This is a genomic window from Paenibacillus sp. J22P277 (assembly GCF_059383675.1).
Genome location: NZ_JBXENS010000008.1, coordinates 228563 through 343035 on the forward strand (window position 1 = coordinate 228563; position 114473 = coordinate 343035).

Consider the following 114473-nt stretch of genomic DNA (forward strand, 5'->3'; position numbering starts at 1 on the left):
GACGCTGCTGCTGCAGAACATCGGCGGCATCGGGAACATCACCGTGCTGCCTGCCGGCAGCGGCGCCGAAGGCGTATTCGCCTTCGACACGGGACCCGGCAATATGCTGATCGACGGCGTCGTGTCGCTGCTGACCGGCGGTGAGCTGAAGATGGACGCCGGCGGCGCCATCGCCGCATCCGGCCGCGTGAACGAAGCGCTGCTGAACCGGCTGAAGCAGGAGCCGTATTACGCGCAGCCGCTGCCGAAGTCGACCGGCCGGGAGCGCTTCGGCGCCGCGTACGCGGAGGAGCTGCTCGCGTATAAACAGAAGCACGGCTTGTCCGCGAAGGATCTGATCGCGACCGTCACGATGCTGACGGCCTGGTCCATCGGGGATGCGTACCGGCGATTCGCGGCGCCGCTGCATGCCGCGGACGTCATGCTGGTCGGCGGCGGCGGAAGCTATAACCCGACGCTGATCGGATGGCTGAAGCGGGAGATGGAACCGATGGGCGTGCAGGTGCTGATCCAGGAGGACATCGGGCAGAGCAGCGACGCCAAGGAAGCCGTGGCGTTCGCGCTGTTGGCGGACTATGCGATCGCGCGCAGGCCGAACAACCTGCCGAGCGTCACGGGCGCGAAGCGGCCCGTCGTGCTGGGGAAAATCTCGTACTAGCGCGCATGAAACAGCTTTATACCAGATCGCGAGCGAGGTGACGCCGAATGAGGATCGCCTCTTTCGAGCATCGTTACGTGGACGGCATCCTAGCCTTATGGAACAAGGAAGCCGTGCAGGAAGATTATAAGGAATTGGATACGGCGAGCTTCGATCGGATATTCGCGGGCAATCCGCATTTCGATGCGGATTGCGCGTTCGTGCTGCTGGATGCTGACGGCGAGGCAGCGGGCTTCGCGTGCGGCTGTACGGGCGACGATCTCCCGCTCGGCGACGTCGCGGGCTACGTGACGTGCATCGTCCTCTCGGCCGCATGCCGGAATGATGACGCTTACGGGAAGCTGCTGGGCGCGCTGGAAGCGCGGTTTCGGCAGCTCGGCAAGAAACAGTCCGACGTGCTGTTCTTCAATCCGATGATGCTCCCGTGGTACGTTCCGGGCACGCCGAAGCACGAGCATAACAACGCGCCGGGCGTTCCGGCCGGCAGCCCGTTGCATCGCTATCTGCTGACATGCGGTTATGCCGAACGGACGCAGGAATGCGCGATGTACCTGGCATTGTCCGGGTTCGCCTGGACGGACGAGATGCGGGCGAAGGAAGCGAAGGCCGGCGAAAGCGGGTACGCGGTCGAGCTGTTCGATCCTCGGCGGCATACGGGCATCGAAGCGATGCTGGACGGGTTCGACAATCCGCTCTGGCGGCGCGAGATCGCGCGGTGCGCGGCGGACGGCATGCCCGTCGTCATCGCGGCGCGCGCGGGCAGGGCCGTCGGATTCGCCGGTCCCGTGATCCGCGAGGACAGCGGCCGGGGCTATTTTGCCGGGATCGGGGTGCATCCCGAGCATGAAGGGCACGGGCTCGGGAGCCTGTTGTTCTTCCGGCTCTGCGAGGCGTTCAAGGCGGTCGGCGCGGACTATATGTCGTTGTATACGGGAATCAAGAATCCGGCCATTCGGATCTACGAGAAAGCCGGGTTCCGGCCGGTCAAATATTTTGCGATCATGCGGAAGGAGTTTTAACGAATGGGCGAGCAGCGGTTGACGATATTGGCGATCGGCGGACATGTAGGGGATGCGGAATTGACGGCGGGCGGCGTGCTGGCGAGCCATGCCCTGAAGGGAGACAGGATCGTCACCTTGGCGCTGACGGCCGGGGAACGCGGCGTTCCGGCGGACCGGGACATGGCGGATTACCGGGCGCAGAAGGTGCGGGAAGCGGAGCAATTCGCGGCGATGCTGGGCGGGGAGGCGATCGTGTTCGAGATTCCGGACGGGGAGCTCGAGGACAGCGACGAGATGCGGTACCGGGTGTGCGACGTCATCCGCCGCGTGAAACCGAACGTGATCATCACGCATTTCAAGAACAGCATGCACAAGGACCATATGACGACGCATCGGATCGTGAACGACGCGCGCTTCTTCGCGGGCCTCGCGTCCTTCGAGCGGGAGCTGCCGGCGCACTTCGCGGCCAAGCTCTATTACGCGGAGAATTGGGAGGACGCGGTCGATTACAAGCCGTACGTCTATGTCGATTTCAACCACGAGGCGTACGAGCTGTGGGTCAAAGCGGTATCGACGCATTGGTTCGTGACGGGCAGCAAGTCGTTCCCGTACCTGGAATATTATAAGCACCTCGCGCGCGTGCGCGGCATCGAGGCGCGCAAGCCGTACGCGGAAACCTTCATGGTGCCGGAGGAAACGATGCGCCTGCGCCAGGATTCCCTCGCATGATGCTGAACGGCATCGATCGGATCGGCCGGTACGCGGAGCTGTTCCAAGGGAAGCGGCTCGGCTTGATCACGTCGCCTACCGGCCTCGACCAGGCATTCGCGTCGACCATCGGCATCCTGCACGAACGCTTCAAGCTGGCGGCGCTGTTCTCGCCCGAGCACGGCGTGCGCGGCGATCAGGACGCGGGCGGCCTCGTGGAGACATACGTCGATCCGCAGACCGGCGTTCCCGTGCACAGCCTGTATCGTCAAGATTCCAAGCGGCTCACGCCGGCCATGCTGGACGAAGTCGACGCGGTCGTCTACGACATTCAGGACGTCGGCGTTCGCTATTATACGTTTATCTATACGATGCTCTACGCGCTCGAGGATTGCGCCAAGGCGGGCAAGGAATTCATCGTGCTCGACCGGTTCAATCCGCTGGGCGGCGCGGCGGTGGAAGGCAACGTCCTGAAGCCGGGCTACCGGTCGTTCGTCGGCAATTATCCGCTCGCGGTCCGCTACGGGCTGACCGTCGGCGAACTGGCGCTGATGGCGAACGACGAGATGGGCTGGCAGTGCAAGCTGCATGTCGTTCCATGCGAAGGCTGGGAGCGGGAGATGCAGTTCCCGGCGCTGAACCGGACGTGGGTGCAGCCGTCGATGGGCATTCCGCGGTACGAGACCGCGCTGTTGTACGGAGGCACCTGCCTGTTCGAAGGAACGAACTTGTCCGAGGGCAGGGGAACGACGTTTCCGTTCGAGATCATCGGCGCGCCGTTCATCGAGCCGCAGCGACTGGCGGACGAGATGAACGGCAAGGGGCTGCCCGGCGTGCATTTCCGTCCCGTCCATTACAAGCCGACCGCCTCGAAGCATCAGGGCGAACGCTGCGGCGGCGTGCAGCTGCACGTGACGGACGCGCTCGCGGTGCGGCCCGTGGATACGGGCGTTACGCTGCTGTTCGCGATCAAGGACAACTACGAGGCATTCGCTTGGCTGCCGCCGTTCAAGGAAGGCGCCCGGCCGTTCATCGATTTGCTCGGCGGGGACCATCTATACCGCGCCGAATCCGTGGACGTTCCGGGAATGCTGGCGCAATTCCGCGAGGAGAGCCGGGATTTCGCGGAGCGGAAGCGGCAGTATCATCTGTATTAAGGGGAGTGCGAGCATGAAAGCTTTAACGCTAAGGGAGAAAATCGGCCAGCTGATCGTGACCGGGTTTCCGGCGACGGGCATGACCGGCGAGCTGCGGCATCTGATCGCGGAATACAAGATCGGAAACATCATTCTGTTCTCGCATAACGTCGAGGGCAAAGCGCAGCTGCGCGAGCTGTGCGCCGAGCTGCAGCATACGATCACGGCGCATACCGGGTTCCCGGCGCTGATCTCCGTCGACCAGGAAGGCGGCCGGGTGACGCGCCTGCCTTCCGACGCGACGAGCGTGCCCGGCGCGATGGCGATCGCCTCGACGGGTCGGCCGGAGAACGCCTACGCCGCGGGCCGGATGACTGCGCGCGAGCTGCGCGCGCTCGGCATCAATTTCAATCTTGCGCCGGTACTCGACGTCAACAACAATAAACAGAACCCGGTCATCAACGTCCGCTCTTACGGGGATACGCCGGACGCCGTTATCGCATACGGCTTGCCGATGATGCGGGGCTTGACGGAAGGCGGCGTGCTGGCATCCGTCAAGCATTTTCCGGGCCACGGCGATACGGCGGTCGACTCGCATCTGGGATTGCCCGCGATCGAGAAATCGATCGAGCAGCTGCTGGAGCTGGAGCTGAAGCCGTTCCAAGCGGCGATCGCGGCCGGGGCGGAAGCCCTCATGAGCTCGCATATCCTGTTCCCGCTCATCGAGGCGGAGCGGGTGCCGGCGACGATGTCGCGGGCGATCATCACCGATCTGCTGAAGCAGCGGCTGGGCTACGAAGGGTTGGTCGTCTCGGATTGCCTGGAGATGGACGCGATCAAGGAATACTACGGCACGGCACGCGGCGCGCTCGGCGCGCTGAAGGCCGGCGTGCATCTGCTCTTCGTCAGCCATACGCCCGCGCTCGTGATGGAGGCGGTGGCGACGATCGAGCAAGCGGTGGCATCCGGCGAGCTGGCGGAGTCCGTCCTGGACGAGGCGCTGGAGAAGGTACTCTATTATAAGAAGAAATACGGCGACGCGGGCCAAGCGGACCTCGGCGTCGTCGGCTGCGAGACGCATCGCCGCGCGGCAGCGGCCATAAGCGAGGAAAGCGTCTGCCTCGCGAAGGGCGAACTCGCGACCGTGCGCAAGGGCGGCGGCGAAACGATCTTCGTCGGCAGCTATCCCTACCGGACGGATCAAGCTTCGAGCCAAGCGAAGACGGGGTTGTCTTTCCCGTCGGCGATGGCCGCGGCGTTCGATGCGCCGCATGTCATGACCGGATTCGATCCGGACGAAGCGGAGATCGAGCGGACGCTGGCGCGCGCCGCCGGTTACAAGCAAGTCGTGGTCGGCTTGTACAACGGCCGCGAGAATGCCGGTCAGCTGGCGCTCGTGAACCGGTTGGCCGCGAACGGGCATGCGGTGACGGCCGTCGCGCTCGGCAAGCCTTACGATCTCGAGCACGTGGCGGAAGGCGTCTGCGGCCTCGCCGCGTTCGAGTACACGCCGCTCGCGATCGATGCCTTGATCCGCGTCCTGGGCGGCGAGATTCGGCCGACCGGCCGGTTAAGCATCGCCATATCGGGCACCTACTAACAGGCTTCTGGCAAGGATGTGAATAGTAGATGAGGTACGTAGCGGGCTTGGACGGCGGCGGAACGAAGACGGCCGTCACCGTGGCCGATGAATTCGGGCGGACGGTGCATGCGTTTGCGTCCGGAGCCATCAATTACAACGGGCAGGACGAAGCGAGCATCGCGCTCAGCTTCCGGACGATCATGGCCGAGATCGGGCGGGCCGCCGGCGGCCTCTCGAACGTCGCGCAGCTATGCATCGGCGCGGCCGGCGTCAGCAATCCCGTCGTCCGGGAAAGGCTGGCCGCGAACGTCCGGGAATGCGGATATACGGGCGGTCTGCTCATTACCGGCGATCACGAGACGGCGCTGATCGGCGCGCTCGGCAGCCCGGTAGGGATGATCCTGATCGCCGGCACGGGATCGATCTGCTACGGCGCGAACGACGCCGGCCTGTCGCACCGCGCGGGCGGCTGCGGCTATCTGATCGACGACGAGGGAAGCGGCTACAGCATCGGCCGCGACCTTCTGACGGCGGTCGCGAAATCGAACGACGGCCGGATTCCGCCGACGGTCATTACCGGTCTCGTCTATGAGCGGCTGGGAATGACGACCGTGAGGGAGCTGATCGGGTTCGCGCACGACAAGCGGACGAACAAGAAGGACATCGCGGCGCTCGCTCCCCTGCTGACCGCGGCTTGCGAAGCCGGCGACGCCGTGGCGATGGCCATCGTCAAGCGCAGCGCCGCCTCGCTGCTGGAGCTGGTCGTTCCCGTGGCGGAGAAGCTGGCGCTGCAGGACGGCAGGCTCGTGCTGGCGGGCAGCGTGCTGTTGAAGAATGCCTACGTGCGCGATGCCTTCGGGGCGCTGTTGAAGCAGGCGTACCCGGGAATGACCTGCGTGGACGCGCCGGCCGATGCGTCCGGCGGGGCGGTTCGCATGGCGCTGTCGGCGCTTGCGTAGTGTTCGCTCGCGCAGCGGGCGAAGGAACGACAAGAAGCTGTCGGCAAATGCCGGCAGCTTCTTGTCGTTGTTCGGCGGGGACTGGAAGTCGCGACCGGAGGGCCGTCTCGCAAGCCCCTCTTGCAAGCCCGTCTCGGAAGTCCCGTCTCGCAAGCCAAGCTTCGCATCCGTCAGTCCGGTTGGCCGACGAGCTCGACGTTGCGCGCCGTCGCCCGAGCCGGCATCGAATCTTCGATTTTTCCCGTTGACCGTAGGCGCCAGCCTGCCTTATTCGTTATTCGATCCGCCGGGAAACGGTGAATAGGATAGGGGCAAGCAGCCGCGCTGTCCGGAGCTGACGAAATGTCCCCTGCGTGCAACGTTTCTTTTGCAATCCGCGTACTATATAAATCCGCATCGATCAAGCAATCGCATGCGCGGCACGAGGCGAAGACAGAAGCGAAAATAAGGAAGGCTAAGGAGGCGTTAAGGTTGCTGCTCAGCGCCATTCGCAAATTGCCGGGGTTTCCGCTGCTCGTCGGGCTTCCGGTCGCCGTGGACGGGCTGTCCGTGCTGGCCGGGATCCTGATGAACGGCTTCCAGGGAAGCCCGCACGTGACGTTCAAGCTCGCCCTGCAAATGGGCATGCCGTCGATCAGCGCCGTGACCGAACAGCGGTTCATGGCCGGCACCGTCCAATTGAACGAAGGCGGGGGAATACCTGCCGGCAGCGCGGCAACCGCACTGATTGCGCTGCTGATTTTCCTGCTCGCGCAAGCCTTCTTCCAGGGCGGCTATATCGGTCTGCTGCGGGAAGCGGCCGGCGAAAGGCCGTTGTCGATGGGGACGTTCGCGGCCTGCGGCGCGCGGTTCTTCGGCCGATTCCTGCTGCTTAATCTGCTCGTGCTTGGCCTGATGCTGGTCGGAGGCGGCTTGGCCGTGCTGCTGCTGCACGGCGTCGGCGCCGTCGTCAGCCTGCTGGCCTTCCTCATCCTCCGGGTATGGTTCGTCTACCTGGAATTTACGCTCGTCGCGCGAAATTGCTCGATACCTGAGGCGTTTCGCCGCTCGCTCCGGGCGTTCCGCAACCGCACGGGAGCGACGTCGAGCCTGATCGTCACGGCTGTGATCCTGAACGTAATCTTCGGCCTGTTGGTCAACGCGATATGGGTCTCGTTTTTCTTTTTCCTGCTTCTGTTTCTGTACGATTATATTTGCGCCGGGATGCAGCTGGCGTTCATGGAAGAATACGAACGCATCGAGGGCTGACGGACTGCGGTAAGCCGGCATTCGGGCGGCAAAAGAAAAAAGGACGCGAACACGTTCATGTGTTTGCGTCCTTTTTTGCATGCTTGCGTTTGCAAAACGCGTCTGAATAGGGCAATGCTCCAATTTACAGGGGGAATCCGCTGGGTTCGGTCCAAGCCTGCCGCGATCCGGTCAAACGCCGCCTGCGGCATGGAACACCTGACGCTGCTTGCCGGCATGCAGGACGGCCGACTGTGCCGGGATGACGTCGTCGCCCGCTTTGTAATCGCGGTCCGAGAAATTGACGGTCACCGACAGGTCGGTTCCGTACTGCGCGCTCTGCACGAGCCGGTCGCCGGTAAGGATCGAGAACCCGCTCATTTCCTTGGTAACGGCTTGTTCGTGGAAAGGAGACCACACATTCAGAAACGGCACGATGCTCGACTTCTCCTGTTCCCACGTCGCGCGGTCCAGGTGATACAGCGGCGGCACGTTATAGAGCAGCTCGTACAGCATGCGTTCGGGCTCGTCGCCCTTGATCTTGTCGCTGCCCCACTCCCAGTGGTTGGTCGTGATGACCGCGTCGTTGTAGACCAGCTTATAGAGCGGCAGGGAATAGGCGGGGTCGGCGTATACCCGTTCGTAAAGCGGCTTGATCGGTACCGGTTTGCCGTAACGGTCGGGAATGCCGCTCGCGGCGTAGTACCCGCCGACGTAATATGGGCTGTCCTTCTCGTCGCGCATGTCGGGATCGCCCCAGGCGATGATCGGGCTTTCGATGCCTTGCGCGAAAGCGATGACGCCGCTGGCGTAGTCGTTTCCGCCCTCGGAGCCGACGACCATGCCTTTGTCGTTCGCCACGTAGCCGAGCCGGGCGAGCCGGGCATTCAAGTCCTGCTGCTGCGTCGTGATATGCGCCGGACTGTAATCGTCGTAGATCTCGCCCGTCGCGTCGCAGTCGATGAACCAGGAGTTGTAGTCGACGCCGTCCTGCAGGATGCCCGCCACGCGCTGCTCGACGAGCGGCAGCGACAGCGTCGGGTTCAGCTTGCGGCCCTGGCCGAGGAATCCCGCGACCTTGGTGCCGTCCTTGCGCGCGATGGTCGCGTCCTCGTACAGCGCCGGATCCGGGAAGGAAGCGGTATTCCACGCCTGATCCTGGGTATCGTGGATGGAGTGGTAGGAATCGTAGGGGGCGATCAGGTAGCCGCTCTGATCGGCCGTCTCGACCAGCTTCGGGTTCATCAAGCCGTCGGACCAGTTGGGCAGCCCGATCCAGGCATGGGCGATGCCGGCGCCGCGCATGTCTTTGACCAGGTCCGTCGAATCCGCCTGGCCCCACGAGGACGGAGCGCTCGCGGCATCCGCCAGCAATTGCGCGAGCAGCAGCTTGTTCAGGTCGTACAGCTTCTCCTCGCTCAGCTTGTCCGTGCCTTGCCCGATCAGCTGCCGCGCCGCGTCCCCGGGATTCGGGAACCGGTCGGCCGCGTACAGGGTCCGCATCTTGAGCGCTTGATTCAGCGCGCCGAGGACGATGCCCTTCTGATACTTGTCCATGTAATCCTGGGCGGAAGATTGCTTCAACACGTCGGCCAGCTCGGCGCTCCCGTCGGCCGTGCCGGACATCAGCCGGACGAGCAGCGTGCCGAGCTGGCCTTTGAGCAGTTCCCTGAGCTTGGGCCACCGCACGTCGGTTTCGGTCAGAATCGATTCGCTCCATAAGTAGATTTGCGGCGCCCCGTACAGCTTGGCGACGTTCGGATTGCTTTTGGCCTTCTCCGCCAGCGTGACGACATTGCCCTTCGCCTCGACATAGGTTTTGTAGGGGTTGACGATGTCCGCGGGATCGTTCCCGGTGACGTAGAGACGGAAGCCGTAGCTCTTGTCCGGATTGATGCTCGGAAATGCATGCGTGAATTGGAACTCGACGTTCGGATCCGCGTCGAAATGCACGTCGTTGTTGAATTTGTTCGTCACGACGTAGACGAGAGAGAACGGATCGCCGTCCGCTTGGAGCGCGAAAAAGTCCATCGAGAACGATTCGCTCCACGTCATCGTCTGGTCCTTCAGAAATTGGCGCCAATTCGCGTCGGCGGCGGGGATATGCTTGCCCTCGCCGATGGGCAGCGTATAGAGGTCGGCCTGCACGGACGGCCATTGAAACGTTTCCGCGCCGTCCGAATCGATCGCGATGTCGAGGTAATCGTCCTTCTTGGCGATCCGGACGTTGACCTTGCCCGGATATGTCCATTGAATCGCGTCCTTCGTCTTGACGACATTGGCGACCGCCGCCTTGGGCAGCGGTTTCGAAGCGGGCATGCTGACGCCGTCCTTGACGATCGTGATGGCGAACGTCTCCGGATCGACGTCAAAATCGAATGCTTCCGCGGTGGATGCGGTTACCGCTTTGGCAGCCGGCTTTCCTTGGACCGGCGCCGCTCCTTGTGCCGGCGCCGTGGTTTCGTTCGCGGCGCCGGGCTGATCGGCCGCTCCGCCGTCCGAGCAGCCGGTCAATGCGGCGCTGAGCAGGCCAGCGGCGCAAAGGCCGGCAATCATTTTCTTCATCGTTGTTTCCTCCAATCGAGTATGGCGATCAGCGTCATTGTAACCGGGTTGTGTTACGCGAATATGCCAAACCGCGCCGTGGTGCGCGAGGACGCGAACGAGGCGCCGGCGCCGCCCGGCTTGTGTCCCGGCCAGCGAATTTGTCATACTGGTGTAACAAACCGCGCCTATAGTAGAAGCGACGCCGGAAGGAAGGAGGCAGGCCATGAATCTGCTGCTCGCGGACGATGAGCCGCTGATGCTTCAAGTCTTGGACGCGTATTTCACGAAAGCAGGATTCCATACGCTGCTCGCGGAGGACGGGGAAGAAGCGCTCGACCTGTTCTATGCCCATAAAATCGACCTGGCCATTCTGGACTGGATGATGCCCAAACGGAGCGGCATCGAGGCATGCCGGGAAATCAAGCGCGGCGGCGGAACGAAGGTGCTGCTGCTGACGGCCAGAGGGGGCGCGGACGACGAGATCGCGGCCTTGCAATCGGGCGCGGACGATTATTTGCGCAAGCCGTTCGATCCGCGAATCCTGCTGTTGCGGGCGCAAAAGCTGCTCCGGCTGGACGCGAAGCTCGCGGTCGGGGAGCTGACGGTCGATCTCGACGCCCGGAAAGTATACCGCGGCGGCAAGGACGTGCTTGCCACGCACAAGGAATTCGAATTGATGAAATACCTCGTCGTCAACAAAGGACGGATCGTGACCCGCAAGATGCTGCTCGATCATGTATGGGGCTTCGATTATTTCGGCGAGGAACGGACGGTCGACACGCATATCCGCAGGCTGCGGGAGAAGATCGGCGAGGGATGGATCCGGACGTACCGGGGCATGGGCTACTGCCTGGAGGATCCGGAATGAGCAGACTGACCCGGAAGCTGATGACGCGGATCACGATCGCGCTTTGCGCCGTATTCGTCCTGTCGTTTTCGGTCAACACGTATTTCCTTCCGAAATACTTTCTATACCAGAACAAAAACAAGCTGGCGCGCCTCGTGGACGAGCTGGCGCCATTGCCGTACGGCACGCTGATCGACCGCATCCAATCCGTGGAGGAGCAGGAGGGAGTCACGATCGCTTACGCGGATCTGACGAAGTCGGTCGACGACGTGAACAACGACCTGCTCATGCAGCTCGGCCGCAAGGGCATCGCGCTTGGCAAGTTTTGGCTGACCGAGGAGAGCATCGCGAAGCTGGCCCAGGGCGGGAGAGTCAACAAAATCTACGACCAAAGTAAGCTCAAATCCAGCTTTCTCGTCAATTTCCTGCCCGTAGGCGGCTCCGTCTTCGCGGTCGGCGAATCGATCTCCCATTCGGCGGACACGATCCGGATCGTCAACCGGTTCAACGCGTACATCTGGATCGGGATGCTGCTGCTGCTCGTCCTGCTGTCCGCGCTCTATACCGCACGGATCGTCAAGCCGCTCGGCAAGCTGAACAAAACGGCCGAGGCGATATCCAACCTGTCGTTCACGAAGGCCGACATCCGCACGGGCGACGAGATCGAATCGCTCGCCCGCAGCATCAACCGGATGAGCGACAAGCTGGAGGAAGCCCACCAATCGCTGGAGATGAAGAACGCGAACCTGCGCGCCTTCATCTCGGACGTCTCGCATGAGCTGAAAACGCCGCTTTCCTTGATCCGGGTCTATGCTTCGGGCATGCAGGACGGGCTGGACGACGGAACGTACGCCGACGTCATCCGCCAGCAAAGCGACGCGATGGCGGGCTTGATCGACCGCTTGCTGGAGCTCTCCCGGCTGCAGGAAGACACGTACCGCTTCGAGCCCGTCGAATTCAAATCGCTGCTGGCCGAGACGCTGGACGAATACGAGATCGCTTACCGCGAGCAGGAGCTCGAGCTGGAGGTGGACGACCGGCTGCCCGCCGAAGCCTGGGTGACGGCGGACCGGAGCAAGCTGGCTTCGGTCCTGCACAACTGGCTGACGAACGCGCTCAAGTACGCGAGCGGCAGGCGCGTGAAGGTCGCGGCCGGCATTACGGACGGGAAGGCCGTTTATTTCCGCATCGCCAATGCCACCGACGCCAAGGAAGACGCCCAGTGGGAGCGGATCTGGGAACCGTTCTTCGTCATGGAGAGCTCGCGCAGCAAGAAGCTGAGCGGCACCGGTCTCGGCTTGTCCATCGCCAAGTCCGTACTGGAACGGCACGGCGCGGCGTACGGGTTGGCGGTCCGGGACGGCATCGTCACGTTCTCGTTCTCGCTGCCGCCGTCAGAGCGCCGAGGAGAGGCGGGGCGAAGCTGCCCTGAAGCGCCCTAAGCCCGGTGAACCCTGCCGGAATTCCGCGTTCGCGGCAAACCGCGATTTTGCTGGCAGAAGCGGAAGATCGGGGTTTTTGACTTAGCTGGCCCGGACAGCGTTCTTCGTGTACTGGCCGGGGAGAACCTCCGGCTTGTCCTTCTTGTGTCGACGACTGCGCCGACGACGCCGGTCGAATAGGAGCGGCAAGCCGCCAGCGTACGGACGATCCCGCCGGGGCTTGTTCTAAATCGCGGAGAATATGATATACTTGGTAAAAAATGACGATGGGGTGTTCAGGCATGCTAGGCAGAAGCGGCAATCCAACCTTGAACGACAAAACGTTCGACCGGACGGGGCACGGCTCGTATTCCGGTACCGACAGAATGACGATCAACGGCACGGTCAACAAGACCTTCATCACGCTGGCGGTGCTGCTCGGCGCGGCTTTCGCGACGTGGAACCTGTATTTCAAAGGCAACGACGTGATGCCGTACGTCATCGGCGGGGCGATCGGCGGATTGATCTGCGCGCTGATCATCAGCTTCGTGCCGCGCACGGCGCCGTTCCTCGTGCCGGTCTACGCGGCGCTCGAAGGCGCGTTCCTCGGCGCGCTGAGCGCGAATTACGAATCGGCGTACGGCGGCATCACGATGCAGGCGGCGCTGATCACGATGTGCGTGTTCTTCGCGCTGCTCGTGGCGTACAAGACGCGGATCATCCGGGCGACCGAGAATTTCAAGCTTGGCGTATTCGCGGCCACGGCCGGCATCGCGCTCGTTTACCTGGCCAGCATGGTGCTGAACATGTTCGGCGTGACCGTGCCGTATCTGCATGACAGCAGCTTGATCGGCATCGGCATCTCGCTCGTGATCGTCGTCGTGGCCGCGCTCAATCTCGTGCTGGACTTCGATTTCATCGAGCAAGGCGCCGACCGCGGCGCGCCGAAATACATGGAATGGTACGGCGCGTTCGGGCTGATCGTCACGCTGGTCTGGCTGTACATCGAGATTCTCCGCCTGCTCTCGAAGCTGCGGAGCAGATAACATTACGCGCTTCAAGGCGCCGTTCTCCGGAACGGCGCCTTATTTGCGTGCATAACCGGCCAAGCCGCGGGGAAACCTCCTTACGATACCATGCCAGCCTTGATTTGACTGAATAAGAGGAGGTTATTCAAGCTTATGAGCAGAGTTTCGAAATTCGCCGCCGGCTTGGCGCTGGCCATGCTGTTCGCGCTCGTCCTGCCGCACGGCGCGAACGCCGAGACGATTCCGATGCTGAAGGACCTGCAGCAGCTGTCGGGGAACCAGCTGAAAGTGACGTACGACCAGCCGGTCGACGGAGCGAAGGGCATCAAGCCGGGCAACTACTGGATTCAAAGCCTGTCCGAGACGATGCCGACCGGCATCGCGACGCTCGGCATGAACGACCAGGTCAATCCGGGCAATGCGCTTACGCCGGACAAGGTGACGATTACATCGGCGGACACGACGAACACGAGTTTCATCCTGACATTCAAGGACATGATTCCGACGGGCAAATCGTACAAGCTGATCATCTGCTACGTCACGGCGCCGAATGCCCCGCCGTACAGCGGGGACAACGGCTCGCGGACGTTCATCGGCAAATAGCGCCGGAGACAAAGCGGGAACCGAATCCATGTACCAAGCGTCGCTCGGCTGCCGGCGCAAGGCAAGACGTGACGCGGCGAAGCGCGGACACCGTCAATCCGGCATGGGTAGCGTCCGGCGAATGACATTCAAATAAGCGAGCTCCGTCCCCGAATGGGCCGGAGCTCGCTGCCGTTCCGGCGCTTGTCAGCCACGGTAGGCGGAAGGGCTGACGCCGGCCGTTTTCTTGAAGACGTTGCAGAAATAGTTCTGGTCCTCGTAGCCGACCAATTGCGCGATGCGCGCGATCTTCAAGGTCGTCGCGCGGAGCAGCTCCCGGGCGCGGTTCATGCGGATCCCGGTGACGTAATCGCTGTAGCAGACGCCGACGACGAGCTTGAACCGTTTGGAGAAATAATTCGGGTGGATGAAATACGTCTCCGCCACCCATTGCAGCGACAGCTCATCCGCGTAATGCTTCTCGATATGCCGCTTCACGCGTTCGATGATGTCGTCGCACGAACGGTCGGTTCCGCGGCCGGCGGCGCTCTCGAGGCATTGCACCTGCCGGTCGACCGCCGCAACGATGTCGCGCCAGCCGGCGAGCTGCTCGAGCGAGGCCGCCGGCGATCCGGCCGATGCATCCGGAAGCGCCGTTCCCAGCTTCGCCGCATGCTTGCGCAGCATGCGCATAACCTCCGCATAGACGAATTCCACCTGCTCGTAACGGGCGCCCGGCGACTCCGCTAGACGGCGGAACAATCCGCCGGCATACGCGCGAAAATCCCGGAACGCCCCCTCGTCCAGCATGGCAGGCATGACGCGCTCCGCCTCGTCCATCAATCGCGGAGCGGGATCCGCGGCTTGCCGGTCCGCGCCCGGCTCGGTGCCAATGCCGCCGCTGCCCAGCAGCAGCCGGCGCTGAAGCGCCTTGCGGGCTTCGCCGTACGCGAAGCGGAGCTGCATCAGCGCGTCCTTCGGCCCGCTGATGCCGATGGACACGGTCAAACCGAGACGGCGCGCGATCCATGTCGAGGCCTCGGTCAGCGCGTCCGCGAGGGGCTCGAACGCGATCGCGGACCGCGCTCCGACGAGGACGACGAGCTCATCCGTATGATACGCATGCTTGAACACGGCGGACGCCGTGCCTTCGAGCGTCGGCAGCGTGTCCGCCAGCACGTTTTGCGCCGCGAAGCGGGCCAGCGCGCCTTCGTCCGGGCCGAACCGGCTCGCATCGCCGCGATCGATCCGCGCGACCGCCGCCGCGAAGCGTCGGCAGGCCAGCACGGCGGGCGGAATGCCGTCCCAACGCGCATCGGGCTCCGAGATCAGATGCGTCAGCTGGAAGTCCCGCGGCTGCAATCGGCTTTGCCGCATCCACGCCCCCAGCTCGTGCAGCCGGGACATATCCTCCGCGTCCCGGCGTTCTTCGCGCAGCTCTTTGCACAAGTCCGTCAGCAAGACGTGCAGCTTCTCCTTGTCGATCGGCTTCAGCAGGTAGTCCTTGACGTTGTATTGGAGCGCCGTGCGCACGTATTCGAATTCATTGAAGCCGCTAATGATGACGAATTTCGCCAGCGGGCTGTGCGACCGCGCCTGCCGGATGAACTGCAGGCCGTCCATGCCCGGCATCCGGACGTCCGTCAGCACGATATCCGGCTGGCAGCCCGCCAGCTTGGACAGCGCCTCGAAGCCGTCGCCGGCTTCGCCCGCGAGCTGCAGGCCGAGCGCCTGCCAGTCGATTTTGCGGATCAAGCCCTGCCGCAGCAGGGGTTCGTCTTCAACGATCATGACCTTCATCGGGATGTCCTCCTCGCATTCGCTTGGGCAGCCGGAACGAGATGCGCGTCCCCGCCCCCGGCCTGCTGTCGATGATCACCTGCGGATCGCGCTCGTAATGGATCTGCACGCGCTTGAACACGTTGGCCAGGCCGATCATCGTCCGCGCGGAGGACTGCCGCGATACGATGTCCGCGGGATCGGTCAGCTTGCGGCGCAGGAGCTCGACCATCGCCGGGTCCATGCCGACGCCGTTGTCCTCGACATGGATCTGCAGCGTGGTTTCGTCGAGACTGGTCAGCGATACGCGGACGAATTTGGGCCCGATCTTCTGCTCCAGCCCGTGAATGACGGCATTCTCCACGAGCGGCTGCACGAGGAACTTCGGCACGATCAGCTCCTCGATGCCCGGCTCGACGTCGATCTCGTAGACGAACTGCCCGCCGAACCGGATGTGGTAGATGGACAGGTATTGGTTCAAGTGCGCGACTTCCTCCCTTACCGCCGCGAGGCCGCCGCCGTTCAGATTGTAGCGGAGCATGCCCCCGAGCGCGAGACAAATGTAAGAGACGCGTTCGTCGCCGTCGATCGAGGAGATGCTGTCGATCGTGCTGAGCGTATTGAACAGGAAATGCGGGTTGATCTGCGATTGCAGCGCCTTGATCTCCGCTTCCTTCTTCAGCAGCTCCGTCTCGTACACTTTATGGATGAGCGAACGGATCTCGTACGTCATCTTGTTGAAGCTGTGCTGGATCGTGGAGAGCTCATCCGTGCCCCGTACGTCGATGAACGCTTGAAAATCGCCCATCTCCACCTGCTTCATCCGTTTGTTGAGCTCCTTCAGCGGTTTCGTGAAGCCCGCGGCGATCGCGGAGCCGATCAGCATCGCCGCGAGAAAGCTGGCGAGCGCGATGAGAACGAGCAGATTGCGGAAAGCGGTCACCTTGTGCAGGATGCGGTCGAGCGGCACGCTGCCGACGACGAGCCAATCGCCGTAGCCGAGCGCGCGGTAAAAGCCGATGTTCGTTTGGCCGCCGCTCTCGTACCGGTAATCGACGTACCGGTCCGCGGCCGGATGGGCAAGGTAGCCGGCGAATAGCGGGGAGCCGGCGACGGTGGTATTGATCAGCGCGTGATCTTTGGCGAAGATGACCCGTCCTTCGCGGTCTACGATGTAGTAGGCGCTGCCGTCGTCGTTGCGCAGACCGATGAAAGCCTTTTCAATAATAGCGGGATCCATGTCGATTTTGATGAAGCCTATCGGCGTTTGCGAGTTGGAGGTGATCCGTTTGAGTTCTTGGACGTAGCTGATCGTTTGCACGGGGGTCCGCGAAGAGTTGATCTTCGTGATGGAAGCCGTCCACAGCGGATAGCCGTCCAGCCGTTCGGCTTGGTCGAAGAGCCTGTTTTGGTCTTCCTCGAACAGCTCCCTGACCCCGGCATTGTAGTAATAGTAGCTGGAGTATTCGTCGCCGCGCAGGCTGGCGATCTTGATGAAGGTAATGAGCGGATTTTGCAGCTTCTGGCCTTCCAGCTTGTTGCGGTAGTAATGCTGGTCGTCGAAGTCCGGCACCCCGCCGCTGAGGAATTTCTGCAGGGAGGTGTCGCTGAAATAACTGTAGCCGATATTGCCGATGGTCTTGAGATGCAGATTCAAGGTGTCGGCCGTCTGTTCCGTCATCTTCTCCAGCCCTTGCAGGGTGGAGGCCTGCAGCTCGCCGCGCATGATCCGGTAGTAGGAGTAGCCCATGATCAGCGCGGTCAAGCCGATGACGACGAAGAACGAGAGAATCAGTTTGCTGCGGAATTGAACGGTGCGCGGCCTTCCCAAGTTTGGCCATCGATAGACCAGTCGCGATCCCTCCTCGATGAAGCGCGGTGCGGTAGCGATTGTATTCGACGGGCGGCAGGCGTTTCCTGTCGGCCGATGGGGGGCGGGCGGGACAGCTTAGAATATTGCTAACGAGAGGTTACGATATTATATAGAAAGCGCTGTCATCAAATTATACACTTGATTTGTGAATGATTACCATGAGGGAGGCAGCCAACAGTGAAGAACGCTAATCGGTCTGGAAGATGGGCATCCGCGGCAATCATCCTGTCATTATCGTTAATGGTTTCGGCATGCGGAGGCAATAACGGCGGCTCGAACGCGAATACGGGCGGCACGAACGGCAACAACGGCGCGGCGGCCGCGAACGCGGACGCGGATACCGGCACGAACGCGCCGGCGAACGAAGGTGCTGCGAACGCTGGTGCCGGCGACGCCGGCGGCACGGTGGAGATCAAGGTATGGGACCAGCCGCAGCCCGAGGATCCGAACAAACCGGTATGGGAAGAAATCCAGGCCGGCTTCGAAGCCGCGAACCCGACGATCAAGGTGACGCACGAAACGATGCCGCAAGGCACCAACGACCGCGAGGTGTTCGTCACGGCGATGGCGGGCGGCAACGGTCCGGACGCGTACCAATCGGCGCATTTCCCGATCATCGGCGACTGGGTCGGCCAAGGCTTGGCGCTCGATCTGACGCCTTATTGGGACGGATATGCGGATAAGGACCAATTCATTCCTTCTTCGATGACGGCCGGCACGATCGACGGCAAAGTGTACGGGATCCCCCATGACATGTATGCGACGGGCCTGTTCTACAACAAGAAGATGTTCACGGCCGCGGGGCTCGATCCCAACAAGCCGCCGGCGAACTGGGACGAATTGGTCGCCGACGGCATCAAGCTTACGGACACCGCCAAGAAGCAGTATGGCATTACGCTGCTCGGCATGGAATGGGCGGACTGGTGGTTCGAGTATTACGTCTGGCAAGCGGGCGGCGACCTGACGCATCTGAACGACGACGGCACGGTCACGCTGGCCTTCACCGAAGAGCCCTCCGTCACGGCGCTGCAATTCTACAAGGACCTCAAGTGGAAGCACAAGATCGTCCAGAACAACGTGCTCCAGAGCTACCAGGACAACTTGAACGATATCTTCCAGGGCCGCGCGGCGATGTCGAACGGCACGTCCAGCGGTTTCGGGGATTACGCGGCGAACGGGATGGATCTCGCGGACGTCGGTTTCGCCCCGTACCCGGTCGGCCCGTCCGGTCAAGGACCGAGCCAGATCGGCGGCGCGTACTGGATCATCAATCCCAAAACGTCCAAGGAGAAGCAGGACGCGGCTTGGAAATACATCACGTACATCAACTCCAAGGAAGTGCTGGAGAAATCCCTGCAATTCCAGTCGGACAACGGCATATTCCCGAACCTGCTGTCGGTCCGCGGCGACGTGAACCCGGCGGATTTCGCGAAGAACGTCTCGCAGGAGCTGATCGAAAACGTCAATAAAGCAGCGGCGAACACGCATCTGGAGTACTTCCTGAAGGAGCGCCTGACGCCGTACGTGGTCAAAGCGGTCCAGAAGGCGCTGACCGACGAGAAATCGGATCCGAAGGCCTTGCTCGCGGATGCGCAGGCGGCCGCGCAGAAGGAAGTCGTCGATGCGTACAACGCATCCGTGAAGAAATAAATACCGGAGCGGAGACTTGAAGCGGGCCATTCGGCCGCGGATGGCTCCGCTCTCCAATTTCGCGCGAAAGGATGCGGACGTGAATGAAAACTGCCCTGCAGCAGCCGGGAATGCCATTGCAGCCGAAGACCGGCTTCCGTCTCAGGATCGCCTGGACGCCGATACTCTTCCTGACGCCGGCCGTGCTCGCCTTTCTGATCTTCAAATACTATCCGTTGCTTCAAGCCATCTACATGAGCTTCTTCGACTACAAGGTCATCAATCCGCCGGGGCGCTTCGTCTCGCTCGACAACTATGCGTATCTGATCCATTCGACCGAATTCTGGAACGCGCTCAAGAACACGTTCGCCTTCTTCGGCATCTATTTCATTCTGACGTTCTGGATTCCGATCATGCAGGCGGTCCTGCTGAACGAGGTCACGACGGCGAACAAGACGATCCGCGTCCTGTACCTGCTGCCGACGGCGGTTCCCGCCGTAGCCGGCTTTCTGCTGTGGAAGTGGCTGTACAACCCGGATTACGGACTGCTCAACTACCTGCTTCATTTCGTCGGGCTGGGTCCGTACGGCTGGCTGAACGACCCGGACATGGCCAAATGGGCGATCGTCTTCCCGGGGGTCTTCGGCACCGGGCTTGGCATGCTGATCTATTATTCCGCGCTCAAGGGGATTCCGGCGGAGAACGTCGAGGCGGCCAAGATCGACGGCGCCGGGCCTTGGAAGCGGATGTCCGCCATCGTCTTCCCGAGCTTGAGATTCGTCATCGGGATTCAGTTCGTGGCGTTCATCTCCGGGGTGTTCCTGACGTTCGACCCGATGTACATCATGACCGGCGGCGGGCCGGCGAGCAGCACGCGAACGCTGTCCATGCTCGTCTTCGACAGCTCCTTCAAAGAGTTCCGCTTCGGGGTGGCGGGCGCCATCTCCTTCGTGATGTTCTTCATCATCGCCATCATTACGTACGCGCAAATCAAAATGTCGGGCAGGGAATGATTCGCCGCCTGCCGGGAAGGAGCTCTCCATGGCTGCACGGGAAAACCGCATCAGGGAACGCGGCGCCTTGTCCGTCAAGATCGTTTCGTATTCGGTCGCCGCGTTCTTCATTATCGTCTCGATCGTTCCGCTCTTGTGGATGATCAGCTCGTCGATGAAGGACAACATTTCCATTTACGAATTTCCGCCGACCTGGGTGCCGACCGTTCCGAAATCGGTCAACATCACCTTGAATTACGACGGCACAAAGCTGCAGAAGCCGGAGGAATTCGAGCTGGACGCCATGGAGGCGATCTGGTTCACGTGGAAAAAAATGCAAAACGACGCGATCGGCGCCATGCGCGTGACAGGAATCAAGGACGGCCGCGTCGTATATAAAGCTTACATGCCCGCGTACAACTTCACGATCGGACGGCCGCAGATCGTGCCGACCCAGCTCGCCACGGACGCGACGATGCGGATCAAGCTTCCGCAAATCCGCGAACGGGGCTTGACCGAATTCCGCATGCTCGGCTCCGGCGGCGCCAAGTACGACGGCCCGGCGACGGTCCCGGCCGAGCTGCCGGAGACCGCGAGCACGGCGCAGCGGCTGATCACGGAATCCAAGGTCGTCAAGGGAGAATTGCAAACGATTTCAGAGTCGGGGGACTGGAAGCGCCTGTTCGATAATTACATCGTGCTCTGGCAGAAGGCCAGCGGCGACAAGAACGCGTACGGCTTCCCGCACTTCCTGATCAACAGCGTGATCGTGACGGGAGCGACGATCCTGTTCCAGCTGCTGGTCGGCGGCATGGCGGGCTACGCGCTGGCCCATCTGGTCCGCCGGCGCATCGGCGGCTGGCTCACGCTCTTCTTCGTCGCGACGATCATGATTCCGGAGCTGGCGATCCTCGTGCCGCTCTATTTGACGATGGATAAGCTGCACCTGGTCAACACGCTGTGGGGCATTATTCTGCCGCATACCGCGTGGGGAATCGTCATCTTCCTGTTCAAGGGCTTCTTCGAGCAGCTGCCCGGCGAGCTCATTCAGGCGGGCAGGATCGACGGCGCTTCCGAGGTGCATATCTTCTGGCGGATCATCATTCCGATGTCGACGCCGATCTTCACGGTCGTCTCGGTCATGACGTTCATCGCGGTATGGAACGAATTCCTGTGGCCGCTCGTCGTGGCGAAGTCGCCCCAGGTATGGACGTTCACGGTCGCGCTGAACGATTTTCAGAACCGGCAGAGCATGGGGGCGAACGTCATCATGTCCAGTCTCGTCATTGCCACCATTCCGCTCATGATCATCATTATTTCCTGCCAGAAGCTGATCGAGAAAGGCGTGTCGTTTACGGGGCTGAAAGGATAGCGGCGGCGGTCGCGGCCGAAGGCGCAAGGAAGAGAGGGAATGCAGGTGGAACGCAAAGTAGCATTGGTTACGGGCTCCGGCCGGGGCATCGGCAGAGGCATCGCGCTGGCGTTCGCGAGAGCGGGCTACGATGTCTGCGTGAACTACAACCGCAGCGCGGAGAAGGCGGAGGCCGTCGTGCGGGAGATTCGGGCACTTGGCGTGCGGGCCGAATCGGTGCAGGCGGATATCTCGACGATCGAAGGCGTCGACGCGCTGTACGACGGGGCGCGCGCGGCGTTCGGCCGGCTCGACGTCAGCGTGGCGAATTCCGGCATTACGCGGATGCGGCCGTTTCTCGAGACGACGCCGGAGCTGTACGACGAAGTGATGAACACGGATTTGAAAGGGCTTTATTTCTGCTCGCAGCGGGCCGCGCGCCTCATGGCGGAGCAGGGCACGAAGGGCGCGCTGATCCATATCAGCTCCAACCATGCGGAGGGCACGTGGTCGAACGCGACGGTGTACGCCGCGGCGAAGGCGGCGGTCAACAAGCTGACGAAGAACATGGCGCTCGACCTGGCCGGCTACGGCATTCGCGTCGTCGGCATCGCGCCGGGCTACACCTTGCTCGGCGAGCCGAAGGATGAGCAGGTGCGCGAACGCATTGCCGGCGTGGCCTCGCGCATCCCGCTAGGCCGCTTCGCCACGACGGACGAGGTCGGCGAAGCGGCCGTATACCTCTCCTCCGACAAGGCGGGCTATATGACGGGGACGACGGTGTACATGGACGGCGGAGCGCTGCTGCCGGTATGGGCGGATAAAGGCTAGCCGAAGCGAAAGTAAATCCAAAGCGAAACGCAAGAGGAGACGAATCGTTATGAAGATCACCGATATGAAGCTGTACCATGTGAAACCGCGCTGGTTGTTTCTCAAGATCGAGACCGACGAGGGAATCAGCGGCTGGGGAGAGCCGATCGTGGAAGGGCGCGCGCTTACCGTCGCGACCGCGGTGGAGGAGCTGAAGCGTTACCTGATCGGGGAGGATCCGCTGCGTATCGAGCATCATTGGCAGGTCATGTACCGCGGCACGTTCTACCGCGGCGGCCCGGTGCTGGTCAGCGCGATCAGCGGCATCGAGCAGGCGCTGTGGGACATCAAGGGCAAGTTCTACAACATGCCCGTCTACGAGATGCTCGGCGGCAAAGTGCGCGAGACCATCCGCATGTACAGCCACTGCGGCGGCGCGACGCCGGACGAGATCGCGGCGAACGCGAAGAAGCGCATGGAAGCGGGCTTCACCGCGATCAAGATCGGCGTGGACGCGCCGGTGCGGCAGGTCGACACGCTGGCGTTCGTGGAGAACGTGACGAATAAGTTCGCGGCGATCCGCGAAGCGGCGGGCAGCGGGCTCGACATCGCGATCGACTTCCACGGGCGGGTCAGCCCGGCGATGTCGATCCGGCTCGCGGCCGCGCTGGAGCCGTATTATCCGATGTTCATCGAAGAACCCGTGCTGCCGGAGAACGTGGACGCGCTGCTGCGCGTGGCGCAGTCGACGAGCATTCCGATCGCCACCGGCGAACGGCTGTTCACCCGCTGGGGCTTCCGCGAGGCGCTCGAGAAGGGCGCCGTCGCCATCGTCCAGCCGGATCTGTGCCATGCCGGAGGCATCTTCGAAGGCCGCAAGATCGCGGCGATGGCCGAGGTGCACTACGCCTCCGTCGCGCCGCATAACCCGCTCGGGCCGATCTCGCTGGCTTCCTGCCTGCAGCTCGATGCCTGCACGCCGAACTTCCTCATCCAGGAGCATCCGTCCATGGCGGAGAAATGGGACCTCGGCGAAGGCTACCTGAAGCGGCCGTTCGTAGTCGAAGGCGGCCACATCGCCGTGCCGCAAGGACCGGGCCTCGGCATCGAGATCAACGAGGAAGCGCTGATCGAACGCGGCTACGGCGGCGATTGGGATACGCCGAGACTGGCGTACGACGACGGCTCGTTCGCGGAATGGTAAGCGCATAGCAAGGCATATCGCCGGGTAAATGTAAAGAATTAGGAGCTGTTTCTTGCGTGCCATGGCCGCAGGGGCAGCTCTTCTTTTGTCGTATTCGGGAGCATGCATGAATTGCGTATCTCTTATTTCTAGCGGTTTTTTAAGCGGCTGGCAAAAAAATATATCTATATTTTTCCATTCGTACTATGATCAAGCATAAGCACGTACAAAGGGAGGAATTGTGATGTATTTTTGCATTAGATGCAACATAACACATGTACATTCCACAACCGAAACGATTTTCTTGGGCGGATTTACCAAAAAAGAAGGTCAGGTCATAAGCGTAGGTTACTGCAAAGCTTCCGAATCCATTAAAACCATTTCAGATAGCCTTGAAGAGCGATTAGCCTACCTAAAAAGACATGCTTGCTGATCGCGACTTGCGGCCGATCGCGCTTCCGCCGTTTCTTTCCGAGTCGGCTCCGCTTCCGCCGGGAATAGGATAACCGCATGGAATTTTCCATTGACGTTCGCACCGAACTGATTTAAACTCGTAAAAGTGAATTTCATGTCAGGTTTCGTTTTGCTGATCCTTTTACGAAAGAAAGGTTGCTGCGCGATGTTGATTCGATCCGTCGGCCTCGGCTTGTTCATTATGTTCGTCTATTGGCTGTCCTCCCGCGGGCCCGGCATGCATATGCTGTTCTTCCCGACGCTGGGGGCTTTCGGCTTCCTCTTCATTACCCGTTCCCCGCGGCTGCCGGAGCTGCTCGGCATCGCCTGCTGCGCGGTGCTCTCCTCCATCGTCGGCACGCTCGCTTACGCCGTGGACAGCGGCATGGTATCCTTGTTCGTCAGCACGTTGATCGTGATCTGGCTCGTCCGTACGCTCAAGCTGAACGCGCCGCCGATCATCGCCGTTTCGCTCATTCCGTTCTTCGCGCATCCCGCGGATCTATGGATGGCTCCGCTGTCCGTCGCCGTTTCGCTCGGCGGCTTGCTGGCCGTGCTTGGCCTTGTCTATGCCGTCGAACGCCTCGTGGCCAGAACAAGAACCGCGATCCCGCTCGGACAGGGCGTGCGGATGGACGTCGATCAGTAGGTTAGGCGGGCGGTACGAATGACTCATTAAGGCGGCTTTGGTCCTGATTTTCCGGGACTAAGGCCGTTTTGTTTTATCCGCAGCATTCATAAGACGGTTTGTTTCCGAGTGGCATCACGTGCCGGACAATGGCCGGCGACGGGGTTTGCTGCGCGTGGTGCTGCAGCCCGCTGGCGACGGCGGCTTGATTTTAAAGATTGCTAATCGATGCAAGTTATGCTAATTTTATTTATGATAATGATAATCAATATCAATTAGGAGGAATCGGTTTTGCGCAGATTTAAGTTCATGCCGGTTGTGCTTGTGCTTTCAGTGGGAATGGCGCTGCTTTTTGGGGCTTGCGGGAACACGCAGGAGAATGCGGGCCAGAATGGCGGGAAGGCAGGAAATGCCGCCTCGTCCGTGACTGAGCCTGCCGGAGATGCCGCGTCCGGAGACGCTGAAACGGTCACCTTCCAAGCGGGCAACGGCGATATACAAGTGCCTAAGAATCCGAAGCGGATCGTAGACTTGACCGACTTCTATACCGGCTATTTCCTGGCGCTCGGCGCGAAGCCGGTCGGAGTCGGGGAGGGAGCCATGGGCAACCCCTACTTCAAGGGGATGCTGGACGGCGCAGTCAGTATTGGCGGCGACGCATCGCCGGAGAAGATTCTCGAGCTGAAGCCCGATCTTATCGTGACGTACACCGGTACGGAAGGCATTGATCAGTTGGAGCAAATCGCGCCCGTCGTGGCGATCGAATACGGCAAGAAAAACTACAAGGATCAAATGCTGGATTTCGGCAAGCTGACCGGGAAAGAAAACGAGGCGAAGCAGTGGGTCGACCAGTGGGAGAAAAAAATCGGCGAGCTGAAGCCGCAGGTTCAGGAAGCCGTCGGCAATAAAACCGTGTCGATCATTAACCCGTACGCGAAGGGGCTGTACGTATTCGGTCACAACTTCGGCCGAGGCGGCGAAATCATCTACGGCGAATTCGGCTTGAAGGCGCCGCCGGAAGCGCAAAAAGCCGCCATCGACAGCGGAACGGGCTGGGCCTCGATCTCGCTCGAGAAACTTCCGGAATTCTCCGGCGACATCATCTTCACTTGCGCGTGGTCCGGCGATACCAGCGATCCGAAGATCGTCTACGACAGCCCGATATGGCAGGGACAGCCGGCCGTCAAAGCGGGACATGTGTTCCAGCTGAACCCGAAGGCCGACACGTATAACGATCCGATCTCGCTGGACGCGCAGTTGAAGTTCATCTCGGAAAGCTTGCTGTCCGTGACTTCGTAAGCCCGATCATCCGTATTCGTCAGGGAAGCGGTGCATCCTTCACGCGAAAGGGACTTGGCCTCGGGGCCGGGTCTCTCTTCGTTTTGGTGCGCGTACCGTTTCCGATCGCATCCGTTGGACGGAAGACCGTAGTTTTCGCTGCCTACTATGATTGCCGGCCATGCGTTAACGTCCAAGGTTGAGCCGCCGTTTTGACAATCGCTCTTCGGAGGGCTACCATATGTGCAATCGATGCAGATGCCGGCGCAAGCGCGATGTCGGCGATGATGCGAAGGAGCGTGGAGAGCATGGGGGGCGTCAGCCTGGAAATCGTCGTCAGGTCGACGGAGATCGATGTCAACGGACATGTGAATAACGCCAAGTATCTGGAGTACTTGGAGTGGGGCAGGGAGGAATGGTACGAGCGGTCCGGCCTCTCGTACCAGACGTTTCTGGCGCTGGGCGTCCAGACGGTGACGGTCAACATCAACATCAATTACCGCAGGGAATGCAGGCAGGGGGACCGGTTGACGATCGTGACGGAAGCGGAGCGGGCCGGCCGCACGAGCTACGTGCTGAAGCAGGAGATCTTCAACCAGGCCGGGGAACGATGCGCGGACGCGCTCGTGACGAGCGTGGCGATGGACGCGCGGACCCGCGCGAGCCGGGCGATCCCGGAGGAGCTGCGGGCGCGTTTTCCGACCCGGCCCTAAGCAGGGCCGTATCGCATACCCTGAATTAGGCAATCATGGATAGAGGCGGCGCATGATGATTCATGCATCGCCTATTTACTTGAATATAGAGGTAAGCGCATGTCTTCGACATATGCCGCAAGCGGCGGAGAATCAAGCATAGGAAGGGGCAAGCATGATGGACTATCGGATCGAGAAGGACTCCATGGGCGAAATCAAGGTGGACGCCGACCGGCTTTGGGGGGCGCAGACCGAGCGCAGTCTCCATAATTTCAAGATCGGCACGGAGAAAATGCCGCGCGAGCTCATTCAGGCGTTCGCGTACCTGAAGAAAGCGGCCGCCGTCGTGAACGGGGGACTCGGCAAGCTGGACGAGGCGAAGGCGGGCGCGATCGCCGAGGCGGCCGACGAGATCGTCGCCGGGCGATGGGACGGCGAGTTTCCGCTTGCCGTCTGGCAGACCGGGAGCGGCACGCAGTCGAACATGAACGTCAACGAAGTGATCGCGCGCCGCGCCGGGCAGCTGCTGGCGGAGCGCGGCGGCGATGCCTCCGCCAAGGTGCATCCCAACGACGACGTGAACCGCTCGCAGAGCTCCAACGACACGTTTCCGACCGCGATGCACGTCGCGGCGCTGATCGCCGTCGAAGATGACGTGCTGCCCGCCATCGCGCAGCTGAAGGCCACCCTCGCGGAGAAAAGCGCGGCATTCGCGGACATCATCAAGATCGGCCGGACGCATCTGCAGGACGCGACCCCGCTTACGCTGGGCCAGGAGATCAGCGGCTGGGTCCGCATGCTGGAGAAAGCCGAGCGGAACGTCGGCACGGCGCGCGAGGAGCTGCGCGAGCTGGCGATCGGCGGCACGGCCGTCGGCACGGGGCTGAACGCGCCGCCGGGCTTCAGCGACAAGGTCGCCGATGCGCTAGGCGGCTTGACGGGCAAACGGTTCATCGGCGCGCCGAACAAGTTTCATGCGCTCACGAGCCACGACGAGCTTGTCTTCGTGCACGGCGCGTTCAAGGCGCTGGCGGCGGATCTCATGAAGATCGCCAACGACGTCCGCTGGCTGGCGAGCGGGCCGCGCTGCGGCATCGGCGAGCTCCGCATTCCCGAGAACGAGCCGGGCAGCTCGATCATGCCCGGCAAGGTGAACCCGACCCAATGCGAGGCCATGACGATGGTCGTCTGCCAGGTCATGGGCAACGACGCGGCGATCGGCTTCGCGGCTAGCCAGGGCAACTTCGAGCTCAATGTGTTCAAGCCGGTCATCATCCACAACTTCCTGCAATCGGCGCGGCTGCTGAGCGATGCCATGCGCTCGTTCGACGAGCACTGCGCCGTCGGCATCGAGCCGAACCGCGAGGCGATTCAGAAGCATTTGAACGAATCGCTGATGCTCGTGACGGCGCTGAATCCGCATATCGGCTACGAGAATGCCGCGTCGATCGCCAAATCGGCGCACAAGGAAGGGCTGACCCTGCGCGAGGCCGCCATCCGCAGCGGGCTGATTTCCGCCGAGAAATTCGACGAGGTCGTGCGAGCGGACGCGATGATTTGAGATGATTTCAGACCGCTGATTCGCTTTAAAGCGACAAAATTTTTTTTGCGTTCATGGCAGATTTCAAGTATGATTATTAAAAAAAGCATGGATCAAAGGAGTACACGCACATGACCGCAAAGAACAATAATTGCAAAATCGTCGACTGCACAATCCGCGACGGCGGGCTCGTCAACAATTGGGATTTCAGCGTCGAATTCGTTCAGCACCTGTACCGCACCTTGAACGATGCAGGCGTGGACTATATGGAGATCGGGTACAAGAACTCTCCGAAGCTGCTGAAAGGCGCCGAATCCGCAGGACCGTGGCGCTTCCTGGACGATGATTTCCTGCGCAAGGTCATTCCGCATAAGCTGAACACGAAGCTGTCGGCCCTCGTGGACATCGGCCGCGTCGACGAGAACGATATTCTTCCGCGCGAAGAAAGCCTGCTCGACCTGATCCGCGTCGCCTGCTACATCCAGGACGTGGAGAAGGCGCTCGAGCTCGTGAAAGTGTTCCATGACCGCGGGTACGAAACGACGATCAACATCATGGCGTTGTCCAACGTCATGGAAAATCAGCTGCTGGAAGCGTTCGAGCTGATCGAAGCAAGCGTCGTCGACGTCGTGTACGTGGTGGACTCCTACGGCAGTCTGGATCCGAAGGATTTCGACTACCTGATCAGCAAGTTCAAGAAACATCTCCCGAGCAAGCGTCTCGGCGTGCATACGCACAACAACATGCAGCTGGCGTTCGCGAACACGCTCGCCGCCGTCGACAAAGGCGTGGAGCTGCTGGACGCATCCGTTTACGGCATGGGCCGCGCGGCAGGCAATTGCCCGACGGAATTGCTCGTCGCCCATCTGAAGAACACGAAATACAACGTGCGCCCGGTACTCGACATGATCGAGAAGTACATGATTCCGCTTCGCGAGAAGGAAGAATGGGGCTACATCATTCCTTACATGATCACGGGCATGCTGGACGAACATCCGCGTTCGGCCATGGCGCTTCGCGAGTCCGAGGACAAGGACAAAGCGGTCGATTTCTACGACAAGCTGACGACGCCGGAAGTGCTGCACAGCAAATAACCGAAGCATCGACAAGCTTCCGAACCGACCCGGTTCGGAAGCTTTTTGCGTATTCGAAGGCCTGCATCGCCTTTTTGGCATCTATCGCACGGTATGGACCGCGCATGTTTTTATTGTGTTTCGGCCTATTTCGCGCTATGCTCTTAACAAAATTTTGTACCGGCCGCATATAAAGAAGAGTGGCGCGGAGGAGCGCTGCCGCGGCGCCGATCGCTTGCAGGCGCGGCTTTTCCGGGCGGTTCCGCGCTCGCGGGCCGGATCAAGCGACGGCCAAACGCATTCCCAAGCCCGTGCGGGCTCGTCCCGGTCCTCTTGTTCATGCCGCGGGCGATATTGAATTGGCGGGATGCATCCATTACAATAGAGTCCATTCTACTTTTTTACGGCTTCGGCCGTCACTCACGGCGTTCATGTTCCGCCGCTCGCCAAATCTTTCGTTCGCAACAACCGGATTGGCATTATAACGCTGGAGGAGTGTTTGCCGCATGTACAAAGCCTTGACGTCGATCGCGGAACGATTGGAATCCCGCCAACCCCTGCAGGCATTGATGCCGAAGCGCGCATGGGACGCTGCGTTGGAACAACAAATCGAAGATCTGCCGCTCATTACCGCGGCTACCCCGCGCGCCGACTTGCCTGCGTTGATCGCGCTGAAAGCGGGCCTGCATCTCCTCAACGAAAGCTTGGCTGCCTCGCATGCGCATGCGCAGGAGATCGAGGACGACGCGACCGGCTGTTACTGGCACGGCATCATGCATCGCATGGAAGGCGATTTCTCGAATGCGAACTATTGGTTTCATATGGCCGGTGCTCATCCCGCGATGCAGCGGCTGCAGGAACGGTCCGCGGACTGGGTGCGGAACAGCACGATCCTGAACGATTTGCCGGACGGGGCCATCCGGGACGGACTGGCTGCCATCGCCCGGCAATCGCGTTGGAACGCAAGCGCGTTTACCGGCATGATCTCGCTCCAGGAGAGCGGCAGCGTCTCCGAGGAATCCAGGGGCGCTTTGGAATATTTGCAGCATTTGGAATTGGCGGAGCTGTTCGCGCATACGCAGCAGGCCGCGCGGCACGCGATCGCATAATTCCGCAAAAGGCCGTATTCGCCCGTAATGGAGCGAATACGGCCTTTTTATTTTGCGTTTGCCATAACGGTTGCGGACTGGAGTGCGACCGCATAGGCGCCAGTTCGCTTCGCAGAACTTCTATTCTTTCCTTCGCTTGAAGAAAAACCAGTTCGCCTCGCCGAATTTTTATTCTTTGCTGCGCCTAAAGAAGTACCAATTCGCCTCGCCGAACAAATTTCTGTGCTATTAAGAAATCAGTCCTCTACAACGTCTTTTCTTGGCACAAAGCCTACGATTGCAACCTTTATCTTCCGTGCTCGCTTCTTCTCTTTCTCCGCGCTAATGGTGATCGATTCGAAAATTGCCCGCAAGAACATCCGCTTTGCCTCGACGTCTTCAATATCCGGCCACGTCGCCCGGACGTCGCGCATAACGCTATTCAGTTCCTCCGCCGTCCATCGAGCCGGTTTCCGTTCCTGTTCTTTTTCGATTTCAGATACTTCTTCCCTCAAAGCAGTCTCAAGTGCGTTGTCCTCTTTGTTCAGTTCCTGAAGCTCTTCCAGCGTGATCGCCTTCTTGCCGTATGCGTGAATCCATTGTTTCTTTCGCTCTTTGATTTCCGCCAACTCGTTCGCAATGTCCTTCAGTCGGTCCGCAGCCGTGTCTTCGTTATCTTCCTCAGGTTGTTGCAAATTACCGATCTGCGTGGACCAATCGTCGAGAAAGGCTTTCGTAACGTCTTCTTCCCGGATGTTCGGCAAGTCACACGTCCCCAGAGCGCGAGCGCTATTGCAGCGATAGTATCTCCTGCGCGGCTCGCCCGGCAATCCTTCTTGTGATGATCCTGACAAGCTCGCCCCGCAGCGGGAGCAATAGAGCACGCCGGAGAACACGTAATTCGTGTGCAGCTTGAGAGAACCATTCCCGCGACTCGCCCGCAACTCTTGAAGTTCCACGTGTTCACGAATGGTTAAATACGGTTCGTGGGTTCCTTTTACCAGGGACGTTTCAATCGTGTCGCTTTGGTTGCCCCATCGAATCATGCCGTAATACACAGGGTTCATGAGCATGTAATACAAGACACTGTATCCCCATTTGCCTTTCCGTCGGACCCCGTTGACTTTCTTCGTCCTCGGATCGCGGGCCGGAATGCGTTCCTTAGTGAATACCTTCGCAATGGCGGCAAAGCCCATTCCACTCCGGTACATGTCTATGAAGCGCATGTATACCGCGCCTTCGGTAGGATTCTTGACGAGTTCGCCATCTTCCCCTATATCGTACCCGTAAGGGGCCATGCCGCCATTCCGCTCGCCTTTCTTTGCCTTCGTCTCCATCCCGACCAAAACGCGCTCACCCAGATTCTCGCGTTCCCATTGCGCCATTGCGCCGACGAGAGTGATGAAGAATCGGCCCATCGCGGAAGTGGTATCAAACATCTCGGTTGCCGACCTGAATTTGACGTTGTACTTATCGAATAGCAGCAGGAGCTCGTGGAGGTTAAGCACCGATCGAACCAGCCGGTCCAGCTTATAGACGAGCACGACGTCGATCTTCCCCTTCTTAATGTCTCGGATCATACGTTTCATTTCCGGGCGCTCCAGGTTCTTGGCGCTGTATCCGTCATCGACGTACAGGTCAGTAACGGTCCAACCTTGCGAGTTGGCAAATTCCCTCAGTCGGCTTTCCTGCGCTTCGATGCTGTAACCTTCTTTGGCCTGTTCTTCTGTGGAAACCCTTGTGTAAACGGCCGTCCTCATCTGCTTGTCCTCCATTCTTGGATAAAAAAAAGGCCCCGGAGCTGGGGGATTACTTTCTATCCGAGATGATCATTTTTCGCATTCTCGCGGTGAATTTAATCAATTCGTCGTACTCTTCATTAGTCAGTTCTTCTTTGGCAATCATCATCTCTTGAATACCCTTGTCCAATCCAACGGAAGGTTGATCATTTTCGCCTTCCTGAAGGTGGCCGGCTGCTTGCATAAGTTGTTCATATGTAACGCCATTAATGGCATGGTCTGCGAATTTCTTGATAGTTTGAGGATTTGGTGGGGTTTCAAGCATGCCGCGCAACAATCTTGAAATATGAGAAACTGTAACCCCGCAACGTTGAGCGTACTGGTTCATAGAACGCTTTTCGCCTTTCGCCAATGTAAGAAGATCGGCAAAAGCTTTCCGGTCGAAATTGCCCGTCATAACTGGGTCCTCCTAATATTGTCCTAATCTTGTCCGAATATTGTCCAGCATTTGTCCTTTTCTCTGTTGTTTACATTATCACGATTCATTGCTTATAGTCAATAAAATAAATAGCAAAATTATTCCAAGATATTTATTGACTACAGACAACAACACATGATATATTTTGATCCCAAGGAATTATTGCCCACAGACAAAGGAGGTGAACACAGCAAATGGTGGTTAACAAAAAAGCTCTTCGACAACTAATGGTTACCAAAGCTCCAAGCAAGAACGGCGAAGGCAATTACAATAAATTTGCACGCGACCTGCTCGTAAGCCCGCCGCAGTTATACCGTATTTTGAATGGGGAAAGCCTTGCGGGCCCGAAGTTCCTTGGAAAGCTGATCACTTACTGCAACGCTCAAGGTTTGGACTATCAAGAGTATATTTTTTTGAATGGTCCTTTGCCTGTAGACAAAGGATAGCCAAACTCGAAAGGATTCATACGTCGAAAGTGGGTGAAAAAGTTGGAACATGAAGCAACAACAATTGCCAGAATGATCGAGAGCATCATGGACCGTGTTGATTCAAACGAATTCCCGCCCGAAGCCAAAGAAGCAATAACGGTTCACTTGCACGAGGCTTGCGTCGAACTCGACTCCATCGTGAAGGAGAAAACAACATGAAAATCAACCTCGATCCCGTCAAGGTGACGGCAGCATGGCAGAAGTACATTGTCCCGGCGATTCTCAAACAATCGCCGGAGGACTTCAAACCGAAACCGGAAGTGAAAAAGGAGGCTGGGTGAATGTTGGACATTGCTCTTATCTTCTTCGCTTTGATGGCAATCGGACTTGTAACCATGTTTTTCAATCCCAAGGAGGAAACAGCGAAATGAAACAAACCGAAATCAAACGGCTCGAGATGTGGGCCTTCAAGTCTCACAAGCATCTTCTAGTAGAGTTCGGCCCCGTTACTCGCATCAACGGCGAGAACGGGGAAGGCAAGTCTTCAATCGGCGACGCCATCACCTGGGACCTTTTCGGCTGCGACACACTCGGCAATCAGATGACCAAGAACCTGTCGCCGGAGCCGACCAACTACGAATACGACATCGTGCACGTCCAACTCCTTCTCCAGGTCGACGACAAGCAAGTGCTGATCGGCCGGATGATCGAGAAGGGCGCCATGAAGTATTACATCAACGACGTTCCGAAGACGGCGGCCGAGTTCAAAGCCATCGTTGAAAGCTTGTTCGATAAGAATCTGTTTTTGTCGCTGTTCAACCCGGCGTATTTTTTTTCGCAAAAACCGGAAGATCAGCGGGCTCAACTGGTGAAAAGCGTGCTTCCGCCGGCAAATTCCGTGGTGCTTGCAGAGCTGCCGAAGCCGCAGGCGGACAAGCTCGGACCGCTGCTTAAAAAGAATTCACTCGCCGAACTGGAGGCTCAGCACCGGGACAAGAAGAACCGTCTCGACAAGGCGCTTATCGCTGCGAAGGAACGGGTCCGGACGCTCCGGGAGCAGCAACGTGGGCTAATCGATTTAACCGACGACGAGAAGCAAGAGCTCGCCGATACGCTGAAATCGATTAACGAGAAGATCGTGGCGACAGAAGCGAAGCAACGCGAGGCGATGCAAATCAGGTCGAAGATAGACCGGTTGACGGCAGAGCGCGGCGGGATCAAGGACCAAGCGGAAGCGGTAAAACGGAAACACGCTGACGTTAAGGCGACTCCGATCGCTGAGCATTGCGACAAATGCGGTCAGTCATTGGACGAGCACTCGCTTCATAAAGTCGCGGAGCATCATCAAAACGAGCTGAAGACGATCGCCTCGCATTATAACGAGCTCGCCGCCAAGCACAAAGAACTCACGACAGAATTGAACAGTCTGGACGCCGTCGATTTTGATCCCGACGATTTACGGCTCATGTATGAAAGCCGCCAGGAAGTCACTGATGAACTTCGATCTGCAGGATCGAGAGATGAACTGCTGCAGCAAATCACCGGTGCCGAACTGAATGAGCAAGAGACGCATGACAACTTCACGGAATCGGTCTTCATTCTCGACGCGGTCAAGGCGTTCAAAGCAAAAGAAGCGGAGCTTATGGCCGGGAAGATTGGCGAACTGTTCACGACTCTTACGCTGCAGCTATTCCAGACCAACAAAGGCGACGGCGAGCAGAAGCCTCACTTCGAGGTTGAGATGGACGGCAAGCCATATCGGAAGCTTTCTGTAGGCGAGAAGGTCCGCGCCGGGCTGGAGTTGATTGACGTCATGTCGAAGCAAAACGAAATCATTATTCCGTGCATGATCGACAACGCCGAGAGCTACACCGGAAAAATCAGCTTACTCGGACAAGCCATCATCTGCCGGGCGATCCCGGACAAAAAACTTGAAATCAAAATGGAGGAATAGAACCCATGAACAAAAACACGCAGTTGCAAGCAATCGGAGCGATCGGCGAATTCACTGAGGCGGACATCGAAACGATGCGCCACACGTTGGCGAAGGACGCCAACCAAGAGCAGTTCGCTTTGTTCGTCCGCACGGCGTCGGCGGCCGGCCTGAATCCGTTCCTCAATCATATCTATTGCATCGTGTACAGCGGCAAGATGAGCATTCAGATCAGCGTGGAGGGCATCGTGTTCCTTGCCAAGCGCGTCGAAGGATACCAAGGTATTGACACGCAGCTCGTGCACGACAACGACGAGTTCGAGGCCAGCATCGACAAGGACGGCCGTTGGGTCATCGATAGCCATAAAATCAAGTTCCCGCGCGGCAAGGTTATCGGCTGCTACTCCATCGCCTACCGCGAAGCTTTCCGGCCGGTCACAGAGTTCATGGAAGTCGACGAGGTCCAGCATCACCTTTCCGGGAACAACGCGGCTAACTGGAAGAAGTACTTCAACGACTTCTTCAAGAAGACGGTCACGAAGCGATCGGCAAAGCGTCAATTCGGCATCGAGGTCAGCGAGGACGAAGCGCCGGCCAGCGGGGGCGGCGAGGTTCCTGCTTATGAACCAGTACGCCGCGACATAACGCCTGAGGTCGTAGAGACGCCGCAACAACCGCAGGAACAGCAAGAGAGCAATGAAGGAGATAAAGTCGCTGAGAAGTGGCAGCAAGTCGGCGAACGGTTTAAGAAGCTCGGCATCACAGAGAAGAAGAAGCAGGCGGCATATCTGACGCAGAACCTTCGGATCAAAGGTGATTCGGCGACGGTCCAAGAACTCATCGGCCTGATTAAAGTCATGGATCTCGAAATCGAAGAACAATCGTCGGGCGACGGACTCGACCCATTGGAGGGATAAACGAATGGACATCTATGCAAAGAAAGGCACAAAGGTTGTTTTCCTCAACCGTAACGGGCATAATCACGAACCGGCAGAAGCAAGAGCAATTGGGCTTGTTGAATACGGGGTGTACACGGTCGAGTTTACCGACGTTGGCGGCTGGCACACTGACGTTTATCTCGCGGAATTCCCTGGGTATGGTTTCAATTCTGTAATGTTCGGGGCATCTGAATGATGGACGTCAAAATCCTAGCTTCCGGCAGCTCCGGCAACTGCGTATGGATCGGCAACGGCGAGACGTCGGTCGTCATCGACATGGGCCTCCCGAAGACCAAGATCGAAAAGATCATGCTCGAGCGGGATATCGATCCTACCAAGATCGACGCCATCTTCCTGACCCACGAGCATAAGGATCACGTCATGGGCGCGAGCATGGCGGAGAAGTACAAGATCCCGCTGTACGCCAGTGAGGGCACGCTGAAGGGCGCTGGGCTGCTGGATACCGGTAAGGTGCTAAAGAAGGGGATCACACTGAATGCGATTAGCCCGGCCTGCCTGGCGGTCACTCCCTTCAACGTCTCGCACGATGCCTTCGAGCCTTTCGGCTACACGATCCGGGGGATGGCCGGTAAGGTAACGGTTCTCATGGACACCGGCATCGTAACGCCGGACATGCTCCGCGCGATGGCACACAGCGACATCTATGTGTTCGAGTGCAATCATGACGAGGACATGGTCGAGAACGGTCCGTATGATCCGAAGACGAAAAGCCGGGTACTCTCCGACGTCGGACATCTTTCGAACCGGGCGGCAGCCGAATCCCTTGCTGAGCTGATCAGGGGGCGCGGGGAACAGATTTACTTGACGCACATGTCGAGCAACAACAATATGCCGGCGCTCGCTCTTGGGACGGTCCGGCGCGCTCTGGCGGCCAAAGGATTCAAAGCAGGCAATCATTATACGATCGAGGCGGTGTGACATGTTTAAGCTTTCCGAGGAAGAGCTGACGGGCGTCCGGCTGCAACTCGCAATGCAATCCGTCCAGCATTACGACCGCAGAACGGTATGGCTCCTGATGCGGCATATCGAAGCGCAGGAGGTTGAAATCGAAGCTACGAACCGGGCGGCCGATCGGCTGCAGGACAAAGTGATCTCCTTGGTCCGCAAAAAATCTTTATGGCGGCGCATATTCCGCAAAGGGTGAGGTGAATGCACGGATACATCAAGGACCACAGGCGGGAGCTTGCGAGTGACATCTGGGTGATGCCGCCGCTGTACCACAGGGTGTGGCAATGGCTCAAATACCGGGCCAATCATGACGACGCGGAGGTCCCATTGGGCGACGGTTCGACGCTGCTGATCAAGCGCGGCCAGCATCTAACGTCGGTTCGGAAGATCGCTGTCGGCATCGCGTGGTACGAGCGCGGATTATGGAAAGAGCCGAACCCGAAAACGGTCAATGAAATCCTGAAATGGCTGGTCGATAAGGGCATGATCAACGTGGACAATGGTAACAGGAAATACACGCTCATAACCCTTATAAACTGGGACACTTACCAGCTTTCGTCCGATGAAAGTAACGCCAAAGAAACAGGCAAGAGGCCGAAAAAACCGAAGCAAATCGAAGAGCGTTACATCGGAATGGCCGAGTACTTCCACGGTAAAATCATGGCTCACGCCGAGATCAACAAAGTCGCGCATCTCGTGGAAAAGGCGGACTTCGAAAAATGGGCGGAAGAGTTCAAGAAAATCATCGAGCTCGACAAGCGGGACAGAAAAGAACTTCAGCGGGTTATCGATTGGGCAACGGCCGATAGCTTTTGGCAGAAGAACATCTTGAGCCCGAGCAAGCTCCGCAAACAGTATCCGCAGCTTGTCATGAAGATGAGCGCACCGGCAGCGCGGCAGCCGAGCCGGGCGCAGAACAACCAATCATTCCTGCAACAGAAATTGAAGGAGGTTCAAAATGAATCAGGAGCAAACGGTCAAGCTTCTGGCGGTAATCTCTACGGCTTACCCGAACATGCCCGAGATGAATGACGCGCAATTCGGACTATGGGCGAACATGCTGCATGGCGTGCCGTTTGATAAGGCGCAAGCGAATCTCCGGGAGCACATCCTTTCCAACCGGTTCCCGCCGACGATCGCGGACATCGCCCGGCACGATCCAGCCGTGAACGTCGACTATGCCCGACTGCGGGAAGAGACGGCCGAACGCTTTGCCGAGATGGATGCATGGGAGCAGAAGGCGTTGCCGGAATGCCCTGAAGAATATCGGCCGAAGTTGCTAAATGGAGGGAAGGACAATGAGTAGCGCATGTGTCTGCCATTTAAACGAATGGTGCTTTTATTGCGAAATGTACTCGCCATTGGAAAGAAGGTTTGAGCTTAAAGAAGCCGAAAACGCCGCATTAAAGCAGGAGAACGAAAAGTTAAAGCGGGAGATCGAGCAGCTTAAAGCTGAGAAGTTCGCACCTCGTCCGATGGGGTGGTGGTAACGTGCAGCATGAAGCTGAAACGGCGGTGCTCGGCTCCATCCTCAAAAAGCCCGAACTCATTGACGATTGTTTCCTGCAGCCGGAGGAAATGGAAGACGGCCAGCATAAGCTGATTCTGAAATACTTCTTCTTCCTCTCAGAAAACGACAAGCCAATCGACTTTGTGACGATGGCCGAGACATCCGGCAAGAACCTTGAGAAGATTGGCGGCTTCGCTTACTTGGTGAAGCTCAGCGATTCGGTACCGTCAACGGCAAACTTCGATTATTATCAGGGCATCATCCGGAAGAATTACATCACGAGGGAAACAATGGGCGCCTTGGACGAGTTGAAGACGGCCGGCGAGGGCGGGCTGCAGGCGGGCGAACTGATCGCGGCGGCGCAGGAACGGCTTGAAAAGCTGGCAGACAAGGCGGGGCCGGGGCGCGGAGCCGTTACGAAAATGTCTGAAGTGGTCAAGGATCACGAGAAGGAGATCATCTCGCGGCGGAACCGCAAGGGCATGACGGGCGCGAAGACGGCGAGCAAGGACCTCGACCGGCTGACCGGCGGGCACCAGGACACGGACCTTGAAATCGTCGCGGCGCGGCCATCGATCGGAAAAACGGCCTTCATCGTAAACGACATGCTCGAGACGGCTCGCACCGGGCGGCCGGCGGCACTCTTCTCCTTGGAGATGGCGGCACCTAAGATCGTCGAACGGTTCCTCTGCTGCATGGGCAACATCGACTCGACCAAGATGCGAACCGGGCAGTTCGATGACCGGGATTGGGAGCACTGGAGCTACGCGAAGGACGAGCTCGACATGCTGCCGCTCTACATCGACGACACGCCGGGCATGACCATCCAGGACATCAAGCAGAAGGCGAAGCAGCTCAAGAAGGACAATCCCGGCATTGTGATTTACGTCGACTACCTGCAGCTTGTCCATCCCGGCCGGAACATGCCGGTTCGCGAGGCCGTGACATACGTCGCCCGGCAGCTCAAGCAGATCGCGCGCGTCAACATGTGCCCGGTGATTGCAATCAGCTCTGTCAGCCGATCGTGCGAGCAGCGGCCAGACAAGCGGCCGATGATGTCCGACCTGAAGGAATCCGGGGACATTGAGTTCGAAGCCGACATTATCGAGTTCCTTTACCGGGACGACTATTACAACCCGCAGACGGAGAAGAAGAACATCATCGAAATTATCGTCGCGAAAGGCCGGAACGTCGGCACCGGTACCGTCGAGATGATGTTTAATCGAAAGACTGGGCGCTTTCTCAATCTCGATCGGGAGGCGAAGACATCATGAAGCAGGAGATCACCAATGACGAGCAGCACGAAAAGGCACTCGCATGGCTCGTGGAGAAGGCAACGATTCTATCAGACCCACTGTTCTCTGGACCGGAACGGGACAAGCTTGACCGCACCTATGATTATGTAACCGAGCAGATCCTTGATTATCAACGAAGGGAGCGCGAAGCGTATGAAGCCAAGCGAGCTGACATTCGCAAGACTGGTATCACTGGCGGCCGAGTTGGTTCTGGACAAAGCCCTCCGCGACTTCAAGATTGAAACCCTCCGGCGCGATATTGACGCAGCATTGAAAGCCGGCGACCGCATGGAATTTGATTGGCTTGTCAAAGACTTGAAGGAGGTTTTGGCGGAATGCGATTCATCGGAATCGACCCAGCAACCTGCACAGGATTCGTAGCTCTTAATGAAGCCGGCGAAGTCATTAAAGAAATCGAGCTCGGCAAGTCCGTAAAAGGCGGTCTAACCATCCCGCAGCTTGTGGCGCTTGAGAACACCCTGTACAAGCTGCTCGAAGCGGAAGACGTGATAATGTTCGAATCGCCCGGCATGGCGACTCAGAAGGCCATCACGACCGGCATGATCCACGGCGGCCTGCGCTCCATCGTTCATCGCAAGGGAATGAGCTTCGGCGAGGTTGCACCGGGCCAGGTGAAGAAGTACGTCGGCGTCACTGGCTGGAAAGGTGAGGAAGGAATCAAGGTGCGTCTTGAAGGCCCGGAGAAGAAGGCGGCAATCAAAGCGGCGGTGCTTGAGCATTACGGGTACACCCACAATAGTGACAACGTAATCGACGCGTACATCATCGCACAGATTGCGAGAGACTTATGGAGTTTTCGGTCAAATGACGGCATCATGCCTTTTTATTCCGTGGCGCCCCATCAATTCGAAGTCATTGAAAATCTTTTGGCCTGATGCTTATTTTTATGCACGTTCCTTTGTCTGTAGTACAAGTTTATAGGGAGGTATAGACATGAAACAATACGACGTAACACCGCAACAACCGAACAACGGCCTGACGGTCGCGGAATTCTTCGCTGGCGGCGGACTAATGGCGGTAGGGTTGAAGACCGCAGGATATGACATCATCTGGGCCAATGATTACGACCCTGAAAAAAACGCAAAAAAAGAGCAACCACAAGTAAGGAGTTATCGGCATAACATCGGTGACCATATCGTGCAAAAGAACGTGCTGGAGCTAGAAATGCACGAGATACCGGACGCCGACGTTATCGCGGGCGGTCCTCCATGTCAAGACTTCAGCATTGCAGGGCTGGGAGCAGGTGAGAACGGAGATAAGGGAAAGTTGGTTTGGGACTATCTAGACAAGATAAAAAGCAAGCAGCCGAAGGCTTTTATCTTCGAAAACGTAAAGGGATTGATCCATAAGCACCGAAGAACGTTTGACGCGCTCCTTCTTGAGTTCGAACGAATCGGTTATGCAGTCTCATGGCGGCTGATAAATTCTTGGGATTACGGTGTTGCACAGAAACGAGAGAGGGTTTTTGTTGTCGGCATAAGAAAGGACTTGAAGTTTTCATTCAAGTTTCCACAGCCTGTAGCTAGCGACATTCGATCACAAGTCTTGCAAGATATAATCGGGGATATACAGCAGTTTTATCCGAATCATGAAAAGGACGATAAACTACCGAATTACGTGCAAAACATCGTCGATGGGAAAAGCAAAAGCAACTTTGGAAAAATGCCTTTTGCGGAAATGGACAAACCAGCTCATACGATGCTCGCATCTTATGGGGCTAAAAAACCGCAGCAGATATTTGACAAGTCTCGCCGCTTCACTGTACGCGAATGTCTCCGAATTCAATCAGTGCCTGATTGGTATGTGTTGCCGGAAGAGCTTTCTCTCTCAGCTCAGTACAAAATCATCGGTAACGGCGTTGCTTCCCGCGTGGCATGGTATCTCGGACGGGCTTTAGCCGAACAACTTCGGGCGGCTTTCGAAGCACAGGCAGGCGCACAAGAGGCTGCAGCAGGCAACCAGTATAGCTTTTAGTCTGCCCATATCGTTCTCTAGAAACAACAAAATCACGAGGTGTTGCCTTTATGAAATGGGAGACTGCAAAGCGGCATGAGCTGTACGTCATCGCCTTCGACGATCTGTTTGCAACGACCGCCGATAAGCTCGCGGCGGCTGCCGAGATCCAGCGCCGCGACAGCCTGAAGCATCCGCACCAAACTCGCAATCAAATCAAAGTGAAGGGGATGTATTCGAAATGAAATTGCTTCGTGAAGTAGAGTCGCCGGCGAAGGTTGTCGGCGTAATCTCAAATAAGCACCGGGTTGTATGGACCGTTAGCTCTTACCGAAAGGACCGCCGCACCGGAGCAACAACGAAAACGCCGTTGTCCGATTATTGGGCAGCATTGGGCCGTAGACAATGGCGGGCATGAAGGACAAACGGATTACGAGCCGGCAGGCACTTGAGATCCTGCACGACTATTATGACAGCCTGGAACTAGCGAGCCTATCCGCAATCGAGAAAACATTACGTGAGCAATTCGGCATTGGGCCGCAGCGCTTCGAGCGCTTCAAGGCCGCATATCTGGACAAGCTTGGCGCCGAGGCGGAGAAGATGGCCGAAGAGATGCAGAAGAAGATCCGACGGCGGATCAAATAGGAAAGGAATGGCGGTATGGATAGAACGGCACTAATTACAGACAATCTGAAGCTTGTGCATGACCTTGCCAATAAGTACAAACCGAAAGTCAATGATCGCATGGTTGATTATGACGATATCTTTAGCGAGGGGTGTATAGGGCTTATCAAGGCTGCGAAAACGTTCGACCCGGACCTAGGGTTTAAGTTCTCGACCTATGCAACCAAGACAATTTGGGGCTACATGCTCCGGGCGTTCGGCCGCAAAGGGGGCTTCAATGTCCCGCAGCACATCGTTGAGTTAACTCGCGTAATCTTCCGTGAGGGGATTGCGGAGAACACGGCGCAAGAGATTTCCGAACGCCTTGGTTGCCCGCTGAATTGGTCAAAATGGGCGCTACATTATATCGGTATCCAATCCTTATCGATGGAATTCCGACAATCCGATGGCGAAGGCGATGCTTTCGATAACATCGTTCCGCATTACGATGATTTATCTTCGGCCTTTGTTGAGGAATTTATAGGATCGTTGAGGCCGACACAACGTGAAGTAGTTGAGATGGCTTTGGAAAGCAAGACTTACCGTGTGATGGGTGAAGAGCTTGGCATTTCCTTTCAGGCCGTCAGCAATCGCATGAACCGTGTCAAACGTCACCTTGAAGAGTACAACCAGTTAGCGGCAGCGGAATAACGGGATACGTATGCCCGTGCCTTTCTCCACAAACAACAAAATCCAAAAACGAAGAGGAGCAATTATCCATGAAAATCACGATCAAAGCGCACTTCAACAAGCAAACGAAGGACAGCAAAAAGGAGCTCGTTCAATTCTATGTGAAAGGCACCGACGAAACCAAGCCGGAGCTCAACGTGCTCTGCCGCGAAATCGTCGAGCTGCAGATCGGCCTGATCGACCCGCTGCCGGCTGAGTTTGTGAAGAAGACGCAGGATTCGAAAAAGACGGTCCTGGAGTTTGTGGTCAAAGGTGGCATATCCTCGGCGCATTCCTACGAGTTCTACCGGCTGGCCGGGCAAGATGTCGAACTGTCGATCACGGAATCGCAAATGAGCATCGACGAGTTCCACGACGAGCCACGCGAGGGCTTGAGAGGCACCATCAACGGCGACGGCACAATCAACCTGGACGAAGATCAAATGTCCTTGGATGATGTCGCCCAAGAGCCCGATCCGGACACGGATGACCTGCCGTTCAACGTCACCGACAACGAGCTTGAAGAGTTGGAGTAGCAAATGAGGAGTGATCGCGTTGCAGCAAATGAAATTCGGCTTTGAGCTGCCGGAGCTGGACCGGAAGAAGACGCAGCAGGCTGTCGAGGCTGCGCTTGAGAAGTACCGGATCTTCAAGACGGTAACGTTCGAAGAGCGCGAGGCTAGCACGACGGCAGGATACTCCGACATGCCGCGCAGCAACACCGGCGTAACAACCGATCAGACCGCTCAGATTGCCATTCATAACGTAGACGTCCCGGCCATGCGCCGGGCGTACTGCGAGCGGATGGAGCGCATTGTGAAGCGTCTGCACCCTAAAGAGCGGCTGCTGATCGAAGAACGGTACATGAAAGAGGCGTATGTGTTCGACTACGCCGTGCATAATCACATATTCAATCCGCCAATCAGCCGGGGAACATACGACAAGCTCCGGCGGAACGCCTTTTATCAGATTGCACTTGCGATGGATATAGCGGTCGAGAAAGAGAAGGGGGAGAGCGAATGCGCCGATTGAATTGGGGTTTAATTGCTGGGTTACTGTTCTGTGTTGCGAGTTGGGGAATGTTCGTGATGGCGGTTTTGTGGTTGAAAAAATAAATTCACGAAGAAGTGTGCGAGATCAAAAACCCCAACGAATAGGTAAGTGAAAAGCAAATGTCCCAACTTACAGATATCGTGTACTTACTATAGTGTGCGAAACAGCGGCGGCCAGCGACTATGTAAGTGAAAGACAAATTAGAGGAGGAATTGAACATGGGGTTTTTACAGCCAATTAGCAAAACGGACGGACGTATCGGGTTTAGCATTACGGCGGACAAGATGAAACGGATCTGCCTGAACGCAGCATTGATGTCGGAGCTTGGCGTGCAGGACAAAACGGAATTATACCTTTACTGGGACGCCGAGTATAAGCGTATCGGGGTTTCGAAGAGATGCACCGATTCGAAAGTGCTCCCGTTCAACTTCGACAACCGGGGATACACATCGGCCAAGGACTTCATTCAATATTGCCAGATCGACACGAGCGTCAAAGGCATTAAGTTCTTGTACGAAGGCATGGAAGGCGATGTGTACGTATTCGGTCAATCAGGCCGGCGTGTCAGTTCGTTCAGGCAACAGAGGAACGGGGATCTTGAGAGATTATAGATGCTTGGGGATGAGAAAGCCGCTTACCGGACATAGAACCGGCAGGCGGCTTTCTTGTAGTGCATCCCATTGATCTTGACGGCATCGTTGCTCAACTGCTCGATCGGGCCGCCGTATTCGGCAATCTCTCCTGTGTCAGCCCACCTAACCATAACTGGTAGTTGCGCGAGCTTCGCCTTTTTGAGATCAATTTCCAAATAGAGCTCTTGGCCTACAGAAAACATTGAATCGCCTCCTGATGACAATATTCGTCACAATAAAAGGATTTTCCTTCCAAACGTCGAATATGAGTTGGATTTTACTATTTTAAGGAGGGTTTATATGGAGAAGAGAAGTCTTGAACAACGTATTTTTGATGTTTTATCTGAAGGGAACTCGATGTCAGTTGTCTCCATCGCAAGAAAAATGGGCGAACATGAAGGTTGGGTTGTAATCGAAATCCTAAGAATCATTAATTCAAACAGTAGAGCAGGCAAGCTATCGTTTTCGTATGGAATGCAAAATCTCTATAAGATCGCCTAAGTAATTCCATGAAACAATCTCGGAATAAACTTGTCCGATAAATAGAATTTACCTATAAGTCACTGGACTTTATACGTGGTATTCTTATAACGTGGGAAGTCGAGAAGAGGACAACACAGCACGCCGCTCTGCACTGATCCGATGGCGACGGATAGAACCAAATGACCTTTGCAGGGTAAAACACAGCATTGAGGGCCGATTCGAAACCGGTCCTTTTTGCTGTTTAAGAGCACAGATCGAAGCCGTCCAACTGGGCCAACCGGGAGGCAGTCACGCCAAGAAGGGGGCCTGAGAAGCACCCTTATCTGAGCGTCTTTTGGCGGTTTCGATGTGCGTTTTTGGCCCTCAAAACGTTACATCATCATGTCAGATTAGACCCTCACGAAAGTAACGGCAAAGTAACACCCGCAAACACAGTGATACCAAGGGTTTCAGCGTTTTTGAAAACAGCGAGAGTATACAGCCACTGGATATAAACAAGAATGATTAAGAAATAAAGAATAATATATAATACTCTATGTCGGTAATACCACGACATAAGGGAGAGTGGAAATTATAAGTGACGTATGGGTTGTTGAGAAAGACGGAGAATGGATGGAAGCTGACCATTATCGTCAAGACTTCGAAATCATCGGTTACTATGATTCAAAAGAAAAGGCTCAAATCAAAGTCAACTCATTGAATAAAGAGAATGGCTACAAAATGAATTGTCATAACCGACTGGTTTACAGCTACAAGAAAATTAATATCAAATAACGGAGTCGCTCAAATGAGCGGCTTTTTTTATTGCCAAGAAAGGGTGTTTATGATGATCCGATGGTTCATGAAGTGGACGAGAATCTATCATGCGCTGCAGGCTGATCCTCCAGTAAATCGAGCAGAAAGAAGGTCGAAGAAAAATGAAGCTCTATAAAGCAAAGGTCGGCAATGCCTATGTGAAGAGCGTTTATAGGTCCTTTCAAGAAGTGTCGTTTACGGATGACAAAAGACGGGCGCAGCATTTCGAGGGTCACGAGAAAGATTATCTTCTCTCGTTGTTCCCGAATGCTGAAGTCAAAGAATTTGAAGTTGTCGAGAGCGATGGCTAAGGACTTCGCCAAGAAGCTGTACAACAGCAAAGCCTGGAAGGTATGCAGAGCAGCATACATTGCATCGGTACATGGTCTATGTGAACGATGCAGCGGTGCAGGGTACATTGTCCATCACAAGGTTTACCTCACAGCGAAGAATATCAACGATCCTTGGATCGCGCTTAATCCTGCATTGCTGGAGTACGTATGCTTGGACTGCCACAACCAGGAGCACATGGGGAGCAGCGAGCCTATCAGTGCACAGGGTACAGCGTTTGATGAGCATGGGAATCTGATTCAGATTGGGGAGGGATTTAAACGATGCTGAAACAGAAGTTTGCTTTAGAGTTTGAGGAAGCTCCTGCATTGGTGTTCGTACAACGTGGTATGCATCCTCACACGATCGAGATATATCAAGACGGAGTTCGGTTGGTTGGGGTTCTCTCTTTCACAATCAGAGCTTCGTGTGGTGATGTAACTACTCATGAAATCGAATACCTAACTGGTGGAACCAAGCCATGGATTGAAGAAAAGTGTTGACATCTGAGAAAATTCGGAAAACGGCACCCCCCCCTTTCGAAAAGGGCATAGGGGGCCGGTGAAGACCGGTGTGGCCCATTCAAAAAATACACGGGTCATTTCGCATGACCCCCACCCCGATTTGGAGGTGATTTCATGGCTACTCAGAAAAAATCGAAGGTCGACGGCCGCACGGTTTCAGCGAAGAAAAGACGGATTTCCGTAGAAAAGACGCGGCTTAGCAAAATATACGCGAACTTGAACAAAGATACGCGGGCGACGGCCGAAGGGTTGATCGAGCGGGCTGCCTTCATGCGAGTATCGCTTGAGGATTACGAAAAGGACCTCGACGAGAACGGCGCGGTGGAATTGTTCAGTCAATCGGACAAGTCCGCGCCCTACGAGCGAGAACGGCCGGTTGCCCGGCTGTACAACACGATGAACAAGAACTATCAGAGCATTATCAAGATGCTCTCCGACCTGCTGCCGAAGGGCTTGGTCGACCCTCTCATTAATCCGGACGCGGACGACGGGTTCGATACATTCACGAATAAGAGAGGCTGAACAAAGGGGATGGGTGCAGATGGGCCTGAGAAAAGAATATCCGCTCACTCATAACCCGATCGTCGATTACTGGAAACAGATCGAGGGCGGCCTTGTGGTGAGTGACAAGGTTCGGCGCATATATCGGCAGCTCGCGGCCGACGTTTACGACGAAGATTCCATTTACGAATACAGCGCCAGCCACGCGAACCATGCAATCGAGTTCATCGAGAACTTCTGCAAGCACTCGAAAGGTAAATGGGGCGGCCAGCCGATCGACCTGGAGCTTTGGCAGCAGGCTTTCATCGCGGCGACGTTCGGCTTCATCCATAGAATCGACGGGACCCGCAAATATCGCGAGGTCTTTTTAATTGTCGCCCGGAAAAACGGAAAATCGACCATCGCCTCCGGGATCGGGCTATATCTGCAGATCGCCGACGGCGAGGCCGGCGCCGAGGTTTACGCCTGCGCGACCAAAAAGGACCAAGCCAAACTCGTTTGGTTGGAATCGAAACGGATGGTCAATAAATCGCCAGTGCTTAGGAAGCGCATAAAGCCACTTGTGAGCGAGTTGGTCGGCGAGACGAATGATTCCACCTTCAAGCCGCTAGGAGCCGACAGCGAGACGCTGGATGGCCTCAACGTGCACGGCGCGATGATGGATGAGATACACGCATGGAAAGACAAGAACCTATACGACGTTATCGTCGATGGTACGAGCTCCCGCGAGCAGCCGTTGATCGTCATGATTTCGACGGCCGGCACCGTCCGGGAAGCGATCTATGACCAGAAATACAACGAAGCCGAGGACAAGATAAACAACCTGGGCAAAGAGCGCGAGGGCGACGACCCGCACGCGCAATTCCTGCCCATCATCTACGAGCTCGACGACCGCAAGGAATGGATTGACCCGGAATGCTGGCCGAAGGCGAACCCGGCGCTAGGGACGGTCAAGAAGACGGACCAGCTCGCGACGAAGGTTGCAAAGGCCAAGGCAAACCCGATGTTGGTCAAGAACCTTCTGACGAAGGACTTCAACATCCGGGAAACGAGCGCCGAGGCATGGCTGACGTTCGACGAAGCCCACAACACGGCGACGTTCGATATAGAGGATCTGCGCGGCACATATGCGATCGGTGGTTCTGACTTGTCGAGTACGACGGACTTAACGTGCGCGACGCTGCTCGTAATGAAGCCGGACGATCCGACAATATACGCGATTCAGCAATATTTCTTGCCGGAGGAACTGCTTGAGAAGAAAGTCACCGAGGACAAGATTCCGTATGACATCTACCATGAACGCGGCTGGCTGACACTTTGCGCCGGCAACAAGGTCAATTTCCACGATGTGACGGCGTGGTTCAACCGAATGCATACGGAATACGACATCACGCCTATGATCATCGGTTACGATCCATGGGACTCGAAATACTGGACTGATGAAATGATGAACGAAGGCTTCCGGATGGAAGTTGTTCGCCAGGGCGCACAGACGTTGAGCCAACCAATGAAAGAGCTCGCTGCAGACTTCGGGGCCAAGCGGATCAACTACAACAACAATGCGCTGACCCTTTGGAATGTCACGAACTGCGTGGTCAAGTACGACGACAACGACAATATCCGCCCGATTAAGGGCAAGAATCAGCGGGCTCGGATTGACGGGGCCGTTTCTTTGTTGATCGCGTACACGGTTCTTTACAACAACATGGCGGATTTCAAAGCGATGATCTGAGGAAGGGGGTGACAATTTGGCAGAAAAACGGTCATTCTTTCAGATGATCTTCGGCACCAACAAGCAGCAGCCGCCGCAGAATCAAACGTATCTGCAGATGTTGAATAGCACGCCCAGCTTCTACGACTTCAAGGGCGAGGCTTACGACAGCGATACCGTCCGGGGCGTTGTGGATGCATTTGCCCGGAACGTCGGCAAGCTGAAGGCGAAGCATGTGCGGCGCGTGAACGGGAAGATCGGCCCGCCGGCGAACTCCGACATCGAATGGATGTTGCAGACGCGGCCCAATCGGTTCATGAACGCCTATATCTTCTATTACCGCCTGGCGACGCAGTTCCTCATGTCGAACAACGTGTTCATTTGGATACGGCGCGACGGGTCGAACAGGATCGAGGGATTTTACCCATTGGTGTCTTCGGGCGTCGAGCTGCTGGAGGTAAACGGCGACATGGTCGTTCGCTTTCGGTTCTACGACGGCAAGGAGTATATCGCGCCTTACTTCGACATCATCCATTTGCGACGGTTCTATTTCAACAACGACATGTTCGGGGAGAGCAATAAGACGGCGTTAACTCCGATCCTGAATTTGATCACAGTGACAAGCCAGGGAATCGCCAACGCGGTTAAGTTTTCCGCTATTCTGCGGGGGATATTGAAGTTCACCGGCATGATCAAACGGGAAGACATGATACAGCAAACAAAGGATTTCAATGATAGCTTCCTTACTGCTGCTAATAGCGGCGGCGTAGCTGGGACGGACTCTAAAACTGAGTTCGTGGAGCTGAAAAACGATCCGAAAATGATTGACGACAAGCTAATGAACGCGATGTCGGATAAAATTTTCGATTACTTCGGCAGCAATAAGAAGATCGTTCAGTCCAATTACAGCGAAGCAGAGTGGGGCGCCTATTACGAATCCATGATTGAGCCCTTCGCCCTGCAAATGGGCTTGGAGTTCACAGCGAAGATATTCACCGACCGGGCCCAGGGCCACGGCAACGAGATCCTGTTCGAAGCGAACCGGCTGCAGTACGCGAGCAATGATACGAAGGTGAAGATCATCGAGACGCTAGTCGACCGTGGCATGATGTCGATCAATCAGGGCTTGGAAGTGTTCAACCTGCCGCCGATCGAGGACGGAGAGAAGCGGATCATGAGCCTCAACTTCATCGATGCGGACAAGGCCAGCGAGTACCAGCTTGGAAAGGTCAAAGGCGCGTCGCAGCCGGCCGCACCGAAGGGAGGTGAGAAACCAAATGACGATCAAGTCTGACAAGGACACTCGTACTTTTTTGATCGAGGCCCGATCATTGGGCGGCGAAAATCCTGAACTCGTTGTCGAGGGTTACGCCGCGACATTCAACTCGCCGACGGTGCTTTATTCCTGGGATGGGGTGGATTACAAGGAGGTCATTGACGCCCGGGCATTCGATGGCGCGGACATGTCCGACGTAATTTTCAATTACAACCACGGGGGCAAGGTGGTCGCGAGAACGCGGAACAGTACCCTAGAGCTTAAAACCGACGCCAAGGGCCTCCACGTTCGCGCTAAGCTCGACGGGACCGATGAGGGTAGAAAGTTACACCAGGAGATTCAAGGCGGCTATATCGACCGTATGAGCTTCAGATTCGTTATCCTCGAGGACAAATACGACCACAAGACGCAGACGCGGACCATCCTGAAGTTCAAAAAGATTTACGATGTCTCTGCCGTGGATATCCCGGCTTACGACGATACAAATATTTCGGCCCGCAGCTACTTTGAAGCAGAGGCCGAGAAAGAACAAAAAGCAATCGCGGACGCAGAACAGCGTCAACGGTTGCTTTTGCTTTTGTCCACCATTTCCTAAATTGAGAGGGGTAATTATTCAATGAATCGTCTCCAACAAATCCTTGCACGACTTACTGAAATCCGTTCTGCGCTCGCCGGCGAAGGCCAAGTCGACATTGCTGCACTTCAAACCGAGGTTGAAGCGCTGAACGCCGAAAAGGCATCCATCGAAGCACGTAACGCTCTTCTTGCCGGCATCCCGGCCGGGGCTACAACTGTCCCAAACCCTGTGGCCGCTCCTGCGGCGGCTGCCCCCGACGATCGCTTTAACACGGTCGAATACCGGAATGCTTTCATGCAGTTCGCCAAAACTGGCGTAATGCCGGCTGAGTTCAGCGGCCAAGAGTACCGCGCAAATGCTCAAACTGCGGTTGCGGACGCCGCTGCCGTCATTCCTACGACGATTCTCGACGAAGTCCTGAAGAAAATGTATACGGTCGGACAAATCTTCGCCCGCGTCCGCAAACTGAACGTTAAGGGCGGCGTACAAGTGCCGATCCTTTCCCTCAAACCAGTTGCGACTTGGATCACTGAGGCGGCCACCTCCGACCGTCAAAAGGTTACGGCGAACACGAATATCTCGTTCACGTACTTCGGCCTGGAGTGCAAAGTCGCGACGTCGCTGCTTGCTGAGACCGTCACGCTTGCGAGCTTCGAGTCCACGCTGATCAGTCTGATCGTTGAGGCGATGGCGAAGGCAATCGACATGGCAATCATCAAGGGTACGGGTTCCGGGCAGCCTCTCGGTATCACGGTCGATACTCGAGTTGTAGCTGCTCAAAAAATCACTGTATTGGCCGTCGATTTCGTTAAGTGGGATGCTTGGCAGAAGCAAGTATTCGCTAAGATTCCTCTTTCCTACCGCTCGGGCGGCTCGTTCATCATGGCTTCCGGCACGTTTGATGGTTACATTAACGGCATGGTCGGAACCGATGGACAGCCTATTGGCCGCGTTAATTACGGCATCACTGACGGCCCGCAAGAGCGCTTTGGCGGCAAAGAGGTCATCTTGGTCGAAGATGACGTTATCAAGCCATACGACGCCGCTGCAGTAGGTGACATTGTTGCCGTATTCTGCAAGCTTTCCGACTACGCGATCAACAGCAACATGCAAATGCAAATGTTCCGTTGGTTGGACCACGATACGAACCAATGGGTAGACAAGGCGATTCTGATCGCCGATGGCAAGATGATCGACGTCGACGGCGTCCTTATCATTAAGAAAGGCGCTTAATAATTGAGTCGGGGCTGCGAATAATCGCGGCCCTTTCTCTTTTTGGAGGACTGACAATGCCACTCCTTAACGGTGTGAAAACCGCGCTCCGGATCAGCCAATCGACAACGGCTTTTGACGGCGAGGTTTCTGATTTGATCGACGCGGCCAAGGACGATTTGCGTCTTGCAGGGGTGTCGCAGTGGAAACTCGATTCCGAGGAAGACACGCTTATCAAGCGGGCCGTGACTGTGTATTGCAAAGCTAATTTCGGATTCGATAACCCGGACGCCGATCGGCTCAGAGACGCGTATCTCTCGCTCAAGGCTCACCTCACGTTGTCGCAGGAATACACGACGCTGGAGGTGGAATGACATGCTCTTTCGTGACGTGCTGGACCTGGTCCAAGTGACCGAGGAGCCGGACGGCGGCGGCGGGTTCACGGAGGTCGAGGGGCCACCTCGGGAGGTCTTTGCGAACCGGAAGTCTATCCGGCAATCCGAGTTCTATCAGGCGCAGCTTGCAAACCTCAAGCCCGAAATCATGTTCGAGATCCGCGCCGTCGAGTATCAGGACGAGCCGAGGGTCAAGTATGCCGGCAAGGTGTATCAGGTCATTCGGACGTTCTCGAAAAACGGCGAGATCCTGGAGCTCGTATGCAGTCGGGTGGTGGGCTGATGGCGAAACCGAGAATAAAGATCGAACTTGACGGCCTGGACAATGCACTCGCCAAATTTAACAAGTTCGATAAGGACTCCCGCGTCGCGCTTCGGTCCGCCGTGAAAAAGTCTTCGAACCGGTTAAGGAAAGCGATCATAGGCCGGGCGCCGCAAGGTCGAACTGGGAACCTCAAGAAGAGCATAAGCGCAAAGTATGCTTCGGACGGCCTCTCCTCTCAGGTCGGGCCAAGACGAGGTAAAGGTGGAGCGCATGCCCATTTGGTCGAGTTCGGTCACGTAGTCGTCAAGAACGGGCGCACGTTGGGCCACGCACCTGCTAAGCCGTTTATCGTACCTTCCGCAGAAGAAGAGGCGCCGAAGTATCTGAACGATATTCGCGCGAGTGTTAAGGGGGCGATCCCCAGATGAGCTCCGCATTCTGGCCGCTACAAGAAACCATCTATCAACGCCTGATATTTGACGCCTCTTTTATGGCACGGATAACGGGCGTTTTTGATTCTGTACCGAAGGACCAAGCCGCGCCCTATGTAACGATCGGAGACGCGACCGGCGTCCCGTTTCGCGCCTTCGGCACGTTCGGCGAGGAGTGTACGCTCACGCTGCATATCTGGTCCATGTACAAGGGCTTCAAGGAAACAGGCGAGATCCTGGCCGAGCTGGATCGGCTGCTCGCGGACACGTCGTTCGATGTCCCAGGTTGGGGAACGGCTACGAGCTTTTACGACTTTTCGGAGACCTTCCGCGAAGGCGATGACGCGCTTGAGATCCGGCACGCGGTCGTTCGGTATCGGATCACATTACAAAAAGGAGCTGATTAGATGTCGGCAACAGCAGGATTTTACGGTGGTTTGTATACAGTCCCTACCTCTCCGGGCACGGAGACAAGGGTCGGTAAGGTAAGAAACGCGACGCTTTCGGTCTCGACAGATACGATCGACACCACGAGCTTCGACACGGTCGGATGGGCTGAGAACACCGCGAGCTTTAAATCCTGGTCGGTTGACGCTGAGCTGCTTTACGAGCCGGCGAACACTTCGCAGGACGCTATCCGGGACGCGCTATTCAATGATACGACGCTCAAGATTCATCTCTTCCCGCGCGATCAAGACAGCATGGATGGGTACGAGGGAATCGTTATCGTAACGGATTACGAGGTCGACATCCCGGTCGACGACGCGGTCGTTATTAGTGTCACGTTTACGGGCACGGGGGCGCTAACGCCGATCACCAAGGGGGAGTAGAAGGGACCTTTTTATCGCCTTTCTTCTACGGTTGAGTCCTGCCGCTACGGCGGGGCTCTCTCTCATCATGCCGCGTAAAAAGGTCCCTTCTTAGCCAAATAAAATGGAATAGGAAGGGTGAAAAGACATGTCCGGTAGAACAAAGACGCTTGTTAAAGACGCAAACGGGAAGCCGAGCCCGCAGTATTTCAACGCAGTAAACGACGCTTATGAGGACGTCCAAGGCAGCGGAGGAGCGATCTTTTCCCAGTTTAAGGGGAGCAACGTCTCCGACTACGGCCCGGCTACGCTCAGCGATACGGTCGACCTGACGAAGCCGGCTATCGGCTTCATCGTAACAGGCACGACAGGCACGGTGACGGTCAATAAACCGGACGGAACGTCGGTAACAATTCCTCAAACGGTCATCGACGCTTATGGGGTAGGAGCTATTATCCCGCTGCCAGTGAAACGCATTAAGTCAACGGGGACGACCGCAACCGGAATCTGGGCGGTGAATTAATCATGCTGATCGGCGTAGGGGTTGGCCCTCCTTTCTTGCGTAAACCCCCCGTTTCCGAAGTGAAAGATTGGGTATTCGATAGCGCCTCCGCGACATTCACGGGGGCCGCTTGGAGTGCTTCAACCGCCGTTCCTAGCTATCATCCTGCTAATGTCCCAGGGAATTTCCTGGGACCCGATTATCGAGCGCGCGCGGGAGTTTTAGCGGGTACTTCTGTAAGCAAGATGACGTGGAACGCAAACCTTCCGAAAGCCGGCACGTACTCGGTCTATACATGGCTCCCGGACGGATCACCTGACCGCGCAATTGACCAAACATTCAAAGTCGTTTATACGGGTGATGCGTCGATGAGCATGAAAGTCGACACGTCGATTCGCGGGGCGAACGTGAATAACAGCGCGGGTGGTAACTGGTTCTACCTCGGAACATACGACTTCGACGCAGGCGGCGGATATGTAGAAGCGCAGGACGTTTTTTTCATTACCGGCAATGGCGCAGGCTCGAACGTTCACGCGGACGCCGTGCGCTTCGTAAAAGAGCCAGCACGATCGAGTGTCGGCAACTTGTCACTGACGCTGACACAGCTCTCCGACGTTAGCGCGAAGCTGACCATTTCCGATACGAATCCGGAGGACACGAGGCCGTATTGGATCGAACGCCGAAGGACGGCGGGGTCGGGCCTCGATACGCAATATTGGGCGCCTTACTTCTATCCCGCCGGCACGGTGGATGTGCAAGAATATATGCTTCAACAGGGTACGCCATCGACGTATACGTACCGCATTCGGCGTTGGGGCGACAATGTGCCGGCCGATACGAAAACGGTAAGCATGAAGGCGCTGAAAGGGCGCAACCGTGGTGTACTCGTCAATCAATTCGGTTACAAGCCTGACGCGAAGAAGACCGTCGTCGTCCGAGGCTCGACCTTGTCCGCGTCTACCACATTCAACGTCGTCGACGAGATCACCGGAACGGCAGTTCTTTCGAATCTCCCTTTGACGGCGTTCTCGGTGGCCGATCCGCTCGAACCGACAGCCGGAACAATCTTGAAAACGGGCGACTTCTCTCAGCTTCGCACGCCGGGCTATTACCGGATCAAGACCAACGACGCGACAAACTCCGAATCGGCAATGTTCCAGATCAGCGCGACGCCGTACGACAATTTGCTCGGGCATACGATCCGGCAAATGAAATATACGCGCCATCCAAAGACAATCATGACCGTGCGCCAGGACACCGGCGAAGCGGTAGACGTCGGCGGCGGATGGGAAGACGCATGGGATTATCGTCATTGGCTCTCGTATACGATGACGCTGCGACCGCTTGTCCTCGGCATTATGCTGCTTGAGCAAGGATACACGGCGCCGGATCTTGTGAGCGAGTACCGTATCGGCCTCGATCTGATCATGAAGTTTCAGGAGAAGACGCCGGGCGGCCACGGCCAGATGAAAGAGGGCCAGCTATTCGCGGCTTACGCTTATCAAGACTTCGGAAATATCGCGGTAGTGGAGAACGTTAACGATACGGAAGACCTGGGCGGCTACTTGAAGCGGAACGAACATGTCATCGGCCATTACCAGGCGGTGCAGGCGCTCGCGAAGGCTGCGGCGTTTTTCTTGACGCTCGATTCGACCTATGCCACTAAACTTCAGACGGCCGCCGCTTTGACATGGACGTACACGAACACTTACGACGAGCAGGCGCATGTCAAGTACGCAGAGGAGCCGGACGGCGAGTATTACCGCGCGGTGCCTGTCGCGAACTACGCGCATAAGGTCATGGCGGCGCTGGACCTGTACCGGCTGACGGGCACGGCCTCGTACCTGACGGCCGCGACCACGTACGCCAACAAGATAGTGGACTGCCAGAAGCTCGACCACAAATGGAGCAGCCAATACGTGACCGGTTTCATGTATCGGGACGAGACGACGACGGCCAAAACGAATAATGACGTCTTCCGGCATCGGGTCCACAATTACGCGCCGTTCTATGCGCTGGCGCGGGCCATGAAGGAGATCACGACGGCCGCGCTGACAGATTGGTTCAAGTGGCAGGGTACGCTTGCCATCTTCGTTGAGGCGTTTGCGAAGCCTATGGTCGGGCTGTCTGCCTATGGAATCATGCCGTATGGCTTCAACATCGGCAGCGGCCCGGCGCGGACCCTGGCCGGATCGACGGTAAACTTCCGGTACTTCCTTGGCGGGGAGTCGTCGGCGTTCAAGAGCGATGGCAATACGAAGATGCTCGCCGGCTACGCGGCGGCGCTCGTGCAAGTCGCGCAGGCGTTCGGGGATGTCTCATTCGAAGAGCTGGCGCAACGGCAATTTGACTTCGTGCTCGGGACAAATCCATTCGAGCAGCCTGTCACCGTGGGACTTGGCGAACGACCGCCGGGCAACACCTTCGTTTACCAGACGCATGGTATAAACTACCGCTGTTTTCAAGCGATCGGCGCCGTAGTAAACGGTATCGACGGCCTGAACGCGACGGACATGCCAAAGTGGGACAACGGCTGGCAGACGGGCGAGACGTGGGGGATCAATCAAGACATGATCCAATTCACGTCGGCCACGATGGGCCAGAAGTCGAAAGTCCGCTTCACAATCACCGGCGCTGCGAATACGGCGTTCTCGATCGTGAACCGCACGACGTCCGCGACGGAGGCGAGTGGCACGACCAACAGCAGCGGCAGCACCGGCGATATTGTCTTGAACGGCGGAGGCAAGTACAAGCTTGTCGTCGGATCGTTCGAAAAGGTGTTCGACCTGGCGTCGGGCTACACGGCGACGGACGGCGTTACACTGGCGCGCGATATGGAGATCGTCTCTATCGCAACTGCGAGCCGGCATGTTTCGCCTGGAGCGGCATTTACCGTAAGCGTGACCGTGAAGAACAACAGCAGCTCAGGCGTAACGTTCAATTGGGACGTGTTGCTTAAAAACGCCTCTATCTCGCCGACAGTCCCGACCGTTGCGTTGACGGCTAACGAGACGAAGGTCATCACGTTGAACCTGACCGCAGGCACAAGCGACCAACCATTCGTAATAACGTTGGTCCCGGAAGGCAAGCGCAGCTATGCGAAATATTACGTCGGGTTCGTTGATTAATCGGAACAAAGCACAAAGGGCGCTCATTCGGGCGCTCTTTTTTATTACCTAAAAAACGGAGGGCTATATATGGGACAACAGTATATCGAAATCGAGCTCGGAGGAAAGACGCGTTTGCTGAGGATGGATTATAACTCAGTCTGCGACATCGAGGAGCGTTTCGGCAAAGGCATCACGGCCATTTTGAACGCGGAGCAAATCGGCCTCCGGGCGCTGCGGGTGTTCTACTGGGCCGCTCTGAAATGGAAAGACCCGGGTCTCACGGTCGAGCGAGTCGGCCAAATGCTGCAAAAGGAAATCACCGAAAATGGTGCCGACATCAAAGCGTTATTCGAGCCGGTTCTCAAGGCGCTGAAACAATCCAAAGTGCTCAGCAGCAAAGAGGCGGAAGACGAAAGCGAAGACGAGGACATCGACGAAGGCCCAAAGACAGAATAGATCCCGAAAGGCTGACCGATTGGTCGGTCTTGAAGCGGATCGCATACGGGCCGCTCGGCCTTAAACCGTGGGAGTTCTGGCGGCTAACGCACGCGGAGCTATTGGACATGCTGGAAGGCCGGAAGCACTCCGCAGACCTGGAGCTCCGGCGCCTGGCCTGGCACGCGGCGAACCTCATGAACGTGCATCTCAAGAAGAAGGTTACGGTCGATAAGCTGCTCAAGCCGAAGCCACAGCAAACTGACATCGACAAGCGGAAGCAATTCGACAAGCTGACCAGGATGAGCGAGAAAATCCTCAAGAAGAATGGAGGCGGCGGAGGTGGCTAGGGAAACCATAGCAAGCATGGCCGTCAATATCGGTCTGGACCTATCCGAATTCACCAAGAGCGCGAACGAGTTTAACAAGTCGTTCGGGAAGCTCGGCGGGCAGCTCCAGAAGGTCGGGACCGGAATAGCCGCCGGGTTCGGCGGAGCGGCTATCGCGGTCGGCGCTGCGCTTGGCAGCGCGGTAAGCAAGGCGGCGGACTTCGACGCTGAGATGAGCCGTGTCGGCGCCATCGCCGGCGCATCGAAAGAAGACCTGAACGCTATGAGGCAGGCCGCGCTCGATCTTGGTGCATCGACGTCGCTCAGCGCGTCGGAGGTCGCCGAGGGTATGGAGCTCATGGCCGCGAAGGGCTACGACGCGTCCCAAGTCATCGCCGCGATGCCCGGTATAATCAACGCCGCCGCAGCATCCGGCGAGGACTTGGCGCTTGTGTCCGACACGGTGGCCTCTGCGCTCAATGCCTTCGGACTGGAAGCCGCCGACGCGACGAAGGTCGCCGATGTCCTGGCGAAAAGTGCAAACACGTCCGCCGCAGGCGTCGGGGATCTGCAGTATGCCTTCAAGTATGCGGCGCCCGTCTTCAAGGCCTCCGGCTACTCGATGGAGACGCTGGCAGCGGCGACCGGCATCATGGCGGACGCGGGCATGAAAGGAGAACAGGCCGGCACGACGTTGCGCTCCGCTATGCTGAGCCTGGCGAAGCCAACGAAAGCGGCCTCGTCTGAGCTGGCAGCGCTTGGCGTCCAAGTGACGGACGCACACGGCCAATTCCTGCCGTTCGACCAAATCCTCGGCCAGCTTCAAACCGGTATGAACGGCATGGGTGGCGCGCAGAAAGAGGCCGCACTCGCGACGATCTTCGGGACCGAAGCCATGACCGGCATGCTCACACTGGTCGACACGGGGCCGGAGAAGCTGAACGCATTGACGAAAGGCCTCGAAGACTCGGGCGGCGCTTCGGCCCTGGCCGCAGCTCAGATGAAGGACAATCTAAAGGGCTCGATGGAGCAGCTTAGCGGAGCGGTCGAGACGTTGCAAATCGGCCTAGGCTCTGCTCTCGCGCCTGCGGTCCGCACGGTCGCGGACGGAATCGCTGATCTCGTCAACTTCTTCAACGGCATGCCCGGGCCAGTGAAGGAGGCGATCGCAATAGGGGCTGCGCTTGTGGCCGGCTTGCTTGTGATGGTGGCCGTCGTCGGGGCTTTGGTCGCTGCACTAGGCTTTTTGGTCGCTGCGGAGTGGGCCGTTATCCTGCCAATTGTGGGCATGGTCGCAGCGATCGTAGGCGTCGGCATCGTCATTGCGGCGCTCGCGGCCCTGATCTATGCGAATTGGGATTCGATCTCGGCGGCGACCATCGCGGCCTGGAATGTGGTATCCAACGCGGTAAAAGTCGCATGGGACGCAATTGTCGGATTCTTCAAAGCGGCATGGGCGGTCATCGGGCCGACCGTGACGGCGGGATGGGCTACGATTCAGACCATTTTCACGACGGCGGTCACGACGGTGAAGACAATCGTCTCGGCGGCATGGGAAGTCATCAAGACGCTATTCGCTACGGCGTTTCTCGTTATCGTCGCTCTTGTGACAGGCAAATGGGGCGACATCGGCGGCATCTTCTCAGCGGCTGGAGAGAAGCTGAAGAGCATCATCTCTGGCGCATGGGAAAAGATCAAGGTGCTATGGTCGAACGCCTTTGCGGCTATCGGCAAGTCGGCTGCCGACGCCTGGAACGGGATGAAGCAAATTTTCTCCGATGCCTGGGACGCGATTAAATCGTGGTTCGGGAACATAGTTTCCGACGCGAGGGACATTGGCAAAAACATCATCCAAGGCATGGTCGACGGCGTCGCCTCGATGGTATCCAGCTTGGCGAATAAGGTCAAGGACGTGGTCGGCGGCGCGATCGATGCGGCAAAGAACCTGCTGCAAATCCATTCCCCGTCGCGGGTGTTCATGGAGATTGGCGGCTATACCGGCGAGGGCTTGGCGATCGGCCTCGACAGAAGCGCGACGGACGTCGCAAGGGCGGCGGAAGGCCTGGCAGCAGTGCCGGTCGGCGCTTACGAGGGCGCGCTGTCCGCTCCAGATACGGGTGGAGGAAGGTCGTCTCTCTCAGATTATGGCGCCGGCCAAGACATCGTCATCAATCTGGACGGCCGGGAGATCGGCCGCAGCGCAACGAAGTACATCGGCAGTAATATGCGGATGCGGGGGTCGATCACTTGACGATGTACTCGATCGTTCTATCAGGCGCAACCGGTACGTATGACATCACGTCGAAGACGCGCGGAGCCAAGCTGGACCGTTCGCTCGGCGAGGCGTCCGCGTCGCTGGAACTTGATTGTCACAACCTTACGGAGAACCACACGATGGATAACGTCATACTGACCGTCGCCGGGGTCGTTCGCTTCTCCGGCAAGGTGAAAACTCAAACAGACAAGAAGGATGGGACGCTTAAGGTCTCCACTCTGCAGTGCGTCGACAATACCGACAAGCTGCAACGGATCGTTGTCGCCCAAGTTTATACTGACATGACGCCACGGCAAATGATCACGGCGCTAGTTTCGTTCTATGCGCCGTGGGTCGAGGTTGCGGACGTTCAAGACGTTGGCGGGACGGTCGATCTGCTCGCTTTCAACTACGATACGTTCGCCGCTGCGATTCAGAAAATCGCCGACATAACCGGCGCGTATTGGTATTTGGACGAGAACGATGGTTTGCACCTCTTCACGGATTACGAGGACGCTACTGCTGCGGTATACGATGCGACGAAAAGCGGCGACATCCTGCGCGGATCGTTCTCACTCCAAACGGCAGGTCAAGAGCTGGCGAACCGTGTATGGGTCATCGGCTCCAGGGCTTCGAGCCCAAACTATATCGAGCAGTCGTGGACCGGCGACGGAGGAAACGCGATTTTCTCGACCGCCTACGAACAGAACTATCCGGAGGTATTCGAAAACAACGTCGCGAAGACGATCGAGGTCGACGACGGCAACGGCGATAGCGATAAAAATTACACGTACAACAAAAAGAATAAGGTCCTTACGCGCGTCGGCGGTCCGCTGCCGGCCGGCGTCAAGCTACTACTCCGGTACAGGCCTACCGTCCAAGTAATCGACTATTTCGAGGACCCGACAAGCGTAGCGAAGTACGGGTTATACGAGAAGGTCATACGGGACAAGAAGATCACGACGAGAACAGCGGCGCGCAGCCGCGGCCGGGCGGAGCTCAAGCGGTTGAAAAGCCTGATCCGTTACCCGTCCTGGACGACTCATCGCTGGACGGTCAACGTCGGCGACCTGGTATCGGTGAGCGTGCCTTCCTTCGAGTTTGCCGCGCGCTGCCGCGTGGATCGCGTCTCGATCAGCTTCACGCCACAAGTGATTTCGGCTGAGATCGACGCAACGGAGGTGCTTGTCTAATGGCGAACGGGATGGATGATCTGAGCAACCTCGCGCAGCGCGTTACGGCGCTGGAGCAAGACGACATCGATACAGACCAATCCGTAACGCAAATCATTAAGAGCTATCCCCGGCTGGGCATTCGCGTCAAGATGACGGCATGGATGCACGAGTACCGGAAATGCGGTGATACCAATCCACTATTCGGCGCCGTATGCGGGACCGGGACATTCATTTAAGGGGGCGATCAGATGATTAACCGCTCAGGCCTAGACAGGGTCATCGAGCTACTGGACGCGGATATCACGTATGTCGCAGTCGGCTCGGGCGCGGCGCCCGTCGTAGCGTCGAGGCAGCTCTCGCACGAGACCTATCGTAATCTCGTCACGGACGCATTCGTCGACGGAACGGTCCTTGTCAAAGAGCTATTTCTCGATGAGTCGTCCGGGAACGGGCTCATTACTGAAGTCGGTCTATTAGCCGACGGGGCGACCGGAGCGGCAGGGAGCGGCGCGTTATTCGCATCGTTCGGCACGAACCTGAATAAGACGTCTTCCCAGTCATTAACGATTAGTTTCGAGGTCGAAGTATTGGAGGTGCTATAGCGTGACGATTTACTCGAAAACAAACTGGTTAGACCGCCTGGTTCAATTTCCAAACCGCTTTAAGAAGACGAACGAGACTACGGTAGGCGTAGACCTGGCCGCCGATCCCGGGACCGTGACGCAAACCGGTACGCCAGTATCAGCCGCGAACATGAACAAGATCGAGCAGGGGATCGCCGACGCGCTTACGCGGGACGAGATCCTGAACGGCGTCGCGCAGATTGAGAATTACGTCGGGAAGGTCGCCGGGAGTCAAGTCGAGAATCCGCACGTCATAAGATATGCATCCGCCGGAGCGCTATCGACCACACTTGTGCTTCCTTCTGCGGCAACTACGGTCGGTGCTTCACAGCAACAGTACTACGACGGCGTAGCAGCTTTGGGCGGACAATCGTTCTCATTCGCCCGCACAGCAAATGGCGAGATGGCTCAAACCGTGTTCGTGTTCGACCTGATCGCGGCCGTCGAACGTAAGTACGGAACCATACCGGGGGCAAACGTTACCGCCAAAGTAGCATGGCTGAGAGCGAACGTGAAACGCCTTGTAGCTAATTACTATGGCCGAGGGACGTATCCGGGCGGGAATAAAGTCACCGTACTGACCTGGAGCGCGGCGGCGGGTCGATGGTTCACCGAGTTTCCCTCTACAAACACGACCGCGCAAGTTACGAAGATATCGAAAACATCGACAGACATGAGCAACGCCATTGACGCAAACGGACAAGTTTTCTTCCTCGCCTATGCTGATCCTAGCGACGGCGCGACGGCAAGCACGATCTATAGCGACTATATCGAGCTGGAGGTCGATGTAAAGGCGATTTATAATATCGGCGATCCTGCCGGGGTTTTGACAGGGCTGAAAACTCTTAATTCGGTTGTTCTGGCGGACGGGACGCAGGCGATTACGGCGCCGATCGCCTACCAGGGCGAGACGCTGCCGAGGCTCCGCCGGAACGCCACGACGGGGCTACTTGAATACTACAACGGGACGGGGTGGGTGCCAGTGGGCGCGAATATGATGTATGTACAAAGTACCAACGTCCTTGCGTCGGCGCTGTCTGAGTACCAGACGCCGACCGTATCAACGGGCAATACAAGTTACTATCTTGTGCTAATATGGACACCATCCTATGACGGCGTCGTGACGATTAGCGCCGATATTCATCCCGACTCAGGCGGGTCTGCTGATTGTAGAGTATATTCGGATATTTCAAGCCATGAAGTAGTTAGCGGGAGCGGTCGGATCGGCGTTATGGATGAAACGCTATTCCCCTTCAATTACTATTCGCCAGTGGGCTCAAGCACCAGCGTCCCGCAGGACGCCGCTTCTGTTAATATCGGGACTAACGGTTCGACGTCATATGCGACAGTCAGTAAAACAATCACGGTATTCGCAGGAAAGCCCATCTATATAACCGTGGGCCGAAACTCCTCGTCCAGCGGCGGTTTTTCGTTTATCAGGAACGTGAAAGTGCTAGGCGATCGGATTCAGCTTTAATACGAAGGAGGCGTTAGCATTGATCGTTTTTCTAACCGGTGATAGAGTGACAGGATTTCACGACACAATGACCGCCGAGGGGCTTGCCGACTATCCTGGCGACTTCGTAGAGGTCGACGAACTGGCCGACGATATCCGGTATGCTCCGGCAGACAAATACGCCGTGTATGATCGCATGGCCGAAACGTTCTATCTATTGGACCGACCGAAGCCGCCGAAGACACCGGAGCAAATCGAGATCGAAGAGCTCAAGCAGCAGCTCGCCGAATCGAATGAAGCGAATTTGACGACGATGTCCGCGCTTGCCGATGTGTTCGAACTGGTACTTTCCCTCCAAGATCAAATAGCACAAAACCAAGGAACCGAACCATGATCACACTGATCATCCGGTTCCTTTTCATTTGCTTGGGGGGAGGTGAAAAGATCATGGTCGATGTATATGTAGCGCTCATCATTAACAACCGCCGCAATTTCAATCAAGTTCCGACGCAATTGCAACCGGCAGTGGAGAGCGAATTGACGGCTCTTGGATTGGATAACGAAGGTAAACCGATTCAGGCGTAAATGGTTTCAGGCTCCGCTACTTGCGGGGCCTATTTTATTTGGCCCAAGAAAGGGATGATATTCTAATGATGAAGGAAACAGGCTCGACGATCTTCACGGCAGCTATCGGAGCAACCGGCAAAGAGACGGCACTTGGTACGACCGGGGCCGCAATCGGATTAATCGTATCCCAATGGCTCGGCGGTTGGGATATGGCACTTAAAGTATTATTGGTCCTGATGCTCGCCGATTACGTGACTGGCGTCCTGGGTGCCATCAAAACAAAGACGGTGAACAGCGACGTTATGTTCTGGGGCGGCATCCGGAAGATCACCGTCCTCTTCGTGGTGGGTCTGGCGTCCATGCTGGACGATTGGGTTCAGACCGGCGCGCCTGTCTTCCGCACGGCGGCCATTTACTTTTACGGCGGCCGCGAGGGGCTTTCAGTCGTCGAGAACCTGGGAACGATCGGCGTGCCGCTGCCGGTCCAGATTAGAAGCTTTTTAGAACAGCTCGCAGATAAAGGCAACGGGAAGGACGTGAGCGACGATGCAAGCAAGGGTGGCAAGTAACCTTAAAGTCATCGACGTGTCTCATCACCAAAACGACCGGGGCACAATCGTTTGGTCGAAGGTTAAAGGCGATGGCGTGGCGGGGGTGTTCGTTAAGGTGACGGAGGGCGGATCGAGCATTGACAAAAAGTTCGCCTCCAATGCGACCGGCGCAATCGGTGCGGGCCTGAAGGTCGGATTCTACCACTACGCGCATCCAGAGCTGAACGCGCCGGAGACGGAGTCCGCGAATTTCTTCCGCAACGCGAAGCAGTACAAGGCCGATTTCCCGCACGTCCTCGACGTGGAGGGCGCTGCGAGCGGGATCGGCGCGGCGGCACTTACGGCGTGGTGCGTGAAGTGGCTCCAGGAGGTCGAGCGGCTGACCGGACATCCGGCCATGATTTACACTGGAGCCAGCTTCGCAAAGTCCTACCTCGGCGCTGCGCTTGCCAAATGGCCGCTCTGGGTGGCCCACTACGACGTGAACACGCCGATGGGTAACAACACCTGGGACGAGTGGTCGGCGTTCCAATACACCAGCAAGGGAAGCGTCGCAGGGATCGCCGGAAACGTCGACGTCAACGCCATGGAGAAATCATTCTTCGATAAATACGCCGGCGTTCCTCCAGCACTGCAACCGTCTGGAGAAGACAACATCAAAATCGTGGTTAACGACAAACTCGCTGCTTACGGCCGGCTGATTGACGGTCATGCGTATCTCCCGTTGCGGCAGCTTGGCGATGCGCTCGGCGTGCCCGTGGAGTGGAGGGCAAAAGAGGCGACGCCCTACGTTGGTGGCAAGGTGGTCACGTCATTCAAGCTTATCGACGGCCGGACATATATCGGAGTTCGCTCCGCTGCGGAACAACTCGGCGGCACGGTTAGTTTCGACAACGGAACAAAGAAGGTCTACTTCTATAAATAACGTTGAAAGAGGCCCTACTCTAACGAGTGGGCCTTTTTTTCATTTTCGCTTCAACTTCCCCGCTAAGCCTCCCCATCACAACCCCGAGTTCCGTTCTCGCATGGTCCCTCGTGAGATGGAAGATGTTCTTATACCCTCTGCACCATATCTCATATTGCATGATGAAATCCTGATGCGTTCCATCGTTGTACTTTATATCGCCTTGCTTCAATTCCCGTTTGAGCTCGATCAGTTCAAGGCGAGCGCGGTCGAACACCGCCTCCAGGACATCCAGATGCATCCCTTTCAGCACGTTAAACCCGTTCTGTACCCGTGTTCGCTCCAGGTCGAGAATGTCTAGGGCGAACGTGAGAATGATCGCGTCTTTGACCAACGCCCGTTCCTCCGTGGTAATCATCCGTTTATCCATGTTGTCACCTCAAGGTGATGATAACACGAACGATTGTTCCTATTCAAATTCCTTATTCTGTTCCGACTTTCACGTTATTGAACCTATAATCTTCGAAGTTCGTACCCAAAACGATATTGACCTTATCGACGTTCGGTATCGGCGCGAAGAAGATCGTCGACTTGGCCGTAACGCCCGGCTCGATACTCGATGGCGCGTGGTCTACGTCGGCTTTATCATAGTAGTGGTCAAAATTGAAATCAGAATCGAAGTCGTATTGTTTGCCGCCGGATACGACCTTAGTTAAGGATTCTGCTGGGGAAATAGCCTTATCCGAGTTGTTGGTATAGGTGACGTAAATACGGAGCGAATCTTCGTCTTGAACAACGCGATCCAGCTTGACCGTCACGTTATTAATCGTCGTGCCGTTGGCAGGCGCCGCTGTGCTGGAGCCGTCCGTCGATACACGGACTGTGTGCGTTTTTGCATCATAGCCCACCTCAGCGCCGAGCAGGTCGCCGATAGCGCGGAGCGGCAGGTATGTCGCGCCGTTGATCACCTTCGCGTCCACGTTCGCCGCCTTACCGTTAACAATGACTGAAAATGTCGAGGCTGCATAAGCGCCGGCCCCGATCGAAACCCCAAGAACCGCCGTCATAATTCCCGTCACAATAATTTTCTTTTTCAAAATAAACACTCCCCTTACCGAATATGAATATCAAGCATAATATTGGGTTAATTGCCCCGTCAAGGAAAATCATTCCTTATTCGTTTACGAGTGACGAGCGATTTCAGTTCGCTTTTTTCTATTTACAAAAGTAGGGATCTCGTATAGACTAAAAAAACACGAACGAATGTTCTTATCCTAACCCTCTCTTAGGTTGAATGTTCTCGCGAAGGGAAATTTGTTTGTTAAAACTTTTTAAGGATTCGACATTAAGTGACATGACGGAAATTGCATTCATGTTATATTTACACTTAAGCTTAGGGACTATATATTTTATAGTTTCTGCTATGAATAATCTGGTATGATTTGCCGATTATTCATCATGAATGGGGCGGGAACATCATATGCTGCATCCGATGAGCTTGAGGATCGGACGCTGCCTGATACCGCAACTTCTCGAACGGCTTGGGTTAACGCAGCTTGAATTGGCGAGACGTACAGGGATATCTGAAAAGACGATTTCTACATACTGTACGGGCAGAGCAGTCAACATGCCGTTGATCAACGCTATGAAGATAGCCCTCGTATTGAAATGCGAGCCGCGCGATCTTTATGAATGGTTAAGCTGAAGAGATGTGGCGGACGCAGGAGCGTCCACCCGCCCCTATTTTGTCTAAGATCTTAGATTTTTTAAGCACAGCACAGCATGAACGGAGAGGGATAGGTCTATGAAAAGAACGAAGGCAGTAATCGGGATGATCGAGAACCTGATGGACTTAATCGAAGCAATGAACACTCTCCCTGAAGAGACCCGGGAAAAAGTTACGTCTCATTTACACGAGGTTTGCCTGGAGTTCGACAAGGTGATTCAGTCCCAACCGCCTGAAATCGAAGACGGTGAACTGATCGCACAATATATCAGAACGCATCAAATCGAATAGCGTCGACGCTCCGGGATCTCCGGGGCGTTTTTTTATATTGGCTTCGGCAGCTTCGTAATAAACCTCGCGTACCCGTCCTTATTTTTGATCAGATTGAGGCTGTGGTATCGCGGCAGCTTCAGCAAATCCTCTTCCTGATACGGGTAAAGCTCACTCTTCAGCTCTTCGTAATTCTTCTTATCGCAGCCGGAGATAAGCATGTAACTCGCGTTGGCCGATCGTAGCTCATCGCGGATGTGCCGGATCTGGTTGAGGTAATGTGCGGAGATGATCGGTTTGAGCCCGAACTTCGCGTATTGGCTGACCTTTGAACGTATGAACTCTTCGGTGTGCCGGACTTGGTAAAGCTCGTCGACGATCAGGTTCACCTTGACGTACTTCGACCGGTCGCCGGCCAACCGTTTACTCCGCATCTGCAGCGCAAGCCATATCTTCGTGCTCCAGTAGGTCGTATAGACGTCGCGCTCGCCGTCGGTACCGAACATGTCGGACGGCATCCGGATGCAAATCAATTGATTCTTCTGCATCTCTTTGACGAGATCCGCATTGCCGGCCGTCCCCTTATCCAACATTTTCTCCATGTAGGCATTTTGCTCGAGCTGGTTCAGTCGATCGATGATCCCGACGATGTAATTTTCCTTGGTCCCGATTATGACGTCGCCGGCCTTGTTGTACTCATCCAGTTCCCGCAGCGACTTGATGTACTTTTTCAGGTTCTCATGCTGCTCCCGGGGTACGGCCCGTGTGAGGCGCTGGCGCACCTCGTGATCTTGAAGGCAGTCGAACATGTCGCGAATGCTCCCGCCGCCGATAAACGTCACCAGGGCGGCCGCAGCAAGGTACCGCTGCATCTTGGCCGTCAGCCTTGTTTCGTCCGCGTTGATCGAGTTGATCAGCGTAAGGAGCTGCGTGGTCTGCTTCTTCGCGTTGTCATATGCCTCAAATGGATCTGCACTGACGCCCACCTCGTTATACCCGAGCCCCTGCAGCTTCTTAAAATCGCCGCACTCGATGACGAACGTTTTGTCCGGCGGAATCGCGGCGGCTACCTCCCGGCTCAATTCGCACTGGCCGACGAAATCAAAGATAATGGCGCACTCCCCGGCATTAATCGCATCCCGGCAGAGGTTGGCAATCAGCGTTGACTTACCCGCGCGCGTCGGACCGATCAGAACGAGCATAAGGTTCTGAAACTCCCGGTCGCTCGAGAGATATGCCGGCTGCGCGTTTCCACGAAAGACGTTATCCCCGATGCACATCACCCCTTGCTTCAGATCTTCCGGAACTTCCGTTTCCTGCGTCTCGACGCGCTCCATGAAGCTGTACCGCTCGAGCAGGTCGCGGCCGGCCAGCGCAATGAAGTTCTGTGCTTCCTGGTCGCCAACCTTGTTTCGTCCGGCCCGGATGTCGCGGTCCGTGAATTGGAATTGCCGTCGGAGGGGGCGGTACTGGAGTTGATTGTCATCGCTGATCGTATCGAAGGACTGCGCTAGGCTACGCGCTGCGTTCCGCTGCCGGAGGACGTCGGAGCTCTCGGCCATGACGACGATCTGGGTGTTGAGAATTGTCGCGCCGGCCTTCTTGGTCGTGTTCTCGCTGACCCGGCGGGCGCCGCTCAAACGCTCGAGCAAACCTTCCAGGACATCGGTTCCTCCGGTCAGCACCTTCTTCCCTCCACCAAGCGTCTCGGCGATCTCGCGGAAGATGGCATTACCCGCAGCGAGCAGATACTTGGCGGCGTAGGATAGCCCCATCTTGTTTCGCTCGACCGGCAGCCGCCGGTTCACCTTGTCGATTGTGGCGCGGTAGATGTGCCGCCAACTGATTTGACTGCCGGGGATGAAGTTGTAGAAGATCCCGAGCCGGTCGCCTTCCTCAAGCAGCTCCACGGCGTTCAGATTGGATGTTAGCAGACCATTACTCCGGCGGTCGACGGCAAGGCTGAGCGGATCTTCTTTTTCGTATAAGAGCTCATACCGCGCTGCCTTCGGTCCGAACTGCGGCATCTCCGGAACTTCCTCGATTGTCACCGCGCCCCAAACATCCGACATCTTCTCCCGCAGGAACCCGAGGTGCTGCCGGGGGACGATGAAATAGAACTCGACCTTGCGCTGCTCCATGTAGACGTAATAAGCGACCTTGGCCGGCAGCGTGTAGCGGAAACGGGTTCCAAGAATGAACTCCCGGCCGAATGCCTTAATCAGCTTGTGCTCTTCGATCTTGACGTTCGCGAGCGCCGTCTTGTAGAGCGTGGCAATGGCGCGGGCAATTTTGTCAGTGCCTTGGTTGCGGACGGCGTTGTTCGGCTTAATCCGGAGGAATGCATAATCCGGCTGCGTCACCTGCAACACTTTGGTTAATGGTATGCCTTTCATGAAGCGCCGCCTCCCAGCAGTCTAATGAGGGAATAAATGCCGAAGACCAGACCGGACCACCTGTAAGCCTCCCGATGCCCCAGGGCGCCGAGGATGATTAGCGAGGCGCAACCGATCAGGCCGATACCATAGCTCATGTCCAGAATAACCATGCCGACCTCGTGCAGCCAGTGAAGGACATGGGTGGTCATGCTGTGTGCGATAAACTTTGTAATCGGCCCGGCTGCCGTGTGCTGCAGGAACATCGTGGCCGGACCCTTAACGCCAAGAATGGAAGGGCCGGCAATCTGGCCAGAAAAGTGCTGGACGGCATCGACTAGTGAAGCCGGATCGGCGGGGTGTCCGTTGTGCAGCAGACCAAAGTGGAGATGCGGCCCGGTGCTGTGCCCGGTGTTCCCGCTGAAGCCGAGCAGGTCGCCGGCTGTTACGTGGTCGCCTTGATGCACGCTGACGCTATCGAGATGGCCGTATACATGAACGTCACCGTTTGTGGTCCGGACGTATACGCCGTTGCCCAGGCCGCCGGAGTGATGCACGACGCGTTCCACGGTGCCGGCGGCAATGCTATGCAGTTCGGTTCCGTTTGGCATCGCCAGATCGACGCCGGTATGCATCCGGCCGTCGCGGAACTCTTCGAACACGCCGTATTGAGATGAGATGCGGAACTTCATCGGCATGATGCTCACATCTCCTCGAACAGAGTTTCGACCTGCCCGAACGCCCACGGCAGCCCTAACAGGATGACATACACGAGCAGATAAGCAAGGCCGGACTTGCGCGCCGCGACAAAGTCGCCTTGCACCGTGGAACTGATCGTATCGAAAGCGCCCTTAATGATGATGATCCATTTCCCGATGCCGACAAGCCGGTGATAAAGCTTCTGCGCGCCTACGTCGAGCCCGCTGCCGGTGGTGGCAGCATGAACCGTCTCGAACCCGATGCCGCCGAGTAGAACGGTCAAGGTAATGGCACCGATGCGGTAAATCAGTTTGTGTCGCTCGATGTGCTCGACGACCATGACGGCGCCGGCGCGCAGCCGGTCGATGATTGCCCGGCGGGTAGTTTCCGGGATAGCGGCGACGGCCGGTGTGCGTAAATCAACATGGAAGCCGTAAGGCCGTGCTGTGAGTGTGATCACGTCAAACCCTCCTTTGTGGTATGAAGACCGCCGGCTTCCCTTTAATGCTGGGGGCGACCTCTTTTGGCGTTGGTACGATCGGAGCGATTAGTCTTTCCTTCAGCTCGAATTGTTTCGTCGTTTGGATACCGAGCATAAGACGGAGGCCGTTGCGGCATAGATCCGGGAGGTCATTTTCGTCAATGCCCAGGTTAATCAAATCGGCATCCAATTCCTTGCGAAGCCTGAAGCTTATGAGTGTTTTCATGGCGTGCACCTCCTGTAAACCGGTGTATACCTCAAACATATTGAGCGCTGATTGTCCGATATTCGGAAATCTTTCCGAAAGCTAGTATATTTATTCGCTGACTTGTCCAGATTGCTAGGAGAGGTGAGCGCATTATGGCAGGCTTAGGAAAGCCGCGTACAAAGTTAGGCGAATGGATTGATAAGAAGAAGATTTCACAAGAGGAACTTTCGAAGAGTGCGGGGATTAATCGGGATACGGCAAGTGCGGCTTGCTCGCAGGGCGGGTATATACCGAGCCCGACAGTCATGAAGAAAATATTAAAGGCCCTTCGGGAAGTCGATCCTTCCGTCGGGGCCGATCATTTTTGGGATTTGTAAACATGTTGTGCACAATTGCCCAAGTGGACAATAGGACGGGTGAATCGAAGCGCGCCATCCGCTGACGCGTTCAAGCGCGCTTTATGATTTAACTATACATATGGGGAAGGACAGCCGGTTTATGCATCGCCGGCTTCTTTTAATTCAGGGCGATTTCTCTTTTTACGGGAATAGCCCAGAAACCAGTTGGCTTCGCCGAACAAATTCGCCAGCGCCGGCACGACCAGACCCATGAACACGAACGCGTATAGGATCAGGCCGATCACGATGCCCGCGCCGATCTGGAGCAGCGTGTTGACGCCCGACATCATGAGCGCGGCGAACGTGCCGCCCATGATAACGGCCGCGGAGACGATGACGCCGCCGGTCGTGGACATCGCTTTCGCCATGGCGAGCCGGATGCCGCCGGGCTTGTATTCTTCCTTGAACCGCGCCATGAGGAAGATGCTGTAATCCACCCCGAGCGCCACGATAATGAGGAAGATGAAGAACGAAGCGCTCCAGGACAAGCCTTCCTTGCCGAGCAATTGGACGAAGATGAATTCCACGATGCCCATCGTCACGAGGAAGTTGAAGACGAGCGACAGGAGCAGGTAGAGCGGCGCCAGAATGGAACGGAGCATGATCATGAGCACGATGAAGATGCCGATCAAGACAAACGCGCCCGTACGCATGAAATCGTTCTTGGAGATGGTCTTCAGCTCCGTGATCTGCGCGGAGGTGCCGGACACGTAGACCCGCGCGTCCTTCATGGAACTGCCGCTCAAGCTGTGCCGCAGCGCTTCGCGGACCTGATCGACGGTTTGCAGCGCTTCTTCGGAGTAGGGATTCACGGCGAGCACGACGTCGATCTTCGCGGTCTTGCCGTCCTTGGAGATGTAATAGTCCAGCGTCTGTTTCAGCTCGGGGCTGTCGAGCGCGGACGGCGGCAAATTCCAGCCGGGAATTTGACTGTCCCCGATCGATTGCTCCGCCTCCTTAACCTGCGTTAGACCGGACGAGACGTCGCGAAGCCCTTCGGCGCCGGAGTCCAGCCCGCTCGCGAGCTCGGTCAGACCGCTGCCGAGCTTGGCGGTGCCGTCGGCGGCATCCGTTTGCCCCGTCGCCAGCTGCCCTGGCCCGCCGGCCACGCCGGCAACCCCGGGATTCAGCTGCGCAAAGCTGGACGTTAACTGATCGGCGCCGCCCTTCAGCTGTTTCAAGCCGTCCGAGAGCCCCTTTTGCTTGCCGATCAGCTGCTGCATGGCTGCCTCTCTCAACAGCTCGGGATGGGCCTTCAGCAGCGCCTTGAGGTCGGCGCTCATGGAGTCCGAGACGGAGGCGCTTTGCTTAAGGCCGCCCGCCAGCCGGTCCGCGCCTTTGGAAGCCTGCTGCAGGCCGCCGTGGATTTGATCCAGGCCGTCCTGCGCTTCCTTCGTCTTGGACGCCATCGTCCGCAGCCCGCTCGTCAGCTTGTCGACGTCGTTCTGCCCGCCGGAGATCGAAGTCTCCGCATCCTGCAGGCCGCCGGCGACTTTATCCACGCCATCCTTGAGCTGCTGCAGCGCCTCGGAGGTCTTCGTCAACTGATCCGATACCGTAAGATCGGGCAGCTGCGCGCCGAGCGGCCGGACCGCGCTGCGCACCTCCTTGACGCCGCTCAGCTTCGCGACATTGGCGCTTGCCGTTTCCATGACCGCGAGCGCCGCGGGATCGCGCATGGAAGCGGAAGAGGTAATCGCGATCGAGAGCGGGAATACCTCCCCGGAGCCGAAGCTGCGTTCCACTTGCCGGAAGCCCTGCACGGAGCCGTGGCTCGGACTGATCTCGGCCAAGTCGTCGAAGGAGCGCTTATTATGGTAAAGCAAGGTCAGCGGCGCGAGCAGGATGGCCGTCACGACGATGATCGCGACGGGCCTGCGCGCGGCGAGCGAAGCCATGGCGCCCCATAGCTTGGATTCCCCGTGGCCTTGGCCGCTGGCGATTCGCGTCGGCCAGAACGCGGCTTTTCCGAAGATCATGAGCAGCGCGGGCGTCAGCGTCAACCCGGCGATCAGCGTGACGGCCACGCCGATGGCGACGCCGACGGCCGATTGGTACAGGCCGAACTGCGCGAAGCCGATCAGGAAGAACGCGACGAACACGGTGCTGGCGGAGAAAGCGACCGTCTTGCCCACGGAGCGCACCGTGCGCGCGAGCGCTTCGACCTTGTCCCCGTCATGGCTCATTTCCTCGCGGAAACGCTGGATGAGCAGGATGCAGTAATCCGTTCCCGCCCCGAACATGACGGCGATCAGGAACGATTCCGTGAACGAGGATACCGGCATGCCGAAGTGCGTTGCCGCGGCGACGAGCCCTCTCGTGATGACGAGCGACAACCCGATCGTGATGAGCGGGATGAACGGCGCGACCGGCGAGCGGAAGACGATCAAGAGGATGACCAGCACGAGCCCGACGGTCAGCAGCTCCGTCTTCTTGAGACCGTCGGACGAGCTTTGCTGAAAATCCTTGCCGATCGGCGCGCTGCCGGTCAGCTCGACCTTGCTGCCGCCTGGCGCTCCTTTGATCCGCTCGTTGAGCGAATCGACCGCATCCTGGGTAATCGCGTCGTTGTCCGTCCCGGTAAAGCCGACGATGAGCATCTCGGTCGTACCGTCCTTGCTGCGGAACTTGGAAGCGAGCTCCGGCGTCTCGTAAGCGGACTGGACCGATTTGAAGCCGTCTTTGCCGCTCAGGCCCGCAAGCTCGGCCGCTTTGGCCTTCAGCCACGCGCGGTCCTGGTCCGTCATGCCGCCTTCCCTGGAATAGACCAAAATCGCGCTCGACTTGGTCGTCGTTTCGGGATTGATCCGCTCCAGCAGGTTCTTGGCGACGACCGATTCGGAATCCGCGGGCACGAATTTCTGCTCGGTCTGGCGCACGATGGCCGCCAGGTCGGGGAGAAGAAGCATGGACGCGGCGGTAATGGCGAGCCAGCCCAGCAATATCGCCCATTTGGCGCGGGCAAGGCCGCGGATAAACCTTTCTGTCATAAACAAACCCTCCTCATGCGTGGGAATCTCTATGAATAGTTATAGCGTATCGGAAAAGCCGAAGTCAATATTATTGAACCGTTGGTCATAATTATTTCATATTCGGCAATAATAGATTTGAAGGGGATATCATGCATTAATAGACTAGCAGGCGGTTAAAGAAAGTTATTGATTAATCGGATAAATGACCAATGGTCATATATCGTTTTACGGCATTCGACCGCTGTGCTACAATGGGCTTAACAGAACGGCTGACGACGGAGGACCTCAACATGAACCGCGAGCTTAAGAAAGAACAGACGCGCCTGCGAATCAAAGAATCGGCGCTGGCCTTGTTTGCGGAGCACGGCTACGAATCGACGACGGTCGAAGCGATCGCCAAGCTGGCCGGCGTTGCCAAAGGCACGTTTTTCAACTATTTTTCTTCCAAAGACGATCTCCTATGCGATCTTCAGGGCGTATTTGCCATGAGCGAGGTGGAGAAGCTGAAAGGCACTCCGGGTCCGCTCGTTCCTCGGCTGCAGCTGCTGATCTTCGAGCTCGTGAAGCGCTTCGAGATGAACAAGCCGCTGACGCGCGCGCTTTTCCAAGCCATGCTGGGCACGGACGCGGCGCTCGCCGCCCATAACAAACTGCTGGCGGAGTTGTCCGAAGCGGTGCTGCCGCTCGTGCACCGCGCGCAGGAAAACGGGGAGATCCGCAAGGACATGCCGGCCGAGATGCTGGCGCAGCAGGCCTTCCAATCGTACTTCGGCACGCTGATCATCTGGTCGATGGAAACGGGGGACGAGCCGCTCGACACCCGCATGACGATGACCTTCGAGCTCTTCTTCAAAGGCATCGCCCCGCAATGACCGATGCGGTCCTCTTCCATCGCCGCAATCAAAAACAGCTCCGGACTCGTCCCTTCTGGGATCAAGCCGGAGCTGTTTTTTGATTGCATTTTCGGCGGATAAGCGTGCTAGAATCCGGGCAGCTCGCCGTCGCCGCGGATTGCCGCCGCATGGTGCTGCTCGTTGGGGTGAAAATAGCCGCTGCCATGGAACGGCCGGCCGCCTGCCGTGACGCCGTTCACGCCGACGCCGATCTGGTCGGTTTCGTTGAACCCGCGGAGCAGCTCGCGCTGCGCCATGCCGTCGATCTCGACGTACCATAGCTTGTAGCCGGCATCGGATACGACGACGAGCCGGGCGGACAAGAACGACAAATTCGTCGTCGTATCGCCGTGATCGATGGACAACGCTGCCAATGGATAGGTTTCCAGGGCGAATGCCGCCTCCTTTTTGGAAGAAACGCGAGCGGAAGGCTCCATTTGCCGCCTGATGCGGGCATATGCGGACCAATCGCCTTCTTCGGGTTGCCTTGATTGCGCGCAAGGCGCGAATATGCTCGAGAAAAACGTATTCCCCAATTGTAATGCGGGTCATGCGGGATTGCAACAAATGGCAGCCGGGCTTCGTCAAATGAATGGAGGCGGTCTTACAAATATTGGCTGTCCAAACAGATTAAAGGGGGACTCGGAAATGGTCGTTGAACGAAAACCGCGAACAGACGGAAAAGACACGGCTGGAGCAAGAAAGAAGGCAGCGTTGAAGATGTCGGCCGCGGCGCTGATCGGACTCGCGCTGGTACTCGGAGGCTGCAGCTCGAACTCGAATAACGACGCGTCGAACACGGGCGATTCCGCGACCGCTAACGACGCGGCGGCGAATTCCGGTTCCACCGCGAACTCCGGCAAGGACTCGTCATCGCATTCGAACGCGGATACGGGCACGCGCAATGACGGCGGCACCGGCGACTCGTCCGACGCGCACGAGCCTGCCGCCGACGACCGCGGCGATTCGCCGGCGGTACCGGAGAAAGGGGAAGCATCCCAATACGACGACTCCAAGCCTGGCCAGCTGACCGCGGGCGAATGGGAAGATTTGATCGCTTGGAAAGCCTGGGTGCGCTTGCTGGAGAGCGGCGAAGGCCAGGATAGCCAGTCGTATTGGTCGATGTTCCCGCAGAACCGCTTGGAGGTCGACGTAACGGCCGGCGGCAAGCCCGTATCGGATGCAACCGTCACGCTGTCAGGCAATGACGGTGAGACCGTGTGGGAAGCGCGCACCGACAATAAGGGCGTCGCGTACGCGTACGCCGGCATGTTCGACGAGCAGGGGGCGCAGGAGAAATACGGGATCGCCGTGACGTTCGGCGAGCAGACGAAACGGTTCGAGAACGTGCCGGTCCCGCGCGGGGAGGCGCTGAAGGTCGAGTTGGAGGAGCCTGTCAAAGCGGCCGACGCGCTCGACCTGATGCTGCTGGTCGATACGACGGGCTCGATGAAGGATGAGCTCGATTATTTGAAGACGGAGCTAAAGGACGTCGTGAAGCGCGTGGACCAGGACAACGGGCAGCAGCTCGGCATCCGGGTAAGCGCGAACTTCTATCGCGACCATAACGACGAATATGTCGTCAGAGCCTTCCCGTTCACCGGCGATATCGAGAAAGTGGAGGATCAGCTGGCGGAGCAGGATGCCGCCGGAGGCGGGGATTTTCCGGAGGCCGTGGACGAAGCGCTGGCCAATGCCATCGAGAAGCACGACTGGAGCGACGATGCGCGGGCTAGGCTGCTGTTCCTCGTGATGGATGCGCCGCCGCATCATGAACGCAAGGTCACGAAGCGGATTCAGGCGTTGACGGAAGAAGCGGCCGCGGAGGGCATTCGGATCGTTCCGATCGCTTCCAGCGGCGTCGACGTGCATACGGAATATTTGATGCGTTTCATCGCGTCGGCCACGGGAGGCACTTATCTATTCCTAACGGATCACAGCGGAATCGGCAACGATCATCTGGAGCCGGCCGTCGGCGAATACGAGGTCAAGGCGCTGAACGATCTGCTCGTCGAGGTCATCAACCGCTATGCCGCATAACGGTGATGATTTTGTCGAAAAAAAGTTTTATCGAAGCTTTAGAAAGAGGCTGGACAAGTGACACGGAATGGTACAAACTAGAAGGGATTCGCCTAAAACAGCAGGATCTTCCAATTTGGAGCCGATCTGTCGAATAATGGATAACATTGAAGAAAATAGACATACGCCGCTGCGGTTGTTCTCCTCTTCCGCGCGGTTCCCCCACGATCGCCCTGTCGACCGCGTCGATCCGCCCTGCCCAGCGCAGCGCGGACCGCGCGGCTCGGACATCTTCACGGAAGTTACCCTGGCGCAGGCACGGCGCTTCATCTCGGCTTCGGGCGGGATTGGAGCGGCTGGCCGCCGCCTCGGCCTTACATAAGCGTCACACCTGCTCCCGATCGATAAAGAAAGGAGCCGCGAATACCGATATATCCGATAACGAACTTTTCACATGAACGGCGATTCATCAACTTACCCGATCAGCAATAGGGCATGCATGTATCATCGGCTAACTCGTTGAAGGAGGACATCATGTCAATAAACCGGGCGGAAAAAATAACGATCGGAACCGCACTCGCCGCCATTATGAGCTTTGTTCTCTTGCGATTGCTGCATCGCGGGCTGTATTGGCCGATTCCGGAGCGCGCTTACCTGTTTCTTCATTCCGGCATGGAATTGTTCGGCTTTGCCGCGAGCTTTACGATGCTTGTGCTGGGCTGGCTGTTTTTCGTCAACTCGCTGTCGAAACACCGCCTGTACACGGCCGCGTTGTTCGGCGCGGTCGGCTTGTTCGACCTGCTGCATGTCCTGACCGCGGAAGGGATGCCGTATTACCGGCTGATCGGCGATACGTCGTTGTCGCAGCTCTTCACGGCGACTGCCCAGGCGGCCGGATCCATCGGCCTGTGCCTGATCTTCCGCAAGAACGACGAGCCGGTTCCGGCAAGCCGCCGGCTGCCCGCATTCCTGACCGCCATCGGCCTTGCCTGCCTGGTGTCCGCCCTATACTTTTATTTGGCGGATCTCCCCGTGGCGCCGGCTTCGATCTTCGTCGGCCATGCCGCGGAGCTGTTCCGTTTCGAGACGCAATCCTTGATTGCGTTCGCGTACCTCGGCACGATCGCCTTGGTGCTTTACCGCAACCGCAACGAAAGACCGCAGGCGCTGCTTACGATGATTCAGTCGCTCGTATTCTTCACCGTATCGGACCTGCAATTCCTGCTGAGCGCCAGCCAGCACGACAGCGATATGCTGATCGCGCATTTCTACAAGCTGGCGGGCATTTATTTTCTAATGAAGGGCATCTACTACGTCACGATCGAGGAACCGTACCAACAGTACAAACGCACGGAAAGCCGGATTAATTTTCTCGCGTTCCACGACGAGCTGACCGGGTTGTCCAACCGCCGGCTGCTGAAGGAGCAGCTGAACGACGAGCTGCAGCGCGCGCACCAGAGCGGCAGCCGGGTCGCGGTGTTCCTCCTCGATATCGACCGGTTCAAAACCATCAACGACGCGCTCGGCCATTCCTTCGGCGACCGGATGCTGCAGGCCGTATCGGAACGGCTGCGCCGCGCGGCGGATCAATCCAAACGCGTCTACCGGATGGGCGGCGACGAGTTCGTCATGCTCGTGCCGGATATGGATGCGGAAACGGAACGGGTCGAGCATCAGGCGAAGCAGCTCATGGGGCTGTTCGACGCTCCGTTCGTGCTCGACGAGGCGGAGTACCATATCACGATCAGCCTCGGCATCTCGTTTTATCCCCAGGATGGGGAAAGCGTCGACGTGCTGCTGAAGAACGCGGATACCGCGCTCTATTCGGCGAAAGCGCACCGCAACGAATACTCCAGCTACGAGCCGGAGATGAACCGCAAGGCGCATGACCGGCTTCGCCTGGAAAGCGACCTGCGGCGCGCCATCGACGAGGAGCAGTTCGCGCTGGCGTATCAGCCGCTCGTAAATCTGACCAGCAATAAAGTGGTCGGCGTCGAGGCCTTGGTGCGCTGGCATCATCCGAAGCGGGGCTTGCTGCCGCCGGGCGAATTCATTCCGCTCACGGAAGAGAACGGACTTATTTTGCAGCTCGGGGAATGGGTGCTCGGTGCCGCTTGCCGACAAAACAAAGCCTGGCAGGATGCCGGTTTGCCGCCGATGATGATGTCGGTCAATCTGTCGATGCGCCAGTTCCGGCAGCATCAGCTGGCGGACAGGATCAAAGCGATCCTGCAGCAGTCGGGCATGCCGCCGCAATACCTGGAGCTCGAGATCACGGAAAGCATGACGAGCGACGTGGAGTTCGCGGCCGATACCCTCTCCAGTCTGAAAGAGCTGGGCGTGCAAATCAGCATCGATGATTTCGGCACGGGTTACAGTTCGCTGAGCTCGCTCAAACGGTTCCCGATCGACAAGCTGAAGATCGATCGCTGCTTCGTGAACGATTTGACGCGGGACGCAAGCGATGCGGCCATCGTATCCACGATTACGACCATGGCCAAAAATTTAAAGCTGAAGGTAACGGCCGAGGGCGTCGAAAACGACGAGCAAATCCAGTTTCTGCGCGAACGCAACTGCGAAGAAGCCCAAGGTTATTATTATACGCAGCCGATCCCGGCCAATTTGTTCGAGAATTGGTTCCGGCATCGCAGCCAGACCGCTTAACCGATAGCCGGGGGAGTCGATGCCAATGCCGATGCCGGGAAAGACGTTTGCTGTTTTCATTTACGGTTCGTTGCTTCCGGGGCACGAGAATCATCATGTCGCGGCCCCGTACATCCGGCTGGCGCAGCCGGGCGTCATCGCGGGCAGGCTTGTCGATTACGGTCCGTACCCCGCCATGGTCCGGGATGCCGAGGCGCGTGCGAAGGGTTCCAGAGTACGCGGGTTGTGGATAATGGTCGATGAATGCGGATTGCGGCAAATGGATGAGTTGGAACAGTTTATCGGCATGGAAGAGGAGAACGATTACGATCGCGTATGGGCCGAGGATTTGGAAGCTTCGGAATGCCGCGGTTGGGTGTATGTGTGGGAAAGCCCGCGAGACTGTCCGGCCATCGAGGAAACGTATTGGCCGGACTATATAGCCCGCAGAGCGAAGAAGGAATACGAATAAGAGCTGGCGTTCATTTGCCCGAGAAGGCCGGCGAGAACGAGATTTGCAACATTTCATTGCGCTCCGCATCCGTGCGGAGCGTTTTTGCGTTTTTCATCGTATGAATAATGCCAAATGCAAGCAGCATGAAGGCCATCGTGATAAAGACGACCCGGTTGATGAAATGGATCATCGACGTTCCGTCGTCTCGGTGTATGCGCCGATGACGGATGGACTGCCGCCAGATGAGCAGCGCAGGCGACATCAATACCAGCAGCCCGATGACAAGAATCTGCATCCGGAGTTCCATGCCGAGCGGGAAGACGTTGATGGCGGCATAGAGCAGCGCTTCGATCACCAGCACCTGGATCGGCACGACCAGTCTAACCTCCGAGGCTGCCCGGCGTTTCGTGCGGCTTACCGCCGTCTCCGTCTCTCTGGGACGAAGCTTGGCGAGCTGAAGCAGTCTCGGCAGGGAGAAGACGGCGATCGCGGCCGTAGGCGCCATAATGAGCGACAAGAACAGCAGCGCCGAATCCAGTACGAACCAGCTTCGGTAGGAATACGTCGCGATGAGCATGGTCACTTTCCCGATCGAGATCAGCGTCATGGCGCCGAGCAAGGCGAGCGTTACGATGGAGGTCCGCTGCAGAGACTCCTCGGTTTTGCGGAATGCGAGGCAGCCGGACACGAACCCCGCGCATAAGGCAAGCAGTAGCAGCAGAACCGCGAGCGATGCGTTAATGACATAAATTTGTTGAGACATGCGAAATACCCCTCATTTCCACGATCTTTCTTCATCAAGTGTACATGGATGTCCGGAAAGTGTGATATCGGCCGTAGTCCAGTTTTGGAACTGGACTTTAGTCTGAGCGGTCGTTATGGGTGCTGCAATATTCGTTTCCGGCATGGCGATGGACAGGGGCCCGACTCCTGGGCAGAGCAAGGGATTGCCGCATCTGGCGTTCATTGCCTGGCGTATGCCTGTCTAAAGCAGGCGCGAGCTCGGTCGCACCGCATAGGCGAGCATGCCGTCAGTTGAGGGAAGAAGGCTCTTCCGGAAATCCGGCCCTCAGGTTATAGTCTGCTTCATTGCCGCGGCGTTGATGCTCAGGCGGTAATTTCTTCCTGTTGGCATGTCCAATCTGATCTATATTGTACCATGAAGCGGGTATTTCCTGAAACGCGATCGGCAAATAAGGGCGCAGCATATCAACGGGCTCCGATCTTTACAAATTCTTCACCGTGAAACGGCTTGAGAAAGCACGGTTAAGCGAGTACGATTTGAATATTCTGATGGCAAGGCTGAAGGTGATTGTGATTGAGTAAGAGTACGAACCGCAGAATCCTGTATATGGAAACGGCGGAAAAGGTTGAACGAATCATTAAAGCACGCCAGTTGAAGCCCCATGACCCCGTACCCTCGGAAGGGGAGTTGGCTTCGTTATTCGGCATCAGCCGAATGACCGCGAAGCTGGCGCTTGATATGCTTGCGCGCCAAGGCTGCGTCTATCGGCTCAAGCGAAGAGGGACGTTTATGGCTGAAGCGAACCCGGATTCCGACTCCGCGGGTCATGAGCATGAATGGCTGACTTCCGGCAGCGAAGCAGCTTACGGTCAGCCTTCGGAATCACGGAAACGGATTGCCTTCGTACTTCCGGTATTGGATGATTATACATCGCGTATCGTATCCGCATTGGAGACGGCTGCGCGTTCCTTCGAATTCGAGCTGCTCATTAAGCTCAGCAAGGATTTGAACGACGAGGATGCCTGCCTGAGGCAGTTGCACGGCGACGGCGTCGACGGAGTGCTGCTGTTCGCCCGTGGCCGGAATTCCTGCAGCCCGGTTGCGTTTGAGCTGCGCGAAGCGGGTTGCCCCATCGTGCTCGTCGATCGGATGTTCAGCGGGGCGGCGATCGATTCCGTCGTGCACGATTCTTTTCAAGGCATGTACGATATGGTTAAGTGGTTTATTGAAGCGGGGCATCGGGATATCGGCTTCGTTTCCAATCCGTTTCAAGGCGTGAGCAGCATCGACGATCGGTATAAGGGGTATATGAAAGCACTCATCGATCATGATATTCCCGTACATAGCCAATATATACATATCGTGGAGCTGGCGAACAATTATACGAATTACAGGGACGAGAATCCCGAGCTGGAACGGTTTCTGAGGAAGAATCCCAAATTAACGGCTGTTGCAAGCGGAGATGATTATTTGGCTGCCGCCGTCTACTTCTCCGCGCTGAGGTTGAATAAAGCGGTACCCGAGCAGTTGTCGTTATCGGGATTTTCAGACTCGCAGCTGGCGATGATGCTGCCGGTGCAGCTCACGACGGTTGCGCAGCCCGTGGAAGAACTGGTGCAGCGGGCGGTTCAAGCGTTGTTCGATCGAATGCTCGGAAAGGGCGGCAAAAGACCGATCACGATCCGAATCCAAACGAAGCTGATCGAGCGCATGTCGCTGGCGCGGCTGTCCAAAGAACAAGAAACCATCGAAACAAGCGGTCGGGGCATCTCCTGACCGCTTGTTTTCTTTTTCGTATCCGTGGTTCGGTTTGCCGATCAATAAGCGGCAAACCGATGGCTGCGAACAAAAAAACGCCTCCATCCAAGCGGATGGAAGCGGTATATCGCGTAGAGCAACATGCGGCCTTACAAATCGCCCCAGTTAAGGTTGGACGATTTGCTGTAGTTCGTGACCTTCTGCTCGAAGAAGTCGGTTTTCATGCCGTTCATATTGCTGAAGCTCTCGACCCATTTCATCGGGTGCTCGGTAATTTCCGGGTACAAGATGTCCAGGTTCAGCTTGCGCAACCGTTCATTGGACAGGAACTTGATATACGAGTCGATAATTTCGTTCGTCAGGCCGGGAATCTGATTGTTGGTAATGTATTTGCCCCACTCGATCTCGTGCTCGACCGCCGTGCGCATCATTTGGCGCAGTTCTTCGATAAGCACCGGCGTGAACAGGTCGGCGTTTTCCTTGCGGATCTCGCGGAAAATTCCTTGGAACAAGGCCAAGTGAGTCAGCTCGTCGCGCTGAATGTACTTGATTTCGGAGACCGTGCCGAGCATCTTGCCTTGGCGTCCAAGCGCATAGAAAAAGCTGAAGCCGCTGTAGAAGTAGATGCCTTCCAAAATATAGTTAGCCATAATCGTCTTGATTAGGTTCTGCGAAGACGGATTGGCAATAAAATTCTCATACAGGTCGGTAATGAACCGATTGCGCTTCAGGAGGTTCTTGTCCTCGCGCCACAAGTTATAGATCTGGTCACGCACCTCTGGCGCACAAACACTGTCTAAAATGTAAGAATAGGATTGGCTATGGACTGCTTCCTGGAAAGTTTGTACAGTCAGACAGAGATTAACTTCGGGCGCAGTAATGTACTCGTTGATATTCGGCAAATTCGCCGTTTGCAGCGAATCAAGGAAAATCAGAAAGCTAATGATCTTATCGTAGCTGTTACGCTCGGAGAGCGACAGGTTTCTGTAGTCTTTGGCATCCTGGGCGAGCGGGATTTCTTCCGGAATCCAGAAATTGTTCATCATCGTCCGATACATCTTGGTGGCCCAATCGTACTTCACGTTGTTCAGTTCGATGAGGTTCGTGGTGTTGCCGCCGATCATGCGACGCTTGCCCCAATCGCGGTCGCCTTCTTCGTTAAATAATTTTTTCTTCTGCAGTTCCATTAAATGGGCTGCCTCCTTCTTTCCTGCTCCTATAAGTGCTGCAGCGGTTTAATGAATATTCGTTGAAAAAATGCCCGGAGGGCAGTATGGAGTTGGAGAAGCGTCAAGGTGATTGGTTTGCATTCCCTGTCTAACGACAGTGAGCGCAAACCAATCACCTTAAGCGTTCGCCTTTGTAACCGGATTTTAACCAATCTAAATGGATCATTCAAAGAAACCCGGTTACAACAGCGATCGGAAACCCATACTGTCCCGCAGGGCAGCTTCAATTCAACGCTATTCTTACGAGCTGCAGCTCACGCAATCTTCGACTTCCAAGCTTTTGTTGCGGCAATAATAAACGGTTTTCAAGCCGTTTTCCCATGCGGACATATACAGGTCCATGAATTCTTTTGCCGTATATTCCGGCGTGATGTACAAGTTGAAGGATTGCGCTTGATCGATATGGCGCTGACGGCGGCCCGCCGCGCGGATGCTCCAGTGCTGATCGATATGGTGCGCTTCCTTATAAAACCAGAACGTTTCGTCGTTCAGGTTCGGCGCCGTTTGCGGGATGACCGCGTTCTTCTTCTCTTCGACGAAGAATTTGCTGAAGATCGGGTCGATGCCTGCCGTCGAGCCGGCGATCAACGACGTGGAAGCCGTAGGCGCGATGGCGAACATCCAGCCGTTGCGGACGCCGTGCTCGGCGACGTCTTTCTTTAGCTTCTGCCAGTGAGGGGCTTCGTAACCGCGTTGCTCGAAATAAGCGCCGGTCTGCCATTCGCTGCCTTCGAATACGCGGAAGGCGCCTTTTTCCTTGGCGATTTCCATGGAGGCTTTGACCGCGCAGTAGTTGATCCATTCGTACAGCTCGTCGGCGCGGTCCAGATGCTCTTCGGATTCCCACGCGATGCCGTTCAGCGCCAGCCATTGATGGTAGCCGCTCGTGCCGAGACCGACCGCGCGGTATTTCTGGTTCGTGATTTCCGCTTGCGGAATCGGATAATGGTTCAGGTCGATGACGTTGTCCATCATGCGCATTTGGCAGCTGACGACCTCTTCGATTTCTTCCTTCGAACGCGTGCGGCCGAGGTTGAGCGAAGAGAGGTTGCAGACGACGTAGTCGCCCGATTTGATTTGCGTCGTGATAATGCCGTCCTCGTGCGTCGTCGTGATGTATTCCGTCGGGCTCATGTTTTGGCAGATCTCGGTGCACAGGTTGGAGCAGTAAATGATGCCTTTATGCTTGTTCGGATTGGCGCGGTTGACCGCGTCGCGGTAGAACACGAACGGCGTGCCCGTTTCGAAGGAGCTGGTCAGGATGCGTTTCATGATCTCGATCGCAGGCACTTCTTCGCGGGAAATGGAAGCGTTGGCCACGCACTCTTCGTAACGGCTTTCCCACTCGACGCCCCAAGCGTCCTCGAGCGACCAGCCCATGAAGCTGCGCACCTCGTGCGGATCGAACAGGCACCAGTTCTCGCGATCACGCACTTTGCGCATGAACAGGTCGGGAATGCATACGCCGGGGAAAATATCGTGCGCCTTCATCCGGTCGTCGCCGTTGTTCGTTTTCAGGTTCAGGAAATCGAAAATGTCTTTATGCCAAACGTCGAGATAGACGGCGACGGCGCCGGAACGCACGCCGAGCTGGTCGACCGCGACAGCCGTATTGTTGTAGTTTTTGATCCAGGGCACGACGCCGCCGGCGACGCCTTTGAATCCGCGGATGTTGGAGCCGCGGCTGCGGACTTTGCCGATGTAGATGCCCATGCCGCCGCCGAATTTGGATACTTGGGCGAAGCTGGAGTCGACGTTATAGATGCCCCACAGGTTGTCGGGAACCGTATCGATGAAGCAGCTCGACAGCTGGTGGAACGGTTTGCGCGCATTGGCGAGCGTCGGCGTGGCGACCGTCATTTGCAGACGGCTCAGCACGTCATAGAATTTGCGGGCCCACCCCAGTTTGTCTTCTTCTTTCATGGCCAGATGCATCGCCACGCCCATGAACAGCTCTTGCGGCAGCTCGAGCACGTCGCCGTTGAAGCTCTTGATGAGGTAACGGTCGGACAGCGTCTTCAGACCGATATAGTTGAACAAGTAGTCGCGTTCGGGCGCGATGTAATTGCCGAGCTCGCGAATCTCTTCCCGGGTGTAATGATCTAATATGTAGCTGCCGTATAAGCCTTTATCGGTCAGATACGTGATGAGGGAGTAGAAGTCGCCGTAACCGAAATAACCGTATTTGCGGTTGATGGCGGATTCTTTATAAAGGTCGTACACGAGAAGCTTGGCCGCAACGTATTGCCAGTTCGGCTCTTCGATGCTTGTTTTCTCAACCGCAACTTGCGTCAGCGTACGTTGGATTTCTTTCGTCGTTATGTTGTTGCGGAAGTAAGGAAGCAGGGCCGTTTCGAGCTCCAGCGGATTGCAATCGCTGTAACCGACACACGCGAAATCAATCACTTTCTTCAGCTTGGAAAAGATAAGTTCTTCTTTCTGTCCATTCCTTTTAATGATATCCACGGGCAGAGCCACTCCTTGTCGAAGGTTGTCATCCGACAACCCGTAATACACAATATGTTGTAAGTACTTTCCTACGTTACACCGATATATAGTGATAGTCAAGCTAAACAATTCGACATCCGGGACCCCTGTAGAGCCCCGTTTCTTAATGAAAAATCAATGAAAGCTCGCAGCGGCGCCCTTTCGCAAACGATCCCTCGGCGGCCTGCGCGGCCGCGTAAAAAAATAAAAAAAGCAAGCAGGGCGAATAAACAGTATATCATTTCCGGGAGCCGTTGTGTGGTGACAATAATAGGGACTTGTTCGCCCGGAACGGGAAAGGCATTCGTTCAAACAAAAGTTGAAATTTCGGTTGGTGCTGGCCATGCGGCTCTAGTACACTTAAGTTTAGTTATCGGTTTGCGATCCGGGCACATTGAAGAGTAGGAAGGGACGTGAAGACGCAAGATGTTGATCGGCCGCAGGTACACAAAAGAAAAAACGTTTCGTTTCATCGTCCAGGCCGCGGTGCTTGGCCTCTGGTTGTGCTGCATGCTGTTCGCCGGGCCGACGGCCGCGTTCGCGCATGCGGAGCTGGAGCGCACCGTGCCGGAGCCGAATACCAAATACGAGCAGAGCCCCAAAGAAATAGAGCTCGCCTTTAATGAAGCAATCGAAGCCAAGGTCGGTTCGCTGGAGGTGCTCGACGACAAATCCCGCCGGGTGACGGAAGCGGATCCGAAGACGAGCGCCGATCATAAGTCGCTGACGCTCGCCCTGCCGAAGCTGGGGGAAGGCGTTTATACGGTGTCGTACGCGATCGTTTCGGCTGACGGGCATCCCATCAGCGGATCCTACGTCTTCGTCGTGGGCAATCCGCCGCAGGGGGTCGATGCCGCCGCTTTCGATCCGCACAAGGAATTGGGGCACGAAGGGCACGGCGTCTCTACCCAACTGACGACCAACGAATTCATTATCTACGCCGTTCGTGCTTTATATTATGCGGCGCTGCTGTGGACGGCAGGGCTGATGATCTGGCCGCTGCTCGCCAGGAAGCGGGGAGCCGTCCTGCCGGGCATTCAGAAGAAATGGGAGCGGATCGCGCTCCAAACGCTGCTCGTATCGGTCTTGCTTTACGTATTCGTCCACGCGCGCGAGATCTTGAAGGGCTACCCGACCAGCGATTACGGCAAGCTGTTCCTCGAAACGGCCATCGGCAAGGAATGGATCGCGCTCATCGCCCTGTCGCTCGCCGGCTTCGCGCTCGTGCGGCTGCATCCGGTCGCGAGGACCTTGTGGGCCGCGGCGATATTGGCCGTGGAGGCTTGGAGCGGACATGCGGCGGTGTTCTCGCCGAAATCGGCATCCGTGCTTTTCGATTTCGTTCATCTCGCGTCCGCGGCCGTATGGGTAGGCGGATTGACGCTGCTGTTCCTCCTGTGGCGGCAGGACCGCAAGGAGGCGGGGCGTTTTGCCGTGCTGTTCTCCAAGGCGGCGTTGCTCTCCCTGATGCTCCTGGTCTTATCCGGCGTCGGCCTGACGCTTTTGTTCCTGCCGAAGCTGAGCTACCTCTTCTACACCTCGTGGGGAACGCTGCTGCTGATCAAGACCGGCCTCGTCGTGCTCGTGCTCGGGGTCGGCGGCACGCTTCATATGAGAATAAGAAAGGGAGACCTGCCGACGTCGGCGCTGCTTCGCGCGGACGCGGCCTTGATGGCGCTGATCATCGTCGTGGCGGCCTTGTTTACGTACGTAAGCCCGCTTCCGGCCAACGAACCCGTCACCTATCATCAAATGGGCGACAAAATGCACTTGTCCTTCCGGGTAACGCCGAATAAAGCGGGCGTCAACGAATTGACCGTCAAGGTGTGGCTGCCGGATGCCGTCGGCGCTGCGAAATCCGCGGAGCTTCGGCTGTTTTCGCTGGACCGCAAGGAGCTCGGGCCGATCGATGTGCCGCTTAAGACGTTCGAAGACACGGAATTGACGGATTTCGAAGGGTTCGTGAAGACCGCCTACCAAGCGGAGGGGCCGTACATTCCGTTCGCCGGCCGTTGGCAGGCCGAGATTCGAGTCAGGGACAAGGACGACAACGAGAGCGTGCAGACCGTTGAATTCCGCAATTACTGATTAAACGGATGCCGGCGTAAATCAAACGACGAAGGGAGGCTGGAAGATGGCGTACAAGCGCATCAAATGGCTTATCCTGTGGACGCCGACGCTGACGATCGCGCTGTGGGAGTATTTGCGCCATACGTTCCTGCTTCCCTACTTGTCGATGGATCTCGGCAACGCGCTGGCTCCCGTCATCGTCATGACGGTCACGGCCACCTTGCTCATGAAGCTGTTCCGCATGCTGGAGGAAACGCAGGAAACGCTGCAGCGGTCCAAGTCCGCCGAAGCAGCCTTCGTGGAGAGAGAGCAGCTGGCGCGCGAGCTGCATGACGGTATCTCGCAGTCGTTGTTCCTCCTGTCCGTGAAGCTCGACAAATTGGAGCACGCGAAGGATTCCGAGCAAGTCGCGGAAACGGCGCAGCAGCTCCGCCGGACGGTCAAGCACGTGTACGAGGATGTTCGGCAGTCGATCGCGAGCCTGCGGAGCGAGCCGTCCAAAACCGATGTGCAGTGGATGCAGGCGGTGCGCGAAATGGCCGCCGAATTGGCGCTTGGCGGCTTGGACGTCGAGCTCGACTGGCAGTTGACCGACGCGAAGCTGACGGGCAAGGAAAAGATCGAGCTGCTCGCCATCGTGCGCGAAGCGATGCTGAACGTGCAGAAGCACGCCCATGCTTCCCGCCTGACCGTAAGGGCCGTGCCCGCGGAAGGGGCGGCAGGCGAGGCGTTCCGTTGCATGATCCGGGACGACGGCGTAGGAGCGGAGCCGGAACAGCTGATGGCCAAGGGCCGTTACGGCGTCCGGATGATGCAGGGGCGGGCGGAAGAGATGGACTGGCGGTTTGCGGTGCGCCGGGCCGTCCCGGCAGACGGGCCATGGCCGCATGACGGCGGAACGATTGTCGAAGTCGCGAAGGGAGCACGGGGAGGATGAACGGAATCGAAACGGTCAAGGTGCTGCTGGCGGACGATCATCCTCATGCACGCGAGGGGATGCGCGAGATACTGGGCGATGCGCCGGAATTCCATATCGTCGGCGAGGCGGCGAACGGCGAGCAGGCGGTCATGCTTGCCGCCGAACTGGCGCCGGACCTGGTGCTGATGGACATCAACATGCCCGTCATGACGGGGCTGGAAGCGACGCAATTGATCAAATCCATTGATCCGCGGATCAAGATCATCATGGTGACGGTATCGGACGATATCGCCGATCTGTTCGAATCGATCAAGCGCGGCGCCCAGGGTTATCTGCTCAAGAACCTGTCGCCTTCTTCTTGGCTGGAATATTTGCGGGCCGTTGCGCACGACGAGGCGCCGATGTCCAAGGAGCTGGCTTACCGCATGCTGCAGGAATTCAACGGCGCGGGCGGCGCGGGGAAGAAGCGGCCGGGCGGGGAGCCGCCGACCGCCAAACCCGCCGGCCTTGCAGCGGAAGAAAAAGGGCATACGGCCCTGACGCAGCGCGAGCACGAAGTGCTGGAACAGGTAGCAGGCGGCGGCTCCAACCGGCAGATCGCCGAGACCTTCGGCATTTCGGAGCATACGGTCAAAAATCATTTGAAGAACATCTTGCAGAAGCTGCACTTGGATAACCGGGTTCAACTGACGCGTTACGCGCTCGAAAAAGGGCTTTTGAAGGAATAGCCGGTTCCGTTCGCCGCGCGAGACACCTTTTCGTAACAATCGCATAGCCCGTTCGAGTCATGCCGCCGTCCCGCTGCTGCGGTATACTCGCTCAGTAGGCAACGATTATTGAAGCGGCAAATGGGGAACATTTGCTCACGAGGAGGATGTTCGTCGATATGGTGAAACGCATGATGAATAATAGCAAGAAGTTCGGGGTTATCGGGGCGGTCGTGATGTCGCTGTTCCTGTTCGCATCCATGGCCAGCGCGCACGTGACGGTGCAGCCGCCGCAGACGACGCAGGGCGGGTACGAGGTATTCTCCGTCCGGGTGCCGAGCGAAAGCGAAAACGTGACGACGACGAGCGTGAAAGTAACGGTGCCGGAAGGCGTGGCCGTGAGCCGCGTGGAGCCGAAGGCGGGCTGGAAATACGAGCTGGAGCTCGCGGCCGATACGAAAGCGATCAAGTCGATCACATGGACGACGGAAGGCAGCGGGCTCGCGCAGACGGAATTCACCGATTTCCGCGTCTCCGGCAAAGTGGCGGACGATGCGACGCAGCTCGTGTGGAAAGCTTATCAGACCTACAGCGACAAATCCGTCGTGGAATGGGTCGGCGCCGACGGCTCGGATCACCCGGCTTCGGTCACGACGGTCGTGGCGGGCACGGGCGAGGGCGACGGGCACGGGGCTCCGGCTGCCGGCGATGCCGGAGCGGCGGCTTCGGAAGAGGCGGATAGCGGCAGCGATAGCACGAAGGAAAACGTGACGCTCGGCCTGTCGATCGCGGCCGTCGCGCTGGGCGCGCTGGCGCTTATCGCCGCGCTGGCAAGGAAGAAACGCTAACGCGGGAAAATAGGCGGCCGCGCGGTGCGGGACGGACTTGCGGACGGATATGGAAATTTCGTATAATAGAAGGCATATACGTCAATGCGATGAGGAAGAAGAGTACGCAGTGCTTTCTTGACAGGGAGAAGACGCCGTAGATTGAGAGCGTCTTTGGGAAATCAGGCTGCGGAAGTTCGCTTCCGAGCAGGCTTCTGAACGGGTGCGGCCGACAAGGCGGCATGAGGTAGGAAGCTCCGGTCGTCCGGCCGATACCCGGAAGCATGAGGAATTGCTTATTCGGCATCATCGCGGCCGGGCAGTTTGAATTAGGGTGGTAACACGGTTCTTTCGTCCCTTACGGGGAGAGAGGACCGTTTTTTTATTTTTCGCAGAAGGAGCTGGATTGGAATGAAAGAGCGTTTGGAAGCACTGCGCGCCGAGGCGCTGCAGGAGCTGCAGGGAGTCGACGGTCCGCAACAGCTGAACGACCTGCGGGTCAAATATTTGGGCAAGAAGGGCGCGCTGACGGAGATTCTCCGCGGCATGGGCGGGTTGAGCGCCGAAGAGCGCCCGGTCATCGGGCAAGTCGGCAACGACGTGCGCGCCGCCATCGAAGCGGTCATCGAGACGAAGCAGGCCGCGTTCCAGCAGGCCGAGACGGAGAACCGCCTTCGCGCGGAGACGATCGACGTCACGCTGCCGGGCAACAAGCTCGGAGCGGGCGCGGTGCATCCGCTGAACAAGGTCGCGCAGGAAATCGAGGACGCGTTCATCGGCATGGGCTACTCCATCGCCGAGGGACCGGAGGTCGAGACCGACTTCTTCAACTTCGAAGCGCTGAACCTGCCGAAGAATCACCCTGCGCGCGACATGCAGGATTCCTTCTACGTGACGGACGAGATCCTCATGCGAACGCATACCTCGCCGGTACAAGTGCGCACGATGAAAGCGATGAACGGCAAGCCGGTCAAGGTCATCTGCCCGGGCAAGGTATACCGCCGCGACGACGACGACGCGACGCATTCGTTCCAGTTCAACCAGATCGAGGGCCTCGTCATCGGGCCGAACATCCGCATGAGCGATCTCAAGGGAACCCTGCTGCAGTTCGTGCAGCTCATGTTCGGCAAGCAGGCGCAAATCCGCCTGCGCCCGAGCTTCTTCCCGTTCACGGAGCCGAGCGCCGAAGTCGACGTCACGTGCGTGCAGTGCGGCGGTCACGGCTGCCGGATGTGCAAGCATACCGGTTGGCTGGAAATCCTCGGCTGCGGCATGGTGCATCCGCGCGTGCTGGAGATGGGCGGCTACGATCCGGAGGAAGTCAGCGGCTTCGCGTTCGGCATGGGCGTCGAACGGATCGCGCTGCTGAAATACGGCATTGACGACATTCGTCATTTCTATACGAACGACCTGCGCTTCCTGAGCCAGTTTGTCCGAATGTGAGAGGGAGGCTAATACGATGAACGTATCTTATAAATGGTTGAGCCACTATATCGATTTGCACGGCTATACCGGCGAACAGCTGGCGGAGCTGATGACGGGCGGAGGCATCGAGATCGATGTCGTGGAGTCCCGCAACAAAGGCGTGACCGGCGTCGTCGTCGGCCGCGTGCTGACGAAGGAAAAGCATCCCGACGCCGACAAGCTGAACGTCACCAAGGTCGACGTCGGCGGACCGGAGCCGCTGCAGATCGTTTGCGGCGCCAAGAACGTGGATGCCGGCCAGCTCGTGCCGGTCGCGACGATCGGCGCGGTGCTGCCGGGCGATTTCGCCATCAAGAAGGCCAAGCTGCGCGGCGTGGAATCCCAAGGGATGATCTGCTCCGCGAAAGAGCTCGGACTGAACGACAAACTGCTGCCGAAAGAACTGCAGGAAGGCATTCTCGTGCTGCCGGAGGGCACGGAGATCGGGGCGTCCATCCTGGACGTGCTCGGGATAAACGACGAAGTGCTGGAGCTTGACCTGACGCCGAACCGCTCGGACTGCCTCAGCATGCTGGGCGTGGCGTACGAAGTCGGCGCATTGACCGGCCGCGAAGTGAAGCTTCCCGACACCCGGGTGAGCGATTCCGCGGAGCAAGCCTCCGCCCATGTATCGGTCCGCATCGAAGCGAAGGAGCAATGCGCGCACTACGCCGCGCGTTATATCAAGGGCGTGAATATCGGGCCGTCGCCGCTGTGGATGCAGAACCGCCTGATGGCCGCGGGCATCCGTCCGATCAGCAACGTCGTGGACATCACGAACTTCGTCATGCTGGAGTACGGCCAGCCGCTGCATGCGTTCGACGCCGACAAAATTCCGGACGGCCGCATCGTGGTGCGTCTCGCGAACGAAGGCGAAACGATGAAGACGCTGGACGGCCAAGAACGCAAGCTGGAGCCGCATATGCTCGTCATCACGGATGGCGAGCAGCCGCTGGCGCTTGCGGGCGTCATGGGGGGCGCGCATTCCGAAGTGACTTCGTCGACCGTAAACATCCTGCTGGAATCCGCGCGTTTCGAAGGCGGCACGATCCGCAAGACGTCCCGTCAAGTCGGCCTGCGCTCGGAATCCAGCGTGCGCTTCGAGAAAGGCGTCGATCCGGCACGCGTCATTCCGGCGCTCGACCGGGCGGCATCGCTGATGGCCCAGTATGCCGGCGGTCATGTGCTCGACGGCATCGTGGAAGAAATCGCGGCGCCGGCGGAGAAGACGGTCGTGACCGTGTCCATCGCCAAGATCAACCGCTACCTGGGCACGAGCCTCTCGAAGCTGGAATTGGAGACGATCTTCAGCCGCCTGCAGTTCCCGTTCCAGCTCTCGGGCGACGGGGTGTTCACCGTCGACGTGCCGAGCCGCCGGGGCGATATTACCCGCGACGTCGACTTGATCGAAGAAGCGGCCCGCCTGTTCGGCTACGACAACATTCCGACGACGGCCATCGAGGGCGCGGCCACGCCGGGCGCGCTGACGAAGCCGCAGGCGATTCGCCGCGAGCTGCGCAAGCGGCTGACGGACGCCGGCCTGCACGAAGTGATCAGCTACTCGTTCACGCATCCGGACCGGACGACGCTGTTCCCGTCGCTCAACGGAGACGGCGTGCTTCCCGTGCGCCTGGCGCTTCCGATGAGCGAGGACCGCAGCGTGCTCCGCACGAGCCTGCTGCCGCAGCTTCTGGAAACCGCGGCCTACAACCGCAACCGCAAAACCGACGATGCCGCGATATTCGAAATCGGCAGCGTCTTCCATACGGACGAAGAGACGCTTACCCGTCTCCCGCAGGAGAAGCACCGCTTGGCGATTCTGCTGACGGGCAGCCGCAGCCGCGCGGAATGGAACCGCAAGGCGGAAGCGTACGATTTTTATGATTTGAAGGGCATCCTCGAAACGCTGGCGGACGTGCTCGGCGTAAGCGGATCGATCGGCTACGAAGCCGCGCAGCCGGAGCATATGCATCCGGGCCGCACCGCGGCGGTCGTGTTCGACGGCGAGCGCGGTCCGGTCACGATCGGTTATCTGGGCCAGCTGCACCCGGCCGTTCAAATCGAGCACGACCTTGGCGATACGTACGTGCTGGAGATCGAACTGGCGCCGATCTACGAAGACGCCGATTTCGCGATCGTCTACAAATCGCTGCCTCGCTACCCGGCCATGGAACGCGATATCGCCGTCGTGCTGAACCGCGAAGTGGAAGCGGGCAAGCTGACGGAGGCCGCGGCCGAGACGGCGGGCGAGCTGTTGGAGTCGATCCGCATCTTCGATATCTACACCGGCGAGAAGCTGGGCGCGGACAAAAAGAGCGTTGCGCTTTCCCTCGTATACCGGCATGCGGAGCGTACGCTGACGGACGAGGAAGTCGCGGAGCTGCACGGCAAGGTGGTCGCGAAATTAGAACAATCTTTTGCGGCGGAATTGCGTAAATAGGCAGGAGATGCCAATAGCCGCATCGAATTAGTTCCTTGCGAACGAATTTCGATGCGGCTTTTTTATCCCCCCCGGGCTGAATTGGCCGATACCGGAGGCGGCCGTGGCGTAAGCGTTTGCGACAGACGAGCATTCGGTTTGGGTTTGCGGCAGAGGAATCAGCAGCAGGAGCACGTACGGAGACTGGCGGAAACGGATCATCTGAATGAAATGAATGTCGAAATGAGCAGCAATGAAATATTTACCCGGAACAATAGGAGGATACCCTCATGAACGCTGCCGATCGGACACGTGTGACGGTTGACATATACGGTAACCAATTCAAACTGACGGGTCACAACAACCCGGAATATATCAAGCGGATCGCTGCTTTCGTGGACGAGAACCTGCATAAGCTCGCCAAGGGCTATCCGCGTCTCGACCTGCCCAAGCTCGCGATGCTGGCTTCGGTGCAAATGGCGGAGGACGTGTTCCGCCTTCGCGTCGAGAACGAGCGTATGCAAGAGACGGAAGAGCGGCGCAAAGCGGCGGTCGCAGAGCTTGAGCAAGCCAAGCTCGTGCTCGATGCGCTGCAGGACGAGCTGGACGCGGAGCGGCGGAAAGCGGAGCAGGAGCTGCAGGCGGAGCGCGAACACGCGCGCGTAGAGCTGGAGCGGACGAGCGCCGGCCTTCAAGGCCGCATGGAAGCCGCGGTTCGCGAAGCCGAGGCGAAGCTTGCGCAAGCGGAAGCCGCCGCGCAGGCCGAGCTTGCTCGGATGCGAAGCGAGCTGGAGGAGCAGCAGCTCCAAGAGATGCTCGCGGCCCAAGCGGAGCTGGATCGGGCGCAGGCCGCGCACGAAGCTTCCCGCGAAGCGGCGCAGGCTGAACGGGCGCGGTTGGTCGCCGAGCAAGGCGTGCAGCGGGAAGCCGCCGAAGCGGAGCTCGTGCGCGTGCGCGAGGAGCTGGAGCTGGAACGCGAGCTCGAGCGGGAATCCGCGCTGGAAGAGATGGAACGGCTGAGCGCGATGCTCCAAGGACGGATGGAGCAGGCGCTCCGCGAAGCGGAAGCGCAGCTGGCGGAGGCACGCTTGGCCGCTGCCGAAGAGCTGGCGCTTGCGCGCGAAGCATTGGAAGCGGAGCTGTTGCAAGCCCGGAGCGAACTGGCCGAAGAGCAGGAGCGTCATGCCGGCACGGAACGCGACGGCCAAGCAGCAATGGAGCTCGCGCGTCAGGAAGCGGTGCAGCGGTTAGCGGCGGAGCGCGAAGAGGCGGCTGCGGAAATCGCGGCGGTGCGCGATTCGCTGGAAGCCGAGCTGAAGGGATTGCGCGAGTCGTTCGAGCACGAGCTTGAACAGCAGCGGCTGCTATTGGAGCAGGAACGCGAGGGCCGGCTGCTCGAAACGCTGGAGGCGGAAGAAGCGCTAGAACAATCGAAGCGTTCCGCCGAAGCTCAGCGATTGACGGAGCTGGAAGTCGTCAGGGCGGAACATGCCCGGACGCTTGAAGAAGCTTCGGCGGAGCAGGCGCGTAAGCGCGAGGCGGCTGAGGCGGATTGGGCACTGGCGAGGGAGGCTGCCGAAGCCGAGCTGGCACGGGTGCGCGAGGAGATGGAAGCGCGCTTGGCTGAGCAGCGTTTGGAGCTGGAGCAGGAATGGGAGCGCCAGGATTTGGCCGCCCAGGCTGCGCAGGAAGCGCTGCAGGCGGTGGAAGCGAGGGCTGCAGGCGAGCTCGAAGCGGCTGCGGCGGAACGCGCAAGAGCGCTTGAGGAAGCTGCCGCGTTGCGGGCCATGGAGCGCGAAGCGGCCGAAGCCGAGCTGGCGCGCACGCGGGAAGCCTCCGCTGCCGAACTCGCACAGCTTCGCGAAGTGCTTGAAGCCGAGCTGGCGCAGCAGCGTCTGATGCTTGAGCAGGAGCGCGACCACCGGGAGTTGTCGGAGTTGGAAGCGCAGGAAGCGCACGAGCAGGCTTTGCGGGATACGGAAGCAAGCGCAGCGGCCGAACGCGAGTCGCTTTCGCGTCAGTTGGAAGAAGCGCAAACGGAGGCGGCAGCCGCGCGCGAGTCGCTCGAAGCTGAACTGCATGCGGCGCAGGCGAGGGCGGCAACGGAGCGTGAAGCCGCCGAGGCCGAGCTGCGGCAGGTCAGGGAAGCGGCGTCTTCGGAGTTGAATTCCGCGAGGGAAGAAGCCGAGGTCGAGCTGGCTCGCCTCCGCTCGGAGCTGGAGTCGAGGCTGGAGCAGGAACGCGAGAGCCGGGAGCTGTCGGAGCTGGAAGCGCTCGAAGCGTACGAGCAGGCGCTGCGGAATGCGGCAGGAAGCGCGGCAGCGGAACGCGAATCGCTCTCGCGTCGGTTGGAGGAAGCGCAAGCGGAGGCGGCAGCCGCGCGCGAGCTGCTTGATACTGAGCTGCAAGAAGCGCAGGCAAGGGCTGCGGCGGAGCGTGAAGCCGCCGAAGTCGAACTGCTGCGGGCTAGGGAAATGGCGTCTTCGGAGTTGACTTTCGCGAGAGAGGAAGCCGAGGACGAGTTGGCTCGCCTGCGCTCGGAGTTGGAGTCGAAGCTGGAGCAGGAACGCGAGAACCGGGATCTGGCGGAGCTGGAAGCGTTGGAAGCGCACGAGCAGACGCTGCGGGACGCGGAAGCAAGAGCCGCAGCCGAACGCGAATCGCTCTCGCGCCGGCTGGAGGCAATGGCCGCCGAACGCGAGGCTTTCCAAGCTGAATTGCGAGCAGCGGAGACAAAGGCTGCCGAAGAACGCGAAGCGCAACGGGCTTTGGAAGCAAAAGCCGCGGAGGAACGCGACGGTTACGAGCAGATGCTGCTCGCCGCAGCGACGCGAGCAGGCGCGGAACGCAGGTCGCACGAGCAGGCGCTGCAAGCCGCGGAAGCGAAAGCGGCGGAAGAGCGGGAAGCGCGCGAGCAGGCGCTGCGGGAAGCCGAAGCTTTGGCGTCTGCCGAGCTTGAGCGTCTGAAGGAAGCGGCCGCGCAGGAGCAGGCGAAGCTTAGAGAAACGATGGATGCGCAGCTCGCGGAGCACCGCAGGGCGATGGAAGCACAACTCGCGCAGCAGCGCGAATCCGCTCATGCCGAGCTGGAGCGCGAACGCGAAGCCGCATTGCTCGAGATGATCGAAACGCAGGACAAGCATGAAGAAGAGCTGCGCCGCGAGCGGTCGCTGCAGGAAGCGACGGCGTCCGCGGCTGCCGAGCAACTGGCGGAAGCGCGGGCCGAGCTGACGGCGCAGCTGGAACAAGCGCTTGCATCGGCTTCGGCGGAAACCGACGCCATCCGTCAGGAGGCGCGAGAGCGGGAACAACAGTTCCTCGCAGAAGCTGCGAATGCCGCGGCTCAGAACGGCGCCGCCGAGAACGCATTACGGGAACAGGTGACGCAGTTGAACGCGACGCTGGAGGAAGCGGCGGCGAAGCTTGCGCGGGAGCAGGAGGATTCGCAGGCGCTCCTGGAGCAGGCGTTGGAGGAAGGCGCTGCCGAAGCGGCCTCGCTGAGAGAGGATCATCGCCGTCAGGCGGACGCGGCTTATGCAGAAGCGGCGGAGCGCGAGCGATCGCTGCGGGAAGAACTCGAGCACCGCAGCGCCGCGCTTGCCGGAGAACGCGAGCAACTTGAAGCGCAACTGAGCGCCGCCAGTGCAGAGCTCGAGAACATGCGCCGCCAGTTGGCGGATACGCAGGAAAACGGCGAGCTGCTATTAATGGAAGCAGCCGAGCTGGAAGAAACGCAGCGTTCGACGATCGAACGGCTGCAGCAAGAGCTTCGCGAGCAGGAATACGCCGCCGAGCAATTGCGGCAGCACGCGGAACAACTCCAGCGCAACGAGCAGCGCCGCGCGGCTTCCGCCGAGGAACAGGAACGGCAGCTGGGCGAACTGAACGCGCAGCTTCAAGAGGCGCGGCAGAGCGCGGAAGAATATATGTCGCTGCAGCTGGAGCTGCGTCAAGAACGCGATGTCATCAGACAAGAATTGGCTCTGTTGGACACCCGGAATGAAGAACTCGCGAGCAAGCTGCAAGCTGCCGAAGAGCGTGCAGCCGATCTCATGCGCGAAGCGCGCCAGCAAATGGCGGAAGCGGAGCGAATTGCCGACGAAGCCGCCGAGGAGCTGGAACGTCAGGCGCATGCGGCGGAGTCCGAGCTGGTATTGGCGCAGCGGCAAGCGGCTGCGCACGCGGAATCGGAAGCCGGCTTGCTCGAGCAGCTCCGGACCGTGGAGGAAGAAGCCAGGCATGCGAAGCGGGCGTCGCAGCAGATCGACGAGCGCTTCGCGGAACTGGAATCGGCGCTGAACGAGGCGGTGCAGGATAAGCAGGAGCTCCGTTCCGTGCATGAGCAGCTTCAGATCGAACATGGCAAGTTGGTCACGGAATACAGGAAGCTTCAAACCGAATTCAATGATTGGCTCGAGTTGATCGAGAAGAGCTAGCCTGAAATAGCCGTACCATGAAAAAAGGACAGTGCCCGACGGCGAGCGGCTTCGCGAAGCCGCTCCATCGGTGCACGGTCCTTTTCTGTATCTCAAGGCGCCAAAAAGAAAACCCGCCTCCGGGCAGTCGGCCTGCCGGAACCGGGCATTCGCAAAATCGTCTTGATATATGCCTTGTCGAATTGAGATGCAACATGCCGAGACGCAAACCTGGCTTCTACTCGACTTCGAACTTCGCGACCATCTTGGAATGTCCGTTGCCGCACATGATGTCGCAGTGGAATTCGAACGTTCCCGCATCATTGAACGTGACGACTTGGGGCTTGCCGGAATCGAGCTTGATGTCCATATCCGGAATTTCGACGCCGTGAACGCCGTCCTCCGATACGAGCGTGATTTCGGTCGGCTCGCCTTTTTTGATCTTGTAGACGGGCTCGTCGAACTCGAAGCGTTTCGCTTTGATCGTGATTTTGGCGGAAGCGGCCGAGCCGGTCTCCTGGACATTGCCGTTCGAAGCGCCGTCGGTATTGGAAGTTGACTTCGAACCGCATGCGGCCAATACGAAGATCGCCGCGGCAAGCATCATGGACATGAACAGTAATTTTTTCACGTAGCGTGACTCCCCTTCTCTTACATGGAATGATAAACAATTCCAGTATAACGCGAACGGGACAAAATTACTGTGACGATCTGTTGAATCCCGTCATCCCGCTAAGCGCGGTCTTTGTCGCGGCCTGCTTCGTACGGCGTGCTGACCGGGATGAACAGGTCGATGATGCCGATGACGAGCGCGGCCAGAATCGCGCCGAGCCACGTGACCGATACGCCGCCGACGATGAATTGCGCCACCCAGATGACGAGCGCGCTCATCAGGAATCCGACGATGCCGCGTCCGAACGGCGTGACCCTTTTGCCGAAAATGCCTTCTACGATCCAGCCAAGTATGGCGATGACGACCGCGAGCAGCAGTGCGCTCCAAAACCCGCCGACGCTGAATTGAGGAACGATGTATCCTACGATCATAAGCACGATCGCCGATACGATAAATCGAACGACATGACCCAGAAAATGCATATCGATTAACCTCCTGTAAAGTATAGTGGCGAAGCGGCCGGCCAGGTTCGGCGCCGTCAAACGGCGAGACCGCGAAGCAGAAGCCGGCTATCCAAGAAGCGTTATACTTCCCGTGTACATGTAGTGTTGCCTTTTTCGGCGGTGCCATTCATGGAAACGGGCGGCGTAGCGAACGGACTGCGCTTCGGCTATAATAGGAAACGAGAGGAGTTGTGCTCGCTTGGACAGCAAAATTTTACACACGCTCGATTATGCCAAAATCGTATATAAATTAGCGCAGCATGCCGCGACCGCGCTCGGCAAGGCCGAAGTCGAAGCGCTTCACCCGAGCCCGGACCTGGAAAACGTCAAGCATGCGCAGCAAGTAACGGACGAAGCGTACAAAGCCGACCGTTTGAAAGGAAGCGCGCCGTTCGGCGGCATCGCGGACATCAAGCCGTCGCTGCTGCGTTCGAAGATCGGCGGCACGCTCAATCCGGCCGAGCTGTTGGAAATCGCCGAAACGGTGCGTGGCGGACGCCGCGTGAAGCGGCATGTGCTGCAGCTGCACGACGACGATCCGGTGCCGTCGCTGGCGGCGATGGCCGAGCAGCTCACGGAGCATAAACCGCTGGAGGATGCCATCTTCCAATGCATCGACGACCAAGCCGAAGTGATGGACAGCGCCAGCGTCGAGCTGGCGAACATCCGCCGCGAGCTGCGTGCGGGCGAATCGCGCGTGCGCGAGAAGCTCGAGAGCATGATTCGTTCCTCCTCCGTGCAGAAGATGCTGCAGGACGCCATCATTACCATCCGGAACGACCGATACGTCATCCCCGTAAAGCAGGAATACCGCTCGAATTTCGGCGGCATCATTCACGATCAGTCGGGCTCCGGCGCCACGCTCTTCATCGAGCCGGAAGCGATCGTCGTGCTGAACAATAAGCTCCGCGAGCTGCGCCTCGCCGAGGAACGCGAGATCGAGAAAATCCTGCAGAAGCTCACGGCGCTGGCAGCGGATTACGCCGACGACCTCATGATCGATTTGGACTTGCTCGGCAAGCTCGACTTCGCTTTCGCCAAGGCAAGGCTGGCCCATGTCATGGGCGCTTCTCAGCCCCGCATGAACGACCGGGGTTATATCAAGCTGCGCAAAGGACGGCATCCGCTCATTCCGCGCGAGCAGGTCGTGCCCATCGATGTGGAGCTCGGCAACAATTATACGGCCATCATCGTGACGGGACCGAATACCGGCGGTAAAACGGTATCGCTCAAGACGATCGGACTGCTCAGCCTGATGGCGATGTCCGGTTTGTTCGTGCCCGCAGAAGAAGGAAGCCAGCTCTGCGTGTTCGACGCGCTCTATGCCGATATCGGGGACGAGCAAAGCATCGAACAGAATCTGAGCACGTTCTCCTCGCACTTGACCAATATCATCCGGATCTTGAAGACGATGACGCCGAAGAGCCTCGTCCTGCTCGACGAGCTCGGCGCGGGAACCGATCCCGCCGAAGGCTCGGCGCTCGCCATCGCCATTCTGGAGCATATGCATAAGCTCGGCTGCCGAATCGTCGCGACGACGCACTACAGCGAGTTGAAGGCATACGCGTACAATCGCAAAGGCGTCATCAACGCGAGCATGGAATTCGATGTCGCGACGCTGAGCCCGACGTACCGGCTGCTGATCGGCGTCCCCGGACGAAGCAACGCTTTCGCCATCGCGGAGCGGCTTGGCTTGCAGCGGAGCATTATCGACCACGCCAAGGGCGAAGTCAGCGAAGAGGACATTCGCGTGGAAACGATGATCGCGTCCTTGGAAGAAAACCGCATCGGCGCCGAGAACGAGCGTCAGACCGCCGAAGCGCTCCGCAAGCAATTGGAAGAGCAGCGCGCCGGCCACGAAGCGGAGCTGCAGCGCTTCGAGGAACAGCGCGAGAAGCTGCTCGCCAAAGCCCAGGAGGATGCGCGCGAGGTCATGCTGCGGGCGAAACGCGAAGCGGAAGACATCATCGCCGACTTGCGCAAGCTTGCGCAGGAGGAAGGCGCGGCCGTCAAGGACCATAAGCTGACGGAAGCCCGTCGCAGATTGGACGAAGCGACGCCGGAAGCCCGCAAGGCGGCGAAGAGCAAAGCCAAGACCGCGAAGCCGCAGGAAATCGAGAACGGCGACGAGGTCATGGTGTACAGCCTTGGCCAACGCGGCCACGTGGTGGAGCGAACCGGCAGCGAAGCCCTCGTGCAGCTCGGCATACTGAAGATGAAGGTGGCCATCGGCGACCTGGAGCTGGTGAAGCGCGCCGAGACGGGCAAGACGCAGCAGCCGAAGCTGGCCGCGAGCTTGAAGCGCACCCGCGACGAGAACGTGCGCTCGGAGCTCGACCTGCGCGGCTCGAACCTGGAGGAAGCGATGCTGGAAGTAGACCGGTTCCTCGACGAATCGTTCCTTGCCGGCTTCGGCCAAGTCTTCATCATTCATGGCAATGGCACGGGCGTGCTTCGTACCGGCATCAGCGATTTTCTGCGCAGGCACAAGCATGTGAAGAGCTACCGCCTGGGGAAATACGGCGAAGGCGGTTCCGGCGTGACCGTCGCTGAACTGAAGTAAGGAGATGGGGCCTCGGGATGGATACGGAAGTCGACCAATTGCTGAGCAATACCTTCGCGGCATCGCTGGCGTACGTTTCGGTTGCGGTGCTGGCGCTGCTGATCTTCTTATATGTTTTCGAACTGGTCACCCGCTATAAATGCTGGCAGGAAATCAAGAAGGGCAATTTGGCCGTGGCGATGGCGACCGGCGGCAAGATTTTCGGGATTTGCAATCTGTTCCGCTTCTCCATCGAGGCTAACGAGACGGTCTATCAAAGCATGGTATGGGCGGTATTCGGCTACGCCCTCTTGCTGGCGGCTTATTTTTTGTTCGAATTTCTGACGCCGGTGTTTCGGATCGACGACGAGATCCAGAACGACAACCGCGCGGTCGGCTTTATCGCGATGATCATATCCATCTCGCTGTCCTACGTCATCGGCGCTACGATCGCTTAAGGCGGTCATGTAAACCATATGGGGGATTGTTGCACGAATGAAATATTTATGGGGAACCCTGTTCGCGCTGGCTGCGCTGTTCGTGATTTTCGGAGTCTACTATTTGATGCAATAGCTAATACGGGAATAAGGAGAGAAGCTGCATGAGCGATCAACATCATCAACACGAGCAAGACGGGCCGGTCATTTGCCCATGGTGCCAGACGGAGATCGTCTGGGACGAGGAAATCGGTCCGGAACGCTACTGTCCGCATTGCGAGAACGAGCTGTCGGGTTACCGCACGCTGCAATTGGATTTGAACGAGGACGAGGACGAACCGGCACGCGGAGCGGTCGAAGAGGAAGAAGAGGAAGAGACCGACTGGAAGGCGAACGGTCCCGAGGACATGACGGATTTCGTGGAATACAACAGCCGGCGGATGGCGATGGACGGGACGATGGAGCGGGTGCTGGAAGACCAGCTCGAGGCGCCCGAATGTCCATCCTGCCGCGAGCTGATGCTGGAAGCCGGCACGCATATCGTGACCGGCGACCATTTCAGGCCGAGAATTCCCGCCGCGCTGGGCGCGCCGGTCGTCGAGACGCCGTTCGCGCTGGTGCTGTACGTATGCCCGTCATGCTTCCATACGGAGAACCGGCTGTCGGTTCATGACCAGGAACGGCTTGTGCAGGTGCTGACCGAATCCGATTCGGAGCATTAAGCGGGCGCAGGAATGGCAAGTTATTGAAAAAAGGGAAATCCGGCATGCCGGCCCCCTCTTGAGGGCATCTTACGCCTAGCTGAAGCTGGCGATTGCCGCGTTCCCCCGACCTTCGTCGGCGAACGCAAACCAATCGCCTTACTGGCGAATGCTGCATTCTCCGACTTTCGTCGGCGAACGCAAACCAATCGCCTTACTGGCGAATGCTGCATTCTCCGACTTTCGTCGGCGAACGCAAACCAATCGCCTTAGCAGGAGGGATGCCGCTTGGTGCAAGGCAAACATACGGCGCAGAAGCGCCGGCATGCCGGCAAAGCCGCCCGCGCCGGACTTCGGACCGTTTCGAACGAAGACGGCGGAACGCGCGATTATACGTCCCGCACGCTGGATGGACAAGCCGTGCTGCTGCTGGCCGTTCAGGCCATGCTGGGCACGGCCAACGCGCTGTCGGGTACGTTTTTGCCGATCTATTTATGGAAGACGAGCCAATCCTTCGCGCTCGTCGGCTGGTTCAATTTCACGCAGTTCCTCGTGAGCGGGCTTACGTTCTGGCTGGCGGGAAAATGGGTCAAGGAACATAATAAAATGAACAGTCTCCGGCTCGGCGTGGCGCTGTCCGGCTTGTTCTATTTCGTCGTGCTGCTGCTGGGCGAGTCCGCGGTCGATTATGCAGTGCCGCTCGGCATTATGATCGGCATGGGAAACGGATTTTTTTGGCTCGCGTTCAACGTCGTTTATTTCGAGGTGACGGAGCCCGGCAACCGCGATCGCTTCAACGGCTGGGCGGGGCTGCTCGGTTCGGGCGCGGGCATCGTGGCGCCATGGATCTCCGGCTGGCTCATTACGATGAGCAAGGGGGAACGCGGCTATCATATTATTTTCACGGTGTCCGCGGTGATCTTCGCGGTCGGGGTCGTGCTCAGTTTCTGGCTGAAGAAGCGCAAGTCGACCGGCACGTACGAATGGCTGCACGGCATTCGGCAGCTGCGCGAGCGGGGCAACCCGTGGCGGTTCGCCGTTCCCGCCATCGTCTGCCAAGGCGTGCGCGAAGGCGTGTACATGTTTTTCGTCGGCCTGCTGGTTTTTCTGGCGACCCAGAACGAAGGCAAGCTCGGCAATTTCTCGCTGATCACCTCGCTCGTGGGCCTTGCCGGCTTCTGGCTTGTCGGACGGATGCTGAAACCTCGGCGCAGGCGGGCCGCGATGCTGATCGGGGCGGTCGCGGTAACGGCGGTCATCGCGCCGCTGTTCTGGCCGTTGTCCTATCGGACGCTGCTCGTGTTCGGCATCGGGACCGCGTTATTCATGCCGCTGTACGTGCTGCCGATGACGTCGACGGTGTTCGATCTGATCGGGAGCACGGAAGACAGCGCCAAGCAGCGCGAAGAATTCGTCATTTTGCGCGAAGCGGGCTTGACGGCCGGCCGGATCGTCGGCGTCGCCGCGTATTTGCTCGTGCTTCCTTATATGAAGCAATCCGATTACATCGTGCCCGGGTTGATGCTCGCGGTAGGCGCATTCCCGATTCTCGGGTGGTGGCTGATGCGCGGGTTGCTGGGGAGGGCCGCGGCAGGAAGGAAAGAAACCTCGACATGAGGCGGATAGCGGAGGAGGAGAAACTATGCCCCGGATCGTAAACGATATCACGGAGCTTATCGGGGACACGCCGGTCGTGGCGCTCTCGCGCATGAAGGAGCAGGGCTCGGCGGAGGTATTGGTGAAACTGGAACGGTTCAATCCGAGCGGAAGCGTGAAAGACCGGGCGGCGTTCGCGCTGATCGCGGCCGGTGAAGCGCAGGGAGCGCTGGCGCCGGGAGCGACCATCATCGAGCCGACCAGCGGCAACACGGGCATCGGACTCGCCATGAACGCGGCAGCGAGAGGCTACAAGCTGATTCTCGTTATGCCCGATAACATGACCAAGGAACGCATCGGACTGCTGAAGGCATATGGCGCCGAGGTCGAGCTGACGCCGGCCGCGGAGCGGATGCCGGGCGCGATCCGAAGAGCCATGGAGCTCCAAGCGGAGCGGCCGGGCAGCTACATCCCGAATCAGTTCGAGAACGAAGCGAACCCGAATATCCATCGAGTGACGACGGCCCAAGAAATTCTCCGTCAGACGGACGGGCGGCTGGATGTGTTCGTCGCGTCCGCCGGAACCGGCGGCACGATCACGGGAACGGGGGAGACGCTGAAGGCCGCGCTGCCCGGCTTGTACGTCGCGGTCGTCGAACCCCTCGGATCTCCGGTATTGTCCGGCGGAAAGCCGGGACCGCATAAGCTCGTCGGCACGAGTCCGGGATTCGTGCCGAAGATTCTGAATACGTCCGTCTACGACGAGATCGTGGCGGTCGCGGACGAAGCGGCGGTGGACACGATGCGGCGGCTCGCCCGCGAGGAAGGACTGCTGCTCGGACCTTCGTCCGGCGCATCCGTCTGGGCGGCCATGATGCAGGCTCGCCGGATCGGCGAAGGCGGGCGCGTGCTGTGCATCGCGCCGGACAGCGGCGAGCGTTATTTAAGTATGGGATTGTTCTAAGCATTCGCGGCAGACCACTGCCGACGCGTTAGTCCCGCCAAGTTTTCAATTCTTCCATCACGATGGCCCTGCGCTCCTGGATGTAGCTGCGAAACAATTCCGGCTCCTCCTCGAAAGAGCGAAAGGGCCATTTTCGCGTGAAATCGTCCCGGATGGCGGGGGTGATTTGCTCGTACAAGCCTTCGATCACGGGTTCGATGGCGCTCAAGGTGAACTTGCTTTCGAGCAGCTTGGCGAGGATTTTCCGGTAAGCCTGCCGGCAAGCTTTATAGGAAAGCACCTTGCGCGTCAACGCGTTATAACCCTTCACGTCCACCAAATCGCTGCCGCAAAGCCTGCCGTAGCAGTTCCTTCCCCACGTCCCCTCGTAGTCCCACGGAATGATCCGGTATTTCCCCGTCGAGGTATGCTCGTAGAGCGCGTAATTCTGGTCGAAACCGTCGTAATTGCCCGTCAGCACGGCGCCTGCAAGCCATTTCAAATAAACGGCTATGTCGAGTCGCTTGGCCATGAAGGTACGCAGCGACTTTCTCGGCAGCCGGTTGACGTTGCGCACGAAACGGACCAGCCGGCGCTCGGTTTTGTTTACGTTGCCGTTCATGACGCGGTAGCCCTCGACAAGCGACTCCTTGATCTGCTCGGTATCGGGATCGATGAGGCTGAAATTCGCTTTGTCGTTGACCGCGTATATGAGCGCTCGCGAGCCGATGTTCCGACGGCGGAAGAAGGCCGTGTCGACCGACTCGATCTCCAGGTATACACCATGGGGGTACCCGTTCCATTCCAACCACATATGCTTCGTGCGCGGCGACGGAACGCCCATCATATTGAAGAATTGAAAGGACAACGCGTTGCGGATCATGGACGGATCGTCGAATTCGGCATTCCAATGAAGAATCCCGTTGGTCCCGTAATGGATCTCGTAGGATTTCTTCGGGTAATTCCGCGTGTGGCCGCCGCGAAACCGCAGCTGCGCATCCATCGTCTTGCCGTCCATTTCAAGCTTCACGGGCGCGAATTCATTGCTCCAGACGTCGGCCTGGAGGCGTCGCAGATCGTCCTCATCAATCGTTATTTTGCGCGTAGGGAGCCCTTCCCCGGACATTCGACCATCTCCTTAGGCAAAAGATAAAGCCTACCGCATTCGATAGGCTTCAGCTTATTTACACTATGCGGGCGAACGTCTATCGGTCACTCCTTATTTGCCGCCCCAGCCGCTGTTGTGGCTGCGGGAGCCTTGGGAACCGCGGGAGCCTTGGGAACCGCGGGAGCCTTGGGAGCCGCGCGAGCCACGCGAACCTTGGGAACCGGGAGAACCTTGGGAACCTCGCGAGCCTTGGGAACCGCGGGAGCCTTGGGAGCCACGCGAGCCACGCGAACCTTGGGAACCGGGAGAACCTTGGGAACCTCGCGAGCCTTGGGAACCGGGAGAACCTTGGGAACCTCGCGAGCCTTGGGAACCGGGAGAACCTTGTACGCCTTGAGAGCCTTGCGTACCTTGCACGCCTTGGGAGCCTTGCGTACCTTGCACGCCTTGAGAGCCTTGCGTACCTTGCACGCCTTGGGAGCCTTGCGTACCTTGTACGCCTTGAGAGCCTTGGGAACCGCGGGATCCGGGCGAGCCTTTGGAGCCTTGCGTACCTTGTGCGCCGCGGGAACCTTGAGAACCTTGAGAACCTTTGGAATCGCGGGAGCCCTTGGAGCCTTGTCCCGGGGAGTTGTTTTCACCCCGGGAACCTTTAGAGCCGCGCGTACCTTCGCCGCGGGAGCCTTTGGAGCCTTGTCCCGGGGAGCTGTTTTCACCCCGGGAACCTTGGGAACCGCGCGTATCTTGGCCGCGGGAGCCTTGAGAGCCTTTGGAGCCTTGTCCAGGCGAGCTGTTTTCGCCCCGGGAACCTTTGGAGCCGCGCGTACCTTCGCCGCGGGAACCTTTGGAGCCTTGTCCCGGGGAGCTGTTTTCACCCCGGGAACCTTTGGAACCGCGCGTACCTTCGCCGCGAGTACCTTCGCCTCGGGAGCCTTTGGAGCCGCGCGTACCTTGACCGCGGGAACCTTGGGATCCTTGCGTGCCTTCTTTTTGTCCGTTATTGGATCTCTGTGTTTGTTTAGGCAATGTGCTTCATCTCCTTTTCATAGATTCTATACAGGCTATGTCGCGAATCTATCAATCGCACCGGGTCATTGACTCAACTTATTAGAAATAGATAACAATCTAGTACCCTATGGATACAGGATACATATAAATACATTATAAATTGTCTCCCATGATAGATTTCACAGGGGCAAGCAATGGAGGGATGAATGCCGAAGCGAGTAGGATGAACCGTTATTATGAAAGCAGGTATCGGATCGTGTTTGCACCCTTTGGTCTTTCATGGGGCAGGTTAGAATCTATTGACTACGGAGGGATTTTGGTATGAATTCTTACTGGGGAAACATGGGCAACGAAGCAATCAGCTACAAACCGTACGGCATGCTCGGCAACCAAGGCATGGGCAACCAAGGCTCGCACTGCTGCAAGGATCACAAAAGCAACAAAAGTCACCATAGCGGCGGAAGCGGAGGAGGAAACAACTTCTTGAACAATCAAGTCGGCATGAAAGTCCGTATCAACCGCGGCGGCCCGGAATCGCTCGAAGGCACGCTCCTCGGCGTACAATCCGGCTACCTCGTGCTTAAAGCGCAAGGCGGTCTCGTCTACGTCAGCACCAGCCATGTCAAAAGCGTTACCGACCTTCCCGGAACGGGCGGATCGCACGGTTCCCGCGGCACGCGCCAATACATCATGGCAAACAGCTTCGTGGGCGTTCTCCGCGCGTTAACGCAAAAATTCGTGCAAATCAACTGGGGCGGCCCGGAAAAAATCGAAGGCTTCATCTCGCAGGTCGGCAACGAAGCGCTGTTGCTCGTCGTCGGTCCCGAACTGGTGCAAATCCCGCTTTACCACATCAAAACCGTCAAAACCGCAGGCATTTACGCCAGCAAAGGCAGCCAAGGCAGCAGCGGCAACAACAGCAACAACAATAACAAGAACAACAACAACAACAAATCCAACTCTTCCGGCGGCAGCAAATCCTCCGGCGGCAGCAAATCCTCCGGTGGCAGCAAGTCTTCCTCCGGCGGCAACCGCAGCGCGAACAACCGCAACCAAAGCAGCAAAAAAAGCGGCAGAACCTCCAGCACTACCGGTTCCAAGCGCGGCAAAAAAGGCTGAATGCAAGCATCGCGGCCGGCGGCCGAATTTCACCGCTGCCGGCATCGCGTAACGCTTATCGCAGCGGCGGCCCGGGCCGGGTTCCAAGCGAATCCGGCCTTCGGGTGCCGGCTGATTGGCCACCGCAGGCATCGAAGCGCTTGCCGGTCCCGCATGCAAGCGGACCGAACGGCGCGCTGATCATTCCGGCGGCGACACCCCGGCTATCCTCATGTTTGCGTTCGGTATCTATGTGATTGTAGACGCCTTCGGCGGGCTGCTGAACGATCATGTCCAACCATAAAGCATCTTATGTCGTCTCGGCCGGGACGTTGTCGCTGACCGATATCGAATCAGCTCCATTCTCTTGCCATGCAGCCGGCCAGTCTGCTCAGTCTCCAATTGCCTGGACGCAAATAACTGGATGAAAGGAGGTCGATTTCATTGAAACATCGTCACCCTTTATTAGACCGCTATGTCGAACTGGACATTTCCGGCAAGTCGATTACGATCCAAGGCAAACTGATCGATATGGGCCAAGACATACTCGTTATTCATAACGGCACGCAGTTCCTCTACATTCCCCTTATCCATGTACAGCAGCTTCGATTGTCGAAAGCCGATACACAGGAAATCACGGTGCCGGATCTTCCCTTCGAGCCGCAGAACGATCCCATCTCCTACCGCAAGGTGCTCATGAACGCCAAGGGCATGTTTTCGGAAATTTACATTACCGGCAACCAATCCATTCACGGCTATCTCACGAGCGTCATGAACGATTTCTTCGTGTTTTATTCGCCCGTGTACCATTCGGTGATCGTATCGCTCCAGCATCTGAAATTTCTCATTCCGTACAATCCGAACGTGACGCCATACACCTTGACGCCCGAGCAATTTCCGTTAAAGCCGTCTCCCATCACGCTCGCCCGCACCTTCGACCAACAATTGCGCAAGCTGATCGGCGAATTCGTCATCCTGGACTTGGGCGAGAACCCGAACAAAATCGGCGTGCTCAAAAGCATCGACCAAAACATTATCGAACTGTCGACCGCGGGAGGGAACTCCGTCTATCTGCACTTCGACCACGTGAAGACGGTACATCTTCCTTAACCGGCGAATCGACACGTTTTCTTCCCTGCGGGGAAGAAGCGCTACATAAGAAAAGGACGACGGGGCATACTATCCGAGGATTAAAATCCATGGAAAAAGGAGGGATTGCCTTGATGCAACCGTTGACGTCCAAAGAACTGGAATATCTGGTGGATTCGATATCGAACGAAGATCTGCTGATCAAGCAAAATGCGGTGATGGCGGCTTCCGCCAGCAATTCCGCGCTGAAGCAGGCCGGCATGCAAATGATTCACACGCATCAGCAGCACGCGCAAATGCTGCTTAACGCCATCGGCCAACACCAGCAGCTCGCCCCTACGCAGCCGCAATCGCACTAACGAAGCCATTTTACGAGCGGGAGGATCATACGAATATGTACCAACAACAAGGACAAGGCCACCCTCTTCTGTCCGACGAGGATTTGGCGTATACGGTGCTGTCGGACTTGAAGCGCGTCGTGGGCGAATACGCCACCGCGACGACGGAATCCAGCTGCCCGCAGGTGCGGCAGCTCTTCACGAATCTGCTGAACAGCACCCTGCAGATGCAGGGTCATCTCTACAAGATCATGGAACAAAACAATATGTACAGCGCGGCGTCGCCGGTGCTTCGCCAAGAGATCCAGAAGCAGCTGCAGCAGAATCAGCAAACGGAGCAGAAGACGGACCAGTTCCTGCAGCAGCTCGGGCTCGGACAATCCGGATTCAGAAATCAGCAGCAGCATATGCACCAGCCGCAAAACCAGATGCCTCCGCAGTATCAGCAGCAAAGCAACCAGCAGCATATGCCAGGCCAGAACCAGCCGTATATGTAATACCGCACGAAGACCCTACGGGGTCTTTTTTCGTGCCTGCCTTCCTGCCGAGCGGCGCCGCGATAGGGCGAGCCCGAGCGCTTTAATGCTTTGCAGGAAGCTTGGATTCGTTGTAATATAGTCTTTATAGTTATGATCAGGAGGGTTTGGCGATGGATGGACGGAAAATGCAAATACTCGAACTGCTGAAGGAAGATGCAAGGCGCTCCGCGGACCTGATCGCGACGATGATCGACGCGCCCGCGGATGAAGTGAAACAGGCCATTGCGGAAATGGAGCAGGATCATATCATCGTCAAATACGCGACCGTCGTCAACTGGAGCAAGGTCGAAGACGAGAAGGTCACGGCGCTTATCGAAGTGCAGATCACGCCGGAACGCGGCCGCGGCTTCGAAGGCATCGCGGAGCGGATTTATTTATACCCCGAGGTGAAATCGGTCTATCTGATGTCCGGCGCTTACGATCTGCTCGTCGAAGTGCAAGGCAAGACGCTGAAGGACGTGGCTTCATTCGTCTCCAACAAGCTGTCGCCGATCGATGCCGTTCTTTCCACCAAGACCTTTTTCATTCTCAAAAAATACAAGCAAGACGGCATTATATTCGAAGAGCATGAGGACGACCACCGTCTTCTCATCTCGCCGTAAGGGGTGCAGTCCGGATGATTATCGACGAGAAACAACGGAGCGCGCCTTCGAAGCGCGCGTCGATGGAGGAATACCTGTCGCCTTCGGTCAGAGCCATCAAGCCGTCCGGCATCCGGCGGTTTTTCGATCTGGCGAGCGGACGCAAGGACATCATCACGCTCGGCGTCGGCGAGCCCGATTTCGTCACGCCTTGGCATGTCCGCGAAGCCTGCGTCTACGCGCTCGAGATGGGCAAGACGCAGTATACGTCCAATGCGGGCACGCCAGAGCTGCGCGAAGAGATCGCGTACTACCTGCACAATCAATTCAGCGTGACGTACGACCCGGCCAAGGAAGTGCTCGTAACGGTCGGCGGCAGCGAGGCGATCGATCTGGCGCTTCGCGCCTTGATCGCGCCCGGCGACGAGATTCTCGTGCCGGAGCCTTGCTATATCTCGTATTCCCCGATCACGTCGCTTAGCGGCGGCGTGCCGGTCGGCGTCGAGACGTTCGCGAAGGATGAGTTCAAGCTGACGGCGGAATCGCTGCGCGCGGCCATCACGCCGAAGTCCAAAGTGCTCATTCTCTGTTACCCGAGCAATCCGACCGGCGGCATCATGACGCGCGAGGATTGGCTGCCGATCGCGAAGGTCGTGGAAGAGCACGACCTGATCGTCATCTCCGACGAGATCTACGCGGAGCTGACTTACGGCACGAAGCACGTCAGCTTCGCGGCCATGCCGGGCATGAAGGACCGCACGATTCTCGTCAGCGGCTTCTCCAAGTCGTTCGCGATGACGGGCTGGCGGATCGGCTATGCGTGCGGGCATCCGGAGCTGATCGCCGCGATGCTGAAGATTCATCAATACACGGTCATGTGCGCCTCCAACATGGCACAGGTGGCGGCGCTCGAAGCGCTTCGTAACGGCATGGAAGAGAAGAACCGCATGGTGGAGTCCTACAACCAGCGCCGCAGGCTCGTCGTGAAGGGCTTCCGCGATATCGGTCTGGCCTGCCACGAACCGCAGGGCGCGTTTTACGCATTCCCGTCCATCGCGGGACTCGGGTTGACCTCGGAGGAATTCGCGACGGGGCTGCTCGACGAACAGAAGGTCGCGGCCGTGCCCGGCGACGTGTTCGGTCTCGGCGGCGAAGGGCATCTGCGCTGCTCCTACGCAACCTCCGTCAGCCAATTGACGGAAGCGATCGAACGGATGGGATTGTACGTCAGGAAGTTAAAGGGAGACTGAAAAAGCAATATTCTTTTTTTGGTTTCTTTGTTATAATTATGAAATCTTTATCAAAATTTTAACCCGCGCTGAGCACAAGCGTCGTTGGTGGCATTGATTGATGACAGGAGGGATGGCAATGACTTGTGCTAAAACGGGTCTTACGCTGAAGTCCTCATCGTCTATACGTCGATTGGAAGACGAAATCTATGCGCTGCGTTTGAAGATGGAACAGTCTTACGTGGAAGAATCGACGTTCAGTTCCGAGAAAGTCATCGGCCTCAGCCGGATGCTGGATACCAAGATCAACGAATACATGCGGTTTCGAAGAAGGATGGGCGGCGCGTCGCCGTCCAACTGAACATAAGAGCAGAGCCTTTCGCGAAGAGGTCCTTTCAGGACTTCTTTT

At 57.7% G+C, this 114473-nt stretch carries 118 protein-coding genes (2 of these 118 running past the window's edge); 97 read left to right on the plus strand and 21 right to left on the minus strand.

Annotated features, from left to right (window positions below):
• From AC50YL_RS27835 to AC50YL_RS27865, 7 genes are all read left to right on the plus strand, one after another.
• Positions 1-658, plus strand: partial view of an anhydro-N-acetylmuramic acid kinase gene (locus AC50YL_RS27835; RefSeq protein WP_494836284.1) — the 3' portion only. Its footprint begins 539 nt before the window's first position; the window shows 658 of its 1197 coding nt (coding positions 540-1197); the start codon falls outside the window, past its left edge; it ends in the stop codon at positions 656-658.
• A 47-nt stretch (positions 659-705) separates the two neighbouring features.
• Positions 706-1677, plus strand: coding sequence for a GNAT family N-acetyltransferase (locus tag AC50YL_RS27840; RefSeq protein ID WP_494836285.1), 972 nt, complete (start codon positions 706-708; stop codon positions 1675-1677).
• A gap of 3 nt (positions 1678-1680) precedes the next feature.
• A complete protein-coding gene (locus AC50YL_RS27845) occupies positions 1681-2388 on the plus strand; it encodes a PIG-L deacetylase family protein (RefSeq protein WP_494836286.1) in 708 nt (235 codons plus the stop codon).
• Positions 2385-3524, plus strand: coding sequence for an exo-beta-N-acetylmuramidase NamZ family protein (locus AC50YL_RS27850; protein ID WP_494836287.1), 1140 nt, complete (start codon positions 2385-2387; stop codon positions 3522-3524). The genes AC50YL_RS27845 and AC50YL_RS27850 overlap by 4 nt, the downstream gene beginning before the upstream one ends.
• Before the next feature lie 13 nt (positions 3525-3537).
• A complete protein-coding gene (nagZ, locus tag AC50YL_RS27855; protein WP_494836288.1) occupies positions 3538-5103 on the plus strand; it encodes a beta-N-acetylhexosaminidase in 1566 nt (521 codons plus the stop codon).
• Between the two features lie 29 nt (positions 5104-5132).
• The gene (locus AC50YL_RS27860; protein WP_494836289.1) at positions 5133-6044 is read left to right on the plus strand and encodes an N-acetylglucosamine kinase; all 912 of its coding nucleotides are present in this window, start codon (positions 5133-5135) and stop codon (positions 6042-6044) included.
• A gap of 471 nt (positions 6045-6515) precedes the next feature.
• On the plus strand, positions 6516-7292 hold the full coding sequence (locus AC50YL_RS27865) for a hypothetical protein (protein ID WP_494836290.1): 777 nt from the start codon (positions 6516-6518) through the stop codon (positions 7290-7292).
• A gap of 171 nt (positions 7293-7463) precedes the next feature.
• Here the strand turns inward: AC50YL_RS27865 and AC50YL_RS27870 are convergent, their stop codons facing one another.
• Positions 7464-9836, minus strand: a complete 2373-nt coding sequence (locus AC50YL_RS27870) for a glycoside hydrolase (protein ID WP_494836291.1) — start codon at positions 9834-9836, stop codon at positions 7464-7466.
• Between the two features lie 205 nt (positions 9837-10041).
• Here AC50YL_RS27870 and AC50YL_RS27875 point away from each other — a divergent pair, with 205 nt between their 5' ends.
• The 4 genes from AC50YL_RS27875 (at position 10042) to AC50YL_RS27890 (ending at position 13717) form a co-directional block, all read left to right on the plus strand.
• Positions 10042-10686: a response regulator transcription factor gene (locus AC50YL_RS27875; protein ID WP_494836292.1), complete on the plus strand. Its 645-nt coding sequence runs from the start codon at positions 10042-10044 to the stop codon at positions 10684-10686.
• Positions 10683-12107: a sensor histidine kinase gene (locus tag AC50YL_RS27880; protein ID WP_494836293.1), complete on the plus strand. Its 1425-nt coding sequence runs from the start codon at positions 10683-10685 to the stop codon at positions 12105-12107. Before AC50YL_RS27875 ends, AC50YL_RS27880 begins: the two co-directional genes overlap by 4 nt.
• 281 nt (positions 12108-12388) lie before the next feature.
• Positions 12389-13132 (plus strand): Bax inhibitor-1/YccA family protein, encoded by a 744-nt coding sequence (locus AC50YL_RS27885; RefSeq protein WP_161745584.1) that lies wholly within the window; start codon positions 12389-12391, stop codon positions 13130-13132.
• 135 nt (positions 13133-13267) lie between these two features.
• Positions 13268-13717: a hypothetical protein gene (locus AC50YL_RS27890; protein WP_494836294.1), complete on the plus strand. Its 450-nt coding sequence runs from the start codon at positions 13268-13270 to the stop codon at positions 13715-13717.
• Positions 13718-13903: 186 nt separating this feature from the next.
• Here AC50YL_RS27890 and AC50YL_RS27895 read toward each other — a convergent pair whose 3' ends face one another.
• Together AC50YL_RS27895 and AC50YL_RS27900 are read right to left on the minus strand one after the other, a co-directional pair.
• Complete coding sequence (locus AC50YL_RS27895) at positions 13904-15496, minus strand: response regulator transcription factor (RefSeq protein WP_494836295.1); 1593 nt, start codon at positions 15494-15496, stop codon at positions 13904-13906.
• Positions 15477-17306, minus strand: coding sequence for a cache domain-containing sensor histidine kinase (locus AC50YL_RS27900; RefSeq protein ID WP_494836296.1), 1830 nt, complete (start codon positions 17304-17306; stop codon positions 15477-15479). The genes AC50YL_RS27895 and AC50YL_RS27900 overlap by 20 nt, the downstream gene beginning before the upstream one ends.
• A gap of 219 nt (positions 17307-17525) precedes the next feature.
• On the opposite strand from AC50YL_RS27900, the gene AC50YL_RS27905 reads away from it, so the two are divergent.
• From AC50YL_RS27905 to AC50YL_RS27955, 11 genes are all read left to right on the plus strand, one after another.
• A complete protein-coding gene (locus tag AC50YL_RS27905; RefSeq protein WP_494836297.1) occupies positions 17526-18998 on the plus strand; it encodes a sugar ABC transporter substrate-binding protein in 1473 nt (490 codons plus the stop codon).
• 83 nt (positions 18999-19081) lie between these two features.
• Positions 19082-19990: a carbohydrate ABC transporter permease gene (locus AC50YL_RS27910; protein WP_494836298.1), complete on the plus strand. Its 909-nt coding sequence runs from the start codon at positions 19082-19084 to the stop codon at positions 19988-19990.
• Positions 19991-20018: 28 nt separating this feature from the next.
• Positions 20019-21341 (plus strand): carbohydrate ABC transporter permease, encoded by a 1323-nt coding sequence (locus tag AC50YL_RS27915; RefSeq protein WP_494836299.1) that lies wholly within the window; start codon positions 20019-20021, stop codon positions 21339-21341.
• Between the two features lie 45 nt (positions 21342-21386).
• On the plus strand, positions 21387-22151 hold the full coding sequence (locus AC50YL_RS27920) for an SDR family NAD(P)-dependent oxidoreductase (protein WP_494836300.1): 765 nt from the start codon (positions 21387-21389) through the stop codon (positions 22149-22151).
• 49 nt (positions 22152-22200) lie between these two features.
• On the plus strand, positions 22201-23334 hold the full coding sequence (dgoD, locus tag AC50YL_RS27925) for a galactonate dehydratase (RefSeq protein ID WP_161745576.1): 1134 nt from the start codon (positions 22201-22203) through the stop codon (positions 23332-23334).
• A gap of 598 nt (positions 23335-23932) precedes the next feature.
• Positions 23933-24415, plus strand: coding sequence for a hypothetical protein (locus AC50YL_RS27930; RefSeq protein WP_494836301.1), 483 nt, complete (start codon positions 23933-23935; stop codon positions 24413-24415).
• Positions 24416-24685: 270 nt separating this feature from the next.
• Positions 24686-25693, plus strand: a complete 1008-nt coding sequence (locus tag AC50YL_RS27935; protein WP_494836302.1) for an iron-hydroxamate ABC transporter substrate-binding protein — start codon at positions 24686-24688, stop codon at positions 25691-25693.
• 287 nt (positions 25694-25980) lie between these two features.
• Positions 25981-26385, plus strand: a complete 405-nt coding sequence (locus AC50YL_RS27940) for an acyl-CoA thioesterase (RefSeq protein WP_494836304.1) — start codon at positions 25981-25983, stop codon at positions 26383-26385.
• Positions 26386-26542: 157 nt separating this feature from the next.
• Positions 26543-27925 carry a class II fumarate hydratase gene (gene fumC, locus AC50YL_RS27945; protein WP_494836724.1) on the plus strand — a complete coding sequence of 461 codons (1383 nt, stop codon included), beginning with the start codon at positions 26543-26545 and terminating at the stop codon, positions 27923-27925.
• A 110-nt stretch (positions 27926-28035) separates the two neighbouring features.
• A complete protein-coding gene (locus AC50YL_RS27950) occupies positions 28036-28998 on the plus strand; it encodes an aldolase catalytic domain-containing protein (RefSeq protein WP_494836305.1) in 963 nt (320 codons plus the stop codon).
• A gap of 485 nt (positions 28999-29483) precedes the next feature.
• A complete protein-coding gene (locus AC50YL_RS27955) occupies positions 29484-30086 on the plus strand; it encodes a hypothetical protein (protein ID WP_494836307.1) in 603 nt (200 codons plus the stop codon).
• 236 nt (positions 30087-30322) lie between these two features.
• Here the strand turns inward: AC50YL_RS27955 and AC50YL_RS27960 are convergent, their stop codons facing one another.
• Both AC50YL_RS27960 and AC50YL_RS27965 read right to left on the minus strand, forming a co-directional pair.
• Positions 30323-31825: a recombinase family protein gene (locus tag AC50YL_RS27960; protein WP_494836308.1), complete on the minus strand. Its 1503-nt coding sequence runs from the start codon at positions 31823-31825 to the stop codon at positions 30323-30325.
• A 49-nt stretch (positions 31826-31874) separates the two neighbouring features.
• Positions 31875-32261 (minus strand): helix-turn-helix domain-containing protein, encoded by a 387-nt coding sequence (locus AC50YL_RS27965; RefSeq protein ID WP_494836309.1) that lies wholly within the window; start codon positions 32259-32261, stop codon positions 31875-31877.
• Positions 32262-32476: 215 nt separating this feature from the next.
• Here AC50YL_RS27965 and AC50YL_RS27970 point away from each other — a divergent pair, with 215 nt between their 5' ends.
• The 20 genes from AC50YL_RS27970 (at position 32477) to AC50YL_RS28065 (ending at position 44325) form a co-directional block, all read left to right on the plus strand.
• On the plus strand, positions 32477-32728 hold the full coding sequence (locus AC50YL_RS27970; RefSeq protein ID WP_494836310.1) for a hypothetical protein: 252 nt from the start codon (positions 32477-32479) through the stop codon (positions 32726-32728).
• 42 nt (positions 32729-32770) lie between these two features.
• On the plus strand, positions 32771-32929 hold the full coding sequence (locus AC50YL_RS27975; RefSeq protein WP_494836311.1) for a hypothetical protein: 159 nt from the start codon (positions 32771-32773) through the stop codon (positions 32927-32929).
• Between the two features lie 34 nt (positions 32930-32963).
• Entirely contained in the window at positions 32964-34664 is a 1701-nt protein-coding gene (locus AC50YL_RS27980) for an AAA family ATPase (RefSeq protein ID WP_494836313.1), read from the plus strand.
• Positions 34665-34669: 5 nt separating this feature from the next.
• Positions 34670-35560: a RecT family recombinase gene (locus AC50YL_RS27985; protein WP_494836314.1), complete on the plus strand. Its 891-nt coding sequence runs from the start codon at positions 34670-34672 to the stop codon at positions 35558-35560.
• A 4-nt stretch (positions 35561-35564) separates the two neighbouring features.
• Positions 35565-35777, plus strand: a complete 213-nt coding sequence (locus AC50YL_RS27990; protein ID WP_494836315.1) for a hypothetical protein — start codon at positions 35565-35567, stop codon at positions 35775-35777.
• Positions 35774-36520, plus strand: a complete 747-nt coding sequence (locus AC50YL_RS27995; RefSeq protein WP_494836317.1) for an MBL fold metallo-hydrolase — start codon at positions 35774-35776, stop codon at positions 36518-36520. Before AC50YL_RS27990 ends, AC50YL_RS27995 begins: the two co-directional genes overlap by 4 nt.
• Before the next feature lies 1 nt (position 36521).
• The gene (locus tag AC50YL_RS28000; protein ID WP_494836318.1) at positions 36522-36746 is read left to right on the plus strand and encodes a hypothetical protein; all 225 of its coding nucleotides are present in this window, start codon (positions 36522-36524) and stop codon (positions 36744-36746) included.
• 5 nt (positions 36747-36751) lie between these two features.
• Positions 36752-37582, plus strand: a complete 831-nt coding sequence (locus AC50YL_RS28005) for a phage replication protein O (RefSeq protein ID WP_494836319.1) — start codon at positions 36752-36754, stop codon at positions 37580-37582.
• A complete protein-coding gene (locus tag AC50YL_RS28010) occupies positions 37509-37856 on the plus strand; it encodes a replicative helicase loader/inhibitor (protein WP_494836320.1) in 348 nt (115 codons plus the stop codon). Before AC50YL_RS28005 ends, AC50YL_RS28010 begins: the two co-directional genes overlap by 74 nt.
• A 185-nt stretch (positions 37857-38041) precedes the next feature.
• A complete protein-coding gene (locus AC50YL_RS28015) occupies positions 38042-39334 on the plus strand; it encodes a replicative DNA helicase (RefSeq protein ID WP_494836321.1) in 1293 nt (430 codons plus the stop codon).
• On the plus strand, positions 39331-39597 hold the full coding sequence (locus tag AC50YL_RS28020) for a hypothetical protein (RefSeq protein ID WP_494836743.1): 267 nt from the start codon (positions 39331-39333) through the stop codon (positions 39595-39597). The genes AC50YL_RS28015 and AC50YL_RS28020 overlap by 4 nt, the downstream gene beginning before the upstream one ends.
• Entirely contained in the window at positions 39509-39736 is a 228-nt protein-coding gene (locus AC50YL_RS28025) for an IDEAL domain-containing protein (protein ID WP_494836322.1), read from the plus strand. Before AC50YL_RS28020 ends, AC50YL_RS28025 begins: the two co-directional genes overlap by 89 nt.
• The gene (locus AC50YL_RS28030) at positions 39691-40251 is read left to right on the plus strand and encodes a hypothetical protein (protein WP_494836323.1); all 561 of its coding nucleotides are present in this window, start codon (positions 39691-39693) and stop codon (positions 40249-40251) included. The genes AC50YL_RS28025 and AC50YL_RS28030 overlap by 46 nt, the downstream gene beginning before the upstream one ends.
• A gap of 58 nt (positions 40252-40309) precedes the next feature.
• Positions 40310-41350, plus strand: coding sequence for a DNA cytosine methyltransferase (locus AC50YL_RS28035; protein WP_494836324.1), 1041 nt, complete (start codon positions 40310-40312; stop codon positions 41348-41350).
• Positions 41351-41400: 50 nt separating this feature from the next.
• Positions 41401-41574 (plus strand): hypothetical protein, encoded by a 174-nt coding sequence (locus tag AC50YL_RS28040; protein ID WP_494836325.1) that lies wholly within the window; start codon positions 41401-41403, stop codon positions 41572-41574.
• 169 nt (positions 41575-41743) lie between these two features.
• Positions 41744-41974 carry a hypothetical protein gene (locus AC50YL_RS28045; RefSeq protein WP_494836326.1) on the plus strand — a complete coding sequence of 77 codons (231 nt, stop codon included), beginning with the start codon at positions 41744-41746 and terminating at the stop codon, positions 41972-41974.
• A 15-nt stretch (positions 41975-41989) separates the two neighbouring features.
• Positions 41990-42643 (plus strand): sigma-70 family RNA polymerase sigma factor, encoded by a 654-nt coding sequence (locus AC50YL_RS28050; RefSeq protein WP_494836327.1) that lies wholly within the window; start codon positions 41990-41992, stop codon positions 42641-42643.
• Between the two features lie 68 nt (positions 42644-42711).
• Positions 42712-43197, plus strand: coding sequence for a hypothetical protein (locus AC50YL_RS28055; protein ID WP_494836328.1), 486 nt, complete (start codon positions 42712-42714; stop codon positions 43195-43197).
• Positions 43198-43225: 28 nt separating this feature from the next.
• Positions 43226-43693, plus strand: coding sequence for an ArpU family phage packaging/lysis transcriptional regulator (locus AC50YL_RS28060; protein ID WP_494836725.1), 468 nt, complete (start codon positions 43226-43228; stop codon positions 43691-43693).
• Positions 43694-43932: 239 nt separating this feature from the next.
• The gene (locus tag AC50YL_RS28065) at positions 43933-44325 is read left to right on the plus strand and encodes a hypothetical protein (RefSeq protein WP_494836329.1); all 393 of its coding nucleotides are present in this window, start codon (positions 43933-43935) and stop codon (positions 44323-44325) included.
• 23 nt (positions 44326-44348) lie between these two features.
• Here the strand turns inward: AC50YL_RS28065 and AC50YL_RS28070 are convergent, their stop codons facing one another.
• The gene (locus AC50YL_RS28070; RefSeq protein ID WP_494836330.1) at positions 44349-44549 is read right to left on the minus strand and encodes a hypothetical protein; all 201 of its coding nucleotides are present in this window, start codon (positions 44547-44549) and stop codon (positions 44349-44351) included.
• 97 nt (positions 44550-44646) lie between these two features.
• Between AC50YL_RS28070 and AC50YL_RS28075 the strand changes: the two genes are divergently transcribed.
• From AC50YL_RS28075 to AC50YL_RS28200, 26 genes are all read left to right on the plus strand, one after another.
• Positions 44647-44847 (plus strand): hypothetical protein, encoded by a 201-nt coding sequence (locus AC50YL_RS28075; RefSeq protein ID WP_494836331.1) that lies wholly within the window; start codon positions 44647-44649, stop codon positions 44845-44847.
• An 899-nt stretch (positions 44848-45746) separates the two neighbouring features.
• Complete coding sequence (locus tag AC50YL_RS28080) at positions 45747-45935, plus strand: hypothetical protein (RefSeq protein WP_494836332.1); 189 nt, start codon at positions 45747-45749, stop codon at positions 45933-45935.
• Positions 45936-46238: 303 nt separating this feature from the next.
• Positions 46239-46457: a hypothetical protein gene (locus tag AC50YL_RS28085; protein WP_494836334.1), complete on the plus strand. Its 219-nt coding sequence runs from the start codon at positions 46239-46241 to the stop codon at positions 46455-46457.
• Positions 46458-46592: 135 nt separating this feature from the next.
• Positions 46593-47000: a hypothetical protein gene (locus tag AC50YL_RS28090; protein ID WP_494836335.1), complete on the plus strand. Its 408-nt coding sequence runs from the start codon at positions 46593-46595 to the stop codon at positions 46998-47000.
• Between the two features lie 25 nt (positions 47001-47025).
• On the plus strand, positions 47026-48711 hold the full coding sequence (locus AC50YL_RS28095; RefSeq protein WP_494836726.1) for a terminase large subunit: 1686 nt from the start codon (positions 47026-47028) through the stop codon (positions 48709-48711).
• Positions 48712-48727: 16 nt separating this feature from the next.
• Complete coding sequence (locus tag AC50YL_RS28100) at positions 48728-49984, plus strand: phage portal protein (protein WP_494836336.1); 1257 nt, start codon at positions 48728-48730, stop codon at positions 49982-49984.
• On the plus strand, positions 49968-50561 hold the full coding sequence (locus AC50YL_RS28105; RefSeq protein ID WP_494836337.1) for an HK97 family phage prohead protease: 594 nt from the start codon (positions 49968-49970) through the stop codon (positions 50559-50561). The genes AC50YL_RS28100 and AC50YL_RS28105 overlap by 17 nt, the downstream gene beginning before the upstream one ends.
• A gap of 21 nt (positions 50562-50582) precedes the next feature.
• Complete coding sequence (locus AC50YL_RS28110; RefSeq protein WP_494836338.1) at positions 50583-51776, plus strand: phage major capsid protein; 1194 nt, start codon at positions 50583-50585, stop codon at positions 51774-51776.
• 56 nt (positions 51777-51832) lie between these two features.
• The gene (locus tag AC50YL_RS28115; RefSeq protein WP_494836339.1) at positions 51833-52129 is read left to right on the plus strand and encodes a phage head-tail connector protein; all 297 of its coding nucleotides are present in this window, start codon (positions 51833-51835) and stop codon (positions 52127-52129) included.
• A 1-nt stretch (position 52130) separates the two neighbouring features.
• Positions 52131-52433 (plus strand): phage head closure protein, encoded by a 303-nt coding sequence (locus AC50YL_RS28120; RefSeq protein ID WP_494836340.1) that lies wholly within the window; start codon positions 52131-52133, stop codon positions 52431-52433.
• On the plus strand, positions 52433-52843 hold the full coding sequence (locus AC50YL_RS28125; RefSeq protein WP_494836342.1) for an HK97-gp10 family putative phage morphogenesis protein: 411 nt from the start codon (positions 52433-52435) through the stop codon (positions 52841-52843). Before AC50YL_RS28120 ends, AC50YL_RS28125 begins: the two co-directional genes overlap by 1 nt.
• On the plus strand, positions 52840-53253 hold the full coding sequence (locus tag AC50YL_RS28130) for a DUF3168 domain-containing protein (RefSeq protein ID WP_494836344.1): 414 nt from the start codon (positions 52840-52842) through the stop codon (positions 53251-53253). The genes AC50YL_RS28125 and AC50YL_RS28130 overlap by 4 nt, the downstream gene beginning before the upstream one ends.
• Positions 53254-53676 carry a phage tail tube protein gene (locus AC50YL_RS28135; protein WP_494836345.1) on the plus strand — a complete coding sequence of 141 codons (423 nt, stop codon included), beginning with the start codon at positions 53254-53256 and terminating at the stop codon, positions 53674-53676.
• 127 nt (positions 53677-53803) lie between these two features.
• Positions 53804-54178, plus strand: coding sequence for a spike base protein, RCAP_Rcc01079 family (locus AC50YL_RS28140; RefSeq protein ID WP_494836347.1), 375 nt, complete (start codon positions 53804-53806; stop codon positions 54176-54178).
• Positions 54179-54180: 2 nt separating this feature from the next.
• The gene (locus tag AC50YL_RS28145) at positions 54181-57285 is read left to right on the plus strand and encodes a glycoside hydrolase family 9 protein (protein ID WP_494836348.1); all 3105 of its coding nucleotides are present in this window, start codon (positions 54181-54183) and stop codon (positions 57283-57285) included.
• 69 nt (positions 57286-57354) lie between these two features.
• Positions 57355-57723 (plus strand): hypothetical protein, encoded by a 369-nt coding sequence (locus AC50YL_RS28150; RefSeq protein WP_494836349.1) that lies wholly within the window; start codon positions 57355-57357, stop codon positions 57721-57723.
• Positions 57724-57752: 29 nt separating this feature from the next.
• The gene (locus tag AC50YL_RS28155) at positions 57753-58052 is read left to right on the plus strand and encodes a phage tail assembly chaperone (protein WP_494836351.1); all 300 of its coding nucleotides are present in this window, start codon (positions 57753-57755) and stop codon (positions 58050-58052) included.
• Positions 58045-60282: a phage tail tape measure protein gene (locus AC50YL_RS28160; protein WP_494836353.1), complete on the plus strand. Its 2238-nt coding sequence runs from the start codon at positions 58045-58047 to the stop codon at positions 60280-60282. Before AC50YL_RS28155 ends, AC50YL_RS28160 begins: the two co-directional genes overlap by 8 nt.
• Complete coding sequence (locus AC50YL_RS28165; protein WP_494836354.1) at positions 60279-61478, plus strand: hypothetical protein; 1200 nt, start codon at positions 60279-60281, stop codon at positions 61476-61478. Before AC50YL_RS28160 ends, AC50YL_RS28165 begins: the two co-directional genes overlap by 4 nt.
• A complete protein-coding gene (locus AC50YL_RS28170) occupies positions 61478-61696 on the plus strand; it encodes a hypothetical protein (protein WP_494836355.1) in 219 nt (72 codons plus the stop codon). Before AC50YL_RS28165 ends, AC50YL_RS28170 begins: the two co-directional genes overlap by 1 nt.
• A 12-nt stretch (positions 61697-61708) precedes the next feature.
• Positions 61709-62062 (plus strand): hypothetical protein, encoded by a 354-nt coding sequence (locus AC50YL_RS28175; protein ID WP_494836356.1) that lies wholly within the window; start codon positions 61709-61711, stop codon positions 62060-62062.
• Between the two features lies 1 nt (position 62063).
• Complete coding sequence (locus AC50YL_RS28180; protein WP_494836357.1) at positions 62064-63560, plus strand: hypothetical protein; 1497 nt, start codon at positions 62064-62066, stop codon at positions 63558-63560.
• Between the two features lie 19 nt (positions 63561-63579).
• Positions 63580-63933, plus strand: a complete 354-nt coding sequence (locus tag AC50YL_RS28185) for a hypothetical protein (protein WP_494836359.1) — start codon at positions 63580-63582, stop codon at positions 63931-63933.
• The gene (locus AC50YL_RS28190) at positions 63930-64124 is read left to right on the plus strand and encodes a CD1375 family protein (protein WP_494836360.1); all 195 of its coding nucleotides are present in this window, start codon (positions 63930-63932) and stop codon (positions 64122-64124) included. The genes AC50YL_RS28185 and AC50YL_RS28190 overlap by 4 nt, the downstream gene beginning before the upstream one ends.
• 65 nt (positions 64125-64189) lie before the next feature.
• Positions 64190-64675 carry a phage holin family protein gene (locus tag AC50YL_RS28195; RefSeq protein ID WP_494836361.1) on the plus strand — a complete coding sequence of 162 codons (486 nt, stop codon included), beginning with the start codon at positions 64190-64192 and terminating at the stop codon, positions 64673-64675.
• Entirely contained in the window at positions 64653-65582 is a 930-nt protein-coding gene (locus AC50YL_RS28200; RefSeq protein ID WP_494836362.1) for a GH25 family lysozyme, read from the plus strand. Before AC50YL_RS28195 ends, AC50YL_RS28200 begins: the two co-directional genes overlap by 23 nt.
• A gap of 19 nt (positions 65583-65601) precedes the next feature.
• Here AC50YL_RS28200 and AC50YL_RS28205 read toward each other — a convergent pair whose 3' ends face one another.
• Together AC50YL_RS28205 and AC50YL_RS28210 are read right to left on the minus strand one after the other, a co-directional pair.
• Positions 65602-65991: a YhjD family protein gene (locus tag AC50YL_RS28205; RefSeq protein ID WP_494836363.1), complete on the minus strand. Its 390-nt coding sequence runs from the start codon at positions 65989-65991 to the stop codon at positions 65602-65604.
• Between the two features lie 52 nt (positions 65992-66043).
• Complete coding sequence (locus tag AC50YL_RS28210; RefSeq protein WP_494836364.1) at positions 66044-66658, minus strand: stalk domain-containing protein; 615 nt, start codon at positions 66656-66658, stop codon at positions 66044-66046.
• Between the two features lie 395 nt (positions 66659-67053).
• Here AC50YL_RS28210 and AC50YL_RS28215 point away from each other — a divergent pair, with 395 nt between their 5' ends.
• Both AC50YL_RS28215 and AC50YL_RS28220 read left to right on the plus strand, forming a co-directional pair.
• Positions 67054-67266 (plus strand): helix-turn-helix transcriptional regulator, encoded by a 213-nt coding sequence (locus AC50YL_RS28215; RefSeq protein WP_494836728.1) that lies wholly within the window; start codon positions 67054-67056, stop codon positions 67264-67266.
• Positions 67267-67365: 99 nt separating this feature from the next.
• Positions 67366-67578 carry a hypothetical protein gene (locus AC50YL_RS28220; protein ID WP_494836365.1) on the plus strand — a complete coding sequence of 71 codons (213 nt, stop codon included), beginning with the start codon at positions 67366-67368 and terminating at the stop codon, positions 67576-67578.
• Between the two features lie 32 nt (positions 67579-67610).
• Here the strand turns inward: AC50YL_RS28220 and AC50YL_RS28225 are convergent, their stop codons facing one another.
• The 4 genes from AC50YL_RS28225 to AC50YL_RS28240 are packed head-to-tail and all read right to left on the minus strand — an operon-like array spanning position 67611 to position 71338.
• Complete coding sequence (locus tag AC50YL_RS28225) at positions 67611-69953, minus strand: hypothetical protein (protein WP_494836366.1); 2343 nt, start codon at positions 69951-69953, stop codon at positions 67611-67613.
• Entirely contained in the window at positions 69950-70630 is a 681-nt protein-coding gene (locus AC50YL_RS28230) for a M23 family metallopeptidase (RefSeq protein WP_494836368.1), read from the minus strand. The genes AC50YL_RS28225 and AC50YL_RS28230 overlap by 4 nt, the downstream gene beginning before the upstream one ends.
• Positions 70631-70635: 5 nt before the next feature.
• Positions 70636-71091 (minus strand): hypothetical protein, encoded by a 456-nt coding sequence (locus tag AC50YL_RS28235; RefSeq protein ID WP_494836370.1) that lies wholly within the window; start codon positions 71089-71091, stop codon positions 70636-70638.
• Position 71092: 1 nt separating this feature from the next.
• Positions 71093-71338: a hypothetical protein gene (locus AC50YL_RS28240; RefSeq protein WP_494836371.1), complete on the minus strand. Its 246-nt coding sequence runs from the start codon at positions 71336-71338 to the stop codon at positions 71093-71095.
• A gap of 134 nt (positions 71339-71472) precedes the next feature.
• On the opposite strand from AC50YL_RS28240, the gene AC50YL_RS28245 reads away from it, so the two are divergent.
• Positions 71473-71697 carry a helix-turn-helix domain-containing protein gene (locus AC50YL_RS28245; RefSeq protein WP_494836373.1) on the plus strand — a complete coding sequence of 75 codons (225 nt, stop codon included), beginning with the start codon at positions 71473-71475 and terminating at the stop codon, positions 71695-71697.
• Positions 71698-71816: 119 nt separating this feature from the next.
• Here the strand turns inward: AC50YL_RS28245 and AC50YL_RS28250 are convergent, their stop codons facing one another.
• Positions 71817-74708 carry an MMPL family transporter gene (locus AC50YL_RS28250; protein ID WP_494836374.1) on the minus strand — a complete coding sequence of 964 codons (2892 nt, stop codon included), beginning with the start codon at positions 74706-74708 and terminating at the stop codon, positions 71817-71819.
• Between the two features lie 272 nt (positions 74709-74980).
• Between AC50YL_RS28250 and AC50YL_RS28255 the strand changes: the two genes are divergently transcribed.
• The gene (locus AC50YL_RS28255) at positions 74981-75562 is read left to right on the plus strand and encodes a TetR/AcrR family transcriptional regulator (RefSeq protein WP_494836375.1); all 582 of its coding nucleotides are present in this window, start codon (positions 74981-74983) and stop codon (positions 75560-75562) included.
• A 107-nt stretch (positions 75563-75669) separates the two neighbouring features.
• On the opposite strand, the gene AC50YL_RS28260 is transcribed toward AC50YL_RS28255, so the two are convergent.
• Positions 75670-75957, minus strand: a complete 288-nt coding sequence (locus tag AC50YL_RS28260) for a hypothetical protein (RefSeq protein WP_494836376.1) — start codon at positions 75955-75957, stop codon at positions 75670-75672.
• A 274-nt stretch (positions 75958-76231) separates the two neighbouring features.
• Between AC50YL_RS28260 and AC50YL_RS28265 the strand changes: the two genes are divergently transcribed.
• The 3 genes from AC50YL_RS28265 to AC50YL_RS28275 all read left to right on the plus strand — a co-directional run bounded on the left by AC50YL_RS28265 (position 76232) and on the right by AC50YL_RS28275 (position 80717).
• Positions 76232-77623, plus strand: a complete 1392-nt coding sequence (locus AC50YL_RS28265; protein ID WP_494836377.1) for a VWA domain-containing protein — start codon at positions 76232-76234, stop codon at positions 77621-77623.
• 513 nt (positions 77624-78136) lie between these two features.
• Positions 78137-80266, plus strand: a complete 2130-nt coding sequence (locus AC50YL_RS28270; protein ID WP_494836379.1) for a putative bifunctional diguanylate cyclase/phosphodiesterase — start codon at positions 78137-78139, stop codon at positions 80264-80266.
• Positions 80267-80291: 25 nt separating this feature from the next.
• Positions 80292-80717: a gamma-glutamylcyclotransferase family protein gene (locus tag AC50YL_RS28275; protein ID WP_494836381.1), complete on the plus strand. Its 426-nt coding sequence runs from the start codon at positions 80292-80294 to the stop codon at positions 80715-80717.
• A 10-nt stretch (positions 80718-80727) separates the two neighbouring features.
• Here the strand turns inward: AC50YL_RS28275 and AC50YL_RS28280 are convergent, their stop codons facing one another.
• Entirely contained in the window at positions 80728-81462 is a 735-nt protein-coding gene (locus AC50YL_RS28280; protein ID WP_494836383.1) for a hypothetical protein, read from the minus strand.
• A 555-nt stretch (positions 81463-82017) separates the two neighbouring features.
• On the opposite strand from AC50YL_RS28280, the gene AC50YL_RS28285 reads away from it, so the two are divergent.
• Complete coding sequence (locus tag AC50YL_RS28285) at positions 82018-83220, plus strand: substrate-binding domain-containing protein (protein ID WP_494836385.1); 1203 nt, start codon at positions 82018-82020, stop codon at positions 83218-83220.
• 131 nt (positions 83221-83351) lie between these two features.
• Here the strand turns inward: AC50YL_RS28285 and AC50YL_RS28290 are convergent, their stop codons facing one another.
• Together AC50YL_RS28290 and AC50YL_RS28295 are read right to left on the minus strand one after the other, a co-directional pair.
• Positions 83352-84389 (minus strand): ribonucleotide-diphosphate reductase subunit beta, encoded by a 1038-nt coding sequence (locus AC50YL_RS28290; protein ID WP_494836386.1) that lies wholly within the window; start codon positions 84387-84389, stop codon positions 83352-83354.
• Positions 84390-84671: 282 nt separating this feature from the next.
• A complete protein-coding gene (locus tag AC50YL_RS28295) occupies positions 84672-86897 on the minus strand; it encodes a ribonucleoside-diphosphate reductase subunit alpha (protein ID WP_494836388.1) in 2226 nt (741 codons plus the stop codon).
• Positions 86898-87344: 447 nt separating this feature from the next.
• On the opposite strand from AC50YL_RS28295, the gene AC50YL_RS28300 reads away from it, so the two are divergent.
• The 7 genes from AC50YL_RS28300 (at position 87345) to AC50YL_RS28330 (ending at position 99760) form a co-directional block, all read left to right on the plus strand.
• Positions 87345-89006 carry a copper resistance CopC/CopD family protein gene (locus tag AC50YL_RS28300; protein WP_494836390.1) on the plus strand — a complete coding sequence of 554 codons (1662 nt, stop codon included), beginning with the start codon at positions 87345-87347 and terminating at the stop codon, positions 89004-89006.
• A gap of 46 nt (positions 89007-89052) precedes the next feature.
• Positions 89053-89925: a sensor histidine kinase gene (locus AC50YL_RS28305; protein ID WP_494836392.1), complete on the plus strand. Its 873-nt coding sequence runs from the start codon at positions 89053-89055 to the stop codon at positions 89923-89925.
• Positions 89922-90635: a response regulator gene (locus AC50YL_RS28310; RefSeq protein WP_494836394.1), complete on the plus strand. Its 714-nt coding sequence runs from the start codon at positions 89922-89924 to the stop codon at positions 90633-90635. The genes AC50YL_RS28305 and AC50YL_RS28310 overlap by 4 nt, the downstream gene beginning before the upstream one ends.
• 158 nt (positions 90636-90793) lie before the next feature.
• Positions 90794-91462 (plus strand): YcnI family copper-binding membrane protein, encoded by a 669-nt coding sequence (locus AC50YL_RS28315; RefSeq protein WP_494836396.1) that lies wholly within the window; start codon positions 90794-90796, stop codon positions 91460-91462.
• A gap of 390 nt (positions 91463-91852) precedes the next feature.
• Complete coding sequence (gene pheS / locus AC50YL_RS28320) at positions 91853-92884, plus strand: phenylalanine--tRNA ligase subunit alpha (RefSeq protein WP_161745541.1); 1032 nt, start codon at positions 91853-91855, stop codon at positions 92882-92884.
• Positions 92885-92900: 16 nt separating this feature from the next.
• Positions 92901-95345 carry a phenylalanine--tRNA ligase subunit beta gene (gene pheT / locus AC50YL_RS28325; RefSeq protein ID WP_494836398.1) on the plus strand — a complete coding sequence of 815 codons (2445 nt, stop codon included), beginning with the start codon at positions 92901-92903 and terminating at the stop codon, positions 95343-95345.
• A 269-nt stretch (positions 95346-95614) separates the two neighbouring features.
• Positions 95615-99760 carry a hypothetical protein gene (locus AC50YL_RS28330; protein WP_494836400.1) on the plus strand — a complete coding sequence of 1382 codons (4146 nt, stop codon included), beginning with the start codon at positions 95615-95617 and terminating at the stop codon, positions 99758-99760.
• Between the two features lie 217 nt (positions 99761-99977).
• Here AC50YL_RS28330 and AC50YL_RS28335 read toward each other — a convergent pair whose 3' ends face one another.
• A complete protein-coding gene (locus AC50YL_RS28335; protein ID WP_494836401.1) occupies positions 99978-100370 on the minus strand; it encodes a cupredoxin domain-containing protein in 393 nt (130 codons plus the stop codon).
• Between the two features lie 101 nt (positions 100371-100471).
• Positions 100472-100834 (minus strand): phage holin family protein, encoded by a 363-nt coding sequence (locus AC50YL_RS28340; protein WP_494836403.1) that lies wholly within the window; start codon positions 100832-100834, stop codon positions 100472-100474.
• A gap of 220 nt (positions 100835-101054) precedes the next feature.
• Here AC50YL_RS28340 and AC50YL_RS28345 point away from each other — a divergent pair, with 220 nt between their 5' ends.
• The 5 genes from AC50YL_RS28345 (at position 101055) to cysK (ending at position 107095) form a co-directional block, all read left to right on the plus strand.
• Positions 101055-103418 (plus strand): endonuclease MutS2, encoded by a 2364-nt coding sequence (locus AC50YL_RS28345; protein WP_494836405.1) that lies wholly within the window; start codon positions 101055-101057, stop codon positions 103416-103418.
• Positions 103419-103435: 17 nt separating this feature from the next.
• Entirely contained in the window at positions 103436-103855 is a 420-nt protein-coding gene (locus AC50YL_RS28350) for a DUF350 domain-containing protein (RefSeq protein ID WP_161745529.1), read from the plus strand.
• Between the two features lie 143 nt (positions 103856-103998).
• Positions 103999-104556 carry a hypothetical protein gene (locus AC50YL_RS28355; protein ID WP_494836407.1) on the plus strand — a complete coding sequence of 186 codons (558 nt, stop codon included), beginning with the start codon at positions 103999-104001 and terminating at the stop codon, positions 104554-104556.
• 270 nt (positions 104557-104826) lie between these two features.
• Entirely contained in the window at positions 104827-106152 is a 1326-nt protein-coding gene (locus AC50YL_RS28360; protein WP_494836729.1) for an MFS transporter, read from the plus strand.
• A 25-nt stretch (positions 106153-106177) separates the two neighbouring features.
• The gene (cysK, locus tag AC50YL_RS28365) at positions 106178-107095 is read left to right on the plus strand and encodes a cysteine synthase A (protein WP_494836408.1); all 918 of its coding nucleotides are present in this window, start codon (positions 106178-106180) and stop codon (positions 107093-107095) included.
• Positions 107096-107123: 28 nt separating this feature from the next.
• Here the strand turns inward: cysK and AC50YL_RS28370 are convergent, their stop codons facing one another.
• Positions 107124-108200 carry a CotH kinase family protein gene (locus AC50YL_RS28370; protein ID WP_494836409.1) on the minus strand — a complete coding sequence of 359 codons (1077 nt, stop codon included), beginning with the start codon at positions 108198-108200 and terminating at the stop codon, positions 107124-107126.
• A gap of 86 nt (positions 108201-108286) precedes the next feature.
• A complete protein-coding gene (locus AC50YL_RS28375) occupies positions 108287-109057 on the minus strand; it encodes a hypothetical protein (RefSeq protein ID WP_494836410.1) in 771 nt (256 codons plus the stop codon).
• A gap of 454 nt (positions 109058-109511) precedes the next feature.
• On the opposite strand from AC50YL_RS28375, the gene AC50YL_RS28380 reads away from it, so the two are divergent.
• The 9 genes from AC50YL_RS28380 to AC50YL_RS28420 form a co-directional block, all read left to right on the plus strand.
• Complete coding sequence (locus tag AC50YL_RS28380) at positions 109512-110309, plus strand: DUF6897 domain-containing protein (protein WP_494836411.1); 798 nt, start codon at positions 109512-109514, stop codon at positions 110307-110309.
• 115 nt (positions 110310-110424) lie between these two features.
• On the plus strand, positions 110425-110592 hold the full coding sequence (locus AC50YL_RS28385) for a hypothetical protein (RefSeq protein ID WP_494836412.1): 168 nt from the start codon (positions 110425-110427) through the stop codon (positions 110590-110592).
• A 140-nt stretch (positions 110593-110732) separates the two neighbouring features.
• Positions 110733-111398 carry a DUF2642 domain-containing protein gene (locus AC50YL_RS28390; protein WP_494836413.1) on the plus strand — a complete coding sequence of 222 codons (666 nt, stop codon included), beginning with the start codon at positions 110733-110735 and terminating at the stop codon, positions 111396-111398.
• Positions 111399-111511: 113 nt separating this feature from the next.
• Complete coding sequence (locus AC50YL_RS28395; protein ID WP_494836731.1) at positions 111512-111736, plus strand: hypothetical protein; 225 nt, start codon at positions 111512-111514, stop codon at positions 111734-111736.
• A 35-nt stretch (positions 111737-111771) separates the two neighbouring features.
• Positions 111772-112212, plus strand: a complete 441-nt coding sequence (locus AC50YL_RS28400; RefSeq protein WP_494836415.1) for a spore coat protein — start codon at positions 111772-111774, stop codon at positions 112210-112212.
• Positions 112213-112364: 152 nt separating this feature from the next.
• On the plus strand, positions 112365-112856 hold the full coding sequence (locus AC50YL_RS28405) for an Lrp/AsnC family transcriptional regulator (protein ID WP_494836416.1): 492 nt from the start codon (positions 112365-112367) through the stop codon (positions 112854-112856).
• Between the two features lie 14 nt (positions 112857-112870).
• A complete protein-coding gene (locus AC50YL_RS28410) occupies positions 112871-114085 on the plus strand; it encodes an aminotransferase class I/II-fold pyridoxal phosphate-dependent enzyme (protein ID WP_494836417.1) in 1215 nt (404 codons plus the stop codon).
• A gap of 118 nt (positions 114086-114203) precedes the next feature.
• Positions 114204-114425 carry an aspartyl-phosphate phosphatase Spo0E family protein gene (locus AC50YL_RS28415; RefSeq protein ID WP_494836418.1) on the plus strand — a complete coding sequence of 74 codons (222 nt, stop codon included), beginning with the start codon at positions 114204-114206 and terminating at the stop codon, positions 114423-114425.
• Positions 114361-114473, plus strand: partial view of an MFS transporter gene (locus tag AC50YL_RS28420; protein WP_494836733.1) — the 5' portion only. It continues 1222 nt past the right edge of the window; only the first 113 of its 1335 coding nucleotides appear in the window; its start codon is at positions 114361-114363; its stop codon lies beyond the right edge, outside the window. The genes AC50YL_RS28415 and AC50YL_RS28420 overlap by 65 nt, the downstream gene beginning before the upstream one ends.

Bases quoted from the DNA above. Each gene is read 5' to 3' on its own strand.
- AC50YL_RS27840 (WP_494836285.1), top strand. From the start codon at position 706: ATGAGGATCGCCTCTTTCGAGCATCGTTACGTGGACGGCATCCTAGCC.
- AC50YL_RS27845 (WP_494836286.1), top strand. From the start codon at position 1,681: ATGGGCGAGCAGCGGTTGACGATATTGGCGATCGGCGGACATGTAGGG.
- AC50YL_RS27850 (WP_494836287.1), top strand. From the start codon at position 2,385: ATGATGCTGAACGGCATCGATCGGATCGGCCGGTACGCGGAGCTGTTC.
- nagZ (WP_494836288.1), top strand. From the start codon at position 3,538: ATGAAAGCTTTAACGCTAAGGGAGAAAATCGGCCAGCTGATCGTGACC.
- AC50YL_RS27860 (WP_494836289.1), top strand. From the start codon at position 5,133: ATGAGGTACGTAGCGGGCTTGGACGGCGGCGGAACGAAGACGGCCGTC.
- AC50YL_RS27870 (WP_494836291.1), bottom strand. From the start codon at position 9,836: ATGAAGAAAATGATTGCCGGCCTTTGCGCCGCTGGCCTGCTCAGCGCC.
- AC50YL_RS27875 (WP_494836292.1), top strand. From the start codon at position 10,042: ATGAATCTGCTGCTCGCGGACGATGAGCCGCTGATGCTTCAAGTCTTG.
- AC50YL_RS27880 (WP_494836293.1), top strand. From the start codon at position 10,683: ATGAGCAGACTGACCCGGAAGCTGATGACGCGGATCACGATCGCGCTT.
- AC50YL_RS27885 (WP_161745584.1), top strand. From the start codon at position 12,389: ATGCTAGGCAGAAGCGGCAATCCAACCTTGAACGACAAAACGTTCGAC.
- AC50YL_RS27890 (WP_494836294.1), top strand. From the start codon at position 13,268: ATGAGCAGAGTTTCGAAATTCGCCGCCGGCTTGGCGCTGGCCATGCTG.
- AC50YL_RS27895 (WP_494836295.1), bottom strand. From the start codon at position 15,496: ATGAAGGTCATGATCGTTGAAGACGAACCCCTGCTGCGGCAGGGCTTG.
- AC50YL_RS27910 (WP_494836298.1), top strand. From the start codon at position 19,082: ATGAAAACTGCCCTGCAGCAGCCGGGAATGCCATTGCAGCCGAAGACC.
- AC50YL_RS27915 (WP_494836299.1), top strand. From the start codon at position 20,019: ATGGCTGCACGGGAAAACCGCATCAGGGAACGCGGCGCCTTGTCCGTC.
- dgoD (WP_161745576.1), top strand. From the start codon at position 22,201: ATGAAGATCACCGATATGAAGCTGTACCATGTGAAACCGCGCTGGTTG.
- AC50YL_RS27930 (WP_494836301.1), top strand. From the start codon at position 23,933: ATGTTGATTCGATCCGTCGGCCTCGGCTTGTTCATTATGTTCGTCTAT.
- AC50YL_RS27940 (WP_494836304.1), top strand. From the start codon at position 25,981: ATGGGGGGCGTCAGCCTGGAAATCGTCGTCAGGTCGACGGAGATCGAT.
- fumC (WP_494836724.1), top strand. From the start codon at position 26,543: ATGGACTATCGGATCGAGAAGGACTCCATGGGCGAAATCAAGGTGGAC.
- AC50YL_RS27950 (WP_494836305.1), top strand. From the start codon at position 28,036: ATGACCGCAAAGAACAATAATTGCAAAATCGTCGACTGCACAATCCGC.
- AC50YL_RS27955 (WP_494836307.1), top strand. From the start codon at position 29,484: ATGTACAAAGCCTTGACGTCGATCGCGGAACGATTGGAATCCCGCCAA.
- AC50YL_RS27960 (WP_494836308.1), bottom strand. From the start codon at position 31,825: ATGAGGACGGCCGTTTACACAAGGGTTTCCACAGAAGAACAGGCCAAA.
- AC50YL_RS27965 (WP_494836309.1), bottom strand. From the start codon at position 32,261: ATGACGGGCAATTTCGACCGGAAAGCTTTTGCCGATCTTCTTACATTG.
- AC50YL_RS27970 (WP_494836310.1), top strand. From the start codon at position 32,477: ATGGTGGTTAACAAAAAAGCTCTTCGACAACTAATGGTTACCAAAGCT.
- AC50YL_RS27980 (WP_494836313.1), top strand. From the start codon at position 32,964: ATGGCAGAAGTACATTGTCCCGGCGATTCTCAAACAATCGCCGGAGGA.
- AC50YL_RS27985 (WP_494836314.1), top strand. From the start codon at position 34,670: ATGAACAAAAACACGCAGTTGCAAGCAATCGGAGCGATCGGCGAATTC.
- AC50YL_RS27990 (WP_494836315.1), top strand. From the start codon at position 35,565: ATGGACATCTATGCAAAGAAAGGCACAAAGGTTGTTTTCCTCAACCGT.
- AC50YL_RS27995 (WP_494836317.1), top strand. From the start codon at position 35,774: ATGATGGACGTCAAAATCCTAGCTTCCGGCAGCTCCGGCAACTGCGTA.
- AC50YL_RS28000 (WP_494836318.1), top strand. From the start codon at position 36,522: ATGTTTAAGCTTTCCGAGGAAGAGCTGACGGGCGTCCGGCTGCAACTC.
- AC50YL_RS28005 (WP_494836319.1), top strand. From the start codon at position 36,752: ATGCACGGATACATCAAGGACCACAGGCGGGAGCTTGCGAGTGACATC.
- AC50YL_RS28010 (WP_494836320.1), top strand. From the start codon at position 37,509: ATGAATCAGGAGCAAACGGTCAAGCTTCTGGCGGTAATCTCTACGGCT.
- AC50YL_RS28020 (WP_494836743.1), top strand. From the start codon at position 39,331: ATGAAGCAGGAGATCACCAATGACGAGCAGCACGAAAAGGCACTCGCA.
- AC50YL_RS28025 (WP_494836322.1), top strand. From the start codon at position 39,509: ATGAAGCCAAGCGAGCTGACATTCGCAAGACTGGTATCACTGGCGGCC.
- AC50YL_RS28030 (WP_494836323.1), top strand. From the start codon at position 39,691: ATGCGATTCATCGGAATCGACCCAGCAACCTGCACAGGATTCGTAGCT.
- AC50YL_RS28035 (WP_494836324.1), top strand. From the start codon at position 40,310: ATGAAACAATACGACGTAACACCGCAACAACCGAACAACGGCCTGACG.
- AC50YL_RS28040 (WP_494836325.1), top strand. From the start codon at position 41,401: ATGAAATGGGAGACTGCAAAGCGGCATGAGCTGTACGTCATCGCCTTC.
- AC50YL_RS28045 (WP_494836326.1), top strand. From the start codon at position 41,744: ATGAAGGACAAACGGATTACGAGCCGGCAGGCACTTGAGATCCTGCAC.
- AC50YL_RS28050 (WP_494836327.1), top strand. From the start codon at position 41,990: ATGGATAGAACGGCACTAATTACAGACAATCTGAAGCTTGTGCATGAC.
- AC50YL_RS28055 (WP_494836328.1), top strand. From the start codon at position 42,712: ATGAAAATCACGATCAAAGCGCACTTCAACAAGCAAACGAAGGACAGC.
- AC50YL_RS28060 (WP_494836725.1), top strand. From the start codon at position 43,226: ATGAAATTCGGCTTTGAGCTGCCGGAGCTGGACCGGAAGAAGACGCAG.
- AC50YL_RS28065 (WP_494836329.1), top strand. From the start codon at position 43,933: ATGGGGTTTTTACAGCCAATTAGCAAAACGGACGGACGTATCGGGTTT.
- AC50YL_RS28070 (WP_494836330.1), bottom strand. From the start codon at position 44,549: ATGTTTTCTGTAGGCCAAGAGCTCTATTTGGAAATTGATCTCAAAAAG.
- AC50YL_RS28075 (WP_494836331.1), top strand. From the start codon at position 44,647: ATGGAGAAGAGAAGTCTTGAACAACGTATTTTTGATGTTTTATCTGAA.
- AC50YL_RS28080 (WP_494836332.1), top strand. From the start codon at position 45,747: ATGAAGCTCTATAAAGCAAAGGTCGGCAATGCCTATGTGAAGAGCGTT.
- AC50YL_RS28085 (WP_494836334.1), top strand. From the start codon at position 46,239: ATGCTGAAACAGAAGTTTGCTTTAGAGTTTGAGGAAGCTCCTGCATTG.
- AC50YL_RS28090 (WP_494836335.1), top strand. From the start codon at position 46,593: ATGGCTACTCAGAAAAAATCGAAGGTCGACGGCCGCACGGTTTCAGCG.
- AC50YL_RS28105 (WP_494836337.1), top strand. From the start codon at position 49,968: ATGACGATCAAGTCTGACAAGGACACTCGTACTTTTTTGATCGAGGCC.
- AC50YL_RS28110 (WP_494836338.1), top strand. From the start codon at position 50,583: ATGAATCGTCTCCAACAAATCCTTGCACGACTTACTGAAATCCGTTCT.
- AC50YL_RS28115 (WP_494836339.1), top strand. From the start codon at position 51,833: ATGCCACTCCTTAACGGTGTGAAAACCGCGCTCCGGATCAGCCAATCG.
- AC50YL_RS28120 (WP_494836340.1), top strand. From the start codon at position 52,131: ATGCTCTTTCGTGACGTGCTGGACCTGGTCCAAGTGACCGAGGAGCCG.
- AC50YL_RS28125 (WP_494836342.1), top strand. From the start codon at position 52,433: ATGGCGAAACCGAGAATAAAGATCGAACTTGACGGCCTGGACAATGCA.
- AC50YL_RS28130 (WP_494836344.1), top strand. From the start codon at position 52,840: ATGAGCTCCGCATTCTGGCCGCTACAAGAAACCATCTATCAACGCCTG.
- AC50YL_RS28135 (WP_494836345.1), top strand. From the start codon at position 53,254: ATGTCGGCAACAGCAGGATTTTACGGTGGTTTGTATACAGTCCCTACC.
- AC50YL_RS28140 (WP_494836347.1), top strand. From the start codon at position 53,804: ATGTCCGGTAGAACAAAGACGCTTGTTAAAGACGCAAACGGGAAGCCG.
- AC50YL_RS28145 (WP_494836348.1), top strand. From the start codon at position 54,181: ATGCTGATCGGCGTAGGGGTTGGCCCTCCTTTCTTGCGTAAACCCCCC.
- AC50YL_RS28150 (WP_494836349.1), top strand. From the start codon at position 57,355: ATGGGACAACAGTATATCGAAATCGAGCTCGGAGGAAAGACGCGTTTG.
- AC50YL_RS28170 (WP_494836355.1), top strand. From the start codon at position 61,478: ATGGCGAACGGGATGGATGATCTGAGCAACCTCGCGCAGCGCGTTACG.
- AC50YL_RS28175 (WP_494836356.1), top strand. From the start codon at position 61,709: ATGATTAACCGCTCAGGCCTAGACAGGGTCATCGAGCTACTGGACGCG.
- AC50YL_RS28190 (WP_494836360.1), top strand. From the start codon at position 63,930: ATGATCACACTGATCATCCGGTTCCTTTTCATTTGCTTGGGGGGAGGT.
- AC50YL_RS28195 (WP_494836361.1), top strand. From the start codon at position 64,190: ATGATGAAGGAAACAGGCTCGACGATCTTCACGGCAGCTATCGGAGCA.
- AC50YL_RS28200 (WP_494836362.1), top strand. From the start codon at position 64,653: ATGCAAGCAAGGGTGGCAAGTAACCTTAAAGTCATCGACGTGTCTCAT.
- AC50YL_RS28205 (WP_494836363.1), bottom strand. From the start codon at position 65,991: ATGGATAAACGGATGATTACCACGGAGGAACGGGCGTTGGTCAAAGAC.
- AC50YL_RS28215 (WP_494836728.1), top strand. From the start codon at position 67,054: ATGAGCTTGAGGATCGGACGCTGCCTGATACCGCAACTTCTCGAACGG.
- AC50YL_RS28220 (WP_494836365.1), top strand. From the start codon at position 67,366: ATGAAAAGAACGAAGGCAGTAATCGGGATGATCGAGAACCTGATGGAC.
- AC50YL_RS28225 (WP_494836366.1), bottom strand. From the start codon at position 69,953: ATGAAAGGCATACCATTAACCAAAGTGTTGCAGGTGACGCAGCCGGAT.
- AC50YL_RS28230 (WP_494836368.1), bottom strand. From the start codon at position 70,630: ATGCCGATGAAGTTCCGCATCTCATCTCAATACGGCGTGTTCGAAGAG.
- AC50YL_RS28240 (WP_494836371.1), bottom strand. From the start codon at position 71,338: ATGAAAACACTCATAAGCTTCAGGCTTCGCAAGGAATTGGATGCCGAT.
- AC50YL_RS28245 (WP_494836373.1), top strand. From the start codon at position 71,473: ATGGCAGGCTTAGGAAAGCCGCGTACAAAGTTAGGCGAATGGATTGAT.
- AC50YL_RS28250 (WP_494836374.1), bottom strand. From the start codon at position 74,708: ATGACAGAAAGGTTTATCCGCGGCCTTGCCCGCGCCAAATGGGCGATA.
- AC50YL_RS28255 (WP_494836375.1), top strand. From the start codon at position 74,981: ATGAACCGCGAGCTTAAGAAAGAACAGACGCGCCTGCGAATCAAAGAA.
- AC50YL_RS28265 (WP_494836377.1), top strand. From the start codon at position 76,232: ATGGTCGTTGAACGAAAACCGCGAACAGACGGAAAAGACACGGCTGGA.
- AC50YL_RS28270 (WP_494836379.1), top strand. From the start codon at position 78,137: ATGTCAATAAACCGGGCGGAAAAAATAACGATCGGAACCGCACTCGCC.
- AC50YL_RS28275 (WP_494836381.1), top strand. From the start codon at position 80,292: ATGCCGATGCCGGGAAAGACGTTTGCTGTTTTCATTTACGGTTCGTTG.
- AC50YL_RS28280 (WP_494836383.1), bottom strand. From the start codon at position 81,462: ATGTCTCAACAAATTTATGTCATTAACGCATCGCTCGCGGTTCTGCTG.
- AC50YL_RS28290 (WP_494836386.1), bottom strand. From the start codon at position 84,389: ATGGAACTGCAGAAGAAAAAATTATTTAACGAAGAAGGCGACCGCGAT.
- AC50YL_RS28300 (WP_494836390.1), top strand. From the start codon at position 87,345: ATGTTGATCGGCCGCAGGTACACAAAAGAAAAAACGTTTCGTTTCATC.
- AC50YL_RS28305 (WP_494836392.1), top strand. From the start codon at position 89,053: ATGGCGTACAAGCGCATCAAATGGCTTATCCTGTGGACGCCGACGCTG.
- AC50YL_RS28310 (WP_494836394.1), top strand. From the start codon at position 89,922: ATGAACGGAATCGAAACGGTCAAGGTGCTGCTGGCGGACGATCATCCT.
- AC50YL_RS28315 (WP_494836396.1), top strand. From the start codon at position 90,794: ATGGTGAAACGCATGATGAATAATAGCAAGAAGTTCGGGGTTATCGGG.
- pheS (WP_161745541.1), top strand. From the start codon at position 91,853: ATGAAAGAGCGTTTGGAAGCACTGCGCGCCGAGGCGCTGCAGGAGCTG.
- pheT (WP_494836398.1), top strand. From the start codon at position 92,901: ATGAACGTATCTTATAAATGGTTGAGCCACTATATCGATTTGCACGGC.
- AC50YL_RS28330 (WP_494836400.1), top strand. From the start codon at position 95,615: ATGAACGCTGCCGATCGGACACGTGTGACGGTTGACATATACGGTAAC.
- AC50YL_RS28340 (WP_494836403.1), bottom strand. From the start codon at position 100,834: ATGCATTTTCTGGGTCATGTCGTTCGATTTATCGTATCGGCGATCGTG.
- AC50YL_RS28350 (WP_161745529.1), top strand. From the start codon at position 103,436: ATGGATACGGAAGTCGACCAATTGCTGAGCAATACCTTCGCGGCATCG.
- AC50YL_RS28355 (WP_494836407.1), top strand. From the start codon at position 103,999: ATGAGCGATCAACATCATCAACACGAGCAAGACGGGCCGGTCATTTGC.
- cysK (WP_494836408.1), top strand. From the start codon at position 106,178: ATGCCCCGGATCGTAAACGATATCACGGAGCTTATCGGGGACACGCCG.
- AC50YL_RS28370 (WP_494836409.1), bottom strand. From the start codon at position 108,200: ATGTCCGGGGAAGGGCTCCCTACGCGCAAAATAACGATTGATGAGGAC.
- AC50YL_RS28380 (WP_494836411.1), top strand. From the start codon at position 109,512: ATGAATTCTTACTGGGGAAACATGGGCAACGAAGCAATCAGCTACAAA.
- AC50YL_RS28395 (WP_494836731.1), top strand. From the start codon at position 111,512: ATGCAACCGTTGACGTCCAAAGAACTGGAATATCTGGTGGATTCGATA.
- AC50YL_RS28400 (WP_494836415.1), top strand. From the start codon at position 111,772: ATGTACCAACAACAAGGACAAGGCCACCCTCTTCTGTCCGACGAGGAT.
- AC50YL_RS28405 (WP_494836416.1), top strand. From the start codon at position 112,365: ATGGATGGACGGAAAATGCAAATACTCGAACTGCTGAAGGAAGATGCA.
- AC50YL_RS28410 (WP_494836417.1), top strand. From the start codon at position 112,871: ATGATTATCGACGAGAAACAACGGAGCGCGCCTTCGAAGCGCGCGTCG.
- AC50YL_RS28415 (WP_494836418.1), top strand. From the start codon at position 114,204: ATGACTTGTGCTAAAACGGGTCTTACGCTGAAGTCCTCATCGTCTATA.